Source organism: Allobosea sp. RIT-PG3_2 (assembly GCF_057321085.1).
Genome location: NZ_JBXWCA010000002.1, coordinates 852799 through 962713 on the forward strand (window position 1 = coordinate 852799; position 109915 = coordinate 962713).

Annotated in this window: 111 protein-coding genes and 1 other RNA gene (2 of these 112 running past the window's edge); 53 read left to right on the forward strand and 59 right to left on the reverse strand. The window is 67.2% G+C overall.

Features of this window, described 5'->3' with window-relative positions; translation table 11 throughout:
* The 6 genes from AC2FAN_RS09610 to AC2FAN_RS09635 all read right to left on the reverse strand — a co-directional run.
* Positions 1 to 236 carry the 5' end (the start) of an AI-2E family transporter gene (locus AC2FAN_RS09610; RefSeq protein WP_476805347.1) on the reverse strand. The gene continues 841 nt to the left of window position 1, outside the view, so the window shows 236 of its 1077 coding nt (coding positions 1–236); it begins with the start codon at positions 234 to 236; the stop codon falls past the left edge of the window.
* Positions 237 to 378: 142 nt separating this feature from the next.
* Complete coding sequence (polA, locus tag AC2FAN_RS09615; protein WP_485173543.1) at positions 379 to 3420, reverse strand: DNA polymerase I; 3042 nt, start codon at positions 3418 to 3420, stop codon at positions 379 to 381.
* A 218-nt stretch (positions 3421 to 3638) separates the two neighbouring features.
* Positions 3639 to 4577, reverse strand: coding sequence for an aldo/keto reductase (locus AC2FAN_RS09620; RefSeq protein ID WP_485173545.1), 939 nt, complete (start codon positions 4575 to 4577; stop codon positions 3639 to 3641).
* A 118-nt stretch (positions 4578 to 4695) separates the two neighbouring features.
* Entirely contained in the window at positions 4696 to 5256 is a 561-nt protein-coding gene (locus tag AC2FAN_RS09625; protein ID WP_485173547.1) for an AAA family ATPase, read from the reverse strand.
* A gap of 8 nt (positions 5257 to 5264) precedes the next feature.
* Positions 5265 to 7088 (reverse strand): translational GTPase TypA, encoded by a 1824-nt coding sequence (gene typA / locus AC2FAN_RS09630; RefSeq protein ID WP_476805351.1) that lies wholly within the window; start codon positions 7086 to 7088, stop codon positions 5265 to 5267.
* A gap of 153 nt (positions 7089 to 7241) precedes the next feature.
* Positions 7242 to 8528, reverse strand: a complete 1287-nt coding sequence (locus tag AC2FAN_RS09635; protein ID WP_485173549.1) for a TAXI family TRAP transporter solute-binding subunit — start codon at positions 8526 to 8528, stop codon at positions 7242 to 7244.
* Between the two features lie 113 nt (positions 8529 to 8641).
* On the opposite strand from AC2FAN_RS09635, the gene AC2FAN_RS09640 reads away from it, so the two are divergent.
* From AC2FAN_RS09640 to AC2FAN_RS09650, 3 genes are all read left to right on the forward strand, one after another.
* Positions 8642 to 9325 carry a phosphoribosylanthranilate isomerase gene (locus AC2FAN_RS09640; RefSeq protein ID WP_485173550.1) on the forward strand — a complete coding sequence of 228 codons (684 nt, stop codon included), beginning with the start codon at positions 8642 to 8644 and terminating at the stop codon, positions 9323 to 9325.
* Positions 9322 to 10539: a tryptophan synthase subunit beta gene (gene trpB, locus AC2FAN_RS09645; RefSeq protein ID WP_265051148.1), complete on the forward strand. Its 1218-nt coding sequence runs from the start codon at positions 9322 to 9324 to the stop codon at positions 10537 to 10539. Before AC2FAN_RS09640 ends, trpB begins: the two co-directional genes overlap by 4 nt.
* A gap of 123 nt (positions 10540 to 10662) precedes the next feature.
* Positions 10663 to 12576: a glycosyltransferase family 2 protein gene (locus AC2FAN_RS09650; RefSeq protein ID WP_485173552.1), complete on the forward strand. Its 1914-nt coding sequence runs from the start codon at positions 10663 to 10665 to the stop codon at positions 12574 to 12576.
* On the opposite strand, the gene AC2FAN_RS09655 is transcribed toward AC2FAN_RS09650, so the two are convergent.
* From AC2FAN_RS09655 to AC2FAN_RS09685, 7 genes are all read right to left on the reverse strand, one after another.
* Complete coding sequence (locus AC2FAN_RS09655; RefSeq protein WP_476805355.1) at positions 12521 to 13117, reverse strand: SCO family protein; 597 nt, start codon at positions 13115 to 13117, stop codon at positions 12521 to 12523. The two genes, AC2FAN_RS09650 and AC2FAN_RS09655, sit on opposite strands and share 56 nt — an antisense overlap.
* A gap of 101 nt (positions 13118 to 13218) precedes the next feature.
* A complete protein-coding gene (locus AC2FAN_RS09660) occupies positions 13219 to 13395 on the reverse strand; it encodes a hypothetical protein (RefSeq protein WP_265051146.1) in 177 nt (58 codons plus the stop codon).
* Between the two features lie 107 nt (positions 13396 to 13502).
* Positions 13503 to 14936, reverse strand: a complete 1434-nt coding sequence (locus tag AC2FAN_RS09665) for an amidohydrolase family protein (protein WP_485173555.1) — start codon at positions 14934 to 14936, stop codon at positions 13503 to 13505.
* Between the two features lie 71 nt (positions 14937 to 15007).
* On the reverse strand, positions 15008 to 16594 hold the full coding sequence (locus tag AC2FAN_RS09670) for an ABC transporter substrate-binding protein (RefSeq protein WP_476805357.1): 1587 nt from the start codon (positions 16592 to 16594) through the stop codon (positions 15008 to 15010).
* A 46-nt stretch (positions 16595 to 16640) separates the two neighbouring features.
* Positions 16641 to 17552 carry an ABC transporter permease gene (locus AC2FAN_RS09675; RefSeq protein ID WP_485173557.1) on the reverse strand — a complete coding sequence of 304 codons (912 nt, stop codon included), beginning with the start codon at positions 17550 to 17552 and terminating at the stop codon, positions 16641 to 16643.
* Positions 17552 to 18493, reverse strand: coding sequence for an ABC transporter permease (locus tag AC2FAN_RS09680; protein ID WP_265051142.1), 942 nt, complete (start codon positions 18491 to 18493; stop codon positions 17552 to 17554). Before AC2FAN_RS09680 ends, AC2FAN_RS09675 begins: the two co-directional genes overlap by 1 nt.
* 13 nt (positions 18494 to 18506) lie before the next feature.
* Entirely contained in the window at positions 18507 to 20153 is a 1647-nt protein-coding gene (locus AC2FAN_RS09685; RefSeq protein ID WP_265051141.1) for an amidohydrolase, read from the reverse strand.
* A 326-nt stretch (positions 20154 to 20479) separates the two neighbouring features.
* Between AC2FAN_RS09685 and AC2FAN_RS09690 the strand changes: the two genes are divergently transcribed.
* From AC2FAN_RS09690 to AC2FAN_RS09715, 6 genes are all read left to right on the forward strand, one after another.
* Complete coding sequence (locus tag AC2FAN_RS09690; protein WP_265051140.1) at positions 20480 to 21058, forward strand: cupin domain-containing protein; 579 nt, start codon at positions 20480 to 20482, stop codon at positions 21056 to 21058.
* 134 nt (positions 21059 to 21192) lie between these two features.
* Complete coding sequence (locus AC2FAN_RS09695; RefSeq protein WP_265051139.1) at positions 21193 to 22056, forward strand: helix-turn-helix transcriptional regulator; 864 nt, start codon at positions 21193 to 21195, stop codon at positions 22054 to 22056.
* A 164-nt stretch (positions 22057 to 22220) separates the two neighbouring features.
* Entirely contained in the window at positions 22221 to 24413 is a 2193-nt protein-coding gene (locus tag AC2FAN_RS09700) for a TonB-dependent siderophore receptor (protein ID WP_265051138.1), read from the forward strand.
* An 8-nt stretch (positions 24414 to 24421) separates the two neighbouring features.
* Positions 24422 to 25258, forward strand: a complete 837-nt coding sequence (locus AC2FAN_RS09705; protein ID WP_265051137.1) for an alpha/beta hydrolase — start codon at positions 24422 to 24424, stop codon at positions 25256 to 25258.
* Entirely contained in the window at positions 25255 to 26373 is a 1119-nt protein-coding gene (locus AC2FAN_RS09710; RefSeq protein WP_485173561.1) for an ABC transporter substrate-binding protein, read from the forward strand. Before AC2FAN_RS09705 ends, AC2FAN_RS09710 begins: the two co-directional genes overlap by 4 nt.
* A gap of 11 nt (positions 26374 to 26384) precedes the next feature.
* The gene (locus AC2FAN_RS09715; protein ID WP_485173563.1) at positions 26385 to 27491 is read left to right on the forward strand and encodes a DUF2218 domain-containing protein; all 1107 of its coding nucleotides are present in this window, start codon (positions 26385 to 26387) and stop codon (positions 27489 to 27491) included.
* 12 nt (positions 27492 to 27503) lie between these two features.
* On the opposite strand, the gene tam is transcribed toward AC2FAN_RS09715, so the two are convergent.
* Genes tam through AC2FAN_RS09740 form a run of 5 tightly spaced genes read right to left on the reverse strand, consistent with a single transcriptional unit; the run spans position 27504 to position 32067 of the window.
* Positions 27504 to 28289, reverse strand: coding sequence for a trans-aconitate 2-methyltransferase (gene tam, locus AC2FAN_RS09720; RefSeq protein ID WP_485173565.1), 786 nt, complete (start codon positions 28287 to 28289; stop codon positions 27504 to 27506).
* On the reverse strand, positions 28286 to 29065 hold the full coding sequence (locus AC2FAN_RS09725) for a class I SAM-dependent methyltransferase (RefSeq protein ID WP_485173567.1): 780 nt from the start codon (positions 29063 to 29065) through the stop codon (positions 28286 to 28288). Before AC2FAN_RS09725 ends, tam begins: the two co-directional genes overlap by 4 nt.
* Before the next feature lie 3 nt (positions 29066 to 29068).
* Positions 29069 to 29854: an ABC transporter ATP-binding protein gene (locus AC2FAN_RS09730; protein WP_485173569.1), complete on the reverse strand. Its 786-nt coding sequence runs from the start codon at positions 29852 to 29854 to the stop codon at positions 29069 to 29071.
* 2 nt (positions 29855 to 29856) lie between these two features.
* Positions 29857 to 30918: a FecCD family ABC transporter permease gene (locus tag AC2FAN_RS09735; protein ID WP_265051131.1), complete on the reverse strand. Its 1062-nt coding sequence runs from the start codon at positions 30916 to 30918 to the stop codon at positions 29857 to 29859.
* A 15-nt stretch (positions 30919 to 30933) separates the two neighbouring features.
* The gene (locus tag AC2FAN_RS09740) at positions 30934 to 32067 is read right to left on the reverse strand and encodes an ABC transporter substrate-binding protein (RefSeq protein WP_485173571.1); all 1134 of its coding nucleotides are present in this window, start codon (positions 32065 to 32067) and stop codon (positions 30934 to 30936) included.
* Between the two features lie 298 nt (positions 32068 to 32365).
* Here AC2FAN_RS09740 and AC2FAN_RS09745 point away from each other — a divergent pair, with 298 nt between their 5' ends.
* A complete protein-coding gene (locus AC2FAN_RS09745; protein WP_485173573.1) occupies positions 32366 to 33754 on the forward strand; it encodes an ethanolamine ammonia-lyase subunit EutB in 1389 nt (462 codons plus the stop codon).
* Positions 33751 to 34557, forward strand: a complete 807-nt coding sequence (gene eutC, locus AC2FAN_RS09750) for an ethanolamine ammonia-lyase subunit EutC (protein WP_485173575.1) — start codon at positions 33751 to 33753, stop codon at positions 34555 to 34557. Before AC2FAN_RS09745 ends, eutC begins: the two co-directional genes overlap by 4 nt.
* Positions 34558 to 34588: 31 nt before the next feature.
* On the opposite strand, the gene AC2FAN_RS09755 is transcribed toward eutC, so the two are convergent.
* The 4 genes from AC2FAN_RS09755 to AC2FAN_RS09770 form a co-directional block, all read right to left on the reverse strand.
* Positions 34589 to 35653 carry a phosphotransferase family protein gene (locus AC2FAN_RS09755; RefSeq protein WP_485173577.1) on the reverse strand — a complete coding sequence of 355 codons (1065 nt, stop codon included), beginning with the start codon at positions 35651 to 35653 and terminating at the stop codon, positions 34589 to 34591.
* 9 nt (positions 35654 to 35662) lie between these two features.
* Positions 35663 to 36880: an acyl-CoA dehydrogenase family protein gene (locus AC2FAN_RS09760; protein WP_485173579.1), complete on the reverse strand. Its 1218-nt coding sequence runs from the start codon at positions 36878 to 36880 to the stop codon at positions 35663 to 35665.
* A gap of 7 nt (positions 36881 to 36887) precedes the next feature.
* Complete coding sequence (locus AC2FAN_RS09765; RefSeq protein WP_485173581.1) at positions 36888 to 37631, reverse strand: SDR family NAD(P)-dependent oxidoreductase; 744 nt, start codon at positions 37629 to 37631, stop codon at positions 36888 to 36890.
* A 138-nt stretch (positions 37632 to 37769) separates the two neighbouring features.
* Positions 37770 to 37976: a CsbD family protein gene (locus AC2FAN_RS09770; RefSeq protein ID WP_265051124.1), complete on the reverse strand. Its 207-nt coding sequence runs from the start codon at positions 37974 to 37976 to the stop codon at positions 37770 to 37772.
* A gap of 159 nt (positions 37977 to 38135) precedes the next feature.
* Between AC2FAN_RS09770 and AC2FAN_RS09775 the strand changes: the two genes are divergently transcribed.
* Positions 38136 to 38471: a GIY-YIG nuclease family protein gene (locus AC2FAN_RS09775; protein ID WP_485173583.1), complete on the forward strand. Its 336-nt coding sequence runs from the start codon at positions 38136 to 38138 to the stop codon at positions 38469 to 38471.
* Positions 38472 to 38639: 168 nt separating this feature from the next.
* Here AC2FAN_RS09775 and lepA read toward each other — a convergent pair whose 3' ends face one another.
* The gene (lepA, locus tag AC2FAN_RS09780) at positions 38640 to 40445 is read right to left on the reverse strand and encodes a translation elongation factor 4 (protein ID WP_485173585.1); all 1806 of its coding nucleotides are present in this window, start codon (positions 40443 to 40445) and stop codon (positions 38640 to 38642) included.
* Positions 40446 to 40635: 190 nt separating this feature from the next.
* Between lepA and AC2FAN_RS09785 the strand changes: the two genes are divergently transcribed.
* Both AC2FAN_RS09785 and AC2FAN_RS09790 read left to right on the forward strand, forming a co-directional pair.
* The gene (locus AC2FAN_RS09785) at positions 40636 to 41235 is read left to right on the forward strand and encodes a helix-turn-helix domain-containing protein (protein WP_265051121.1); all 600 of its coding nucleotides are present in this window, start codon (positions 40636 to 40638) and stop codon (positions 41233 to 41235) included.
* Positions 41232 to 41768, forward strand: coding sequence for a GNAT family N-acetyltransferase (locus AC2FAN_RS09790; protein ID WP_485173587.1), 537 nt, complete (start codon positions 41232 to 41234; stop codon positions 41766 to 41768). Before AC2FAN_RS09785 ends, AC2FAN_RS09790 begins: the two co-directional genes overlap by 4 nt.
* Positions 41769 to 41889: 121 nt before the next feature.
* On the opposite strand, the gene AC2FAN_RS09795 is transcribed toward AC2FAN_RS09790, so the two are convergent.
* Positions 41890 to 42138, reverse strand: a complete 249-nt coding sequence (locus tag AC2FAN_RS09795; protein WP_265051119.1) for a DUF3297 family protein — start codon at positions 42136 to 42138, stop codon at positions 41890 to 41892.
* A 203-nt stretch (positions 42139 to 42341) separates the two neighbouring features.
* Positions 42342 to 43427, reverse strand: coding sequence for a heat-inducible transcriptional repressor HrcA (gene hrcA, locus AC2FAN_RS09800; protein WP_265051118.1), 1086 nt, complete (start codon positions 43425 to 43427; stop codon positions 42342 to 42344).
* A gap of 144 nt (positions 43428 to 43571) precedes the next feature.
* Here hrcA and rph point away from each other — a divergent pair, with 144 nt between their 5' ends.
* The 3 genes from rph (at position 43572) to hemW (ending at position 46277) form a co-directional block, all read left to right on the forward strand.
* Positions 43572 to 44288 (forward strand): ribonuclease PH, encoded by a 717-nt coding sequence (gene rph / locus AC2FAN_RS09805; RefSeq protein WP_265051117.1) that lies wholly within the window; start codon positions 43572 to 43574, stop codon positions 44286 to 44288.
* A 145-nt stretch (positions 44289 to 44433) separates the two neighbouring features.
* Positions 44434 to 45081: an RdgB/HAM1 family non-canonical purine NTP pyrophosphatase gene (rdgB, locus tag AC2FAN_RS09810; protein WP_485173589.1), complete on the forward strand. Its 648-nt coding sequence runs from the start codon at positions 44434 to 44436 to the stop codon at positions 45079 to 45081.
* Positions 45078 to 46277 carry a radical SAM family heme chaperone HemW gene (gene hemW, locus AC2FAN_RS09815; protein WP_485173591.1) on the forward strand — a complete coding sequence of 400 codons (1200 nt, stop codon included), beginning with the start codon at positions 45078 to 45080 and terminating at the stop codon, positions 46275 to 46277. Before rdgB ends, hemW begins: the two co-directional genes overlap by 4 nt.
* A gap of 189 nt (positions 46278 to 46466) precedes the next feature.
* On the opposite strand, the gene AC2FAN_RS09820 is transcribed toward hemW, so the two are convergent.
* The 5 genes from AC2FAN_RS09820 to ugpB form a co-directional block, all read right to left on the reverse strand.
* The gene (locus tag AC2FAN_RS09820) at positions 46467 to 47546 is read right to left on the reverse strand and encodes a sn-glycerol-3-phosphate import ATP-binding protein UgpC (protein ID WP_485173593.1); all 1080 of its coding nucleotides are present in this window, start codon (positions 47544 to 47546) and stop codon (positions 46467 to 46469) included.
* Positions 47547 to 47553: 7 nt separating this feature from the next.
* Entirely contained in the window at positions 47554 to 48402 is an 849-nt protein-coding gene (gene ugpE / locus AC2FAN_RS09825; RefSeq protein WP_265051113.1) for a sn-glycerol-3-phosphate ABC transporter permease UgpE, read from the reverse strand.
* On the reverse strand, positions 48402 to 49151 hold the full coding sequence (locus AC2FAN_RS09830) for a creatininase family protein (RefSeq protein WP_476805380.1): 750 nt from the start codon (positions 49149 to 49151) through the stop codon (positions 48402 to 48404). Before AC2FAN_RS09830 ends, ugpE begins: the two co-directional genes overlap by 1 nt.
* A complete protein-coding gene (gene ugpA, locus AC2FAN_RS09835; protein ID WP_476805381.1) occupies positions 49151 to 50032 on the reverse strand; it encodes a sn-glycerol-3-phosphate ABC transporter permease UgpA in 882 nt (293 codons plus the stop codon). The genes AC2FAN_RS09830 and ugpA overlap by 1 nt, the downstream gene beginning before the upstream one ends.
* A gap of 75 nt (positions 50033 to 50107) precedes the next feature.
* Positions 50108 to 51433, reverse strand: a complete 1326-nt coding sequence (gene ugpB, locus AC2FAN_RS09840) for a sn-glycerol-3-phosphate ABC transporter substrate-binding protein UgpB (RefSeq protein WP_265051110.1) — start codon at positions 51431 to 51433, stop codon at positions 50108 to 50110.
* 198 nt (positions 51434 to 51631) lie between these two features.
* Between ugpB and AC2FAN_RS09845 the strand changes: the two genes are divergently transcribed.
* Together AC2FAN_RS09845 and AC2FAN_RS09850 are read left to right on the forward strand one after the other, a co-directional pair.
* Positions 51632 to 52810 carry a fumarylacetoacetate hydrolase family protein gene (locus AC2FAN_RS09845; RefSeq protein WP_485173595.1) on the forward strand — a complete coding sequence of 393 codons (1179 nt, stop codon included), beginning with the start codon at positions 51632 to 51634 and terminating at the stop codon, positions 52808 to 52810.
* Positions 52811 to 52950: 140 nt separating this feature from the next.
* A complete protein-coding gene (locus AC2FAN_RS09850; protein WP_485173596.1) occupies positions 52951 to 54603 on the forward strand; it encodes a hypothetical protein in 1653 nt (550 codons plus the stop codon).
* A 2-nt stretch (positions 54604 to 54605) separates the two neighbouring features.
* Here the strand turns inward: AC2FAN_RS09850 and AC2FAN_RS09855 are convergent, their stop codons facing one another.
* Positions 54606 to 55502, reverse strand: a complete 897-nt coding sequence (locus AC2FAN_RS09855) for a methylated-DNA--[protein]-cysteine S-methyltransferase (protein WP_485173752.1) — start codon at positions 55500 to 55502, stop codon at positions 54606 to 54608.
* Between the two features lie 275 nt (positions 55503 to 55777).
* Here AC2FAN_RS09855 and AC2FAN_RS09860 point away from each other — a divergent pair, with 275 nt between their 5' ends.
* Positions 55778 to 56176 carry a hypothetical protein gene (locus AC2FAN_RS09860; RefSeq protein WP_485173597.1) on the forward strand — a complete coding sequence of 133 codons (399 nt, stop codon included), beginning with the start codon at positions 55778 to 55780 and terminating at the stop codon, positions 56174 to 56176.
* A 17-nt stretch (positions 56177 to 56193) separates the two neighbouring features.
* On the opposite strand, the gene AC2FAN_RS09865 is transcribed toward AC2FAN_RS09860, so the two are convergent.
* Positions 56194 to 56721 carry a DUF2244 domain-containing protein gene (locus AC2FAN_RS09865; RefSeq protein WP_485173598.1) on the reverse strand — a complete coding sequence of 176 codons (528 nt, stop codon included), beginning with the start codon at positions 56719 to 56721 and terminating at the stop codon, positions 56194 to 56196.
* 20 nt (positions 56722 to 56741) lie between these two features.
* Here AC2FAN_RS09865 and nth point away from each other — a divergent pair, with 20 nt between their 5' ends.
* From nth to AC2FAN_RS09885, 4 genes are all read left to right on the forward strand, one after another.
* Positions 56742 to 57443: an endonuclease III gene (nth, locus tag AC2FAN_RS09870; protein ID WP_265051105.1), complete on the forward strand. Its 702-nt coding sequence runs from the start codon at positions 56742 to 56744 to the stop codon at positions 57441 to 57443.
* 141 nt (positions 57444 to 57584) lie between these two features.
* Positions 57585 to 58631 (forward strand): D-xylose ABC transporter substrate-binding protein, encoded by a 1047-nt coding sequence (gene xylF, locus AC2FAN_RS09875; RefSeq protein WP_485173599.1) that lies wholly within the window; start codon positions 57585 to 57587, stop codon positions 58629 to 58631.
* Positions 58624 to 59928, forward strand: coding sequence for a sugar ABC transporter permease (locus AC2FAN_RS09880; protein ID WP_485173601.1), 1305 nt, complete (start codon positions 58624 to 58626; stop codon positions 59926 to 59928). Before xylF ends, AC2FAN_RS09880 begins: the two co-directional genes overlap by 8 nt.
* 10 nt (positions 59929 to 59938) lie before the next feature.
* The gene (locus tag AC2FAN_RS09885; protein WP_265051103.1) at positions 59939 to 60757 is read left to right on the forward strand and encodes an ATP-binding cassette domain-containing protein; all 819 of its coding nucleotides are present in this window, start codon (positions 59939 to 59941) and stop codon (positions 60755 to 60757) included.
* A 109-nt stretch (positions 60758 to 60866) separates the two neighbouring features.
* Here AC2FAN_RS09885 and AC2FAN_RS09890 read toward each other — a convergent pair whose 3' ends face one another.
* The 10 genes from AC2FAN_RS09890 to AC2FAN_RS09935 form a co-directional block, all read right to left on the reverse strand.
* Positions 60867 to 62231: an esterase-like activity of phytase family protein gene (locus AC2FAN_RS09890; protein WP_485173604.1), complete on the reverse strand. Its 1365-nt coding sequence runs from the start codon at positions 62229 to 62231 to the stop codon at positions 60867 to 60869.
* Positions 62232 to 62330: 99 nt separating this feature from the next.
* On the reverse strand, positions 62331 to 63275 hold the full coding sequence (locus tag AC2FAN_RS09895) for a 2-hydroxyacid dehydrogenase (protein ID WP_485173606.1): 945 nt from the start codon (positions 63273 to 63275) through the stop codon (positions 62331 to 62333).
* Positions 63272 to 64597 (reverse strand): thymidine phosphorylase, encoded by a 1326-nt coding sequence (deoA, locus tag AC2FAN_RS09900; RefSeq protein ID WP_485173608.1) that lies wholly within the window; start codon positions 64595 to 64597, stop codon positions 63272 to 63274. The genes AC2FAN_RS09895 and deoA overlap by 4 nt, the downstream gene beginning before the upstream one ends.
* On the reverse strand, positions 64598 to 65356 hold the full coding sequence (gene deoC / locus AC2FAN_RS09905; protein WP_485173610.1) for a deoxyribose-phosphate aldolase: 759 nt from the start codon (positions 65354 to 65356) through the stop codon (positions 64598 to 64600).
* A gap of 3 nt (positions 65357 to 65359) precedes the next feature.
* Positions 65360 to 66172 carry a purine-nucleoside phosphorylase gene (locus AC2FAN_RS09910; protein WP_485173612.1) on the reverse strand — a complete coding sequence of 271 codons (813 nt, stop codon included), beginning with the start codon at positions 66170 to 66172 and terminating at the stop codon, positions 65360 to 65362.
* A gap of 39 nt (positions 66173 to 66211) precedes the next feature.
* The gene (locus AC2FAN_RS09915; RefSeq protein WP_485173614.1) at positions 66212 to 66622 is read right to left on the reverse strand and encodes a cytidine deaminase; all 411 of its coding nucleotides are present in this window, start codon (positions 66620 to 66622) and stop codon (positions 66212 to 66214) included.
* A gap of 1 nt (position 66623) precedes the next feature.
* Positions 66624 to 67598, reverse strand: a complete 975-nt coding sequence (locus AC2FAN_RS09920; RefSeq protein WP_485173616.1) for an ABC transporter permease — start codon at positions 67596 to 67598, stop codon at positions 66624 to 66626.
* 208 nt (positions 67599 to 67806) lie between these two features.
* Positions 67807 to 68907 carry an ABC transporter permease gene (locus AC2FAN_RS09925; protein ID WP_265051095.1) on the reverse strand — a complete coding sequence of 367 codons (1101 nt, stop codon included), beginning with the start codon at positions 68905 to 68907 and terminating at the stop codon, positions 67807 to 67809.
* Positions 68904 to 70427, reverse strand: coding sequence for an ABC transporter ATP-binding protein (locus AC2FAN_RS09930; RefSeq protein WP_265051094.1), 1524 nt, complete (start codon positions 70425 to 70427; stop codon positions 68904 to 68906). The genes AC2FAN_RS09925 and AC2FAN_RS09930 overlap by 4 nt, the downstream gene beginning before the upstream one ends.
* Positions 70428 to 70458: 31 nt before the next feature.
* Positions 70459 to 71460, reverse strand: coding sequence for a BMP family lipoprotein (locus AC2FAN_RS09935; RefSeq protein ID WP_265051093.1), 1002 nt, complete (start codon positions 71458 to 71460; stop codon positions 70459 to 70461).
* Positions 71461 to 71627: 167 nt separating this feature from the next.
* On the opposite strand from AC2FAN_RS09935, the gene AC2FAN_RS09940 reads away from it, so the two are divergent.
* A complete protein-coding gene (locus tag AC2FAN_RS09940) occupies positions 71628 to 72410 on the forward strand; it encodes a HesA/MoeB/ThiF family protein (protein ID WP_265051092.1) in 783 nt (260 codons plus the stop codon).
* 139 nt (positions 72411 to 72549) lie between these two features.
* Here AC2FAN_RS09940 and gshB read toward each other — a convergent pair whose 3' ends face one another.
* From gshB to rsmI, 3 genes are all read right to left on the reverse strand, one after another.
* Entirely contained in the window at positions 72550 to 73488 is a 939-nt protein-coding gene (gshB, locus tag AC2FAN_RS09945; RefSeq protein WP_265051091.1) for a glutathione synthase, read from the reverse strand.
* Between the two features lie 70 nt (positions 73489 to 73558).
* Positions 73559 to 73954: a YraN family protein gene (locus AC2FAN_RS09950; RefSeq protein ID WP_265051090.1), complete on the reverse strand. Its 396-nt coding sequence runs from the start codon at positions 73952 to 73954 to the stop codon at positions 73559 to 73561.
* Entirely contained in the window at positions 73951 to 74859 is a 909-nt protein-coding gene (gene rsmI / locus AC2FAN_RS09955) for a 16S rRNA (cytidine(1402)-2'-O)-methyltransferase (protein ID WP_265051089.1), read from the reverse strand. The genes AC2FAN_RS09950 and rsmI overlap by 4 nt, the downstream gene beginning before the upstream one ends.
* A 184-nt stretch (positions 74860 to 75043) precedes the next feature.
* On the opposite strand from rsmI, the gene AC2FAN_RS09960 reads away from it, so the two are divergent.
* On the forward strand, positions 75044 to 76249 hold the full coding sequence (locus tag AC2FAN_RS09960) for a penicillin-binding protein activator (RefSeq protein WP_265051088.1): 1206 nt from the start codon (positions 75044 to 75046) through the stop codon (positions 76247 to 76249).
* Positions 76250 to 76381: 132 nt separating this feature from the next.
* Here the strand turns inward: AC2FAN_RS09960 and AC2FAN_RS09965 are convergent, their stop codons facing one another.
* Together AC2FAN_RS09965 and AC2FAN_RS09970 are read right to left on the reverse strand one after the other, a co-directional pair.
* Positions 76382 to 77017: a thioredoxin family protein gene (locus AC2FAN_RS09965; protein WP_265051087.1), complete on the reverse strand. Its 636-nt coding sequence runs from the start codon at positions 77015 to 77017 to the stop codon at positions 76382 to 76384.
* 29 nt (positions 77018 to 77046) lie between these two features.
* Complete coding sequence (locus tag AC2FAN_RS09970; protein ID WP_485173621.1) at positions 77047 to 79215, reverse strand: protein-disulfide reductase DsbD family protein; 2169 nt, start codon at positions 79213 to 79215, stop codon at positions 77047 to 77049.
* A 188-nt stretch (positions 79216 to 79403) separates the two neighbouring features.
* On the opposite strand from AC2FAN_RS09970, the gene AC2FAN_RS09975 reads away from it, so the two are divergent.
* Entirely contained in the window at positions 79404 to 80252 is an 849-nt protein-coding gene (locus AC2FAN_RS09975; RefSeq protein ID WP_485173623.1) for an SDR family NAD(P)-dependent oxidoreductase, read from the forward strand.
* A 131-nt stretch (positions 80253 to 80383) separates the two neighbouring features.
* Here AC2FAN_RS09975 and AC2FAN_RS09980 read toward each other — a convergent pair whose 3' ends face one another.
* The 3 genes from AC2FAN_RS09980 to AC2FAN_RS09990 form a co-directional block, all read right to left on the reverse strand.
* Complete coding sequence (locus AC2FAN_RS09980; RefSeq protein ID WP_476805404.1) at positions 80384 to 81160, reverse strand: ABC transporter ATP-binding protein; 777 nt, start codon at positions 81158 to 81160, stop codon at positions 80384 to 80386.
* Positions 81136 to 81819 carry an ABC transporter permease gene (locus tag AC2FAN_RS09985; protein WP_476805443.1) on the reverse strand — a complete coding sequence of 228 codons (684 nt, stop codon included), beginning with the start codon at positions 81817 to 81819 and terminating at the stop codon, positions 81136 to 81138. Before AC2FAN_RS09985 ends, AC2FAN_RS09980 begins: the two co-directional genes overlap by 25 nt.
* A 73-nt stretch (positions 81820 to 81892) precedes the next feature.
* Positions 81893 to 82918: an ABC transporter substrate-binding protein gene (locus AC2FAN_RS09990; RefSeq protein ID WP_265051082.1), complete on the reverse strand. Its 1026-nt coding sequence runs from the start codon at positions 82916 to 82918 to the stop codon at positions 81893 to 81895.
* Positions 82919 to 83077: 159 nt separating this feature from the next.
* On the opposite strand from AC2FAN_RS09990, the gene AC2FAN_RS09995 reads away from it, so the two are divergent.
* From AC2FAN_RS09995 to AC2FAN_RS10020, 6 genes are all read left to right on the forward strand, one after another.
* A complete protein-coding gene (locus AC2FAN_RS09995; RefSeq protein WP_265051081.1) occupies positions 83078 to 83545 on the forward strand; it encodes an Lrp/AsnC family transcriptional regulator in 468 nt (155 codons plus the stop codon).
* 93 nt (positions 83546 to 83638) lie between these two features.
* Positions 83639 to 84916 (forward strand): phosphopantothenoylcysteine decarboxylase domain-containing protein, encoded by a 1278-nt coding sequence (locus tag AC2FAN_RS10000; protein WP_485173626.1) that lies wholly within the window; start codon positions 83639 to 83641, stop codon positions 84914 to 84916.
* A 4-nt stretch (positions 84917 to 84920) separates the two neighbouring features.
* A complete protein-coding gene (gene dut / locus AC2FAN_RS10005; protein WP_485173628.1) occupies positions 84921 to 85394 on the forward strand; it encodes a dUTP diphosphatase in 474 nt (157 codons plus the stop codon).
* Positions 85391 to 85843 carry an RrF2 family transcriptional regulator gene (locus AC2FAN_RS10010; RefSeq protein WP_485173630.1) on the forward strand — a complete coding sequence of 151 codons (453 nt, stop codon included), beginning with the start codon at positions 85391 to 85393 and terminating at the stop codon, positions 85841 to 85843. Before dut ends, AC2FAN_RS10010 begins: the two co-directional genes overlap by 4 nt.
* A gap of 82 nt (positions 85844 to 85925) precedes the next feature.
* The gene (gene cysK / locus AC2FAN_RS10015; protein WP_485173632.1) at positions 85926 to 86897 is read left to right on the forward strand and encodes a cysteine synthase A; all 972 of its coding nucleotides are present in this window, start codon (positions 85926 to 85928) and stop codon (positions 86895 to 86897) included.
* Entirely contained in the window at positions 86894 to 87346 is a 453-nt protein-coding gene (locus AC2FAN_RS10020; protein ID WP_485173634.1) for a GNAT family N-acetyltransferase, read from the forward strand. The genes cysK and AC2FAN_RS10020 overlap by 4 nt, the downstream gene beginning before the upstream one ends.
* Before the next feature lie 6 nt (positions 87347 to 87352).
* Here AC2FAN_RS10020 and AC2FAN_RS10025 read toward each other — a convergent pair whose 3' ends face one another.
* From AC2FAN_RS10025 to AC2FAN_RS10035, 3 genes are all read right to left on the reverse strand, one after another.
* Positions 87353 to 88222: a VOC family protein gene (locus AC2FAN_RS10025; protein ID WP_485173636.1), complete on the reverse strand. Its 870-nt coding sequence runs from the start codon at positions 88220 to 88222 to the stop codon at positions 87353 to 87355.
* A gap of 118 nt (positions 88223 to 88340) precedes the next feature.
* Positions 88341 to 89573 carry an NAD(P)/FAD-dependent oxidoreductase gene (locus AC2FAN_RS10030; RefSeq protein WP_485173638.1) on the reverse strand — a complete coding sequence of 411 codons (1233 nt, stop codon included), beginning with the start codon at positions 89571 to 89573 and terminating at the stop codon, positions 88341 to 88343.
* Positions 89573 to 90622: a YihY/virulence factor BrkB family protein gene (locus tag AC2FAN_RS10035; RefSeq protein ID WP_265051073.1), complete on the reverse strand. Its 1050-nt coding sequence runs from the start codon at positions 90620 to 90622 to the stop codon at positions 89573 to 89575. Before AC2FAN_RS10035 ends, AC2FAN_RS10030 begins: the two co-directional genes overlap by 1 nt.
* A 179-nt stretch (positions 90623 to 90801) precedes the next feature.
* Between AC2FAN_RS10035 and AC2FAN_RS10040 the strand changes: the two genes are divergently transcribed.
* Positions 90802 to 91500, forward strand: a complete 699-nt coding sequence (locus AC2FAN_RS10040) for an outer membrane protein (RefSeq protein ID WP_485173641.1) — start codon at positions 90802 to 90804, stop codon at positions 91498 to 91500.
* A gap of 3 nt (positions 91501 to 91503) precedes the next feature.
* Here the strand turns inward: AC2FAN_RS10040 and recR are convergent, their stop codons facing one another.
* The 4 genes from recR to ffs all read right to left on the reverse strand — a co-directional run bounded on the left by recR (position 91504) and on the right by ffs (position 94611).
* The gene (gene recR, locus AC2FAN_RS10045) at positions 91504 to 92109 is read right to left on the reverse strand and encodes a recombination mediator RecR (protein ID WP_265051071.1); all 606 of its coding nucleotides are present in this window, start codon (positions 92107 to 92109) and stop codon (positions 91504 to 91506) included.
* Between the two features lie 108 nt (positions 92110 to 92217).
* Positions 92218 to 92538, reverse strand: a complete 321-nt coding sequence (locus tag AC2FAN_RS10050; protein ID WP_265051070.1) for a YbaB/EbfC family nucleoid-associated protein — start codon at positions 92536 to 92538, stop codon at positions 92218 to 92220.
* A 21-nt stretch (positions 92539 to 92559) separates the two neighbouring features.
* On the reverse strand, positions 92560 to 94425 hold the full coding sequence (locus AC2FAN_RS10055; protein ID WP_485173644.1) for a DNA polymerase III subunit gamma/tau: 1866 nt from the start codon (positions 94423 to 94425) through the stop codon (positions 92560 to 92562).
* Between the two features lie 89 nt (positions 94426 to 94514).
* Positions 94515 to 94611, reverse strand: an RNA gene (ffs, locus tag AC2FAN_RS10060) — signal recognition particle sRNA small type.
* 230 nt (positions 94612 to 94841) lie between these two features.
* Between ffs and rpmH the strand changes: the two genes are divergently transcribed.
* Genes rpmH through AC2FAN_RS10090 form a run of 6 tightly spaced genes read left to right on the forward strand, consistent with a single transcriptional unit; the run spans position 94842 to position 99134 of the window.
* Positions 94842 to 94976: a 50S ribosomal protein L34 gene (gene rpmH / locus AC2FAN_RS10065; protein WP_038364779.1), complete on the forward strand. Its 135-nt coding sequence runs from the start codon at positions 94842 to 94844 to the stop codon at positions 94974 to 94976.
* A gap of 54 nt (positions 94977 to 95030) precedes the next feature.
* Complete coding sequence (gene rnpA / locus AC2FAN_RS10070; protein ID WP_265051068.1) at positions 95031 to 95459, forward strand: ribonuclease P protein component; 429 nt, start codon at positions 95031 to 95033, stop codon at positions 95457 to 95459.
* A 51-nt stretch (positions 95460 to 95510) separates the two neighbouring features.
* Positions 95511 to 97388 carry a membrane protein insertase YidC gene (gene yidC, locus AC2FAN_RS10075; protein ID WP_485173755.1) on the forward strand — a complete coding sequence of 626 codons (1878 nt, stop codon included), beginning with the start codon at positions 95511 to 95513 and terminating at the stop codon, positions 97386 to 97388.
* Positions 97389 to 97444: 56 nt separating this feature from the next.
* Positions 97445 to 98077, forward strand: a complete 633-nt coding sequence (locus tag AC2FAN_RS10080; protein ID WP_485173648.1) for a CatB-related O-acetyltransferase — start codon at positions 97445 to 97447, stop codon at positions 98075 to 98077.
* 9 nt (positions 98078 to 98086) lie between these two features.
* Positions 98087 to 98752: a ribosome biogenesis GTP-binding protein YihA/YsxC gene (gene yihA / locus AC2FAN_RS10085; RefSeq protein WP_442864852.1), complete on the forward strand. Its 666-nt coding sequence runs from the start codon at positions 98087 to 98089 to the stop codon at positions 98750 to 98752.
* Between the two features lie 7 nt (positions 98753 to 98759).
* Positions 98760 to 99134: a DUF423 domain-containing protein gene (locus AC2FAN_RS10090; RefSeq protein ID WP_485173651.1), complete on the forward strand. Its 375-nt coding sequence runs from the start codon at positions 98760 to 98762 to the stop codon at positions 99132 to 99134.
* A gap of 8 nt (positions 99135 to 99142) precedes the next feature.
* Here the strand turns inward: AC2FAN_RS10090 and AC2FAN_RS10095 are convergent, their stop codons facing one another.
* Positions 99143 to 99325 (reverse strand): YegP family protein, encoded by a 183-nt coding sequence (locus AC2FAN_RS10095; protein ID WP_485173653.1) that lies wholly within the window; start codon positions 99323 to 99325, stop codon positions 99143 to 99145.
* A gap of 180 nt (positions 99326 to 99505) precedes the next feature.
* Here AC2FAN_RS10095 and argB point away from each other — a divergent pair, with 180 nt between their 5' ends.
* From argB to hisA, 7 genes are all read left to right on the forward strand, one after another.
* Positions 99506 to 100402 carry an acetylglutamate kinase gene (gene argB / locus AC2FAN_RS10100; protein WP_265051064.1) on the forward strand — a complete coding sequence of 299 codons (897 nt, stop codon included), beginning with the start codon at positions 99506 to 99508 and terminating at the stop codon, positions 100400 to 100402.
* A 263-nt stretch (positions 100403 to 100665) separates the two neighbouring features.
* Positions 100666 to 101406: a pyrimidine 5'-nucleotidase gene (locus AC2FAN_RS10105; RefSeq protein ID WP_265051063.1), complete on the forward strand. Its 741-nt coding sequence runs from the start codon at positions 100666 to 100668 to the stop codon at positions 101404 to 101406.
* A gap of 119 nt (positions 101407 to 101525) precedes the next feature.
* On the forward strand, positions 101526 to 102722 hold the full coding sequence (locus tag AC2FAN_RS10110) for an O-succinylhomoserine sulfhydrylase (protein WP_485173656.1): 1197 nt from the start codon (positions 101526 to 101528) through the stop codon (positions 102720 to 102722).
* A gap of 226 nt (positions 102723 to 102948) precedes the next feature.
* The gene (gene hisB / locus AC2FAN_RS10115; protein ID WP_265051061.1) at positions 102949 to 103536 is read left to right on the forward strand and encodes an imidazoleglycerol-phosphate dehydratase HisB; all 588 of its coding nucleotides are present in this window, start codon (positions 102949 to 102951) and stop codon (positions 103534 to 103536) included.
* A 9-nt stretch (positions 103537 to 103545) separates the two neighbouring features.
* A complete protein-coding gene (locus tag AC2FAN_RS10120) occupies positions 103546 to 104034 on the forward strand; it encodes a DUF2628 domain-containing protein (protein ID WP_485173658.1) in 489 nt (162 codons plus the stop codon).
* On the forward strand, positions 104031 to 104687 hold the full coding sequence (hisH, locus tag AC2FAN_RS10125) for an imidazole glycerol phosphate synthase subunit HisH (protein ID WP_485173660.1): 657 nt from the start codon (positions 104031 to 104033) through the stop codon (positions 104685 to 104687). Before AC2FAN_RS10120 ends, hisH begins: the two co-directional genes overlap by 4 nt.
* Positions 104675 to 105409, forward strand: a complete 735-nt coding sequence (gene hisA / locus AC2FAN_RS10130; RefSeq protein ID WP_485173756.1) for a 1-(5-phosphoribosyl)-5-[(5-phosphoribosylamino)methylideneamino]imidazole-4-carboxamide isomerase — start codon at positions 104675 to 104677, stop codon at positions 105407 to 105409. Before hisH ends, hisA begins: the two co-directional genes overlap by 13 nt.
* A gap of 189 nt (positions 105410 to 105598) precedes the next feature.
* On the opposite strand, the gene AC2FAN_RS10135 is transcribed toward hisA, so the two are convergent.
* Positions 105599 to 106387 (reverse strand): transporter substrate-binding domain-containing protein, encoded by a 789-nt coding sequence (locus tag AC2FAN_RS10135; protein ID WP_485173662.1) that lies wholly within the window; start codon positions 106385 to 106387, stop codon positions 105599 to 105601.
* 99 nt (positions 106388 to 106486) lie between these two features.
* Between AC2FAN_RS10135 and hisF the strand changes: the two genes are divergently transcribed.
* From hisF to AC2FAN_RS10165, 6 genes are all read left to right on the forward strand, one after another.
* Positions 106487 to 107251: an imidazole glycerol phosphate synthase subunit HisF gene (gene hisF, locus AC2FAN_RS10140; RefSeq protein ID WP_265051057.1), complete on the forward strand. Its 765-nt coding sequence runs from the start codon at positions 106487 to 106489 to the stop codon at positions 107249 to 107251.
* A 1-nt stretch (position 107252) separates the two neighbouring features.
* On the forward strand, positions 107253 to 107573 hold the full coding sequence (locus AC2FAN_RS10145) for a phosphoribosyl-ATP diphosphatase (RefSeq protein ID WP_476805420.1): 321 nt from the start codon (positions 107253 to 107255) through the stop codon (positions 107571 to 107573).
* 85 nt (positions 107574 to 107658) lie between these two features.
* Positions 107659 to 108633, forward strand: coding sequence for a type I pantothenate kinase (gene coaA, locus AC2FAN_RS10150; RefSeq protein WP_265054957.1), 975 nt, complete (start codon positions 107659 to 107661; stop codon positions 108631 to 108633).
* 16 nt (positions 108634 to 108649) lie between these two features.
* Positions 108650 to 109177 (forward strand): DUF1697 domain-containing protein, encoded by a 528-nt coding sequence (locus AC2FAN_RS10155; protein WP_485173665.1) that lies wholly within the window; start codon positions 108650 to 108652, stop codon positions 109175 to 109177.
* A 41-nt stretch (positions 109178 to 109218) separates the two neighbouring features.
* Entirely contained in the window at positions 109219 to 109674 is a 456-nt protein-coding gene (locus AC2FAN_RS10160) for a YqaA family protein (RefSeq protein WP_485173666.1), read from the forward strand.
* Positions 109675 to 109744: 70 nt separating this feature from the next.
* On the forward strand, positions 109745 to 109915 hold the 5' portion of the coding sequence (locus tag AC2FAN_RS10165; protein WP_056800272.1) for a RidA family protein. It continues 180 nt past the right edge of the window; only the first 171 of its 351 coding nucleotides appear in the window; its start codon is at positions 109745 to 109747; the stop codon falls past the right edge of the window.

The window sequence follows — 109915 nt, forward strand, 5'->3', positions numbered from 1 at the left end:
CCGACGAAGAGCAGCATCACCAGCGCCGCGGCCGCCTGTTGCGGCACATTGTGCCGGACCATCCAGTCGACGAGAGGCCCCAGGACCAGCCCGAAGATCACCCCCGCGATGACCGGCATGGCGATGACCTTGGTCAGCGCGAGCGAGGCCGTCGCCAGGATGACGAAGATGCCGACGATGGCGTAGCGGACGATGAGGTCATGCTCGTAGGGTGTGACCTCTTCGGTCTCGTCCACCGGTTCCGTCTCCGCCATGTAACGCGGAAACGGCCTCCAGGCCGATGAGCTGAGCATGATCCTGCTTCCAACGCGCGACCCGCGCCCCCCCTGGCGCGCCGGGAATGTTAACGCGGGAATGGTCAGCCCGGTTCCGGTCGGCTCAGTGGGCCTCGTCCCAGTTGCCGGCGGCGCGGGCCTCGACGGCGAGCGGCACGCGCAATTGCACGGCGGGATGCGGCGCGTCGACCATCACCTTCTCGATGATCGGCAGGGTCTTCTCGACCTCTTCCTCCGGCACCTCGAAGACGAGTTCGTCATGGACCTGCAAGAGCATGCGGGCGTTGAGCCGGTTCGCGGTCAGGGCCGAATCCATACGCGTCATGGCACGGCGGATGATATCGGCGGCCGAGCCCTGGATCGGCGCGTTGATCGCCTGGCGCTCGACGAAGGCGCGCTCCGACGGGTTCTTCGAGGAGACCGCCGGGAAGTGGCAGACGCGGCCGAAGATGGTCGTGACCTGGCCATGGGCGCGTACATGGGTCTTGGTCTGGTCCATGTAGTCGCGGATGCCGGGGAAGCGTTCGAAGTACTTACGGATATAAGCGCTGGCCTCTTCCCGGCCGATGCCGAGCTGGTTGGCGAGGCCGAACGCCGAGATGCCGTAGATGATGCCGAAATTAATCGCCTTGGCGCGACGGCGGACCTCGCTCGGCATGCCCTGGACGGGCACGCTGAACATCTCCGAGGCCGTCATCGCATGGATGTCGATGCCATCGGCGAAGGCCTGCCGCAGCTGCGGGATCTCGGCGATATGGGCGAGCAGGCGCAATTCGATCTGGCTGTAATCGGCCGAGACGAGCTTGAAACCCTTCTCCGGCACGAAGGCGGTCCTGATCTTGCGCCCGGCCTCGGTGCGGATCGGGATGTTCTGCAGGTTGGGCTCGGAGGAGGAGAGCCGGCCCGTCGTCGTCGCCGCCAGCGCATAGGAGGTGTGGACCCGGTTGGTCTGCGGGTTCACATAGGCCGGCAGCGAGTCGGTATAGGTCGATTTCAGCTTGGCGAGCTGGCGCCACTCCAGAATCTTGGAGGGGAGCGGATGGCCCTGCTCGGCGAGCTCCTCCAGCACGCCGGCGCCGGTCGCCCATTGGCCGGTCGCGGTTTTCTTGGCGCCTGCTAGCCCCATCCGGCCGAACAGGATGTCGCCGAGCTGCTTGGGACTGCCGATGGTGAACTTCTCGCCTGCGAGCTCGTAGATCTCGTCCTCGAGCCGGGCCAGCCCCTGCGCGAAATCGCCGGAAAGCCGCGACAGGATCTGCCGGTCGATGGCGATGCCGCGCTTCTCCATATTGGCGAGTACGGCGACCATCGGCCGCTCCAGCACCTCGTAGACCGCCGTCTTCTTCTCGGCGGCGAGGCGCGGCTTCAGCGCGAGCCAGAGCCTGAGCGTGACGTCGGCATCCTCGGCGGCGTAGTCCGTCGCGCGGTCGAGCGGCACCTTGTCGAAGGTGACCTGAGCCTTGCCGGTGCCGGCGACCTGCGAATACGGGATCGTCTCGTGGCCCAGATGGATTTCCGAGAGCTTGTCCATGCCATGGCTGTTGATGCCGGCATCGAGCGCATAGGAGATCAGCATCGTGTCCTCGACCGGGAACACGGTGAGACCGTGGCGCTCCAGAATCAGCAGATCGTATTTCAGGTTCTGGCCGATCTTGAGCACGCCTGCATCGGCCAGCAGGGGCTTCAGCGCCGCGACCGCCTGCGCCAGCGGGATCTGATCGGCGAGCAGCCCTTCGTCGAACAGGCCGCCATCGCCGCCGCGGTGCTGGATCGGGATGTAGCAGGCGCGGCCCGGCGCCACAGCGAGCGAGATGCCGATGAGATCGGCCTGCATCGCGTCGAGCGAATTGGTCTCGGTGTCCACAGCGACATGGCCGGCCTCATAGGCCCAGCCGATCCAGCGTTCAAGATCGGCAAGCGTGCGCACGCATTCATAGGTCGAACGGTCGATCTTCGCCGCGATCGCCTCGTTCTTGCGCGTGGCGGCGAGATCGGCCGGCTTCATCCAGCCGGCTTCGCCACCGGTAGCCTCGGGCGGGGTCGCCGAGGCGGACGGCGTCGCCGTCGTCACGGCCGAAACGGCATCCTCGAGCGCGTCGGCGCCGACATAGAGCGCCTTGAGTTCCGCCGCGCGCGAGCCGCCCGGGGCCAGCGCCGGGTCGGCGTCGATCGCGCCAATATCGGCCTCATAGGCCTCGGCGACGCGCTTGGTGATGGTGGTGAATTCCATCGCCTTGAGGAAGGCGACGAGCTTCGCCGGGTCCGGCTGCTCCAGCGTCAGGTTTTCCAGCGGGGTCTCGACCTTCACGTCGTCAACCAGCGTGACCAGCTTGTGCGAGATGCGGACCTTCTCGACCACCTCGGGGTTGGTCAGCGTTTCCCGGCGCTTGGGCTGCTTGATCTCGCCGGCGCGCGCCAGCAGGGTTTCGAGATCGCCATATTCGCCGATGAGCTGAGCGGCCGTCTTAATGCCGATACCGGGCGCGCCCGGCACGTTGTCCGTGGCATCGCCGGCCAAAGCCTGCACATCGGTGACCTTGTCGGGCGTGACGCCGAAATACTCGACGACCTCGGGCTCGCCGATGCGCCGCTCGGCGCGGAAGCCCGCGCCCTTCTTCTGGTCGCCGGAGGCAGGGTCGTACATCGCGACGCCCGGCCCCACGAGCTGCATCAGGTCCTTGTCGGCCGAGACGATCAGCACCTCGGCGCCGGCCTCGCGCGCCTGCTTGGCATAGGTCGCGATCAGGTCGTCGGCCTCGTAGACATCCTGCTCGACCGGGATCAATCCGAAGGCGCGGACAGCCTCGCGCATCAGCGGGAATTGCGGGATGAGATCGGCAGGGGGCTCGGAGCGGTTGCCCTTGTAGGCCGGGTAGATCGCCTTGCGGAAGGAGTTCTCCGACTTGTCGAAGACGATGGCGAGGTGCGTCGGCCTGACGCCGAGCACGCCCTCGCGCACGAACTGGAAAAGCTTGGTGGCGAAGAGCCGGACCGCGCCCGAGGGCAGCCCGTCCGAGCGGGCATTGTATTTCCGGTCCTGGTTGATCGACTGGAAATAGGCCCGGAAGATGAAGTTCGAGCCGTCGACCAGGAAGAGGTGGTCGCCGGGCTTCAGGGCGGGGGCGGTCGTGGCTGTCTCGCTCATGGCGCGGACCATAAGCGGGCCTGCGCTGGCGGTCCATGGCGGCAGCGCGTCGTTGTGCACGAAGCTGTCAGGAATGGCGAACCTTCTCTTCTCCCCTTGCGGGAGAAGGTGGCCCGAAGGGCCGGATGAGGGTCGCGCCGCCTTGAATCGCTACCGATCAGCGTCGCGAGACCCCTCACCCTAACCCTCTCCCGCAAGGGGAGAGGGGACTTCAGGCTTCATTTCACGATCGCATCGATCTCCGCCAGATCCTCTGCCGTCAGCGCCCAGTCCGCAGCCTTGACGTTCGCCGCGACCTGCTCGGGTTTGGTCGCGCCGGCAATGACGCTCGATACGACGGGCTGCGCCGCGAGCCAGGAGAAGGCCAGCTCCACCAGCGAATGGCCGCGCGCCTCGGCGAAGGCGGTCAGCCCCTCGATGCGGCGCCAGTTGTCCTCGCTGAAGATCTCGTCGGCGCGCTGCGGCAGCTTGGTCAGGCGCGCGCCTTCCGGCATCGCCGCGCCGCGCTTGTACTTGCCGGTCAACGCGCCGTTGGCGAGCGGGAAATAGGGCAGCAGCCCCATGCCGTAATGGGCAACGGCAGGTATCAGATCGGCTTCGGCGCCGCGCTTCAGCAGGCTGTACTCGTCCTGCGCCGAGGCGAAGCCGGGAATGCCGATGTCGCGCGCCGTCCAATGCGCATCGGCGACCTGCCAGGCGACGACGTTCGAGCAGCCGACATAGCGAACCTTGCCCTGGCGGACGAGATCGTCGAGCGCGCGCAGCGTCTCCTCGATCGGGGTCAGCGGGTCGGGCCGGTGGAGCTGGTAGAGATCGATCCAGTCGGTCTTCAGGCGCCGCAGCGAATCCTCGACGGCGTTCATGATGTAGCGGCGCGAACCGCCCTTCTTCACGCCCTCGGCATCCATCTCCATGCCGAACTTGGTGGCGAGCACGATCTGCTTGCGCCGCGCGCCCAGAACCTCGCCGAGCGCCGTCTCCGATCCACCACGCTCGCCATAGATGTCGGCGGTGTCGAACAGGGTGATGCCATGCTCGATCGCGGCATCGACGACCTTGCGGGTCGCGTCGAGATCGATGCGCCCGCCGAAATTGTTGCAGCCGAGCCCGACGAGCGAGACGCGCAGGCCCGAGCGGCCGAGATTGCGGAATTGCATGGTGAAGGTCCTTCCCTGAGAGGCGGGCAGAGGACCAGAGCGGGCGGGGAGAGACAATGGCGCCCGATGCAGGGCGGACACGCAGCAGCCGAACGGGCGGTTTCCCGCCGCAGCCAGATCAGGCAGGCGTCAGCCAGCCCGTCCGCGCGAGGACGAGGCGGGCAAGTTCGGTCGGCGAATGCCCGTCCGTGTCGATGACGAGATGGCCGTCGACAGCTTCGCTCGCCATACGGCTGGCCTGACGCAAACTGCGCTCGATCTGGGCATCGCGACCGGACCCCTGCTCGCGTCGGTCGAGGCGCGCAAGCAGGGTCTCATTGCCGGCACGCAGGCGCACGACCGTGATCTGCGCATCGGGGATGGCGGCGCGAATCCAGCGCCTGTCGAAATCAACATGGAGCATGACGCCCGACATCAGCAGGCGCCGGTGCCCAAGGGCGCGATAGGTGCCCCAAAGGGCGGCCAGGTTGAGCTGGCTGACATCGCGGGCGCCGCGCGCCAGCGGCGCCAGATCCTCGTCACTGGGCTTCGGGAAGACGCGATCGAGCTCGTCGGTCTCGATCGCGGCATAGGCGATGCCGGCCGCGGCCAACAGATCGCTCATTTCCCAGCACAGCGTCGATTTCCCGACACCGGCCGGACCGGTGATCAGTAGAATCTCGACCGGAGCATCGACCAAACTGGCGATCAGGCCACTTCGGCCTTCTGCTTCTGCGAGCGCTTGCGCTCGTTCGGGTCGAGGATGCCCTTGCGCAGGCGGATCGACTTCGGCGTGACTTCGACGAGCTCGTCATCGTCGATCCAGGCCAGCGAACGCTCCAGCGTCATGCGGATCGGCGGCGTCAGTCTGACAGCCTCGTCCTTCGACGTCGTGCGGATGTTGGTGAGCTTCTTGCCCTTGAGCACGTTCACCTCGAGATCGTTCTCGCGGGTGTGCTCGCCGACGATCATGCCCTGATAGACCTTCCAACCGGGCTCGATCATCATCGGGCCGCGGTCTTCGAGGTTCCAGAGCGCGTAGGCGACGGCCTCGCCGGTCTCCATCGCGATCAGCACGCCGTTGCGGCGCCCGCCGATCTCGCCCTTGTAGGGCAGGTAGTCATGGAACAGCCGGTTCATGATCGCGGTGCCGCGCGTGTCGGTCAGCAACTCGCCCTGGTAGCCGATCAGGCCGCGGGTCGGAGCGTGGAAGACGAGACGCAGGCGATTGCCGCCCGAAGGACGCATCTCCAGCATGTCAGCCTTGCGCTCCGACATCTTCTGCACGACGACGCCGGAATGCTCCTCGTCGACGTCGATCACGACCTCTTCGATCGGCTCCAGAAGCTGGCCGTCCTCGCCGCGCTTCAGCACGACGCGGGGACGGGACACGCCGAGCTCGAAGCCCTCGCGGCGCATCGTCTCGATCAGGATGGCGAGCTGCAATTCGCCGCGGCCGGAGACGACGTAGCTGTCCTTGTCGGAGGCTTCCTCGATCTTCAGCGCGACATTGCCCTCGGCCTCCTTGAACAGGCGGTCGCGGATGACGCGGGTGGTGACCTTGTCGCCTTCGGTGCCGGCGAGCGGGGAATCGTTGACCATGAAGGTCATCGACACCGTCGGCGGATCGATCGGCTGCGCCTTGATCGGGGTCTCGACGCTAGGGTCGCAGAAGGTGTCGGCGACGGAGCCCTTAACCAGGCCCGCGATCGAGACGATGTCGCCGGCGACGGCCTCCTCGATCGGCTGACGCTCCAACCCGCGGAAAGCGAGAATCTTCGAGATGCGACCGGTCTCGACGACCGAGCCGTCGCCCGAGAGCACCTTGACGGTCTGGTTCGGCTTGGCCGTGCCCGAGGTCACGCGGCCGGTGATGATGCGGCCGAGATAGGGGTTTGCCTCCAGCAGCGTGCCGATCATGCGGAACGGGCCTTCCTCGACGGTCGGCTCCGGCACATGGGAGAGGATGAGATCGTACATCGGAGCGAGGCCCTGATCCTGCGGGCCTTCCGGCGAATGGGCCATCCAGCCCTGCTTGCCCGAGCCGTAGAGGATCGGGAAGTCGAGCTGCTCGTCGGTGGCGTCTAGCGCGGCGAAGAGGTCGAAGACCTCGTTGATGACTTCGGTGACGCGCGCGTCGGGCTTGTCGACCTTGTTGATCGCGACGATCGGACGAAGGCCGAGCTTCAGCGCCTTGGAGACCACGAACTTGGTCTGCGGCATCGGGCCTTCGGCCGCGTCGACCAGCACGATGGCCGAGTCGACCATGTTCAGGATGCGCTCGACCTCGCCGCCGAAATCGGCGTGGCCGGGGGTGTCGACGATGTTGATGCGCGTATCCTTCCAGACGACCGAGGTCGCCTTGGCCAGGATGGTGATGCCGCGCTCCTTCTCGAGGTCGTTGGAGTCCATCACGCGCTCGATGACGCGCTGGTTGTCGCGGTAGGTGCCGGACTGCTGCAGCAGCTTGTCGACGAGGGTGGTTTTGCCGTGGTCGACGTGCGCGATGATGGCGATGTTGCGCATGGACATGCGTGAGGGCCTTGCTTTCAAGGCCACGAGCCGGTCAGGTTCGAAGCCCTGCCGGCGCAGCCCATTTCTCGTGAATCTGGAATTCGTTGCGCTGCACATAAACGCTGGAGGGCGTTTGGGCAACCGCAGACACCGTCAAAAGGTGAATGCGCCTCAGCTTTCGGCCAGCGCGAGCTGCCGTTCGGTGACGGCACGTCCGACCTGATCGATCGCGAGCCGATAGGCCGCGAGTGCCGCCGTATCGAGATCGCCCTTCGCATAATCGGCGAGAACGCGGGTCAGAATCTGGTCGGCTTCGCGGCCGAGCCGGCCCAGTTCGGCCTCGTCCTTACAGGCGCGGATCGTTGCCAGCAGCGCCAGCAGCTCGTCGAGACCGGCCATGGCCCGCCTGCGCCGATTGGCGCTTTCGCGGCCGAGCAGCGCCGCCCCGCCGGTGCCGACCGCCGAGAGCGCCATGGCGCCGATATAGAACCAGTCGCCATAGCGGTCGAAGAACGTCTCCTGCTCGCCATCGATATAGGCCGCCGCGCCGGAATGGACCGGCAGCGGCGCGTCCTTGTCGGTGGAGGGCGTCTCCAGCGCCTGCACGGCCGGCAGCTCGGCCGCAAGCGTCAGGCGAAGCCCGAGAATCTCCTTGGTCAGTTCACCGACCAGATTGTCGTCGAGGCTCTGCGACGCGACGAGGCGGGAGGTGATCGAGATGGTCTGGAGGCTTTCCGCGGGCCGGGGGGGATCACCGCCCAGAGCGCCCCGGACGATCTCGCCGGATTCGATGGCTCGATAGTGCACCGCCAGCGCGTCTGCCTCGCGGATCGGGATCAGCACCGGGTCTTCGCCCCAGGCGGCGCGCAGGCGGCGCAAGCCGTCATTATTGGTGTGCGAGCCGATCGCATTGATCGAGAAAAAGGCGTCGATGCGCTTCTCCTTGGCCGCCGATACCACTTCGTCCGGGGCCAGATCGACGATCTCGAGCTCTTCGGCGCGCACTTCGTATTGGGTCAGGACGCGCTTCAGCAGCGTCAGATTGCCGGCGGGGTTGCGGATGACGCCGACCTTGCGGCCGCGCAGATCCGCGATGCGGCCGATGGCGGTTTCCCTGGTCGTGATGAAGAAGGGATAGGTCCGGCGCGTGACCAGCACGGTGTCGGCGGTCGAAGGCATGGCGATGTCAGCCCGCAGCATGGCGAGATCGGCCTGGCCGGCATCGATCTTCCTGGCGCTGTCCTCGGACCCTTCTGTCAGCACCAGCCGCAAGCGGATCGCAGCCTTGTCGCGATTGAGGCCCTGGACGAAGGCGGCGGCCATGCGCGCATCCTCGGAGCCAAGCGGCCCGACCGCGACGCGCAGCGTGCGCGGCTGGCTGAGGTAGTAGAACACCATGGCGACGAGGCCGGACATGGCGAGAAGAGCCGCCAGAACCGCCAGACCGCGTCTGCCCAAGCCGAGCCGGATCAACCCTCAACCCCTTCTTCGCCTCTTCACCATGGCTTCCTTCGCCATCATGTCGCAAGTACGGCATGCGCCGACGACCAAGCCATGTTAAAGGCCCGGCCATGTCGATCGCTCCACCTTTCCTGGTCAAGATCTGCGGGCTCTCCACCCCGGAGACGCTTCGCGCGGCCCTCGATGGCGGCGCGGACATGATCGGCCTCGTCTTCCATCCAAGGAGCCCGCGTTTCATCACGCTGGAGCGGGCCGTCCAACTCGCAGCGATCGCGCGCGGCAAGGCCGAGATCGTGGCGCTGACAGTCGACTGGACCGAGAAGCAGGCGGCCGAGCTGGTCAATGCCCTGAACCCCGATTGGCTGCAGTTGCACGGCCGCGAGACGCCGGAGCAGACCGCCGCGCTGCGCCGCGCCTCCGGCCGGCGGGTGATGAAGGCGCTGGGCGTCGCCGAAGCCGGCGACCTCGCGGCCATTGCCGCCTATCGCGACGTGGCCGACCGCATCCTGCTCGATGCAAAGCCGCCCAAGGATGCCGCCTTCCCCGGCGGACACGGCCGGCCCTTCGACTGGACGGTGCTCGCCGACCTCGACCCCGGCTTGCCCTTCATGCTAGGGGGCGGGCTCGATCCGGCGAATGTCGCGGAGGCGATCCGCGTGAACCGCCCTGCGGGCGTCGACGTATCATCCGGCGTCGAAAGCGCTGTGGGCGTCAAGGACCCGGCCCGGATCGTGGAATTCATCGCGGCGGCCCGCAAGGCCGCGGCGGCAGTGCAGGAAGGCTTGACGGCATGAACGCCCCCTCGACTCCGAACAGCTACCGCAACGGCCCGGACGAGAACGGCCGCTTCGGCCTGTTCGGCGGCCGCTTCGTCGCGGAGACGCTGATGCCGCTGATCCTCGAGCTGGAGGAGGCCTACAAGGCCGCCAAGGCCGACCCGGCCTATCACGCCGAAATGACCAGCGGGCTGAAGCATTATGTCGGCCGGCCCTCGCCGCTCTATTTCGCCGAGCGCCTGACAGAGCATTTCGCGGGGGCGAAGGTCTATCTGAAGCGCGAGGAGCTGAACCACACCGGCTCCCACAAGGTGAACAACGTGCTCGGCCAGATCCTGCTGGCGCGGCGCATGGGCAAGAAGCGCATCATCGCCGAGACCGGCGCCGGCCAGCACGGCGTCGCGACGGCCACGCTCTGCGCCCGCTATGGCCTCGAATGCATCGTCTATATGGGCGCGGTCGACGTCGCCCGGCAGGCACCCAACGTCTTCCGCATGCAGATGCTCGGCGCCACCGTCGTCCCCGTCGAGTCCGGCACCAAGACGCTCAAGGATGCGATGAACGAGGCGCTGCGCGACTGGGTGACCAATGTCGCGACGACGTTCTACTGCATCGGCACGGTCGCCGGGCCGCATCCCTATCCGGCGATGGTCCGGGATTTCCAGTCGATCATCGGCAAGGAGACCCGCGAGCAGATGCAGGAGGCCGAAGGCCGCCTGCCGGATTCGCTGATCGCCTGCATCGGCGGCGGCTCCAACGCGATGGGGCTGTTCCATCCCTTCCTCGACGACGCAAGCGTCGAGATCTACGGCGTCGAGGCTGCCGGCCACGGCATACCGAGCGGGCTGCACGCCGCCTCGCTCTCCGGCGGACGCCCCGGCGTGCTGCACGGCAACCGCACCTTCCTGCTGATGGACGATGACGGGCAGATCAAGGACGCCCACTCGATCTCGGCCGGGCTCGACTATCCCGGCATCGGCCCGGAGCATTCCTGGCTGCACGATGTCGGCCGGGTGAAATACCTCTCCGCCACCGACGAGGAGGCGCTGGAGGCGTTCCAGCTCATCTCGCGGCTGGAAGGCATCATCCCAGCGCTGGAATCCGCGCATGCACTCGCCCGCGTCGCCGAGCTCGCCCCGCAGAAGCCGAAGGACCATCTGATGGTCGTCAACCTCTCCGGCCGAGGCGACAAGGACATCCCGCAGGTCGCGGAGATCCTGGCGGCGCGCTAGCCGCCTCCGGGACTCGCCCAAAGTTTTACGCGGTCGCCTCTCGACTCTCGTTACGTCAACAGCAACCATGGGTTGCTTCGGCGCAACCGCGCCGGCGCTGTTGCGTGAAGCGGGGCCGGCGCCTTGGGGGGCAGCGGTAACGACAGCCCTTCGAGCGTGCCCGGGCCGGCACCTGCCGGACTGCCCGTCGAACTCGCATTTCTGACGCGTCATGGCATTGCGCCCGCGGCGCTCACGCACGCAGCCGAGCGCGCCGGCCGCCATCGGACCGACCCGGTCCGCGAAGCGATCGCGCTGGGCGTGCTGGACGAGGCCACCTTCTACCGGGCGTTCGCGGCCGAGATGGATCTGCCATTCCACTCCGTCTGCCCACCGGTACAGCCAGGCGGCAGATATGACGCGATCCTGCGGCAGGGCATCGTGCCCACACAGGAAGTGGCGCCGCTTCGCTTCGTGCTCGCCCCCGAAGGGCCAGCACTGCGCCGGATGATCGAGGCCGGTCCACAGCGCCGCGATATAGCGGTGACGACGCCGCGCCGCTTCGCCGAGGCGCTGCGCCGTTCGAACGCCACGGAGCTGGCCCGCCATGCTGCCGGTCTCGACGAGACCGGCCTTGCCCGCGACAGCGCGCGCTCCGGCGCCAGCCGGGGGCAAATGATCGCAGCTATCACCAGCCTCGCGGCTGCCGCGATCGGCAGCGTCCTCGCCCCGCTCGAAACCTTCTTCGCGCTCGCCCTGCTGCTCGGCCCGCTCTTCCTCGGCCTCATCCTGCTGCGTCTCGCGACGGCCATCGAGCGCTCGGCCCCCGATCTCTGGCAGAGCCATCGCTGGCGCATCGACGATGCGCGCCTGCCCGTCTACACCGTCGCCGTGCCGATGTACCGCGAGGAAGCGGTCCTGCGGCAGCTGACGAATGCGCTGTGCGCCCTCGACTATCCGCCAGCCAAGCTCGACATCCGCCTGCTGATCGAGGCCGACGACGCGGGCATGCGGACGGCACTGGCGAAGATGGCGCTGCCGGCGCATTTCACCGTGACGATCGTGCCGCCCGGCGCGCCGCGCACCAAGCCGCGCGCGCTCAATCTCGCCCTGCTCGAGGCGCGCGGCTCGTTGTTCACCATCTTCGACGCCGAGGATATTCCCGATCCGCAGCAACTGCGCATGGCGGCGGCGCGCTTTCTCGGCGGGCCGCCGGAGCTCGCCTGCCTGCAGGCACGGCTCGTGATCGACCATGCCGCGGAAGGGACGCTCCCCGGGCTCTTCGCGCTCGAATATGCCGGGCTTTTCGAGGTGCTCAACCCGGGCCTGCTGCTGTTCCAGCTGCCGATCATGCTCGGCGGCACGTCGAACCATTTCCGCACCGAGACGCTGCGCAAGCTCGGCGGCTGGGACGCCTGGAACGTGACCGAGGATGCCGATCTGGGCCTGCGGCTGGTCCGCGCCGGCTATCGCATCGGCGACCTGCCGTCGAACACACGCGAGGAGGCTCCCGTCACCATCACGGCCTGGCTCAAGCAGCGCTCGCGCTGGATCAAGGGCTATATCCAGACGCTGGTGACGCATTCGCGGGCGCCGCTGAGCCTGCTGCGCGAAGCCGGTCCGGCCGCGACATTCGCGTTCCTGTCGCTGGCTTTCGGCACGGTCGCGACGGCGCTGGGCTATCCCGCCTTCGCCATCGCAGCGCTGCTCGCCTGCTGGGACGGCTCGCTGTTCCAACCGGTCGGCACGCTCGCCACCCTGACCTCGACCATCGCGCTCGCGGTCTGGCTTCTCGGCAGCATCGCGCTCTTTGTGCCGCCGGCCGTCGGCGCCTTGCGCCGGGGCTCGCCCGGGCTGCTCCTGCTGCTGCCCCTGCTGCCGCTCTACTACGCGCTGGTCTCGGTCGCGGCCTGGATGGCTCTCTACGAGTATTTCACGCGGCGTTTTGCCTGGAACAAGACGGAGCACGGGCTGGCGCGCCAGCGTGCACCGGTCGAGGCCGCTACGAGTGGCGCAGCCATTCCGCTGCGGCCTGTGCCGGAGTCTGCTCGATATTGAAGGCGCCGATGAAGCTGCCGTCCTTGCCCATCAGATAGACCAGCGCGGTGTGGTCCATCGTGTAGTCGCCATCCTTGAGGGGCACCTTCTTGGCATAGGCGCGATAGGCCTTGATCGCGGCGTCGATCGCCGGCCGGTCGCCGCTCAGGCCGATGATGCGGGAATCGAAGGAGCCGAGATAGCTCTTCATCGTCTCCGGCGTGTCGCGCTCGGGATCGACGGTGATGAACAGCGCCTTCAGCTTCCTGGCCTTGTCGCCCTCACCAGCGGCGCGCAACGCCTCGGAAATCTCGAAGAGCTTGGTCGGGCAGATATCCGGGCAATGGGTGAAGCCGAAGAAGACCAGGAAGGGCGAGCCCTTCAGGTCCGTATCGGAGAGCAGCTTGCCGTCCTGCGTCGTCAACGTGAAGGGACCGCCGACGCTCGCCGTGCCGCTACCGCCACCCTGACGGCCCGGGGCGAAAGTGATGATGGCGGCGGCGGCCAGCGCGAGTGCGCCCGCAAGGAAGACGACGAGAGGCAGGACGATACGGCGATTCACGGAGAGCTTCCCGGAAGGGCGGCAGACAGGCCGCTACGTTGTAGGTTTTTGATCGTGTATCGGCGTTTCCGAAAACCGGTTCCCACTTTTCGGGCCGATACTTAGAAACAAGCGACGATGGCGGCGATGAGCCCGTCGGTGAAGAGCCGGTCTCCCTCGCGCCACCACAGCAACAGGCCGGCGAGCAGCAGGCCGAAGAAGCCGCCGCCGAGCAACAAAAGCCCTGTGCGGCTCGAAGAGCCCGCTTCGGCTTGCGCTGTCGGATCCACCTGCACCATGGGCACACCCTATCGCCGGCGCGCGCCGTCCGGAAGCGGGCGGCGTGACGCAGGGGCTCACGATGCGGCGATGCGAGCGGCTAGACCGCCCGCTGCGTGCTTGCGCTCTACTTCACCGGGAAGGTGAGCGGGGAGTAGTCCGTCACCGGCCGCTTCGCCCAGTCGTTCTGCGGCGCCGCGGCCTCGGTCCGCTTCTGCGCCTCGTGCAGGCGCAGCGCCGCGGCGGGATAATCCATCGTCAGCACCGTGCCGTCGCGCACCACAAGCTTGCCATCGACATAGACGCGGTCGACGGCGCGCTCGGCAGCGGCATAGACCAGGCTGCGCACGGGATCGCGGCGCGGCTGCATCATCGGATGGGCGAGATCGACCATCACGAGGTCGGCCTTGCAGCCCGCCTCCAGCCGGCCGATGTCGTCGCGGCCGAGCGCGGCGGCGCCGGCCGTTGTCGCGGCCTCGAAAATGTCAGTCGTGGTCAGGGTGCGCGGGTTCTCCGCCATCAGCCGGGCGACATAGCCGGCGTGGCGCATCTCCTCGAGCATGTTGTGCGGATAGGTGTCGGTGCCCAGGCCGATCCTGACGCCGGCACGGCGATAGCGCCCGAAATCGTCGAGCGCGATGCCGCGGCGCATGAACACGGTCGGGCAGTGGGCGACCGTCGTGCCGGTCTCCGCCAGCAGCGCAAGATCGCGCCGGCTATGCCAGGCGACGCGCGGGTAGTCGTCGAGGAAGATGCCGTGGCCGACGATGCTGGTGTCGCCGAGGACACCGAGCTTTTCCAGCCACTGGATCGGCGAGACGCCGTGGCGGCGGGTGATCTCGTGGAACTCGACCGTCGACTGCGCGGCGTGGATCTGCCAGCGCAGGCCGCGGCGCCCGGCCTCGGCATGGCTGTCCTTGATCAGCCCCTCGCTGCAGGTGTCGATCTGGGCCGGGCAGACCATGCCGAACAGGCGGCCGGAAGGATGCGACTGCGCCTTCTCGATGACGTCGAACGCCGTTGCCATGGCTTCGGCGCCGGCCTTCTCGTCCCACTCATATTCGACGATATAGCCGTTCTTGGTGTACCAGCGGGCCGAGCGGAACATCGGGGACAGGCAGACGCGCAACCCGCTATCGGCGGCAAGATCGAGCCAGCCGGGATGGGCGACCGAGAGATCGGCTACGGTGGTGACGCCGGATAGCAGCAGCTCGGAATAGGCGACCTGCACGCAGTCGGGCACCGCCTCGGCATCCGGCCGCAGGATCGGCATGAACTCGTAGAGCGAGGAATTATACAGCGCGGGCGAACCGAGCTCGTCGAGGAAGCCCTTGTTCAGCGCCTCGCTGGAGGGGTGCGAGTGGATGTTGACGAGGCCGGGCATGACCATGCGGCCGCTTCCGTCGACGGTCTCGTCGGCCTGCCCTTCATAGCGCGGGCCCACATAGCGCAGGGTGCCGTCCTCGAAGGCGACGTCGGCACCGTGCAGGTAGACATGCCGGGAGGCTTCCGCATCCCAGGCGACAACGACTTCGGCGTTCTTGATGACCGTGATCGTCATGACATTTCCTCCCTAGCGACCAGACATAGAAAAAGCGCCGCGCGGTTCTCACCGCGCGGCGCCGAAGACGCTTAGCGCTTCAGCTTGATGTCGAGGCCCTTGTAGAGGCCGGCGCCGTAGATGCCGTGGGCGCGGACGCCCTCGACACGGTCGCCCGCGACCACCCAGAGCGGCTGCGAGGCCAGCGGCACCCAGACATTCGCCTCGGTGAGCTGGGTCTGGACCGCGCCGATCGCCTGCTTGCGCTTGTCGGCATCGACGGCGGTCGCCGCAGCCTTGAGCAGCTCGTCGGTCTTCGGGTCCTTCCAGTTCATCCGGTTCGGCGTCGGCACCTGCCGGCTGGCGAAATAGAGGTTCAGCGCCTCGGTTGCCGTCACATAGGGGTAGGCCATGTAGAAGGCGTCGAATTCCTGCGTCGCGAGCTTGCCCCAGGCGACGGTGGCGTCCCAGAGCTGGATCTTGAGGTCGATGCCGACCTTGCGCAGGTCGGCCTGCATCGCCTCGGAGATGCGCGGGTTCACGTCGTTGCGGATGCCGTAGACGATGAAGGTCGCCTTCTGGCCGTCCTTCTCGCGGATGCCGTCGGAACCCGGCTTCCAGCCGGCCGCTTCCAGCAGCTTGATGGCGCCGGCGGCGTCATGCTTCGGCATCTTGCCGGCGGAATCCTTGTCGTAGTCGAGCACGGCCGGGTTCAGCAGCGAGGGCAGCGCCGTGCCCTTGCCGAAGAAGATCGCCTTGGCGATCGCCTGCTTGTCGACCGCCATGTTCACGGCCTCGCGGATCGCCGGATCTTTCGAGACGGGCTTGTCGACCTTGAAGCCCATGAAGATGTCGTAGATGTAGTTTTCCTGGCGCTGCACCGTCATGCCCGGGATGCGCTGCATCGTGTCGAGCGCGATATAGGGCATGTAATAGGTCACGTCGGCCTGCTTGGCCTGGATCGCGGCCATCAGCGTGTTCGACTCAGGGATGACCTTCCAGACGATCTCGTCGACCTGCGGCTTCGGGTCCTTGTAGATCGACGGACCCCAGTTGTAGTGCGGGTTCTTCTTGATGACGAGTTCCTGGCGCGGGGTCCATTTCGACCAGCAATAGGGGCCGGTGGCGTTGAAGCCCTGCACGCCGAAATTCTGGCCGAGCTTCTCGACCGTGTTTTTGTCAACCACCGAGGCGAATGACAGCGCCATCTGGAACAGCAGATCGCTATAGGGCTCCTTCAGCTCGTAGATCAGCGTGGAATCGCCCTCGGCGCGGATATCCTTGACCGGGCCACCGCGGAAGGAGACCGGCGACTTGTTGGCCGGGTCGGTCCAGCGCTTCAGCGAATAGACGACGTCGTCGATCGTCATCGGCCGGCCGTCGCAGAACTTGACGTCGTTGCGCAGCTTGAAGGTGTAGGTCGTACCATCAGGCGAGACCGTCCAGCTGTTCGCGAGGCCGGGCTTGATCGTCTTCATGTCGAAGTCGACCGTCACCAGCGTGTCGGCCAGCATGTAGAGCACCTCGGCGGCGGCCGTCGCGGTGGTGCGGATCGGGTCGTAGTTGTCGGCGTCGATGACGCGCAGGATCGAGAGCGGCGCCTTCTGCTGCGCCACGGCCGGCGCAGCGGCAAGTGTCGCGGCGGCGGCGCCGGCGAGAAGCAGAGTGGATAGTTTCATCATCGAGCAGGTCCCCTTTTTGACGCTTCTTGGTTGATGTCGGCTGCTATTTCCGCAGCTTGGGATCGAGGGCGTCCCGCAGCGCATCGCCGAGGACGTTGAAGGCGAGCACGACCGCAAAGATCGCGAGGCTCGGCAGGACCGAGACATGCGGCGCGAAGAACAGGAAGTTGCGGCCGTCGGCGGCCATGGCGCCGAGCTCGGCGGTCGGCGGCTGGGCTCCGAGCCCGAGGAAGGAGAGGGCGGCGCCGAGCAGGATGACCTGGCCGAAGCGCAGGGTGACGAAAACGAACATCGCCGACAGGCAGTTCGGCAGCACGTAGCGCAGGATGATGCGCAGATCGCTCAGGCCGAGCGAGCGGGCCGCCTCGATATAGCCCTGCTGCAGCACCACCAGCGCCGAGCCGCGCACGACGCGGGCCATCAGCGGCACGGTCGCGATCGAGAGCGCGATGATGACCGCCGTCAGACCGGGGCCGAAGATCGCCGCGATGGCGAGGCCGAACAGGATGGCCGGGAAGGACAGGAGCACGTCCATCAAGCGCATCAGGAGGCCGGACAGCTTCGTGTAATAGGCCGCCGCGAAGCCTATGACGCCGCCGATGATGCAGCCGAAGGCGACGGAAGCCACGCCCATGAGCAGCGTCGTCCGCAGGCCGTAGAGCAGACGGGTGATCATGTCGCGGCCCTGGCCGTCGGTGCCGAGCAGGCCGGCTTCGCCCGGCGGCTTCAGCGTGTTGGCGAGGTCGTTGCCATAGGGGTCGGTCGGCGCGAGCCAGGGCGCGAACACAGCGCCGAGGATGGCGAGAACGACGAGGGCGAGCGCGATGCAGGCGCCGACATCGGACAGCAGCATCCTGAGCACCGTCTTGCGGCGGACGGGCGTGGCGGCAGCGACGCTGACGGCGGCTTCCACTGCGCTGGCGCCGGGCGGGAGCGGGCTGATAGCGGAACTCATCAGGCGCCCCTCACTCTCGGATCGAGCACAGCATAAAGGACGTCCACCGTGAGATTGACCAGGATGAAGCCGAGCGAGAGCACGATGATCGTGCCCTGCGCCATCGGCAGATCGCTCGACAGGATGGCGCCGACCGCGAGCCGGCCGATGCCGGGCCAGCTGAACACCGTTTCCGTGACGACGGCGCCGCCGAGCAGGAAGCCGATCTGCAGGCCGATCAGGGTGACGACCGGCACGAGCGCGTTGCGCAGCGTGTGCCTGACCAGGACGACGACCTCGGCCAGCCCCTTGGCGCGGGCGGTGCGGACATGGTCGGCGCCGAGCTCGTCGAGCACGGAGGTCCTGGTCATGCGGGCGACCGGGCCGACGAAGACGCCGCCGAGCGTGATCGCCGGCAGGATGACGCCCTGGATGCCTTCCCAGGTCCAGAGCGGACCGGTGCGGCCCGTGAAGGGCAGGATCGGATACTTGAAGCCGAAGAGCCAGATCAGGCCGAGGCCGAGAAAGAAGACCGGCAGCGAAACGCCGGCGACCGAGACCGCCATGATCGCGCGGTCGAGCAGCGAGCCGCGGAAATAGGCGCCGGCCGTGCCCAGCAGCATGCCGAGCGGGATGGCCCAGATCAGCGAAGCGAACATCAGCTCGAGCGTCGGCCCGATGGTGTTGCCGAGCTCCTGCACGACGGGGACGTTGTTGATGATGGAGACGCCCAGATCGCCCTGTGCGAGGCGGCCGATATAGATCAGGAACTGCTTCCAGAGCGGCTGGTTCAGCCCCAGTTCCTGGCGAATGGCCTCGACCACGTCCTGGGTCGCGGTCGGGCCGGCGCGGACCTGCGCCGGATCGGTCGGCACCACCTGCATCAGCAGGAAGCCGATCAGCAGCACGCCGAGCAGAACCGGCAGGACGAGCAGCAGCCTTTGCAGCGCGTGCCGCAGCATGAAGACGCCTCCCTTATTGCGCGGCGGCTGCGAGCTGGCCGTGACGATCGAACACGACCTCACCACCGAGCAGGGTCAGGTCGCAGCGAACCTCGTTCTCGACCGCTTCGACCGGGACCGCGAAAATATCGTGCGAGAGCACGGCGATATCGGCGAGTTGGCCCGGCACCAGCCGGCCGAGCTTGTCCTCGGCGAACTGGGTGTAGGCACCGAGCGCCGTATAGGCATGCACCGCCTCTTCCATGCTCAGCCGCTCGGCGCCGCCGATCTCGGTGTGGCGCTTGGTCTGGCGAGTGACCATCGTGAAGAGGTTCTTGAACGGGTCGGTGGCGCAGACCGGGGCGTCAGAGCTCGCCGCGGCATGGAGGCCGGCATCGAGCCATTTGCGCATGGGGTAGGAGGCATCGGCGCGGCTCTGGCCGAGATTGATCACGTAGAGATCGCCGAACTCGTAGATGAAGGCCGGCTGCGGCACGGGATCGATGCCGGCGGCGGCCATGCGCGCGAGCTGTCCGTCGGTCAGGAAGCCGCAATGCTCGATGCGATGGCGGCGCCCGCGGATCGGATGCTCGGCGCTGTCGGCCTTCTCGATGCCGGACAGCACCTGCTCGATCGCGGCATCGCCGATCGCATGGATGGCGAGCTGGTAGCCGAGCTTGTGATAATGCGCGAGATAGCCGTGCATATCCTTGTCGGAATAGATGAAGATGCCGCGGTTCTCGGGATCGCCGACCAGATAGGCCTCGCTCATCGCCGCCGTCAGGCCGCCGGCGCTGCCATCCCCGAAGACCTTCATCGCGCCGTAGCGCAGCAGGCCGGTCTCGCGGCCGAAACGGTAGCCGGCGGCGTGGGCCTCGTCGCCGATGCCGTCGGAATTGCCGTAAATGCAGACCCAGGTGCGCACCGGGAGCGTGCCGGCGCGGGCGACCTCCTCATAGGCCTCGATCTCGGCCATGCCGGCGAGCATGCCGACGCCGGCATCCATAACGCTGGTGAAGCCCTGCGACAGCATGTAATGCCCGGCCTTCTCGATCGCTGCCTTCAGCTCGGCAGCGCTCGGCCGCGGCATCGCCTCGACGATCAGGCGCATCGCGCTTTCGGCCAGCAAGCCGGTGAGCTTGTTGTCGCGACGCTCGATCAGGCCGCCGTCGGGGCTGGGCGTGTTGTGGCCGATGCCCGCCGCCGCCATGGCGCGGCTGTTGACGACACCGACATGGCCGCAGGTGCGCTTGATGTAGACGGGGTTGTCCGGCGCGACGCGATCCAGTTCCTCGGCCGTGGGATGGCGCCCCTCGGCGAGCTCGTTGTGATCATAGCCGCGGCCGGTGACCCATTCGCCGGGCTTCCTGCCCTTGGCGGCGACGGCGACGCGGCGCAGGATTTCGTCGATGCTGTTGACGCCTTCCTCGGGGCGCAGATTGACCTCGCTCATGGCGAGGCCAAGCGGCAGCAGGTGCATATGCGCATCGTTGAGGCCGGGGATGGCGATGCGGCCGGCGAGATCGACGATTTTCGTTCCGGCGCCCTGGAGCGCGGCGATCTCGGCGGCCGAACCCGCGGCCAGCACCTTGCCGTCTCCGATCGCCAATGCCTCGGCGAAGCCTTCCGCCAAGCCGCAGAAGATGCGGCCATTCAACAAAACGGTCTCGGCTTGCGTCATTGACCCTGCTTACCCCTGCTTTCGCTGTTGAATTCTCGTCGCAGGCATTGGCGAGTGCCTAGTATTCGGACAAGCATCTACCGTCGCGCGGAACGAAAGCTCGCCTCCGCGCGGCCCTGTCGGACAGGACTGGATTTTTTATCTGAACGGTGCGCTTTGATCGCGAAAACTAATCCACTTCGCCTGTTCCCCAAGACACTATTTTCTTATTGGCTTCCGTGCAGCATTGCTCAGAATATTGAGCAAGGCAAGGGCTGCCGCGCAGGCGCCTCTTGGATCATGCGCAGAAATGAAAAAGGCGCTGAGAATGGGGACGGAGGACGGCCATGAGCTTTGATGTCGGCGGCAGGTTGAAGGAAATCAGGCTCACCGCGGGACTTTCCCAGCGCGAACTCGCCGCGCGCTCCGGCGTGACGCATAGCCTGATCTCGCTGATCGAGCAGAATCGGAACAGTCCGTCGGTCGCTTCGCTCCGCAAGATTCTCGACGGCATTCCCATGAGCATGGTGAATTTTTTTGACGAAGACAGAACCCCCAAGGACAAGGTGTTCTTCGAGGCGCCCGACCTGCTCGACCTGACGTCCCGCCTGCACCAGGTCAATGGCGGCGAAAGCCAGGGGCAGATGTCCTTCCGCCAGGTCGGCGATGCCCAGGCGCACAACCTGCAGATCCTGCACGAATCCTACGAGCCGGGCGCCGACACCGGGATCGCGATGCTGAAGCACGATTCCCACGAAGGCGGGGTCGTCCTTTCCGGCGAACTCGAAGTCACGGTCGGCGACCAGATCAAGGTGCTGACCCCGGGCGACGCCTATCTCTTCGACAGCCGCATCCCGCATCGTTTCCGCAATATCGGGACGAACCGCTGCATCGTCGTCAGCGCCTGCACCCCGCCCTATCTCTAGGCGCGAGCCCGCATTGCTGCGCGGCTCCCGCTCCCGCAGAGGCCATCCGAACCTTAGAATCTATTTAAAGTATTGATTTTATTGATTTTCTTTCCCTGATACCCTAAGCTGGAGCGATCTTCCCAGGGGTCGCGATGTCCGTCCGTTCCAGTTCCGCACGATTGCCTTCCGCAAGCCTGGAGCTGTTCTCGCGCAATCTCTCGCTCTCCGCCGGCTCGTTCTTCATCCATGAGGGCGAGCGCGTCACGGGGCCGATGCGACCGGGGCTGAAGGTTGCCGTGATGCTGGAGGGTCGGCAGGCACTTGAGCTGGACGACCGCCCGGCCGTGGTGCTCGACGGCCCGGCGGTCCTCGTCGCCGCGAATGGCGGCGATCACGTGCAGCAGCGCACCGGGCTAGCCGATGGCGAGCTGCGCTATGCGCTGATGCAGTTCGATTTCGACTTCGTCGCGCGCGAATTCGGCGAGGCCGTCGCGAAGGCTGCACGGCAGGCCTGCGCCGGCGATGCCGGGTTCTGGGTGCGCCCTGCGGATGCGCCGGTCCGCGCCCTGGCGCTCCAGATGGCCGACTGCCCGGTGGGCGAAGCCCTGCGTCCGCTCTATCTCGCCGGCAAGGCGCTCGAACTCGGCGCGCTGGTGCTGGACCGCATGCTCGGCGAGCGGCCGCCGCGCCCCGCACGACTCAATCCACGCCTGCGCGAGCAGGTCCATACCGTGCGCGACCTGCTGCTCGAAGCGGTTCAGGAGCCGCCGAGCCTGGCGGAGCTCGCACGATTGAGCGGCCTCAACCCGACCAAGCTCACGGCCGCCTTCCGGGCCGAGTTCGGCACCAGCGTCTTCGAATATCTGCAGGAGCACAGGCTCCAGCAGGCCTATGCCATGATCGCGAGCGGCGAGGCGAACGTCGCCGTCGCCGCTTTCCGCGTCGGCTACAGCCCCGCTCATTTTTCCGGGCTTTTCCGGAAGCGGTTCGGTATCGCGCCCAGCGCCCTGCGCTGAGCAGACGCGATGCGCCGGAGCTGCTTTTCCTGCTTGGATGCGTTCGAAACGCGACCGAAAGAAATACTGCCGCGATCGAAAGTCAGCTGCGTTGCCGGTATGGCCGGCTTCCTGAAAGAACCCCGGTATGGGGCGCAACTGGCGCCCGGGGCAGGAATATGGGCATGACCGGGATCATCATCGGCAATCGCGCGGCGAGACGGGCCGGCGTCGCAGTGGCGGCCATCGTCGCCGGCTGGTCGGGCGCAGCCTTCGGGCAGAGCGGCGCGCCGACACAGAACGGCAACGCAATCAGCCTCGACACCATCCAGGTTCAGGGCGAGCAGGCCGGCGGCCCGGTGAACGGCTATGTCGCCCGGCGCAGCGACACCGCCACCAAGACCGATACGCCGCTGATCGAGACCCCGCAGTCCGTCACCGTGGTCACGCGCCAGCAGATGGACGACCAGAGCGCGCAGAGCGTCGGCCAGGCCCTGCGCTACACCGCCAGCGTGCTCGCCGAGACCCGCCTGTCCTCGGGTCGCTACGACAGCGCCTTCATCCGCGGCTTCGGCGGCAGCGGCGGTGGCGCCGGCTTCATCAACAATCTCGACGGGCTGCGCTACCAGCGCGGCGTCAACTTCCTCGTGCCGGCCTACGAGCCCTGGGGGCTGGAGCGGGTCGAGGTTCTGCGCGGGCCTTCCTCGGTGGTCTTCGGGCAGGTCAAGCCCGGCGGCATCGTCAACATGGTCAGCAAGAAGCCGAAGGAGGAGGCCCATGGCGAGGTCCAACTCCAGTTCGGCAGCTATGAACGGGCGCAGATGGCCTTCGATTTCGGCGGCCCCGTCACCCCCGACAAGACCTGGACCTATCGCGTCGTCGGCTTGGGCCGCGCCGCCGACACCCAGGTCGACTACACTCGCGAGGAACGCATCTTCATCGCGCCCTCGCTGACCTACCGGCCGAACGGGGCGACCTCCTTCACGCTGCTGACCTCGTTCCAGCGCGACCCCGAAACCGGGTTCTACGGCTTCATCCCGGCCGTCGGCACCGTGCTGCCGAGCCGCGCCGGCCGCATCCGCAGCGAGTTCTTCCCGGGTGAGCCGCGTTTCGAGGGCTATAGCCGCAACCAGCTCAACGCCGGCTACGAGTTCGAGCACCGCTTCAACGACGTCTTCACCTTCCGCCAGAATGTCCGGCTCTCCGACCTCGAATCGCGGTTCCGGACCGTCGCGGTCGCGAGCATCGCCGCCGACCAGAAGACGCTGAACCGCCGTGTCACCGTGTCGAACGAGAATGCCCGGACCGCCGGCATCGACAACCAGCTCCAGGCCGATTTCCGCACGGGACCGCTGACCCACAAGCTGCTCTTCGGCGTCGACGGCTACTGGATGGACGGCTCGGCCCGCACCGGAGCGGGCGGCACCGTGCAGACGCTCGACTTCACCAACCCGGTCTACGGACGCGTGCCCTTCGCGCTGCCGGCCACGCCGCTGACCAAGCAGACGACCGAGCAGTACGGCGTCTACCTTCAGGACCAGATCAAGCTCGACCGGCTCTCCCTGCTGGTCGGCGGCCGGTTCGACCGGGCCGAAGCGCGCACCCGGGCCGTCAACACGGGCGTCCTGACAAAGCAGGACGATACGGCCCGCACCGGCCGCGTCGCGCTGATGTATAATTTCGACAATGGCTTCGCGCCCTATGCGAGCTATTCGACCTCCTTCGAGCCGGTGGCCGGCACCACCTTCGGCGGCCAGGCCTTCAAGCCGACCGAAGGCGAACAGTACGAGGCCGGCTTCAAATACGAGCCGACCGGCTGGAACGCCTCCTTCCAGGCCGCGGTCTACCAGCTCACCCAGACCAACGTCGCCACCACCGACCCGAACAATGTCGGCTTCCAGATCCAGACCGGCGAGGTTCGCGCCCGCGGCGTCGAGGTCGAGGCACGCGCCACGCTCTTCGACAATTTCGACCTCGTGGCCGCCTATGCCTATACCGATGCCGAGGTGACCAGGAGCAACGGCGTCGACCTGGGCAAGCGCCCGACGGTGGTGCCGCGCCACATGGCCTCGCTCTGGGCGCTCTACAATTTCAAGACCGGGCCTCTGGCCGGCCTCGGTCTCGGCGGCGGCGTGCGCTATGTCGGCGAAGGCGCCGGTGATCCCGGCAACACCTTCTTCACCCCCGACTACACGCTGTTCGATGCGATGATCAGCTATGATTTCGGCGCCTTGAACCCGTCGATGAAGGCCTGGAAGCTGCAGGTGAACGCCCAGAACCTCTTCGACAAGGAGTACATCGCCGGCTGTTACGCCGCCGTGCAGTGCTCCTTCGGCCTGCGCCGCACCGTCCTGGCGACGCTATCCTATCGCTGGTGAGGTCGAGCGTGCAGCAGCCGAACGGATCAGATGCGGAGCTTCAGCCGGTCATGCTGCCGCAGGCCTGGCAGCGTGACTTCGAGGCCCGGGACGGATCGCGCTATCGGCTGCTGATCTCGATACCACCCGACCCCGCCCCACCAAGCGGCTTCCCGGCGATGATACTTGTCGACGGCCATGCTCTGTTCGCGACGGCCCTAGCCGCCGCAAACCTGCAGGCGCTGAGGCCAGAAGCGACCGGGGTGAGCCCCGCCGTGATCATCGGCATCGGCTATCCCGGCGGTCAGCCCTTCGATGCGGAGCGCCGCCAGCGCGACCTGCTGCCCGTGCCTGATGGCGCCAACCGGTTCCTCGACATGATTGCGGGCGAAATCCTTCCCCTCGTCGAACGCCTCGCCCCGCTCGACCGGGCCCGGCGCACGCTGGTCGGCCATTCCTATGGCGGGCTGTTCGCGCTCCATGCCTGCTTCAACCGGCCCGGTCTCTTCGAAGCCCATGTCGCCGGCAGCCCGTCGATCTGGTGGCAGGATCGCGCGATCCTGGCGAGCGAGGACGCCTTCCGCCTCGGCACGCCCCGCGCCGGACGGCTCTTGATGACAGTAGGCGGTCTGGAGCAAGGGCCGGGGCTCGCCGTGGGCGCGCAGCGAGCCGAGCGACTGGCGCGAGCCCGCATGCGCGACAACGCCGCGGAGATGGCCGAGCGCCTCAGAGCCTCCGGCCGGGTGGCCTGCGAGTTCGTGGAATTCCCGGGCGAGAACCACGTCTCGGTGATCCCGGCGATGCTGTCGCGGGCCGTGGCCTTCGCGTTGACCGGGACGGCACAGGACAAGGTCGCAGCCGCATGACGATCGACAGGCGATCACTGCTTCTGGCCGGTCTGGCCCTGCCGGTTCTGTCCGCAAGGGCGAGCGAACCGGTCACGGCGACCGATGTGCTCGGCCGCACCGTCAGGCTGGCTGCGCCGGCAAGGCGCATCGTGCTGGCACAAGGCCGGCAGCTCAACGCGCTCGGCCTGCTCCATCCCGATCCGGTCAGCCTGCTCGCCGGCTGGGGCAACGATCTCGAACGCCAGAACGCGGATGCGCTCGCCCGCTACCGGGCGCGGTTTCCGGCGATCGACGCGCTTCCCATCGTCGGCGACGGGGGAACGGCGAACGGTTTCTCGCTGGAGCGAGCGATCGCGCTCGGGCCGGATCTCGTCGTGCTCAGCCGCTCGCTCGCCGGCACCCGCCGCGGCCCGGGCGATCTCGTCGAGAAGCTGGAGGGTGCCGGTATCCCCGTCGTGGTCGTCGACTTCTTCCTGGAGCCGCTGCGCGACACCGTGCCGAGCCTGCGGGCGCTCGGGCGGCTCATCGGCCGCGAGGAACAGGCGGACAAGTTGATCGCGTTCTACGAGGAGCGGATGCAGCGCGTCGCAAACCGCGTCGCAGGTGCGACCCGGCCCTCCGTCTTCATCCATGCTCATGCCGGTGGCTACGATTGCTGCATGACCGCCGGCCAGGGCACCTTCAACGAATTCGTCCATGCCGCGGGCGGCCGCAACATCGCCGCCGCGATGCTGCCGGGCGCAACCGGGCAGATCGGGCTGGAGCAGCTCATCAGCGCCGACCCCGATTTCTATGTCGCGACCGGCGGCACACATCTGGCGAAGCTCGGCGGGCTGGTGCTCGGCCTCGGCGTTGGCGAAGCCGATGCGCAAGCGAGCTTCGCCAAGCTGCTCGCGACACCATCTCTGTCGACGCTCACGGCCATCGAGAAGCGGCGCGCCTTCGGGTTCTGGCACCTCTTCAACGACACGCCGCTGCATGTCGTCGCCATCGAGGCGCTGGCGAAATGGCTCCATCCTGAGCGTTTTCGCGACATCGACCCGGCCGCTACGCTTGCGGAGGGCGCGCGCTTCTCGGCCATCCCGCTCGACGGGACGCTGTGGATCGCGGCCCCGGCAGCCGGCAAACCCTGACGGAGATCATCATGCTGGCTACCTCGACCCGGATCGCATTGGCCGATCCGGAAAGCGTCCTGAGGCCGCTCTGCGCGCATCTCGTCGAGCATGAGGCCGTAATCAGCGAACAGGAGGGCGCGACGGTGATCCTGCTCGATGCCAGCCAGGCGCGCATCGGCCTCTCGGCCGCCGCGCTCGACGTCACGGTCGAGGCGCCTGACGTGGCTGCGCTGCAGGAGATGAAGCGCGCGATCGCCAGCCATGTCATCGAATTCGCCCCGAAGGGCGCCGCGCCGGAAATGCGCTGGATCGGCGACGGCACGGGTCCGGCGCTGCCGGCCGATTTCCGGGTGCTGACCGTGACCGGCGTCGAGACGATCACGCCGCATATGCGCCGCATCCGCTTCCGCGGCGAGAATCTCGGCCGCTTCGACAAGATCGATGCGCTGCATGTGCGGCTGTTCATCCCGCCCGAGGGTGTGACGGCGCCGAGCTGGCCGATGGTCGGCGATGACGGCCTCCTGCTGCAGCCGCCCGCCGAATCGCGCCCTATCGTCCGGAAGTACACGATCCGCGAGATCGATTCTGCGGCCGGCACGCTGGCGGTCGACTTCGTCCTGCACGAGGATGCCGGCCCCGGTTCGGCCTTCGCGATGCGGGCCAAGACGGGCGATCTGGTCGGGATGGGCGGGCCCGGCGGGCGCGGCCTCAAGACCGCCGAGCGCTACGTCTTCCTTGCCGACGAGACGGGGCTTCCGGCGGCGGCGCGCATGCTGGAGAACCTGCCCGCCGAGGCTGTGGGACAGGCCTTCTTCGAAGTGGCCAATGCCGGCGAGGAGCAGCCGCTGCGACGCCCGACCGGGATCGCCCTGACCTGGTTGCATCGCTGCGATGCGGCGCCCGGCAGCCTGCCGCTATTGCAGGAGGCTTTCGCGGCACTCGACTGGCCGGCGGAAGGGCCGGCCACCTATCTCTGGGCCGCGATGGAGCATGGCGGTTTCCGGGAGATCCGGGCGGCGGCGCGCGGCAAGCTGCGGCCGGAGCGCGACCAGCATCTCGTCGTCAGCTATTGGCGCAACGGCGCGACCGACGAGGAACACGTCGCCGCCAAGAAGGCGGAGGCAGCCAAGGCCTGATCCTGGCCGCGGTCAGCCTTCGCGAACGGCGACGATGAACAGGCGCGGGAAGCGCAGCAGCACCTTCCCGTCGCTCTCGACCGGATAGCCGGGGGCGATATGCTCCAGATAGCGCTCGATGAAGATCTCGCGCTCAGCCGGCGTCAAACGGTCGAGATAGGGCTTCAGCCCGGTCGACTTGAACCATTCGGCGATGGCCTCGATTCCGGCCAGCGCGTGCACATAGGTGGTCTGCCAGATATCGACCCGGCAGCCGGCGGCTGCGAGCCAGCGCCGGTAATCGCCGAAGGAGCCGATCGCCGACCGCTCCGCCTTGGCGGTGGCGAGCCTCTCGGCCCATGGCGCTTCCGCGGCGACCTCGCGCATCGCGACATGCGACGGCTCCATGAGATTGTTCGGCATCTGCACGGCAAGGCAGCCGCCCGGCGCCAGCGAGCGCGCGAGCCGCGGGAACAGCGCCTCGTGATCAGGCAGCCATTGCAGGACGGCATTGGCGAAGATCAGGTCGTAGCCGGCGGCGTCGGACCAGGTCGCGACATCGCCCAGCACGAAGGACAGGTCCGGCAGGCGGTTGCGCGCCTTCTCCAGCATGTCCGGCGAGGAATCGAGCCCCTCCGTCAAGGCTTTGGGAAAGCGCTGGGCGACCAGCTCGGTGCTGTTGCCGGGGCCGCAGCCGAGATCGATGCAGCGCTTCGGCTGGGTGAGCGGCACGCGGGCGAGGAGATCGGCAGGCGGACGCGTGCGCTCGTCCTCGAAGCGCAGATATTGCGAGGCGTCCCAGTCCGGCTTCGCGGTCATGCCGAGGGCTTCCGGGCGAGGAGGGCGAAGCGGGTCGAGGACGACAGCCGGATCGCATCATGCAGCGGCGCGGCGCGCTGCTGCTCGCGCACGACCTGGATGTAGTCGGCCGGCGCAATATCGACGAAGCCAGCCGTTTTCAACATGTCCTCGAGACGCTGCCGGCTCAGCCCGTCCTTGAAATAGAAGCGCTGGGCGATCGAGGCATGGGTGTCGGCATCGATCTGGTGGACAGGCGCGCCGCGCTTGTCGCGCAGCCAGTTGCCGAAGCGGTTGACCAGCGCCTGCCAGCGGCTGCGGTTGATCCAGTCGCCATCGATGACGAGGAGGCGGCCACCGGGGCGCAGAACCCGGAACCACTCGGCGAAGGCGGCCTCCGGGTCGGTCAACGTCCAGACGAGATGGCGGGTGATCGCCGCGTCATAGCTCGCATCCTCGTCGAGCAGATGCTCGGCGTCGCCAAGCCGGAAGCGCGCGTTCTTGCCATGCTTGGCGCGGGCCCGTTCGAGCATCGCCTCGGAAAAGTCGAGCGCCGTGACGCGGTGGCCCAGCGACAGCAGCGCGCGCGTGATCTCGCCGGTGCCGCAGGCGAGGTCGAGCACGTCCAGCGGCTCGGGGCCGAAGGAGTCGCCGATCAGGCGCTGGAACGCCTTGAGCTCCCGGTCAGACTTGATCGCATGGCCGAAGGAGAGATCGAAACTCTCGGCGCGAACCGACCAATAGGCGCGGATCTCTTCCTTCAGGGTGAAGTTGTCGTGCGAGGCGGGGACGGACATGGCTCACTGACCGTGGATATAGGGCTCGACCAGCAGGGTACCCCGGGCCGAGCGCTCAAGGTGAACGCCGACCGCATATGTCTCCGCAACGGCGGGATGCGCAAGCACCTTTTCAGGCTGACCGGCCTGGGCGATCCGGCCGGCATTCATGACCAGCACGCGATCGGCGAAGCGGGCCGCGAGCGACAGATCATGGATCGCCACGACGGTGACGATGCCGCGCCGGCGCGTCGCGGCGCGGATCGTCGCCATGACGTCGAGCTGGCGGCGGACGTCCAGCGCGCTGGTCGGCTCGTCGAGCAGCAGCACGTCCGGCTCGCGCACCAGCGCCTGGCCGATCGCCGCAAGCTGGCGCTGGCCGCCCGAGAGCGTCGCAATATCGCGCGAGGCGAAGGGGCCGAGGCCGAGTTCCTCGATCACCGCCTCGACGGCGCGGGTGTCGTCGGCCGAAGCCGCGAGCGCGAAGCCGCGATGCAGGCTCTTGCGGGCGAGCAGGATGATGTCGAAGACCGAGAGCACGACGCGTGCCTCGGTATCCTGCGACAGGTAGAACACCTTGCGCGCCCGCTCTCGCTGCGGGAGCCCCGCCAAGTCATGGCCGTCGAGGCTGACATGGCCGGCTTGAGGCCGCAGCAGGCCGGCAGCACAGCGGAACATCGTCGACTTGCCGGAGCCGTTCGGGCCGACGAGCGCCGTCAGTTCGCCGCGCGGCAGGTCGCCGGTGCCGAGCCCGCGCAGGACCGGCGTCGAACCGTAACGGAAATCGAGATCGCGGATCGCGAGCGCCATCGTCAGGCTGCCTTGTTGCGGATCGACATGACCAGGCTGATGAAGAACGGCACGCCGATCAGCGCCGTGATGATGCCGATCGGATAGATCACCCCCGGCGTAATCACCTTCGAGACGGTGGAAGCCAGCGAGAGCAGCACCGCGCTCGCGATCGTCGCCACGGGCAGGAAGAAGCGCTGGTCCTCGCCGACCAAAAGCCGCGCGATATGCGGGCCGACGAGCCCGATGAAGCCGATGCCGCCGACGAAGGAGACCGAGACCGCGGCCAGCAGCGAGGTCGCGATCAGGATTTCCAACCGCAGGCGATCGACGCGGACGCCGAGGCTTTCCGCCCGTTCGTCGCCGAGACGGAGCGCGGTGAGCGCCCAGCCGCGCATCAGGAAGAACGGCAACGCAAGCCCGATCAGCACGGCGGCGACGCCGACCTTGGTCCAGGTGGCGCGGGCGAGGCTGCCCAGCGTCCAGAACACGATCTGGGTCAGTTGCACCTCGTTGGAGCGATACTGCAGCAGCGCCGTGATGGCGTTGCAGGTGAAGAGCAGAGCGATGCCGACGAGGATCATCGTCTCGGCGCTGACGCCCCGCAGCTTGGTCATGAGGAACAGGACGAGCGACGCGGCAAGCGCGAAGACGAAGGCGTTGGCCGTGACGATGAACGCTCCGGCGCCGGGGATGACGCTCCAGCCGAAGACGATCGCGACGGAGGCGCCGACCGTCGCGGCGGCGGATACGCCGAGCGTGAAGGGGTCGGCCAGCGGATTGGCGAGAATGGTCTGCATGCCTGCCCCGCTCAGGCCCAGCATCGCGCCGACGGCGAGCGCCATCAGCGCGATCGGCAGGCGCAGATCCCAGACGATGACGGACAGCCGCGGCGTGGCCGATTGCGGATCGGCCAGCGTGCGCAGTACATCGGCGAGCGGCAGATTGCCCGGCCCGATCGAGACATCGAGCGCCACCGCGAGGACGAGCGCGACAACGCCGAGAAGCACGAGCCTCAGGCGCTTCGTATTGCGCTTGCGATAGTCCGCAGTCGCGGTCGCCGGCACGGGCAGGACAGCCGTCATCGCCTCAGGCCGCGCTCACTGGAGCTTCGCCCAGAACACGCCGGAATAGGCGATCGGCAGGAACTTCTCGTGGAATTCCTTGAACACCACCTCCGGATCGAGATCCTTGAAAAGATCCGGGTAGAGTTCTTTGGCCATGGCGAGTTCGGCGACGAAGTAATACGGCGCGTCGTAGAACTGGTGGTAGAAGGCCATCACCTTCTTGCCCTGCACCGCCTTGAGCTGCTGGAAGCCGGGCCGCTGCATCAGCGCCGACATCTCCTTCTGGACCTTTTCAGGCGTGGCGTCGTAGCCGAGGCTGACGGCAGTGCTGCCGGGATTGCTGCCGTACCAGTTGGCGCCGGTCAGGAAATAGACGTCGGGATTGTCGGAGAGCACCTTCTCCTGCGCAGCCTCGGCCTGGAAGGCCGAGAAGAACTGGCTGCCCCAGTTGCGTCCACCGGCCTCCTCGATGAAGCGGCCGAAATTGAAGGGGCCGAAGGTGGCGCAGCAAGGCAGCAGGCCGGCCGCGCGCTCGACGAAGACCATCGGCTTCTTCTTGTCGGGAATAGAGCCGACGCGGGCATAGATGCGCCGGGTCTGCTGCATGTAGTAGTCGGCGAAGGCGTTCGCCTCCTTCTCGCGGCCGAGCACGCGGCCCAGCAACTGCACGCTCGGCAGCACGTTCTGTGTCGGATCCTGGCGGAAATCGACGAAGACCGTGGCGATGCCAGCCTTCTCGAGCTTGCCGAGCAGGCCGGTCTCCTGCGCCTTGAAGTAGTTGGAGAGGTCGAGGATGTAGACCTCGGTGCCGAGCGAGGCGATCTTCTCCATGCTGACATCGGCCGCAAAAGGGTTGCCCATATCGGCGACGTCCTTGGCCTTCGGGAACTTCGCCAGATATTTCGCCCAGGCGCCCGGATCGTTCTGGATCAGGTCGTTGCCCCAGCCGACGACGCGCTTGAACGGATCCTCGCGGTCCAGCATCGCCAGCGTGTAGAGCTGGCGGCCTTCGCTGAGCACGATCTTCGATGGATCGCGCGTGACGTTGACGACGCGCCCGGCGAGATCGGTCACCTCGATCGTCTCGGCCCGCGCCGAAGCCGACAAGGCGGCAATAGCCAGTGCGGCAACCGAGAGCAGGCGGGTCAGCCGGGGCAGAACAAACATGACAACCGTCCTTATCGAGAACTCCCCCGCGCTTACACAGTCTTGCGGGGTCCATCAAAGCAAATCGCTCTGTTTTTAATCATTCTAAATTAGTGAATACTGGTGATTTCCTGAAATCTCCCGACGCATCGTCTCGCCGCCGACCTTGGATCGCTCGGCAGGCTGCCGGAGGCGCGATCCCTGTTGCGGAGAAGGCAACCCCCAGCTTTTGCCCGCCGGCACGATTCATGCTGAAGATCGGGCGATCGATCGCGCGGGGACGCCGACCAGCCCCGCCGGCAGCAGAGAGGTGAAGCGCATGGCCTATCGCCATGTCATCGGTTCGCGAAGCTATGTCTTCGACGACCTGCGCGATCTCATGGCGAAGGCGACGCCGCTGCGCTCCGGCGACCAGCTCGCGGGGCTGGCGGCTCGATCTGCTGAAGAGGCCGTGGCCGCCCGCATGGCCCTCGCCGACCTGCCGCTCGCGACCTTCCTGTCGCAGGCGCTGGTCCCCTACGAGACCGACGAGGTCACCCGCCTGATCGTCGACAGCCATGATGTCGCGGCCTTCGCGCCCGTCGCCAGCCTGACGGTCGGAGGCTTTCGCGACTGGCTGCTCTCGGACGAAGCCTCGCAGGAGGCGCTGACGAGGCTGGCGCGGGGCATCACGCCGGAGATGGCGGCTGCCGTCTCCAAGATCATGCGCCTGCAGGATCTCATCGCGGTGGCGCGGAAATGCCGGGTGGTGACCCGTTTCCGCAACACGATCGGCCTGCCCGGCACCATGGGCGTGCGCCTGCAGCCGAACCACCCGGCCGACGACCCGCGCGGCATCGCTGCATCGATCATCGACGGGCTGTCCTATGGCTGCGGCGATGCCGTCATCGGCATCAATCCGGTCTCGGACAATCTCGCCGTGCTGTCGGACCTGCTCAAGCTGCTCGACGAGGTGATCCGGCGCTACGAGATCCCGACGCAGGGCTGCGTGCTCACCCATGTCACCTCCTCGATCGAATTGATCGGACGCGGCGCACCGGTCGACCTCGTCTTCCAGTCCGTCGCCGGCACGCAGGCCGCCAACCGCTCCTTCGGCATCGATCTCGCGGTGCTGCGCGAAGGTTACGAGGCCGGCCTCTCGCTCAAGCGCGGCACGCTGGGACAGAACCTGATGTATTTCGAGACGGGGCAGGGCTCGGCGCTCTCGGCGGAGGCGCATCACGGTGTCGACCAGCAGACTCTGGAGGCGCGCGCCTATGCCGTCTGCCGGGCCTTCGATCCGCTGCTGGTCAACACCGTCGTCGGCTTCATCGGCCCGGAATACCTCTATGACGGCAAGCAGATCACCCGCGCCGGGCTGGAAGACCATTTCTGCGGCAAGCTGATGGGCCTGCCGCTGGGTTGCGACGTCTGCTACACCAATCACGCCGAAGCGGATCAGGACGACATGGACGCGCTGCTGACGCTGCTCGGTGCCGCCGGCGTCACCTATGTCATGGGCGTGCCCGGCGCCGACGACGTGATGCTGAACTATCAGTCGACCTCCTTCCACGACCAGCTCTACATCCGCGACCTGCTCGGGCTGAAGCGCGCGCCCGAATTCGAGCGCTGGCTGCAGGAGCAGGGCCTGACCGGAACCGATGGCCGCCTCCGGCCCCAGGCCGGCGCGCCGCGCCTGATTACCTCGCTGGCGGAGCTGGTGGCGTGAGCGTGCCCGATCCCTGGCCAAGGCTGTCGGCACTGACGCCGGCGCGCATCGGCATCGGCCGTGCCGGCTCGGGGCTAGGCACGCGCGAGACGCTGCGTTTCGCACTAGCGCATGCACAGGCGCGCGATGCCGTCCACGCCGAGCTCGATGTCGGAAAACTTGCGGCCAAACTGGCAACGCCCGGGCTCGATAGCCTTCAAGTGGCGAGCCGCGCGGCCGGGCGTGCCTCCTACCTGCTGCGGCCCGATCTCGGCCGCAGCCTCACTTCCGAAAGCCGGGCCCTTTTGGAAAGCCGCGCTGGCACGGGCTGCGATATCGCGCTCGTCATCGCCGACGGTCTTTCGGCGAGCGCCGTCCAGGCCCACGCGATAAACTTCGTGGCGGCTTTCCTGCCTCTCGCGCAGCGCCTTGGCTGGTCGCTGTCGCCGGCCGTTATCGTCTCGCAGGGCCGGGTCGCGATCGGCGACGAGATCGGCGCACTCCTCGGCGCGCGCCTGACGTTGCTGCTGATCGGTGAGCGACCCGGCCTCTCCTGCCCCGACAGCCTCGGGGTCTATGTCACCTACGCGCCGCGCCCCGGCCGCAACGACGGCGAACGCAACTGCGTTTCCAACATCCATGGCGCCGGTCTGGCACCCTCCGAGGCCGCCGCACGCGCTGCCTGGCTGGTCGAGGCGGCCTTTGCGCGCGGGCTCTCCGGCGTGGCGCTGAAGGATGAGAGCGCGAGCAGCACGCCCCCCGCCTCACCACTGACGCGATTTGAACGCGCCATCATAGGCGGGCTCGATCCGCCCGTTTCTTAAACTTGCCCGCTCTGGCCTGAGATTCCCGGGTCTACGCTTCGCTTCGCCCGAGAAAGACGCCCTGCCCTTCCATGGACTCAAGGGCGCGCCGCGCAAAGCGCTGTGCCAGCGGCGCCAATGCGGCAGCATTCGTCCCTGCTGCCGATCCGGCCCGCACACGATCGGCGATGCCGACGAAGATCACGGCGAAACGGAACAGCGCGAAGACGAGATGGAAGCGCAGCAGGGGAGCCGTCGGCACGGCATGCGCATAATAATGCCTTAGGAATTCGGCCTCGGTGGGAATGCCGAGCGCGGCGCCGTCGAGCCCGAGGATTCCGCCATACTCGTCCGGGGCGGTATGCCAGGGCATGGTGCAATAGCCGAGATCGGCGAGCGGATGGCCGAGCGTCGATAATTCCCAGTCGAGAATGCCGATCACCTCGGGCTTCGTCGGGTGGAACAGCAGATTGCCGAGCCTGTAATCTCCATGGGCGATGGAGACCTGGCCGTCGTCGGGGGGCAGATGTGCCGGCAGCCAGGCCGCGACAGTCTCCAGCTCCGCGATCCGTTCGCCCGGCGACTCGCGCAGCTGCCCGGTCCAGCGCGCGATCTGGCGCTCGAAGTAGTTGCCGGGGCGGCCATAGTCGCCAAGCCCGACCGCATCCGGGCTGACGGCATGGAGTTTCGCCAGCGCCTCGGCCATGCCGAGATAGATGCCGCGCCGCTCGTCCGGCTCCAATCCCGGCAGCGCGCAGTCGTGGAAGACGCGGCCTTCCAACCGCTCCATCAGGTAGAAGGGCGTGCCGAGCGGCTCGGGATCGACGTGAAAGAGCACGGCGCGGGGCACCGGGACATTCGTCGGTCCCAGCGCTTCTAGAACGCGATATTCCCGGTCGATGGCATGTGCGCCCCGCAGGATCGGCCCGGCCGGCTGCTTGCGCAGCACGAGGCGCCGTTCGCCATGATCGACGAAATAGGTCGGGTTCGACTGGCCCCCGCCGATGCGCTCGATGGCGAGCTTCCCGGCGCCGAAGCGCTCGCGCAGGAAGCCCGCCAGCGCGGCGGGGTCGAAATCCAGGTTGCCGCTCGCGGCCTCGCTATCCTGTCCCGCCATCGCCGAACCTCAGTCCTGCACCTGCCCGGCGACGGGCCAGCGCCAGAAATCGCGGCCCTCCTCGGTCAGGAAGCGGTTCAGCACCATCTTGTGGACCTCGTCAGCGCCGTCGACCAGCCGCGCCTGCCGGGCGTAACGGTAGATCCACTCCAGCACAGTGTCCTTGGAGTAGCCGCGCGCGCCGTTGATCTGGATCGCGACATCGGCCGCGTCGTGCAGGACGTTGGCGACCTGGACCTTGGCCATCGAGACCTCCTTGCGGGCGAATCCGCCGCGCTCAAGCTCCCAGGCCGCCTTCATCACCAGCATGCGGCCGATCTCGATGCGCATGGCGAGGTCACCGAGCTTGAGCTGGATGCTCTCGCGGTCGGCGAGGCGCTGGCCGAAGCCGTAGCGCTCGGCGGCATAGGCCTGCGCGATCTCGATGCAGCGCCTGGAGAGGCCGAGCCAGCGCATGCAATGGGTCAGGCGGGCCGGGCCGAGCCGCACCTGCGTCACCTTCATGCCCTTGCCCTCGCCGGCGAGCACATCCTCGGCGGGGATTTCGAGCCCGTCGAACTCGATCTCGCAATGGCCGCCATGCTCTTCGGGCCCCATGATCTCGATGCGGCGCAGGATGCGCCAGCCCGGCTGGTCGGCATGGAAGAGGAAGGCGGTGAGGCCGTTGCGCGGATCGTCGGAGGTGCGGGCAATGAGGGTGAAGTGCTTGGCCTCCTCTGCGCCGGTGATGAACCATTTGCGGCCGCTGACGACGTAGCGGTCGCCGCGCCGCTCGGCCTTGGTCAGGATCATTGAGGGATCGGAACCGCCGCCCGGATGCGGCTCGGTCATGGCGAAGGCGGAACGGACCCGGCCCTCGACGATCGGCTTGAGCCAGCGCTCCTTCTGATAGGGCGTGCCGAGCGCTTCCAGCATCATCATGTTGCCGTCGTCGGGCGCGGCCGAATTAAAGACGACGGGGCCGAAGATCGAGCGGTTCATCTCCTCGTAACAGACCGCCATGCCGATCTTGCCGAGCCCGGCTCCGCCGGTTTCGGGCTTGAGCTGCAGGCACCAGAGCCCTTCGGCACGCGCCTTGGCGCGGAGCGTCTCCAGCAATGGCAGCGCAATGTTGCCATGCGGATCATAGGACGCCCGGTCCGCTTCGAGCGGGATGATCTCACGGGCGACGAACGCGGCGATACGCGCGCGATAATCTTCGATCCGGGGCGTGATCTCGAAGTTCATGGTTCGCTCACAGGGACGAGACGAGATGGCCGCCATCGACCTCGATGGTCGAGCCGGTGATGTAGCTTCCGGCGGCCGAGGCCAGCAGCAAAAGCGCGCCGTCGAGTTCCTCCGGCTGGCCGAGGCGGCGCTGCGGGATGCGCTTGACGAGCTGCCGGCCGGCTTCGCTGGCGAAGAAATCGCGGTTGATATCGGTCTCGATATAGCCGGGACACAGCGCGTTAACGCGAATGCCGTCGCGCGCCCATTCGAGCGCGAGCGCCTTGGTGAGTTGGATCACGCCGGCCTTCGACGCGGCATAGGCGCTGACCCCGCCGGCGACGCGATGGCCAAGGATCGAGGCGATGTTGACGATGGTGCCACCCCCGGCTTCACGCATCCCGCGCGCCACCGCCTGTGCGACGAGGAAGACGCCCTTGAGATTGGTGTCGATCACCGCATCCCAATCGGCCTCGCTGAGGTCAGCCGCTCGCCCGGCGCCGCTGATGCCGGCATTGTTGATCAGGATATCGAAAGACCTGCCGGCAAGCGCTTCCTTGATCGAAGCGGAATCGACGACATCGAGCGACAAAACGCCGGCCTTGCCGCCGCGGGCCGCGATCTCAGCGCAGGCAGCGTCCAATGCGGCCGGACGTCGCGCCGCCAAGGTGACGTCGGCGCCATGGCGCGCGAGCAGCTTCGCGAAATGCAGCCCCAGACCGCCCGATGCGCCCGTGACAAGGGCGCGCTTCCCTGAGAGATCGTCGAACATCAGGCATCCCGCTTCGATCACCCCCAACCTTCGGCCGGTTGCCGGCCGCGATCAAGGCCGCCGTTCCACGCAAAAAGCCCGGCGCATGCGCCGGGCTTCGTCTCAGACTTACGGATGGCCGATCAGCGGCCGCCGCGGTCACTGCCAGGTCTGGCGGCCGTACCAATCATCGATATCGGTGCGCGCCTTGTCCTTCGCGAGGCCGTAACGCTCCTGAATCTTGCCTTCGAGCTGGTCGCGCTTGCCGGCGATGACGTCGAGATCGTCATCGGTCAGCTTGCCCCACTGTTCCTTGACCTTGCCCTTGACCTGCTTCCAGTTTCCTTCGACGCGATTCCAGTCCATCGGGACCTCCTCATGAGAGTGTGGATTCATGGAAACAACGCGCCGACGGCGCGATTGTTCATTCGAAAAGCAGTCGCGGCGTAAAATACCCGGATAAAATGTTGCGTTAATAAAATCCGGGTATTATTGAACGCTCATCAGACAGGATGGGTTGAACCGATGCAGATGGCGGACAGGAGAGCGGCGACAGCCGCCTACAAGGAACGGAAGACGGTGGCAGGCATCTTCGCCTTCCGCTGCGAGGCGGCCGGGCTGATCTGGGTCGGCCGCGCACCCGATCTCGCGACGATCGAGAATCGCCTGCGCTTCACATTGCGCCATGGCGGCCATCGCCAGCGCTCCTTGCAGGCGGCCTCGAACGCGTATGGTCCGGACGCCTTCCGGTTCGAGGCGCTCGAACGGCTGGAGGACGAGGATATCGTCTATGTTCGGGATCGCGTGCTGAAGGAGCGCCTCGCCCATTGGCAGGCGAAGCTCGGTGCCGAGGCGATCTAACGCGTCATTTCTCGTCGAAACCGCACCGTCATCCCGGGGCTTGCCCCGGGATCCATCATAGAGCGCAAGTGCCTTTCGATGGATCCCGGATCGGCGCCGCTTCGCGGCTTGTCCGGGATGACGGCGCCCTTCCGGAAATGCCGCGTGCTCGCGAGCGGCCGGAGCCGCTCAGTCGTCCATCTTGAGGGCGGCGATGAAGGCTTCCTGCGGGATTTCGACCTTGCCGAACTGCCGCATCTTCTTCTTGCCTTCCTTCTGCTTCTCCAGAAGCTTGCGCTTGCGGGTGGCGTCGCCGCCATAGCACTTGGCGGTCACATCCTTGCGCAGCGCGCGGATGGTCTCGCGCGCGATGATCTTGCCGCCAATGGCCGCTTGAACCGGAATCTGGAACATGTGCGGCGGGATCAGCTCCTTGAGCTTCTCGCACATGGCGCGGCCGCGAGCGTCGGCGCGCGAGCGATGGACCAGCATCGAGAGCGCATCGACCGGCTCGGCATTGACCAGGATCGACATGCGCACGAGGTCGCCCTCGCGATAATCTGTGATGGCGTAGTCGAAGGAGGCGTAGCCCTTCGAGATCGACTTCAGCCGGTCGTAGAAATCGAACACGACCTCGTTCAGCGGCAGGTCGTAGACGACCTTGGCGCGTGAGCCGACATAGGACAGGTCGGTCTGGATACCGCGGCGGTCCTGGCAGAGCTTCAGGACGGAGCCGAGATACTCGTCGGGCGTGAAGATCGTCGCCTTGATCCAGGGCTCCTCGATGAATTCGATCTTCATCACGTCCGGCATGTCGGCCGGGTTGTGCAGCTCCAGCGTGGTGCCGTCGCGCAGCTTGAGATGGTAGACCACCGAAGGCGCGGTCGAGATCAGATTGAGGTTGAACTCGCGCTCCAGCCGCTCCTGGATGATCTCCAGATGCAGCAAGCCGAGGAAGCCGCAGCGGAAGCCGAAGCCGAGCGCCGCCGACGTCTCCATCTCGTAGGAGAACGACGCATCGTTCAGCCGCAGCCGGCTCATCGCGGCGCGCAGCACCTCGAAATCGGCGGCGTCGACCGGGAAGATGCCGCAGAACACCACCGGCTGCACCGGCTTGAAGCCCGGCAGCGCCTGCGGGGTCTGGCGCTTCTCGTCCGTGATGGTGTCGCCGACGGCGGTATCGGCGACCTCCTTGATCGAGGCGGTGAAGAAGCCGACTTCGCCGGGGCCGAGCTCCTTGACCTCCTGCATCTTGGGCTTGAAAACGCCGACGCGATCGACGCCATAGGAGGCGTTTGCGCGCATCATCCGGATGGTCATGTTCTTCTTGAGCACGCCATCGATGACGCGCACGAGCACGACGACGCCGAGATAGGCGTCATACCAGCTGTCGACCAGCAGGCATTTCAGCGGCGCGTCGGGATCGCCCTTGGGCGCCGGCAGCTTGGTGACGATGGCTTCGAGCACGCCCTCGATATTGATGCCAGTCTTGGCCGAGATCGGCACGGCCTCGGAGGCGTCGAGCCCGATCACATCCTCGATCTGCTGCTTGATCCGCTCGGGATCGGCGGCGGGCAGGTCGATCTTGTTGAGGACGGTAACGATCTCGTGGTTGGCGTCGAGAGCCTGATAGACGTTGGCGAGCGTCTGCGCCTCGACGCCCTGCGAGGCATCGACGACCAGGAGCGAGCCCTCGCAGGCCGCCAGCGAGCGCGAGACCTCATAGGCGAAATCGACGTGGCCGGGGGTGTCCATCAGGTTCAGGACGTAGTCCTTGCCGTCCTGCGCCCGATAGTCGAGCCGCACCGTCTGGGCCTTGATGGTGATGCCGCGCTCCTTCTCGATATCCATCGAGTCGAGGATCTGCTCGCTCATGTCGCGGGCCGCGACGGTGCCGGTCTGCTGGATCAGACGATCGGCCAGCGTCGACTTGCCGTGGTCGATATGCGCGACGATCGAGAAGTTGCGGATATTGTCGATGGTGCGGGTGCTCATGCGCGCGCCATAGCAGTGATGCCGCGCCGCGCCAAGCGCCGGCCTCTCGAGAGACCCTTCCGGAGGCCTGTTTTGCTCGGGAGCCGCCGCGTCATCCCAGGTCAAGCCGGGATGACGGCAGGGGCTTCAGCGCGGGCATCCTGAACGTTGTCTCTTGCAATTTCCATTATCTAAGAATTATTCTCTCAATATGGAATTTGAGAACGACACCGAAATCGACCGCCGCCTGGGGCAGCGCCTGAAGTCGGCCCGCCAGCGCCATGGCCTGACGCTCGATGTGCTGGCCGAGCGCAGCGGCGTCAGCCGGGCGATGATCTCGCGGGTCGAGCGCGGCGAATCGAGCCCCACCGCAGCGCTGCTGGTCCGCCTCGGCTCCGGGCTCGGCCTGTCGCTCTCGGCGCTGCTGGAAGAGGAGGCAGGAACCGGGCCATTGGCGCGGCATGCTGCCCAACCGGTCTGGCGCGATCCGGCGAGCGGCTATCTGCGCCGCAACGTCTCGCCGCGCGGCACGGGATCGGGCTTCGAGATCGTCGAGGTCGAGTTGCCGGGCGGCGCCGAGGTCCGCCTCGACAACGCGACGGGTGCACCTGCACTCGACCAGCAGGTCTGGGTGCTGCAAGGCAGGCTCGACCTGACGGTCGAGGGTATCGGCCACGCGCTTTCCGAGGGTGACTGCCTGCAGATGCATCTGCGCGGCGCCATCATCTACCGCAATCCGGGCGCCGTGCCCGTCCGCTACGTCGTCATCCTCGCCGCCGGGCGCGGCAGTTTTCCGGGACATATCGCATGAACGCGGTCAGCTTCTCCGTCGCCATCGACGTCTTCGACGCCCGGGCTGCCGAGGCCGCCATTCCGGCGCTGTCCGAAATCCTGCGCGACTGCGTCGCCAACGGCGCCTCGGTCGGCTTCATGAACTGGAACACGACGGCGGACTATGAGCGCTTCTGGCGCGATGTCGCGGCTGGCGTCGCGGGCGGGCAGGTTGTCCTGCTGGGCGCGCGCGCGGCGGACGGCCTCGTCGGCACGGCGCAACTTCACCTGATCGGCAAACCGAACCAGCCGCATCGGGCCGAGATCGCCAAGGTGCTGGTGCATTCCCGTGCGCGCCGGCAGGGCATTGGCGAAGCACTGATGCAGCGTGCAGAAGCGATCGCGCGCGATAGAGGACGCGACCTGCTGGTGCTCGACACGGACGAGCACGGCGCGGCACGGCGGCTCTACAATCGGCTCGGCTGGACGGAAGCCGGCACCATCCCGCGCTATGCGCTGATGCCTGATGGAGCCGACTGCGGCTCGACGTTTTTCTACAAGGGCCTCGCTTGAGTGACAGGCGTCATGCTCGGGCTTGACCCGAGCATCTCTTGCCGGTGGAGGCTCCAGCGCTTCGTCTTGCCTGGGATTCTCGGGTCAAGCCCGAGAATGACGGCGGTAGGAATGGCGCGCTTCAGCTCTCGACGTTGCCGCGGATATAAGGCTCGACCGGGCCCTTGAGCGTGATCGTCATCGGCCGACCGAAGCGATCCTTGGCGGCGCCGGCCGCGACCTTCACCCAGCCTTCGGAGACGCAATATTCCTCGACATTGGTCTTCTCGACGCCCTTGAAGCGGATGCCGATGTCACGCGCCAGCACGTCGGCGTTGTAGAAGGGGCTGTCCGGGTTGACGGAAAGACGGTCGGGAAGCTGGTCTGACATGGATCTGGCCTTGGGTGTTCGCAAACGGGTCGCTTTCGCGCACACCTAGCCGCATCCGCGCCGGAAGCCAAATTCTTCAAGTGAAAACCTGTCGTCATTCCGGACAAGCGGCGAAGCCGCGCCGATCCGGAATCCATCGAAGAGTGCCGCGCCCGGCGATGGATCCCGGGGCAAGCCCGGGATGACGGCGATGGCCCGGCGCCTCAGCGCTCGCCGTCGAGCAGGCGGCCGACGACCTTGGCGGTGTAGTCGACCATCGGGACGATGCGGGCATAGTTCAGCCGCGTCGGGCCGATGATGCCGACCACGCCGACGATGCGCTGCTCGGCATCGCGGAACGGCGCCGCCACCATCGAGGAACCCGACATCGAGAACAGCTTGTTCTCCGAGCCGATAAAGATGCGCACGCCGTCGCCCTGCTCGGCGCGGGTGAGGAGATCGATGACATCGGTCTGCGTCTCGAGATCGCCGAAGAGCATGCGGATTCGTTCGAGGTCCTCCTGCGCCCGGAGGTCCTCGAGCAGGTTGGCCTGGCCGCGCACGATGAGATGGCGGTCGCTGCCGGGGCCGGACTGGGTCGCGATGCCGCTCTCCACCAGCCGCGCGGTGAGCACATCGAGCTCGCGCTCCATCAGCGCGCGCTGCCCGGCGATCTCGCCGCGCAGGTCCGCCAGCGTCTTGCCGAGGATGCGGGCGTTGAGGAAGTTCGCGGCCTCGACCAGCGCCGAGGCGGGCAAACCCACCGGCAGCGCCAGCAGGCGGTTCTCGACCGCGCCGTCCTCCGAGACGAGGACGACGAGCGCGCGGGCCGGATCGAGCCGGACGAATTCGATGTGCTTGAGTCGCGGATCGGCCTTGGTCGTCACGACCACGCCGGCGCCGCGCGAGAGACCGGAGAGCAGCGCCGAGGCCTCGGTCAATGTCTGGTCGAGATTGCGATGGCCTGCCCCGGCCCGGATCTGCGCCTCGATGCGCGCCCGCTCGTCCGAGGTGAGGTTGCCGACCTCCATCATCGCGTCGACGAAGAAGCGCAGGCCCCGTTCCGTGGGCAGGCGCCCGGCGGAAGTATGCGGCGCATAGATCAGCCCGGCCAGCTCCAGATCGGTCATGACGTTGCGCACCGTCGCCGGGGACAGAGCCATCGGCAGCAGGCGGGCAATATTGCGCGAACCGACCGGCTCCCCGGTCGCGAGGTAGCCGTCGACGATCTGGCGGAAAATCTCGCGCGAGCGCTGGTCGGTCTCGACCAGGCCGCTCATCGTCTCGGGGCGGGGCGTATGGGCGCTCATGAACCTGTTCGGGCGAACCGTCGTTCCAACCCTATTGTCGTCATGCAGGAGGCGCGGATCAAGGGGTGAAACAGGGCCGGCGCCTTGCCGAGCGCGGCATGAGCGCCTACAAGCCGCCACTTCTCCGCAAGACAGGATTATTTCATGCGACCCTCCAAACGCGCCGCAGACGAGATGCGCAAGGTCACGCTCGAGCGCGGCGTGGTTCGCTATGCCGAGGGTTCCTGCATGGTGACGTTCGGCGAGACCAAGGTGCTCTGCGCCGCGACCGTCGAGGAAAAGGGGCCGCCGTGGCTGCGCGGCACCGGCAAGGGCTGGGTCACCGCCGAGTATTCGATGCTGCCGCGCGCCACCCATGAGCGCACCCGCCGCGAGGTCACCTCCGGCAAGCCCTCCGGCCGCACGCAGGAGATTCAACGCCTGATCGGCCGCTCGCTGCGCGCGGTCGTCGACCTCACCGCGATCGGCGAGCGCCAGATCGTCGTCGATTGCGACGTGCTGCAGGCCGATGGCGGCACCCGCACGGCCTCGATCACCGGCGCCTGGGTGGCGCTGCATGACGCATTGAAATGGATGGAAGGGCGCAGCCTGCTCAAGGGCACCAACCCGCTCAAGGACCATGTCGCCGCCATCTCCTGCGGCATCGTCGCCGGCAATCCGGTGATCGATCTCGACTATGTCGAGGATTCCGGCGCGCAGACCGACGCGAATTTCGTCATCACCGGCACGGGCGGCCTCGTCGAGGTGCAGGGCACGGCGGAAGGCGCGCCGTTCTCGGAAGAGGAGCTGCTTGCGCTGCTCAAGCTCGCAAAGGGCGGCGTCAGCAAGCTTGTCGCGCTGCAGAAGGCGGCGGTCGCCTGATCCGGCCGATCGCACAAGCAATCGAACAACACCGTCATTCCGGACGCAGCGAAGCGCAGATCCGGAATCCATCGTAGAGTTGCGACGCCCTTCGATGGATCCCGGGTCAAGCCCGGGATGACGAGGCGGGTAACGAGAGATACCGATGCCGAACCACCGCCTCCTCTCCGGCAAGGTCGTGATCGCGACCCATAACCAGGGCAAGCTGCGCGAAATGCGCGAGCTGCTGGCGCCCTACGGCATCGAGCTCGTCTCGGCCGGCGAGCTCGGCCTGCCCGAGCCGGTCGAGGACGGGTTCATGTTCTCGGAGAATGCAGCGATCAAGGCGGTCGCAGCGACGCAGGCGAGCGGCCTTCCGGCGCTCTCCGACGATTCCGGCGTCTGCATCGACGCGCTCGACGGCGCGCCCGGCCTGTTCTCGGCCAACTGGGCCGGGCCGGGCAAGGATTTCGCCCCGGCGATCGCACGCGTGCAGATGGAACTGGCGAAGCGCGGCGCGACCACGCCCGGGCAGCGCAAGGCTCACTTCGTCTCGGCGCTGGTCATCGCCTGGCCGGACGGGCATCAGGAGCTGTTCGAGGGGCGCGTCTTCGGCACGGTCACGCATGACATCCGCGGTGCAGGCGGCTTCGGCTACGACCCGATCTTCCTGCCTGATGGCCACGACAAGACCTTCGGCGAGATGACGGCGCAAGAGAAGCACGGCATCCCCGCCGATGGCTCGCCCGGCCTGTCGCATCGTGCGCGCGCCTTCCACGCGCTCGCCGCCACCTGCCTGAGGAAGCCGGCGTGAGCCCCGCGGCCGCCCTGATCGAGCGGCCCGGCGTCTCGCATCCGACCGCGGATGCAGGCTTCGCCGTCTATGTGCATTGGCCGTTCTGCCTGGCCAAGTGCCCCTATTGCGACTTCAACTCGCATGTGCGGCTGCAACCGCCCGACCAGCAGCGTTATATCGCCGCCTTCCGCAGCGAGATCGCCCACCGCGCCGCACTGGCGCCCGGCCGCACCGTCTCGTCGATCTTCTTCGGAGGCGGCACGCCCTCGCTGATGGAAGGCCGCACCGTCGGCGCGATCCTCGACGCGATCGGCGAGCACTGGGCCGTCGACCCGAACTGCGAGGTTTCGCTGGAGGCGAATCCGACCAGCGTCGAGGCCGGCCGTTTCCGCGATTTCCGCGCGGCCGGCGTCAACCGCGTCTCGCTCGGCGTGCAGGCCCTGAACGATGCCGACCTGAAGGCGCTCGGCCGGATGCACTCGGCAGAGGAAGCGCTCGCCGCGGTCGCGATCGCCCGAAAGTATTTCGAGCGCTATTCCTTCGACCTGATCTATGCCCGCTCGCCCTTGCAGACGCCGGCGCTGTGGCGGGCCGAGCTGGAGCTCGCGATCAGCCATGCGGCCGAGCATCTCTCGCTCTACCAGCTCACGATCGAGCCCGGCACGGCCTTCGAGCGGCTGTTCCGGGCGGGCAAGCTTGCGATTCCCGATCATGATGCCGGTGCGGCGCTCTACGAGACGACGCAGGAGATCACGGCCCGGCACGGTCTGCCGGTCTACGAGATCTCGAACCACGCACGGCCGGGCGCGGAATGCCGGCACAACCTGGTCTACTGGCATTATGGCGAATATGCCGGCGTCGGCCCCGGCGCGCATGGCCGGCTGGTGACGGCGCAGGGCCGCATGGCCCATTCGACCGAGAAGCGGCCGGAAATCTGGCTGGAGCGTGTCGAGGCCGAAGGCCACGCGCTGGTCGAGGACGAGCTGTTGAATTCGGAAGCGCAGGGCGACGAGTACCTGCTGATGGGGCTTCGCCTCGTCGAGGGGATCGATCCGGCCGTCTTCAAGGCGCTCGCCGGCCGCGAACTCAACGCCAAGCGCGTCGCCAGCCTGATCGACGAAAAGCTGCTGATGCACCGCCCCGGCGGCCGGCTCGCCGCGACGCCGGACGGCGCGCTGCTGCTAGACGCGCTTGTGGCTGACCTCGCGGCTTGAGCGGTTTACGGCCTCCGGAACCTCCGCGGTCATTCCGGGGCATCGCGCAGCGATGAGCCCGGAACCCAGAACCGATGCGTTTCTTGGAGAGACGCAAGCGTGGCGTTCTTTACTCAGACGGTATTTGTTCTGGGTTCCGGGCTCGGGCCTTCGCCCGCCCCGGAATGACGTGGAGGATGCGAAACCCGCTCAGCGCCTGCCCAGCCGCACGCCCGTCTTCGGATCGAAGACATGGACCTTGTCTGGATCGACCGTGATCCAGAGCCGGCCTTCTTGCGCCGCGACCTCGCCCGTCGCCGCCTGCATCACGAAAGGATGGCCGGCGAGCTTGCCGTGGAAGAGCTGGGTCGCGCCGAGCTCCTCGATGAACTCGACGTCGAAGGGCAGCGATCCCGCCTGCCCTTCCGAGGCGATCTCGATATCCTCCGGCCGCAGGCCGACCTCGACCGGCGTCTGCGCCGCCAGATCCTCGCGGAGGTCCCGGACCTCGATGATGGCGTCGCCGAGCGCCACGATGCCGGGGCCGTCCACTGTGCCGGGCTGGATGTTCATCGGCGGCGAGCCGATGAAGGTCGCGACGAACTTGCTGGCCGGCTTGCGGTAGACCTCGGCCGGCACGCCGATCTGCTCGACCTGGCCGCCATTCATCACCACGAGCTTGTCGGAAAGCGTCATCGCCTCGACCTGGTCGTGGGTGACGTAGATCGAGGTGACGCCGAGCGCTCGCTGCAGCTTCTTGATCTCGACGCGCATCTGCACGCGCAGCTTGGCGTCGAGGTTCGAAAGCGGCTCGTCGAAGAGGAAGACCTGCGGCTTGCGCACGATGGCGCGGCCCATGGCGACGCGCTGGCGCTGGCCGCCGGAGAGTTGGCGCGGCCGCCTCTCCAGGAAGGGCTCGATCGCCAGGATACGCGCCGCTTCCTTCACGCGCTTGTCGATCTCGTCCTTCGGCGTGCCGCGGTTGCGCAGGCCATAGGCCATGTTGTCGTAGATGTTCATATGCGGGTAGAGCGCATAGTTCTGGAACACCATCGCGATGTCGCGGTCGGCCGGCTCGATCTGGTTGACGACGCGGTCGCCGATCGCGACCTCGCCCGAGGAGATCGTCTCCAGCCCGGCGACCATGCGCAGCAGCGTGGACTTGCCGCAGCCGGAGGGGCCGACGAGCACGCAGAAGCCGCCATCGGGGATGTCGAAGGAGACGCCCTTCACGGCCTCGACGCCGCCGGCATAGACCTTCTTGACGTTGTTCAGGGTGACCTGGGCCATTCGCGGATTACTTCTCGGTTTCGACCAGGCCCTTTACGAAGAGCCTCTGCATGGCGATGACGACGAAGACGGGCGGCAGCATCGCCAGCATGGCGGTGGCCATGGCGAGCTGCCATTCGGTCAGGGCGTCGGTGGTGACGATCATCTTCTTGATGGCGATGACGATGGTCTGCATCGAGTCCTTCGTCGTCACCAGCAGCGGCCAGAGATACTGGTTCCAGCCATAGATGAACTGGATCACGAAGAGCGCCGCGATCGTGGTGATCGAGAGCGGCAGCAGCGTATCCTTGAAGAACTTGAACGGACCGGCGCCGTCGATCTTCGACGCTTCCAGCAACTCGTCCGGGATCGTCATGAAGAACTGCCGGAACAGCAGCGTTCCCGTCGCCGAGGCGATGAGCGGGACGGCGAGGCCCTGATAGGTGTCGAGCATGTTCAGATCGGAGACGATTTTGAAGGTCGGGAAGATGCGGACCTCGACCGGGAGCATCAGCGTGATGAAGATGGTCCAGAACGCCGCCATGCGGAACGGGAAGCGATAGTACACCACCGCATAGGCCGAGAGCACGGAGATGAAGATCTTGCCCAGCGCGATCGTCATCGCCATGACGAAGGAGTTGAACATCATGCCGATCACCGGCTCGCGCGTCGTGCCGGAGGTGCCGATGAAGAGGATGCGGTTGTAGTTCTCGAGGAAATACGGGCCGGGATAGAGTGGCATCTGGCCGTTGATCACGGTCGCGGCGTCCCAGGTCGAGGCGACGAAGGTCAGCCAGACCGGGAAGGCGACGATCAGCACGCCGATCGTCAGGATGACATAGGCGATCGCGTCGCCCAGGCGGCGGTCCTCGACCATCAGATCCCCTTCCCCATCTCGCGCAGGAGCCCGGCCAGAGCCTCGGCGCAGGCATCCAGGCAGGCCTGGCCCTTCTGCGTCGTGGCACGGCGGGCGTCGCCGATCACCCCGGTCTCGGTCATGTCCCGGAAGGAACGGTGGCGTGAGACGGTCGGGCGCCCGGGCAGGCCGTCGAGCGCGCCGAAAGCCTCGCCGAGACGGGCATCGCGGACCGATCCCGGCGCCAGCACCATCATCATCGAGGTCTCGACCTCGCAGGCATGCTGCACGGCCTGCTGATCCTCCAGCAACGGCGGGAGCGCCGCCTCGGCCAGCAGGAAATAGGTGGTCGCCTCGATATGCAGCCGCGTCTCACGCGCGAAATCGGGCAGGAAGGCCGTCAGCGCGGCGATGTTGCCGCCATGTCCGTTGACGATCAGCACGCGATGGAAGCCATGGCGCTCGATGCTCTTGAGGAGGGAGAGCAGCACGGCGCGATAGGTCGGGATGTCGAAGGTGAAGGTGCCGCCGAAGGCCATGTGATGCTCGGCCATGCCGCACCACAGGGTCGGCGTGACCACGACGTCGACATCGCCGGCGCGCTCGGCCGCCGCCTTGCAGACGCCGCTGCACAGGATGGTGTCGACACCGACGGGCAGATGCGGCCCGTGCTGCTCGACCGAGGCGACGGGCAGGACGACGATGGCATCGCCCGCGGCCTTGGCGCGCAGCTCCTCGGCGGTCAGTTCTAGCCAGAGCACGGACGCCATCAGTAGCTCACCTTGCGCTCGATGAAGCGGAACTGGACCGCGGTCAGCCCGATGACCATGATGAGCAGCATCACGGACTGCGCCGCCGAGCCGCCGAGGTTGGAGCCGCCCTTGCCGTCTGCGAAGACCTTGTAGACCAGCGTCTCGGTCGCGCCCGCGGGGCCGCCGCCGGTCACGGTGTCGATGATGCCGAAGGTGTCGAAGAAGACGTAGACGATGTTGACGACGAGCAGGAAGAAGGTCGTCGGCGAGAGCAGCGGGAAGACGATGGTCCAGAAGCGGCGCATCGGCCGGGCGCCGTCGATCACCGCCGCCTCGATCACGCTTTTCGGGATCGATTGCAGGCCGGCGAGGAAGAACAGGAAATTGTAGCTGATCTGCTTCCAGGTCGCGGCGAGGATGACCAGCAGCATGGCGTCATTGCCGTTGAGCCGGGGATTCCAGGCGATGCCGAGCGACTGCAACCCGCGCGCCAGCATACCGAGCGAGGGATCGAACATGAAGATCCAGAGCACGCCGGCAATGGCGGGCGCGACCGCATAGGGCCAGATCAGCAGGGTCTTGTAGACCTCGCCGCCCTTGAGCTGCCGATCCGCCATCACCGCGAAGAGCAGCGCGATCGACAGCGACAGCACGCAGACGAAGGTCGAGAAGATCGCCGTATTGATGAAGGCCTTGAGATAGCCGGGATCGGCGAAGAGCGTCTGATAGTTCTCGAACCAGACGAACTCGGTCGAGGTGCCGAAGGCGTCCTCAAGCAGGAAGCTCTGCCAGACCGCCTGGCTCGCCGGCCAATAGAAGAACACGATGGTGATCGCGAGCTGCGGCGCCAGCAGCAGGAAGGGGATGGTCAGCCCCTTGAAGTAGGCGTTCTTCTGCATCGGCTTCCTTGGACGAGACGGCCATCCCGGACGGGTTTGTCCGGGATGGCCAATGGATGCAAGAGGGCTGTCGGATCAGCGCGCCGCGGTGCGCTCGAACTGGCGCAGCATCTGGTTGCCGCGCTCGACCGCTGCGTCCAGCGCCGCCTTGGGCGTCTTCTGGCCGTTCAGCGCCGCCTCCAGCTCCTCCGACCAGATGTCGCGGATCTGGACGAGGCTGCCGTAGCGCAGGCCCTTCGAGTTGTCGGTCGGGGCCTTGTTGGTCAGCTCGAGGAGCGGGGTCTCGAGATAGGGCTTGTCCTTGTAGAAGCCCGACGCCTTGACCTTCTCATAGGCTGCCTTGGTGATCGGCAGGTAGCCCGACTCGGTGTGCAGCTTCACCTGGCGGTCGACATCCGACAGGAAGGTGAAGAACTTGGCGACGCCCTTGTACTCGGCCGGCTTCTTGCCGCCCATCACCCACAGCGAGGCGCCGCCGATGATCGAGTTCTGCGGAGCGCCCGCGGCTTCCGGATAATACGGCATCGCCGCATTGCCCCAGTCGAACTTGGCGTTCGCCTTGACGTTGCCGAAGAAGCCCGAGGAGGTCAGGAAGATCGGGCATTCGCCCGAGGTGAAGCGGCCTTCGCCGTTGTTGGTGCGGCCGGAATAGTCGTAGGTCTTGTCCTTCTGCAGCTCGACCAGATTGGTCCAGTGCTTCAGGAAGAGCGGGCTCTGGTTGAAGTTCATGACGGCGTCGAAGCCGGCCATGCCGTTGACCTTGGTCGAGAGCGGCACGTTATGCCAGGCGCCGAACTGCTCGATATTGGCCCAGGGCGCCCAGGCGTTCGAGACGGCGCATTTGTCGAAGCCGGCAGCCTTCAGCTTCTTGGCGGCCTCGAAGGTCTCGGGCCAGGTCTTCGGCGGCTTCTCGGGGTCGAGGCCCGCCTTCTTGAAGGCGTCCTTGTTGTACCACATCACCATCGACGAGGAATTGAACGGCATGGAGAGCATCTCGCCCTTGGCCGTCGAGTAATAGCCGGTGATGGCAGGCAGATAGGCGTTCGGATCGAACTTCTCGCCGGCTTCCTTCATCATCTCGTGGACCGGCTTGACCGCGCCCTTGGCCGACATCATCGTGCCCGTGCCGACCTCGAAGACCTGCAGGATGTGCGGCGCCTGGCCGGCGCGGAAGGCGGCAATGCCGGCGTTCAGCGTGTCGGGGTAGGAGCCCTTGTAGACCGGAACGACCTTGTAGTCCTTCTGCGAGGCGTTGAAGTCCTCGGCGAGTTTCACGACGACGTCATTATTCGCGCCGGTCAGCGCGTGCCACCACTGGATTTCGGTCTGTGCCAGGGCAGGCGAGGCGCCGGCGAGCGCGAAGGCCGCTACCGACATCAGGATGCGCGATTTGATGGTCATGGACGATCTCCCTTCCGCGGGCGGACCCCGCCGCGGTTCTTGTCGTTGGTGCGCAAGCTAGCATGAAGCGCAGGCGACATTTCAATGACAAATCGATGACGCCTGCCGCAATGCGCCTATGGTCGCGGTACGGCTTGCGCATTCGCGCATAACCGGCTGATCTGCGCTCCCGACTCGAACTCGTTTCCGGACCGCATCATGCCGAAGCTCGACCTTGCCGTGACCGCAACCCTGCCGACGGATTCCGCTGCGGCCGCGCTCGTCGGCCGGGTCTGGCGCCCCGATCTCGGCGGCCCCGCCGTGGTGGCGCTGCGCGACGGGCAGGTCGTCGACATCACCGCCGCTTTCCCGACCAGCCGCGACCTCTGCGAGAGCGCCGATCCGGCCGCGGCGCTGCGGGCGGCCCAGGGCGAGACGCTCGGGTCCCTGGCCGACATCCTCGCCAACACCCCTGTGGACAGCCGCGATCCGAAGCGGCCCTGGCTGCTATCCCCGCTCGACCTGCAGGCGGTGAAGGCCGCGGGCGTCACCTTCGCAGTCTCGATGCTGGAGCGGGTGATCGAGGAGAAGGCACGCGGCAACCCGGCGGCTGCCGCAACGATCCGCGAGGAGATCGGCAAGCTCATCGGAGACGACCTCTCCAAGCTCAAGCCCGGCTCGCCCGAGGCGATGCATCTCAAGGAGGTGCTGATCAAGCAGGGCGCCTGGAGCCAGTATCTCGAGGTCGGCATCGGCCCGGACGCCGAGATCTTCACCAAGGCCCCGGCGATGTCGACGGTCGGCACGGGAGCCGATGCCGGCCTCCATCCCGCATCGAGCTGGAACAACCCCGAGCCGGAGATCGTGCTGGTCGTCGCGTCCGACGGGCGCATCGTCGGCGCCACGCTCGGCAACGACGTCAACCTGCGCGATGTCGAGGGCCGCTCGGCCCTGCTGCTCGGCAAGGCGAAGGACAACAACGCGGCCGCCGCCGTCGGCCCCTTCATCCGCTTCTTCGACGCGGGCTTCACGCTCGATCATGTCCGCCGCACGACCGTGACGCTGACGGTAGCGGGCGAGGACGGCTTCACGCTGGAAGGCTCCTCCTCGATCGCCAAGATCAGCCGCGACCCGGCCGACCTCGCCGCGCAGATGATCGGCCCGCACCATCAATATCCGGACGGTGCGGCGCTCTATCTCGGCACCATGTTCGCGCCGATCAAGGACCGCGATGCGCCGGGCGGCGGCTTCACCCATAAATACGGGGACATCGTCACCATCGCCGCGCCGGAGCTGGGCAGCCTCGTCAACCGGATGAAGCGTACCGACGCCTGCGAGCCCTGGACCTTCGGCGCCTCGCATCTGATGCGCCATCTGGCTAAGCGCGGGCTGCTCTAGTTGCAGCCCCGGCCGGGGTTTCTGCAATCGCAGCAGGCTGCTGGTAAGGATTGTCTGCCATAGCGCCGGCTGGACCAGGAGAGTTCGGCGTGGCGATGAGCGAGATCGGGGGGCGACACTCCCAAACGCGGGGCAGCCGTATGGCGGCACGGCTCGTGCTTTCTCCCGGCCTATGGATCGCCGCTTTCGCGGCGCTGGCCGTCGCAGGGCTGATCCTGCCGCTGCGCCTGCCGATCGGTGCGAATGCCTGGGATACGGTTGTCTATCTCGATGCGGCCTGGCGCATCAGGCTGGGCCAAGTGCCGAGCCTCGATTTCTTCGTGCCTGTCGGGCCGCTCGGCTTCTACCTGACCGCCGGCCTCGACGCCCTCTTCCCGAATGCGCAGCCGATGCTGCTGATCAACTGGGCGCTGCTGCCGGTGACGCTGCCGGTGCTCGCCTTGCTGGCGAACGACGTTGCCCGGCGATCGCGCGCGCAGGCGCTGGCGCTCGTGCTGCCCTTCCTGCTGTTCGCGGCGCTGCCGATCAACCTGCATTCATTGTATCCGATGCCGGGTTTCGACGGCTTCGGCTTCTACAACCGGCATGCCGCCATGCTGCTCTACCTGCTGATCGCGACGCTGCTCTTCGCGCGGCGCCGCCTGCAGGTCGCGCTCGTCGCGGCGCTGATGCTGGCGCTCTTCCTGGCGAAGATCACGGGCGCCGTCACGGGCACGCTGCTCGTCGGCTATGCGATGCTGAGCGGGCGCATGCGCCTTCGGGATGCGATCACGGCCGCGGCTGCCGTCATCGCCGCGCTCGCGCTGCTGGAAATCACGACCGGGCTGACCTCGGCCTATCTCGCGAATGTCCTGACGCTGCTCGGGCTCAACACCGGCACGCTGCTGCCGCGCTTCCTGACTGTGGCCTCGATAAAATTCAACGTCATCGGCCCGGCCCTGCTGCTGCTCGCGGCGCTGGCCTTCTCGGCATGGCGGGACGGGCTGCCGCGCACCCTCGCGGGCTGGCGGACCCTCGCGGATTCGCCTCTCGGCTGGCTTGCCGTGGGTCTTGCGGCGCTCGCCTTCTTCGAGACCCAGAACACGGGCTCGCTCGAATTCATCGGCTTATGGCCGATCCTGCTGCCGGTCCTCTCCGAATGGTGGCAGCGTCGCGATGATTGGCTGCGGCCGGTGATGCTCGTGCTGGTGCTCGCGGTCGCCTTGCCCTCGGCCGTGATCTGTGTCGAACGGGGCATGCGTGCCGCCATGAGCGCCCCGACCTATGCCGGCCTCGACGTGCCCGATCTCGGACCGCTCGGGCGGGTCAGCGTGAAACCGGATATCGCCTCGCGCGCGGCCGGGATGCTGGAGCACTATGCCAACCAGCAGGAGAGCTATCGCGATCTCGTCCGGCGCGATCTGCTGCCCTCCTACATCCTCTATGCGGAAATCGACGCTCAGGCGACCTGGATGCTGGAGATCCAGCAGGGCATCACGGCGATCCGCAATTGGGAGGCTGCGAACAAGCGCCAGCTCAATGGCGTCTTCACGCTCGATTTCGTCGATCCGATGAACCGCCTGCTCCGGCTCGAGTCCGCCCGCGCCGTGCCGCTTGGCCTCGATCCCGGCCGCAGCACGCCGCCGATCAAGCCGGCCATGCTGACGGAGCTGGGACGGATCGACGCGATCCTGGCACCGAAATGCCCGCCAACCACGGCGCGCGAGGCCATCCGCAAGCTCTTCGCCGGCGCACTCGAAGGGCGCGAACGGATCGCGCTCGCGCCCTGCTGGGACATGTATCTGCGGCGCTGAATTCAGCCGGCGGCGGCCTGCCCGGCTTCCCAGCCGAGGATGGCGCGCTTGCGTGTCAGGCCCCAATGATAACCGGTCAGCGCGCCTGACTTGCCGATGACGCGGTGGCAGGGCACCACGAAGGAGATCGGGTTCTTGCCAACAGCCATGCCGACGGCGCGCGCCGCGCTCGGCCGGCCGATCTGGTTGGCAACCTCGCCATAGGTCGTGGCGCAGCCGACCGGGATCCTCAGCAGCGTCTCCCAGACCCGTACCTCGAAATCGGTACCGATCAGAACCACGCGCAGCGGCGTCTCCGCCGACCAGGCCTTGGGCTCGAAGATGCGGCCGGCATAAGGTGCGGTCAGGACAGGATCATAGTGGTAATCGGCATGGGGCCAGCGCCGCATCATGTCGGCCAGCGCCTCGGCACGCCCGCCGACGACCTTGCCGCCATCGGCGCTGTTCGAGACCCAGCCGAGCCCGGCCAGCCCGCGATCCGTGACCACGATCAGCGCCTCACCGAAGGGCGAGACATGGAAGCCGTAGGAGAGCTTCAAGCCCCCGCCACCGGCCTTCCATTCGCCCGGCGACATCGCCTCATGCGTGACGAAGAGATCGTGCAGCCGGCCGGGGCCGGACAAGCCGACCTCGAGCGCGGTATCGAGCACGCTGGCCGAGGAGGCGAGCAGCCCCTTGGCGTGGTCGAGCGTGATCGCCTGCAGGAAGGCCTTCGGCGTCAGCCCGCACCAGCGCCGGAAGAGATGGTGGACATCGGTCGGCGTCGCGCCGGCCGCATCCGCGATCGCCTCGATCGTCGGCTGCTCGCGCCAGTTATGGGTGATGAAGGAGAGGATGCGCCGGACCGTGTCATAGTCCGAGCCCGGCGGCGTCGTGGGGAAATCGGCCTCGCTCGGCATCGCCTCGGCAGCACGCGCCAGCACCGCATTGGAGAAGCGCGTCGGGGTCATCGCCGTTTTCATGGAAGCATTCATCGTGAGCCTCGCATCGTTCGTCATGATGCGAATCTAGGGTATGCACCATGCCGTTCCCACCCGAAAGCTGCGGAGCTCGCGGGAGCTGTTCCCAGATAAAACCTGCTCCGAAAACGCTGCATTAACGCCGTGCCCTGATTGGGATTTGCGACTCCCTTGTCCCGTGCCATTCTTCCGAAAATGTCTCGGGGCTTCCGGCTATGAAGCGTTTTGCCATCCTGTCCGGCTTGATCGGCGTCTTGTCCCTGCTTCATGGTCCGGTTCACTCTCAGACCAACGGAATGACGGGTGTCTGGCGCCAGATCGGCTCGAATGCCGGCCACTGCGGTCACTGCCGGATCGAAATCCGTCAAGGTGAATCATCCTCGATGGTTGCGGCCAATAATGGCTGGTCGGCAAACATCCGTTTCGAGCAGATCGATCAGGCCGAAACCGCGTCCGGCTCGGGTCGCTGGAAAGACACCGGCAATGCCACATATTCGAGACAATTCTTCCGTATCGAGCTCATCCGCTTGGAAGAAAGACTTTATCTGGTCATGACCGGGACCAATTTTAAGGTTGAAGCTGTTTTCGAGCGCAGTCCCGGCGACAGTATCTGACGACCCGGCGTCCTCGCTCAGCCTCGCCCGAAATCCCCGCCCCGTCTCGCCTGTGCCAGCGCCGCACCCAACGCTTGCGCAAAGCCCTCCCGCTCCTGCGGCGAAAGCGCGCCGGCAACCGCGACGCTCTGCCCACGCGAGACCAGTTTCAGCACCAGCAGGCCGTAATCCTCGTCGGTCTGGCGTTCGAGCCGGGTCCAGGCCGGATTAAAGCGCCAGACCGCCTCGCGGCCGTGATGCGAGACCTTGCGCAGCAGGACTTCCAGCGGCGTCACCACGATGCGCTCGAAGGCGCGGGCGTGGCGGAAATTGACGTGGAAGGCGATGAACAGCGCGACGACGTCGATGCCGAAGAAACCGGCGACCGGCCAGGCGCCGAGCACGACGAAGGGAATCGAGGAGACCACGCTCGCCAGGCAGACCAGCGTCATCACGATGCGGAAGCCGTTCCGGCCGAGCGAGCGATGCGGCGTGATCGTCGCGTCGAAGACCGGCCGCTTCGCAGCGTCCTCGCCTTCGCTTGCTGGGCTCTTGCCGGGTTCCATTGCGGTATTATAACGCCGACATGGATCAGCAGAACAGGCCCGCGCGCGCCCGTGCTCCGGCGAAACGCATCACGTTGGCGCGCGCCCGCAAGCCGGCCGAGATCCGCGAGATCTTCGAGCGGTTCCGCGCCGCCAATCCGGAGCCCAAGGGCGAACTCGAATCCGTGAACGCCTTCACGCTGCTGGTCGCCGTCGTGCTCTCGGCGCAGGCGACCGATGCCGGCGTCAACAAGGCGACGCGCAAGCTCTTCGCCATCGCCGACACGCCGGAGAAGATGCTGGCGCTGGGCGAGGAGACGGTGCGCGAGCACGTCAAGACGATTGGGCTCTATCGCAACAAGGCGAAGAACGTGATCGCGCTCAGCGAGAAGCTGATCGCGCAGTTCGGCAGCGCAGTGCCGACCACGCGCGAGGAGCTCGAAAGCCTGCCCGGCGTCGGCCGCAAGACCGCGAATGTCGTGCTCAACATCGCCTTCGGCGAAATCACCCATGCGGTCGACACCCATGTCTTCCGCGTCGCCAACCGGCTGCGGATCGCGCCCGGAAAGAACGTGCTGCAGGTCGAGATGGGGCTGGAAAAGGCAGTGCCGGAGGAGTTCGGCCGGCATGCCCATCACTGGCTGATCCTGCACGGGCGCTACACCTGCAAGGCGCTCAGGCCCGAATGCGGCCGCTGCATCCAGAACGACCTCTGCGATTCACCCGACAAGCGCGTCGCCTGACCTGCCGGCCAGGTTGCCGCCAGCCCTCCGTTAGTCTGCTTGACAGCTTCTCCCCTCTGGGTTGTGCTCCACCCGCCGGACGCCATACGGGCTCGGAAAGCCTGAGAGTCAGCGGCAGAGGAAGCTCAGGAGGTCAGTGTGATGAAGCGTTTCGTCCTCGCGGCGAGCATCGCCGTTGCCGCCATGTCCATTCATTCCAGCGCCATCGCGCAATCGAAAGGCCCGGTCATCGGGGTCAGCTGGTCGAATTTCCAGGAAGAGCGCTGGAAGACCGACGAAGCCGCGATCAAGGCGGCTGTCGAGAAGGCCGGCGGCACCTATCTCTCCGCCGATGCGCAATCCTCGCCGGCCAAGCAACTCACCGATGTCGAGAGCCTGATCGCGCGCGGCGCCAAGGCGATCATCGTGCTGGCGCAGGATGCTCAGGCGATCCGGCCCGCCGTGGAAAAGGCGGTGAACGAGGGCATCGGCGTCGTCGGTTACGACCGCCTGATCGAAATCCCGCAGGCCTTCTACCTGACCTTCGACAATGTCGAGGTCGGCCGGATGATGGCGCGCGAGATCCAGCAGGCGAAGCCGGAGGGCAACTACGTCTTCATCAAGGGCTCGAGCTCGGACCCGAACGCCAATTTCCTCTATCAGGGCTCGATCGAGGTGCTGAAGCCCGCGATCGACGGCGGCAAGATCAAGAATGTCGGCGAAGCCTTCACCGATGGCTGGCTGCCGGCCAACGCCCAGCGGAACATGGAGCAGATCCTGACCCGCAACCAGAACAAGGTCGATGCTGTGATCGCCGCCAATGACGGCACGGCCGGCGGCGCCATCGCGGCGATGGACGCGCAGGGGCTTTCCGGCTCGGTGCCGGTCTCCGGCCAGGATGCCGACCGCGCGGCGCTCAACCGCGTCGCGCTGGGCACACAGACCGTGACGATCTGGAAGGATGCGCGCGAACTGGGCCGCAACGCAGCCGAGATCGCTCTCAAGCTCGCCGGCGGCGCCAAGCTCGCCGATGTCCCGGGCTCGGCGGCGTGGGACCAGGGCCCGTCCAAGCAGAAGATGACGGCGCTGTTCCTGAAGCCGGTGCCGGTGACGAAGGACAATCTCGGCGTGGTGATCGAGGCCGGCTGGGCGGCGAAATCCGCGGTCTGCCAGGGCGTCGCAGCCGGCAAGGTCAAGGCCTGTGACTAACACGACCCCGGCGCCGGCTCATCCGGCGCAGGAGCGCAAGCGCTTCAGCGACCATCTGCGCGAGATCGAATTCGATCCGCGCATGATCGGGATGGTCGCCGCGCTCGCGATCATCTGGCTCGGCTTCAACTGGCTGTCGGACGGCGCCTTCCTGACGCCGCGCAACCTCTGGAACCTGCTGGTCCAGACCGCGTCGATCTCGATCATGGCCTGCGGCATGGTGCTGGTCATCGTCACCCGCAACATCGACCTCTCGGTCGGCTCGATGCTCGGCTTCGTCGGCATGGTGGTCGGGCTCGTGCAGGTCCGGCTGCTGCCCGAGCTGTGGGGCTTCGAGCACCCGCTGACCTGGGTGGTCAGCCTCCTGCTCGCGATGACGCTCGGCGGCTTGGTCGGGCTGATGCAGGGCGCATTGATCGCCTATCTCGCCATCCCCTCCTTCATCGTCACGCTCGGCGGGCTCCTGGTCTGGCGCGGCGCAGCCTGGTGGGTGACGCAGGGCCAGACCATCGCGCCGATGGATTCGCGCTTCCGCCCCTTCGGCGGCGGCGTCGAGGGCGCCATCGGCACGAGCGCCTCCTGGGCGATCGGCATCGGCCTGTGCGTGGCGATCTGCGTGGCGGCTGCGCTGATCCGCCGGCGGCGCAAGCGCTTCGGCTTCGTGCTGCGCCCGCTCTGGGCGGAGATCGCGATCACCGGGCTCGGCTGCGCGGCGGTGCTGGCGACTGTAATGGTGGCGAATGCCTATGCGCTGCCGGCCGGGATCGCGCGGCGCGTCACCGAGGCCAAGGGCGGCACCTGGCCGGAGGGCGGCCTGACCATCGGCCACGGGCTCGCCGTTCCCGTGCTGATTGCGCTAGCGGTCGGCGTCGCCATGACCTTCCTCGCCAATCGCCTGCGCTTCGGCCGCTATGTCTTCGCCATCGGCGGCAACCCCGAGGCGGCGCAGCTTTCCGGCGTGAACACGCGCAAGGTGCTGATGCTGGTGTTCGGGCTGATGGGCGTGCTCGTCGGCATCTCCGCCTGCATCTCGACGGCGCGGCTCAATGCTTCGACGAACGCGGCCGGCACGCTCGACGAGCTCTATGTGATCGCGGCGGCGGTCATCGGCGGCACCTCGCTCGCCGGCGGCGTCGGCACCATCGCGGGCGCGATGCTGGGCGCGCTGGTGATGCAGTCGCTGCAATCCGGCATGGTGCTGATCGGCGTCGATGCGCCCTTGCAGAACATCGTCGTCGGCATCGTTCTCGTCCTCGCGGTCTGGCTCGACGGGGTCTACCGCCAGCGGCTGAGCTGAGGAGGCTCCGATGAGCATCGCGGAACCGACTGATCTCGCCGAGACCCATCCCGGCCAGGGCACGCCACTGATCGAGATGCACGATATCTCGATCGCCTTCGGCGGCATCAAGGCGGTGGATGGTGCCAGCGTCGACCTGATGCCGGGCGAGGTCGTCGGCCTGCTCGGCCATAACGGCGCGGGCAAGTCGACGCTGATCAAGATCCTGTCCGGCGCCTACCGGGCCGATTCCGGCACGATCCGGGTCGACGGCGAGGAGGTCTCGCTGTCGAGCCCGCGCGACGCCAAGCGCCACGGCATCGAGACGATCTACCAGACGCTCGCGCTCGCCGACAATGTCGATGCCGCCGCCAACATCTTCCTCGGCCGCGAGCTTCTGACCGGCTGGGGCACGCTCGACGATGCGACGATGGAGTCGGAGACCCGCAAGGTGATGGGCCGGCTCAACCCCCATTTCCGGCGCTTCAAGGAGCCGGTGAAGGCGCTTTCCGGCGGGCAGCGGCAGTCGGTCGCGATCGCCCGCGCCATCTATTTCAATGCCCGCGTGCTGATCATGGACGAGCCCACGGCAGCGTTGGGGCCGGCCGAGACGAAGCAGGTTGCCGAGTTGATCCTGCAGCTCAAGAAGCAGGGCATCGGTATCTTCCTGATCAGCCACGACCTGCACGATGTCTTCGACCTCGCCGACCGCGTCACGGTGATGAAGAACGGCAAGGTGGTCGGCACCGCGCGCACCGGCGACGTCACCCAAGACGAGGTGCTGGGCATGATCATCTCGGGCAAATGCCCGCCGGCCGCGGTGAAAGGGCCGGGGGCTTTGCGGGGGTAGGAAGGGCGCGGGGAACCGTCATGCTCGGGCTCGACCCGAGCATCTCCTGCAAGAGATTCTCGGGTCTGCGCTTCGCTCCGCCCGAGAATGACGGCCCTCTGCTACCGACTCACTTCGCGTCGAGCAGCTCCTTCACCGACAGCAGCACGAGTTCGTTGTCATCAGCCTTCTTCGGATCGCGCGAGGAGGAGAAGGGCAGGTTGTTGTCGTTGCCGACGACGATGATGCCGCCCGCGCGATCGACGACGTCGACGTTCTCGATGGTGAAGAAGGGGAAGGGCAGCACGCCGTCGATGGCGCCCTGCTTCGCCTTCTTGTCGGGATCGGCGATCTTCATCAGGTCAATATAGCCGACCTTGCGCACGGACTTGCCGACATTGGCGTCGGTCATCTCGATCTTCACGATGCGCTTGAACTTGGCGAGGTCGTGGAAGCAGTCCGGGCCCTTCTGACCGGCGGCACAAGCCTTGTCGGCGGTGCCTTCGCCGTTATCCCTTTCGATGATCAGCGCTGTGGTTCCATCGATCATGTTGAAGTCGCCGATGGCGTTGACCTTGTCCTCGAGCGGGAAGAACCAGGAGCGGCCGGTCCACTTCTCGTTGGCGACGTCGAATTCCAGGATGCGCAGCGCGTCCTTGCCGTCGACCTGCTCGTTGGCCTTGGTCTCGGCGTTCCAGAGCGGGCCTTCCAGCAGCGGGTAGAGGAAGCGGCCATCCGGCGACTGCGCCATGCCCTCGAAGCCCTTCGAGCGGCGGGCATTGAAGGCGACGGGCAGCGGAGCATCGGGGGCGCCCGGCGTCGTCACGGCGTAATGGTCGGGCGAACGCACCGGCTTGCCGTCGGCAAACGTCTCGAACACGGCCTCGACCTTGCCGTTGGCGTCGACGCGGATGAGGTAGGGGCCGAACTCCTCGCCGATCCAGTACTTGCCGCCGATCGGCTGGATCGATTCCGGATCGAAATCGGCGCCGGTCAGGTGGCGCTTATCCGTGCCCTCATGGACGATGCGGAACGGCACCTTCTTGTCGGGATCGTGCAGGAAGGTCGTCGCGAGGCGCTCGATCTTGCCGCCGGCGAAATCGGCCTTCAGCCGATGGAAGAACAGCGCGGCATCGGGGGAGTTCGCCTTCGTGCCGAAGCCGTTGTCGGTCAGCACGAGGAACTCGCCATTGCCGAGCGAGCGGATGCCGGAGAAGCCCTGTACGGGCTGGCCGGCGAAGGGGGTGGAAAGGCCGGTCGGACGCCCGCCCGAGGTTCCCACCACGGTGCTGAGCGCCTCGACGCGCTTGCCCGGCGTGACGAACTTGCCGGAGACCTTGAGATCGGCCGGGGCATCGGCCGGAGCCGGGATGATGGTGTTCGCCGGCAGCAGGGCGTGGCCGACGAGCTTCGCCGGGAACTCCTTCTGGGTTTCCTGGGCCCCGGCGAGCATGGTCGAGGACAGCAGCAGGGCGGCGATGAGTGACAGGCGCATGGACAGCTCCGGGGGAGGACGAAGCATTTCGCTTCGCCCGCCCGGATTGCGACACGACGACAGCCCTGCGACCGTTCCGTGACGGTCGCGCCGGCTCCCTCAGTAGCCGCGCGCCGGATCGACCACGTGCTGGAGCGGCTCACCTGCTTCCAGCCGCCTGATCTGCGCCGCGATCAGCGAAGCGATCGCTTCCGGCTCCGACATCGCCGCGTTATGCGGCGTGATCGTCACGTTCGGCTGGGCCCAGAGCGGGGATTCGACCGGCAAGGGCTCGGTCTCGAAGACGTCGAGCGTCGCGCCCTTCAATGCCCCGGTTTCGAGCGCGGCGAGGATATCGGCTTCCACTTGCAGGCCACCGCGACCGGCATTGATCACGAACGGGCCGCCGAGGCGGCCATCCCGCGCGAGCCCGGCGATCAGCTCGGCATTGATGATCCCACGCGTGTCGGGCGTGAGCGGCACGAGGCAGACGAGGATGTCGGTGCGCGCGAGAAAGGCCTTCATGCCGTCCTCACCGGCAAAGGTCGGCAGGCCGTCGATCGTCTTGGTCGAGCGGCTCCAGCCGGCGACGTCGAAGCCGACAGCCTGCAATTTGCGGGCGGCGTCCTGTCCGAGTTCGCCCAGACCCATGATGCCGACGCGCACCGAGCGGGCGGCCGGCTGATTGCGGTCGTCCTCCCAGAGCTTCTGCTGCTGCTGGCTGATGTAGCGATGCTGCTGGCGCAGATACATCAGGCAATGCAGCACGACATATTCGCTCATCCGCGTGGTCAGGTCGGGATCGACGACGCGGGCGATCGGCACCGGCGGCAGCTTGTCGTCGGCGAAGAGGAAATCCACGCCGGCGCCGAGCGAGAAGATCGCGCCGAGATTGGGCAGGCCGGTCAGGCTGCCGGCCGGGTGCTTCCAGCTCGCGACATAATGCACGGCGCGGCGGTCGAAGGGCTCGCCGAGGACCACGACCGGCATGTCAGGCAGAAGCGCCTGGAACCGCGCACGCCAGTCCTCGACATGCCAGCTCGTCATGGCCAGAAGCAAACTCATGCCGAAAACCTCTCCGTGATCCGTTCCGCGACCAGGGCGCCGCGCGCCGCACCCTCTCCGATCCGATAGGCCTTGCGCAAGCGCGCGCTTGCCGCGGCGAAGCCTGCCTCGTCGCGGGCGTGGACGATGCCGAGTGGGCGGTCCGGGCCCGTATTGTCGCCGATCCCGGCCAGCTCGACTATGCCGACGGCATGGTCGATCGGGTCCTGCGGGCGAACACGGCCGCCGCCGAGCGCGACGACCGCAAGCCCGACTGCGCGGGTGTCGATCGACGCGACCGTGCCGGCGCTCTCGGCGAAGACCGGCTTTGCGATCGGCGCGGCTGCCAGATGCTTCTCCGGCGCTTCCAGCAGATCGGCCGGCCCGCCGAGCGCCACGACCATCCGGGCGAAGCGTTCGGCGGCAGCACCCGAGGCGAAAGCGCCCTCGATCCGCGCGCGGGCGGCGTCGAGATCGGCGGCGAGGCCGCCGAGCAGCAGCATCTCGGCGCCGAGCGCGACCGTGACCTCGTGGAAACGTGGCTCGCGCCGGCGCCCGGTGAGGTGATCGAGCGCATAGGCCACCTCGAGCGCGTTGCCAGCGGCCGAGGCGAGCGGCTCGTCCATATCGGTCAGAAGCGCGTTCGTGGGCAGGCCGGAATCGTTGGCGACGCTGACCAGGGCCTGCGCCAGGGCCTGCGCCTTGGCGTAGTCCGGCAGGAAGGCGCCGGAGCCGAATTTCACATCCATGGCGAGGCCGTGGAGGCCGGCAGCGAGCTTCTTCGACAGGATCGAGGACACCAGCAGCGGAATGGTCTCCACCGTCGCGGTCACGTCGCGGATGGCATAGAGCCGCTTGTCGGCGGGGGCGAGATCGGCGGTCTGGCCGATGATGGCGCAGCCCGCCTCGCGCACCACCTTGCGGAACAGCGCCACGCCCGGCTGCGTCACATAGCCCGGCACGGCATCGAGCTTGTCGAGCGTGCCGCCGGTATGGCCGAGGCCGCGCCCCGAGATCATCGGCACATAGCCGCCGCACGCAGCCACCGCCGCAGCGAGCGGCAGGCTCACGGTGTCTCCGACGCCGCCGGTCGAGTGCTTGTCGAGCGCCGGGCCGGGCAGGTCGTCCCAGCGCAGCACCGTGCCGGAATCGCGCATGGAGAGGGTGAGCGCGACGCGCTCCTTCTCGTTCATGCCGTTGAAATAGACCGCCATGGCGAAGGCCGCGGCCTGGCCCTCGCTGACCGAGCCGTCGGTCAGCCCGGCGATGATCTGGCGGATATCGGCATCGGGCAGCTCCGCGCCGTCGCGCTTGGCGGCGATGATTTCCTGGGTCAGGCGCATTCAGTAGCTCCCACGCGGCGTATCGGACGCCGCGCCACCGATCGTATCGAGGAGCGCGGTGTAAAGACCGCTGGCGCCGAAGCGGAACGTCCCGGGCGTCACCCAATCAGGACCCATCATCGCATCGGCGAGGTCGAGATAGCTCTTCGCATCGGCCAGCGTGCGGATGCCGCCGGACGGCTTGAGCCCGATTGGGCGCCCTGCCGCGGCGATGACGCCGAGCATCACGCGCGCGGCCGGGATGCTGGCCGAGCGCGGCGTCTTGCCGGTCGAGGTCTTGATGAAATCGGCACCTGCGGCGATGGCGAGCTCGGACGCCTCCCTCACCTTGTCGAGATCGGGGTATTCCCCGGTTTCGAGGATGACCTTCAGCAGCTTGCCCTCGCAGCGCATGCTGATGTTGCGGATCATGGCGCCGGCCGCCGTGGCCTGCCCGGCCAATACGGCGCGCCAGGGCAGGACCAGGTCGATTTCGTCGGCACCGGCTTCCAGCGCCGCTTCGGTCTCGCGGATCACGGGTGCGATCGGCGTGTCGCCATCGGGGAAATTCACCACGGTCGCGATGCGGACAGTGCTGCTGCCCAGCGCTTCACGCGCCGTCGCCACGAAGCGCGGCCAGAGGCAGACCGCCGCCACCGGCACCGGGCCCGAGACGGCGCGACGACAGAGATCGCGGGCGCCCTCCTTGGTGGCATCGTCGGCGAGATCGGTCAGATCGAGCAGCGCAAGCGCGCGCCTGGCGAGAGCGGCTTCCGACATGGCCTAGAGCTCCGAAAGAAAGGCGCGCAGCAGGCGCCGCAGCGAGCGCGAGGCCATGGCGGCGACATCGCGCGTCTCAGTGTGATGCGGAGCGCCGCCGTGAAGGCCCGCGCCCATATTGGTGACGATGGAAAGCGCCGCGACCCGGATATCGTGACGCCGCGCCAGGATCACCTCTGGCACGGTCGACATGCCGACGAGGTCCGCGCCCAGGGTCTTGGCCATGCGGATCTCGGCCGGCGTCTCGAAGCTGGGGCCTGAGAACCACATATAGATGCCCTCGCCGAGCGGCACGGCCGCATTCGCCGCCGCCCGCTTCAGGCGCCCGCGCAGCAGCGGGTCATAGGCATCGACCATCGGCACGAAGCGGCCATCGCCCCTGTCGCCGACCAGCGGATTGGGGCCGTTGAGGTTGATATGATCGGTGATGAGCGCGAGGCTGCCGGGACGCATCTCGGGCGACAGCGAGCCCGCGGCATTGGTCAGGATCAGCGGCGGCGAGCCGAAAGCGGTGAGCAGGCCAAGCGGCACGCGCATCACGGCGGGATCGCCGCCCTCGTAATAATGCGCACGGCCCTGATAGATCAGCACCTTGCGGCCGAAGAGCGTACCGTAGCAGAGCTGGCGGGCATGGCCGGACACCGCGCCCTGCGGAAAGCCGGGAATGTCGGCATAGGGAATGCAGACCCCGTCCTGCACGTCCTCGACGACAGAGCCGAGCCCGGTGCCGAGCACCAGCGCACATTCGATCGGCCCATCGACGCCCTTGTCGATCAATGCTGACGCCGCCGCGTCGAAAGCCGGATCGGCCGCCATCAGATCGTCTCCCCTGGCCGCCAGAGCGGCCGTCGCAAATCACCGCGGCAAATTGGCCGGTCCGAAGGAGGCTGGCAACAGCTCCGCCAGGGTGAAACGCGCGCGGATGCCCTCGGGTCCGGCGATCTCCACGGGCGTTTCGGGCATGGCGAATTCGCGGATGCGCTGGCGGCAGGCGCCGCAGGGCGTGACGAGCTCCGGGCCCTCCCCGAATATGACGATGGCGCGGATCGCCCGGCCGCCGGCCGCGATCATCGCGGCGATGGCCCCGGCCTCGGCGCAGGTGCCCACGGGATAGGCGGCATTCTCGACATTGCAGCCGGCATGGACCGAACCGTCATCGGCCAGGAGCGCAGCGCCGACCTTGAAGCGGGAATAGGGCGCGTAAGCACGCGGCTGCACGGCGGCCGCGGCGGCGAAGAGGACATCGAAATCGGGTTCGGCCGGCAACTCAGCGTTCCTTGACATAAGGCAGGCCCGAGGCCTTGGGCGGCGTCGACTTGCCGATGAAGCCGGCGAGCAGGACGATGGTCATGACATAGGGCAAGGCCTGGATCGCTTCCACCGGAACCAGCCCGATGCCCGGCAAGGTCACGCCCTGGAGACGGATCGCGATGGCATCGAGCAGGCCGAAGAGCAGGCAGGCGCCGAGCGCCGGCCAAGGCCGCCAATTCGCGAAGATCACGGCGGCCAACGCGATGAAGCCGCGCCCGGCCGTCATATGCGGCAGGAAGCCGGCCGATTGCGCAACGGCGAGATAGGTGCCGCCAATGCCGCAGAGCAGGCCGCAGATCGCGACGGCGCCATAGCGCAGCCGCGCGACCGAGATGCCGGCCGTATCGACCGCCGCCGGATTCTCGCCGACGGCGCGGATCCGCAGGCCGAAGCGCGTGCGCTTCAGGACAAGGGCCGTGACGAGTACGCAGAGGAAGGCGAGATAGGCCGGTGCGGCATGGCCGGAGATGAATTCGTCATAGAACAGGCCGAGGACCGGGACGTGCTCGCGCGCCCAACCGGCGAAGGGCAAGGTCAGCTCGCCGAAGCGGGCCGGGCCTTCGAGCGAGGGCGTGCGCCCGCCCTGCCCGAACCAGGCGTTGCCGAGGACCACGGTGAGGCCCGCCGCCAGCATGTTGATGGCGACGCCGGAAACGATCTGGTTGCCGCGCCAGGTGATAGCGGCGAAACCATGAACCAGCGCGAGTGCCAGCGCCGCGAGAATGCCGGCGCCCAGCCCGATCCAGGCCGAGCCCGTGACGAAGGCCGCGACCGCCGAGGCGAAGGCGGCGACCAGCATCTTGCCCTCGAGGCCGATATCGACGACGCCTGCGCGCTCCGACCACAGCCCCGCCATCGCCGCGCAGATCAACGGAATCGACAGGCGGATCGTCGAATCGATGATGACGGCGAGCGTCTGGATTGGGTCCATCAGGCGGCTCCCAACGTGACGCGAGGAACCTCTCCCGTCATTCCGGGGCGACCTGCAGGGTCTAGCCCGGAACCCATGACCACAGGACTGGATCGCCGAGGCGAAGCGGCGTCTCCGAAGCTCCTTTCGGGGAATTTCGGCGGATATGGGTTCCGGGCTCTTCGCTGCGCGAAGCCCCGGAATGACGCGGAGGATCCGAGCCCGATCATCAGCCTTCCTGCCCCGACCGCAATGCGCCCGCGACCAGCCGGCGAAAAAGCCCGTCCAGCGCGCCGGCGAAGAGGATGAGCACGCCGCCGATCACCACCACCATGTCCCGGGTGATCGTCGGCTTGTCGAAGGAGAGCTCGGCGCCGCCCTGGTAGAGTACGCCGAAGAGCAGCGCGGCGAGCCCCACGCCGACCGGGTGGCCGCGGCCCATCAGGGCGACGGCGATGCCGACGAAGCCGTAGCCGGCGGTGAAGTCCAGAACGAGCCGGTGCTGCACCCCGAGCGCCTCGTTGACCGCAAGGCCGCCGGCGAGCGCGCCCGAGATCGCCATCGCGATCATCGTCACGGCGGCCGGCGAGATTCCGGCATAGGCGGCGGCGCGCGGATTGGCACCGACCGTGCGGATGGCGTAGCCGAGCCGGGTGCGCCAGATCAGCAGCCAGACGGCGAAGAGCGCCATCAGCGCCAGCAGGAAGGCGCTGTTGAGCGGGGTCGCCGGCAGCTTCAGGCCGAACGGCGCGAGAAGCTGATGCATCGGCGTCAGCACGGCCTGGGCAGGAAAATCCACCGTCTCCGGCTGCATCGAGCCGGGCTTGCCGATGATTTCGCGCAGCAGGTAGACGATCAGCGTCGCGGCGACGAAGTTCAGCATGATCGTGGTGATGACGACATGGCTGCCGCGCCTGGCCTGGAGCCAACCGGGGATGAAGGCCCAGAACGCCCCGCCCGCCGCCGCGCCCAGGATCGCCAGCGGAACGGCGAGGAAGCCCGGCGCCCAGGACAGGCCGAGGCAGGTGATGGCCATGGCGATGCCCGCCGCCGTCGCCTGCCCCTCGCCGCCGATGTTGAACAGGCCGGCATGGAAGGCGACGGCGACGGCCAGGCCCGTGAAGATGAAATTCGTCGCGTAGTAGAGCGTGAAGCCGATGCCCTCGGCGCTGCCGAGCGCGCCGCGCAGCAGGAGCGCCGTGGCTTCCAGCGGATTCTCGCCGATGCCGACGACGACAAGCCCGGCGACGAGCAATGCGGCCGCGACCGAAACCAGCGGCACCAGCGCGACATCGGCCCAGCGCGGCAATTCGACCGGGGCGGCGCTCATGCGGCCTCGTCCGTCACGCCGGCCATCAGCAGGCCGAGATCGCGCTCGTCGGCGGCTTCGGCGGCGCGCTCGCCGGTGATCCGGCCGCCGCACATGGCGATGATCCGGTCGGAAAGCGCCATCACCTCTTCCAGCTCGACGGAGACGAGCAAAATGGCGACGCCGGCATCGCGCAATTCGATCAGCCGGCGATGGATGAACTCGATCGCGCCGATGTCGACGCCGCGCGTCGGCTGGCCAACCAGAAGCACCTTCGGGCGCCGCTCGATCTCGCGGGCGAGCACGATCTTCTGCTGGTTGCCGCCGGAGAACTTCGCGGTCCTCAAGGCGGGATCGGGCGGGCGCACGTCGTAAGCGGCAAAGGCCTCGCGCGCATGGGCCTCGATCCTGGCCGGCGACAGCAGCGGGCCTGCCCCGAAGGCAGGATCGTGCTGATAGCCGAGGATCGCGTTCTCGGCCGCCGAGAAGGCAGTGACGAGCCCGCTGCGATGCCGATCCTCGGGGATGTGCATCAGGCCGAGTTCACGCAGCTTCGCGGGCTGCCGGTCGGCGGCAGCGAGGATCCGACCATCGAACCGGACGACCCCACGATTCGGCTGGACCAGCCCGGCGAGCACCTCCAGCAATTCGCTCTGGCCATTGCCGGCGACGCCGGCGATCCCGACGATCTCGCCTTCATGCAGGGTCAGGCTGACATCGCGCAGGGTTTCGGTGCCGCGCGCATCCTGGCAGGAGAGGCCGACGGCCTCCAGAACCGGCGCGCCGCGCTGGCGCGGCGGCTTCTCGACGCGCAGCAGCACGCGCCGGCCGACCATCGCCTCGGCCAGCGCCGGCGGCGAGGTCTCGTCCGTGCGGACATGCGCGACCATCTCGCCGCGTCGCATCACCGAGACGGTGTCGGTGACGTCCATGATCTCGCGCAGCTTGTGGGTGATCAGGATCACGGTCTTGCCCTGCGCCTTGAGCGCGCGCAGCAGGGCGAAGAGCTGGTCAGCCTCGGGCGGGGTCAGAACCGCCGTCGGCTCGTCGAGGATCAGGATGTCGGCGCCACGATAAAGCGCCTTCAGGATTTCGACGCGCTGCTGCAGCCCGACCGAGAGTTCGCCGACGATGGCGTTGGTATCGATAGCGAGGCCGTAATCCTGCGAGAGTTTGGCGAGAGCGGTGCGGGCCTTCCCGAGACCGCCCTTGAGGAAGGCGCCGCCCTCGGCACCGAGGACGATGTTCTCGACCACGCTCAGCGTCTCCACCAGCATGAAGTGCTGGTGGACCATGCCGATGCCGGACGCGATCGCGTCGGCCGAGGAACGGATGCGCCGGGGTTCGCCGGCGATCCTGATCTCGCCGGCATCGGCTTCATAGAAGCCGTAGAGGATCGACATCAGCGTCGACTTGCCGGCGCCGTTCTCGCCGACGATGCCGTGGATCGAGCCCGCGGCGACCGAAAGCGACACATCCCTGTTCGCCGCGACGGAGCCGAAGCGCTTGGAAATGCCGACCAGTTCGATCGCGGGCGGCAAGGGCGCCGGGTTCAATGCGGAAGCCCGCGCCTCACATCGTGCATTTCTGGTCGGACATGTAGTCGTGGACCTTCACGGTGCCGGCGATGATGTCAGCCTTGGCCTTGTCGGCCGTCGCCTTCATCTCCGGCGAGATCAGGCTCTTGTTGCTGTCGTCCAGTGCCCAGTCGATACCCTCCTCCTTGAGTCCGAGCACCGAGAGGCCCGGCTTCCAGGAGCCGTCGCGGGCGGCCTTGAAGGAGTTGTAGGCGGCGACGTCGACGCGCTTCAGCATCGAAGTCAGCACCTTGCCGGGATGGAGCGCATTCTGGTTGGAGTCGACGCCGATACCGAGCTTGCCGGCATCCGCGACGGCCCGGAGCACGCCGATGCCCGTGCCGCCGGCGGCGTGATAGACGACATCCGCGCCGCGATCGATCTGCGACTTGGCGAGCTCGCCGCCCTTGACCGGGTCGTTCCAGGCCGCCGGCGTCGAGCCCGTCATGTTCTGGAAGATCTCGGCATCGGCCTTGCCCGCCTTGACGCCCTGGACATAGCCGCAGGCGAATTTGCGGATGAGCGGGATGTCCATGCCGCCGACGAAGCCGACCTTGCCGGTCTTCGACGCCATCGCGGCGAGCAGCCCGACGAGATAGGAGCCCTCATGCTCCTTGAAGACGACGGACTGCACGTTCGGCAGATCGACCACCATGTCGATGATGGTGAACTTCAGGTCCGGGAACTCGGCCGCGACCTTCTGCAGGGCGGTCGCCTGCGAGAAACCGACGGCGATGATCGGCGAATGGCCATCGCGCGCGAAGCGGCGCAACGCCTGCTCGATCTGGGCGTCGTTGGTCGGCTCGAAATCGCGGAACTCGACGCCGGTCTCCTTCTTGAACTTGTCCGCGCCGATGAAGACGCCCTCATTGAAGGATTTGTCGAACTTGCCGCCCTTGTCATAGACGACGGCAGGCTTGATCGGCTGCTGTGCCAGCGCCGCCACAGCCGAAAGCGCAACGCCGGCCAGCGCCGCCGCAAAAGAACCAACACGCATCGAACCGATCCCCTGTCATAGCCGGGTGCCGTTATCCGGCCCTCGATGAGGATACGATGGCATGGCTCGGCGGCGTGGCCAAGCTCCCGGAAGGTCATGCGCTTTGCCAAACGCCTCAGCCATCATGGCGATTGCCGAGGAGCCGCCATCGGCCTTACGCTCCCGCCATGATGCTGAACGATGACGAGATCGAGCGCTATGCCCGCCATATCGTCCTGCCGGAGATCGGCGGGCCGGGCCAGCAGCGGCTGAAGAATGCCCGCGTGCTCGTCGTCGGTGCCGGCGGGCTCGGCGCGCCGCTGATCCAGTATCTGGCGGCGGCCGGCGTCGGGAAGATCGGCATCGTCGACGACGATATCGTCTCGCTCTCGAACCTGCAGCGCCAGACGATCTTCACCACGGAGGACGTCGGCGCCCATAAGGCGGTGGTCGCGGCCCGCTTCGTGCGCAACCTCAACCCGCATGTCGTGGTCGAGGAGCACGTCACGCGGCTCGATCCGCACAATGCCCGCGCGCTGATCGCCTTCTACGACGTGGTGGCTGAGGGTTCCGACAATTTCGAGACGCGCTATGCCGTTTCCGATGCCTGCTTCCATGAGCACAAGCCGCTCGTCATGGGAGCGCTCGGGCGCTTCGACGGCTCGCTGACCACGGTGCGCGCCCATGAAACCGGGCCGGACGGGCGCCCGAACCCGACCTGGCGCTGCCTTTTCCCGGAAGCGCCGCCGCCCGGCGCGATCCCGACCTGCGCCGAGGCCGGGGTGCTCGGCGCGCTGCCGGGCGTGATCGGCTCGCTGATGGCGCTCGAGGTCGTGCGCGCCGTCACCGGCTTCGGCGAGCCGCTCGTCGGCAAGCTGCTCCTGCTCGATTCGCTGACGATGCGCTTCGAGACGCTGCGCTATGGCTGGGACGAGGCGAACCCGCTGAACGGCAGCGGCAAGGCGGCCTGATTCTTCGGAAACCCTCCCCGTCATCCCGGGCGACCGAAGGGAGACCTGGTATCCATCGTAGGGCGAGGCGCTCCAGGATGGATCCCGGATCGACGCCGCTACGCGGCTTGTCCGGGATGACGGCGCGGTGTTGGAAACCTCAGCGCTTGCTCTCGATCACATCGAAAAGCTGCGCCGCCAGATCCGGGCCGCCGAGCTTCTTGATCGCGCGCACGCCGGTCGGCGCGGTGACGTTGATCTCGGTCAGCTTGCCGTGGATCACGTCGATGCCGACGAGCAGCAGGCCGCGCTCGCGCAGCGTCGGGCCGATCGCCTCGCAGATCGCGAGCTCCTGCTTCGACAGGTCGGTCGGGCGGGCCGCGCCGCCGCGCACCATGTTGGCGCGGAGATCGCCGACGGCTGGCACGCGGTTGACCGCGCCTGCCGCCTTGCCGTCGATCAGGATGATGCGCTTGTCGCCTTCCGAGACCTCCTTGATGAAGCCCTGCACCACCCAGGGCTCGCGGAAGAGGTTGCTGAACAGATCGAAGAGCGAGCCGAAATTCGGATCGCCCTTGCCGGTCTTGAAGACGGTCGCGCCGCCATGGCCGTAGAGCGGCTTCATGACGATCTCGCCGTGCTCGTCACGGAAGGCCTCGATCTCGGCCTTGTCGCGGGTGATCAGCGTCGGCGGCATCAGTTCGGGGAAATGGGTGACGAGGATCTTCTCAGGCGCATTGCGCACCGAGGTCGGGTCGTTGACCACCAGCGTCTTGGGGTGGATGCGCTCCAGCATATGCGTCGTGGTGACATAGGCCATGTCGAAGGGCGGGTCCTGCCGCAGCAGCACGACATCGAGCGTCGAGAGGTCGACCTTCTCCTCGGTTCCGGCCGTGAAATGGTCGCCCTCGACGTCGCGCACCGTGACCGGGCGCATCGGCGCGGTGACCTTGCCGTCGCGCATCGAGAGCTTGTCGGGCGTGTAGGTGAAGAGCGTGTGGTCGCGCGCCTGCGCTTCCAGCATGAGGGCGAAGCCGGTGTCACCGGCGACCCGGAGGCGTTCGATCGGGTCCATCTGGATGGCGACGTTCAGGCTCATGACAGGCTTCCTGTTGCAGCCGGCTCTTATCGGGCCGCGGGCGGGGTTCCCGCAAGTGGGTGGCCTTGCGTCACAGGACAAGCGCGAAAGCGGCGGGCACATGGCGCGGCCGGCGCCAGGGCGCCAGAAAGACCGCATCGGCGCGCAGATGATGCCCGCTCGCCCAGGCATTCCGTGAGAGCCAGTGCCGGATCCGGCGCTCGACGAGACGTTGCTTCTCCGGCGTGATCGCGAGCATCGCCATGTCGAGATCAGCGCGCGCCTTGACCTCGACGAAGGCGACGGTGCGACCGCGTTTCATCACGAGGTCGATCTCGCCGCCCTTGCCGCCGAAACGGCGTTCCAGCAAGCGATAGCCCTTCAGCGTCAACCAGAGGATGGCGAGCCACTCGGCGCGGCGGCCGGTGAGACCGGAGCGTTTTGCCTTGCGGCTGCGCCTGCCCGGATCGGCCGCCGCCCCGCTCACGGATCGCTGCGGGTGAGTTCGAGGGCGCGGGCATAGACCTTGCGCCGCGGCTGGCCGGTTTCCGCGGCGACCTGCGCGACGGCCTCCTTCAGCGAGACCTTGGTCAGCGCCACCCGCAGCCGCTCATCGATCACATCGTCGGTCGGGACGAGTTCGGTGGCGCCGGGCGGGCCGATGATCACGACGATCTCGCCACGCGCCTCCTCCTCGCCATCGTAATGGGCGGCGAGCTCGGGAAGGGTGCCGCGCCTGACCGTCTCGTAGAACTTGGTGAGTTCGCGCGCGACGGCGCCCGGCCGCGCGCCCAGCACGGCGGCAGCGTCAGTCAGCATCTCGGCGAGGCGGCGGGGCGATTCGAAGAAGACCAGCGTGCCGGGAATGGCGGCGAGTTCGGTCAGCCGCGTGCGACGTCCTCCCGATTTCGGCGGGAGGAAACCCTCGAAGAAGAAGCGATCGGTCGGCAGCCCCGCCAGCACCAGCGCCGCCAGCACGGCGGACGGGCCGGGAATGCCGGTGACCGGCAGGCCCTCGGTGACGAGTTCGGCGACGAGCTTGTAGCCGGGGTCCGACACGAGCGGCGTGCCGGCATCCGAGATCAAGGCGAGCTTGCCGCCCTCGCGCAGCTTCGCCAGCACCCTCGGGCGCATCTGCGCGGCATTGTGCTCGTGATAGGGCAGGAGCGGCGTCGAGATGCCGTAATGCGCCAGCAGCGTCTTCGAGGTGCGGGTGTCCTCGGCCAGGATCGCATCGGCGGCGGCGAGCGTCGCGAGAGCCCGGAACGAGATGTCGCGGAGGTTGCCGATGGGGGTCGCGACGATGTGCAGGCCCGGCGCCAGCGGCTCTGCCTCGGCCCTCAGGCCGAAAGCGGTATAGCTGGGAGGGCGGGCGGCGGCATCGTTAGACATGGCGCCACGCTGCCACAGCTGCGGCAGCCGCGCCATGGCACAGCGTCACGCTGCGTGTGCAACCCATAGTTAACAACTTGAAAATAGGATTCCGCACTGGCACGAGTCCATCGGGGGCAAAGTTTCCGCTGGAACTCATCGACGGGCGCGCGTTTGCCGACCCGGCCACGACTGGAGATCGCCCGTGTTGCACCATCGGCACTTCGCACCGGTCCTGCGGTTCAAGGCGCGGGCGCTTGCGGTTTTCCTGCCGCTCGCGCTGGCCGCCTGCAGCGGCGGCACCTCCGGCCTGCCCGGCTTCGATTCGGGGACGCCCGCCCCAGGCGCGGCACCGACCGGGCAGACCATCGGCAACGGCAAGGTCAAGGTCGGGCTCATCCTGCCGCTGACGGCGGAAGGGCAGGGTGCCGTCGTCGGCAACTCGCTGAAGAACGCCGCCGAGATGTCGCTGGCGGAGTTCCCGAACGCCGACCTCACGCTGCTGGTCAAGGACGATCGCGGCACACCGGAAGGCGCCCGCGCCGCCGCGCAGGAGGCCGTGTCGGAAGGGGCCGAGCTGATCATCGGCCCGCTCTTCGCGCCTTCGGTGCAGGCCGCCGGACAGGTCGCGCGCGGCGCCAACCGGCCGGTGATCGCCTTCTCCAGCGATTCAAACGTCGCCTCGCGCGGCATCTACCTGCTCTCCTTCCCGCCGGAGAACGACGTCAACCGCGTCATCGGCTATGCCAGCCAGCAGGGCCGGAAGTCGTTCGCGGCGCTCGTGCCCGATACCGCCTACGGCAAGGTGGTCGAGGCCGCCTTCCAGCAGGCCGTCGCCAGCCGCGGCGCCCGCGTCGCCGCAATCGAGCGCTTCGGCTCCGATCCGGCCTCGATGCGCGCCGTGGTCCAGCGCCTGATGCCGTCGCTGCAGCAGGCGGATGCGCTGTTCGTTCCGGCCGCCGCCGACACGATGCCGGCGCTCGGCCAAGCCCTGCAGGAGGCCGGCTACAACCCGGCCAAGGTCAAGCCGCTCGGCACCGGTGTCTGGAACGATGCCGGCATCGCTCGCGTCCCGGCGATCCAGGGCGGCTGGTTCGCCTCGCCCGACACCGCCGGCTTCAATGCCTTCGCCGGCCGCTACCAGCAGCGCTTCAACAGCGCGCCGACCCGCACCGCGACGCTCGCCTATGACGCGGTCTCGCTGGCTGCGGCGCTGGCGCGCACGCAGGGCTCGCAGCGCTTCTCGGAAGCCGTGCTGACCAATGCCTCCGGTTTCGCTGGCGCCGATGGCGTCTTCCGCTTCCGCCCGGACGGGCAGGTCGAGCGTGGGCTCGCGGTGCTCGAACTGCGCAACGGACAGATCGTCACGATCAACGCCGCGCCGCGCGATCTCGGCCCGCGCTCGCAATAGGCGGCCGACAGGACACCGTCATTCTCGGGCGAAGCGGAGCGCAGACCCGAGAATCTCCGGCAGGAAGAGACTCGGGAGCCTCTCTCGGTGTGAGATGCTCGGGTCGAGCCCGAGCATGACGGCAATGAGCGATCAGCTCAGCGGCGCGTATTTCACCACGCAGCCATAGGCCTTGGTGCTGGCCTCCGAGACCGGCTTGCCGGCCTTCAGCTCGGCGACGGCCTGGCGGACATAGCTCTTCGCGCCGGTGAGGCTCGAAGCGGAGGAAGAGGGCTTGTCGTCGATCGCGCCCATATAGGCGAGCGTGCCCTTGGGATCGATGATGTACATGTGCGGCGTGGTCTGGGCGCCATAGGCGCGCGCCACTTGGCTCTTCGGATCGAGCAGGACGCTGGCGGGAGCGGCGTTACGCTGGGCCGTCAGCTCCCTGGCCTTGGCGGCTTCGACATAACCCTGCTCGCCGACAGGCGAGGAGATGACGGAGAGCCAGACGATGCCGTCCTTCGCCATGTCCTTCTGCAGCGTCTGCATCGTCGCGCTGTTGTAGTGCTTCCGGACATAGGGGCAGTCGTGGTTGGTCCATTCGAGGATCACGGTCTTGCCCGCGAACTCCGAGAGGTTGCGGGTCTTGCCCTCGGCATCCACCGCCTGGAAGGCGGGGGCGGGTGCGCCGACCTTGGCTGCGCCCTGCGCGAAGGCGACGGCCGGCATGGCCAGACCGGCAACGGCGAGGCCGGCGATGAAAGTCTGTCTGGTCAGGCTTTTCATGTCTGTCTCCCTGGTTGAACGATAAAAGGTCACGGCGTCGCCGCGGCGGTCTTCGCATCCCGGCCCGCCGCGCGCTGGGCGGCCGCGATCACGGTGTCCGACGTCAGGAGCTGCGGCAGAACCTCCGCCTGCGCGTCCTTGCGGGCCGGATAGAACAGATAGAGCGGCACGCCGGCCCGGCCCTGCTCGGCGAGCGCCTTGGCGATCCGCGCATCGCGATTGGTCCAGTCCGCCTTCAGATAGACGACGCCGAACTTGGCGAAGGTATCCTTCACCTCCTGGCGCGAGAGCGCAACGCGTTCGTTCGCGAGGCAGGTGATGCACCAGGCCGCCGTGAAGTTGACGAAGACGGGCTTGCCCTGCGCCTGCAACGCCGCGACACGCTCCGGCGACCAGGCCTCGATATCGCCGGCGCGGGCTTCCGTCGTGGCGGCCGGCACGGCGTTCTGCAGCGTGAACCAGCCGGCGCCGAGCACGACCAGCGCCGCGAGCACTGAGCCGAAGACGCGGCGGGGCAGGCCGCCGCGGGTGACGCCGATGAGCCAGACGACGAAGCCCGCCGCCAGCACCGCGACCAGCGCCGCCAGCACGCCCTGCGGGCCGGTCTGCACCGAGGCGACCCAGATCAGCCAGATCGCGGTCGCGAACATCGGGAAGGCGAAAGCCTGCTTCAGGACGAGCATCCAGCGCCCCGGCTTCGGCAACAGCCTGAGCAGTCCGGGCGCGAAGGAGAGCGCCAGCACCGGCAGGGCGAAGCCGAACGCCAGCGCCATGAAGACGGAGAGCGCGACTGCCGGCGCTTGCGTCACCGCATAGCCCATCGCCGCGCCCATGAAGGGCGCCGTGCAGGGCGTCGCGACGACGACCGCCAGAACCCCGGTCATGAAGGCGCCGAAGCGGCCGCCGCTGCTGGCGAGGCCATCGCCGAGGCCCGCGACCGAGCCGCCGATCTCGAAGGCGCCGAGCAGGTTAAGGCCGATCAGCACCATCACCACGGCGAGCGCGATGACGAGCGGCGGCGACTGGAGCTGGAAGCCCCAGCCGATGCTGCTGCCGAGCGCACCCAGAGCGATCACGGTGCCGGCGAGCGCCATGAAGGTCAGCAGCACGCCGCAGAGGAAGAGCAGCCCCTGCTCGCGCACGGCGCTGCGGCTGGCATGGGCGAGCTGGGCGAAGCCGAGCGCCTTGATGAACAGCACCGGCAGCACGCAAGGCATCAGGTTCAGGATCAAGCCGCCGGCAAAGGCGAAGGCGAGCGCCGCCAGGAGGGTCAGGTCCGCACCCTCGGCGGGCGGCGGTATGCGCACCACGGCCGGGCGCGCCTCTGCCGTGCCGGCTCCGGCCGCCGTGACCAGCGCCGGGTCGGCATCGGCGGCGAGTGTGACCGCCCTGGCCTCACCGTTCTCGCGGAAGGTCAGCACGCCGGTCACCTCCGGCTGCTGCAGCTTGAAGGCACCGGAGCGGACCAGCGTCAGCACGGGTTTCTCGCCGGTGGCGAGAGGCTGATCGGCCGCATGCTCGATCAAGGTATCGGAAATGGGGAAGAAGCGCAGATCGCTCATGCCCGCCGGCAGGCCCGGCAGCTCCAACGTGAGCTTCTCGGCCTCGCCGCGGAGCTTGCCGCGGAACGAAGCCGGCTTCGGCAGGGCTGACCGTGCGGCGTCGATCCGGGCCTGCGCCGGCTCATCGACCACGCTCGCCGGGCCGATGGGTAGATCGAGCGTGAAGGACCCTTCCTCGGGGATGCAGATCTTCTCGCAGACCAGCCAGGTTGCCTCGGCTTTCAGCGTGAAATTGTCGCCGGGCTTCGCATCTGCCGGCACGGTGACCTCCACCGGCAGCAGCACGGTGCCTTCGAAGCCGAAATTGACCAGCGGTTCGACCCGGATCGCGCTCGGAGCCGGCCACTGGATGTCGCCCGCCTTGGCACCGGCGGGCAATTCCCATTCGATCCGGGTCGGCTCGCCGGAATCGCCGGGGTTGAGCCAATAGGTGTGCCAGTGCGGCGCGAGCTTCTGCACCAGCGCCACCTGGAAGCGCTCGCCCGGCGCGACCGTGTCGCGGCTCGACAGCAAGGTCGCGGTCACGCGCGGCGATGTGACCGGGCTCGATTCCGCCGCATGGCCCATGGCGGGAACCAGCAGAGCGAGACCGAGCAGCGCGTCGCGCAGAAACCGGTTCATCGAATGGCGCGGCATGATCCTGTGGCGATCCTTCAAAATATCCGTATCCCTGCCGCAAACGGCGGCGTCATGCCAATGACAAGGCAGTGAGGCAGCTTCGGGACCCTGCCCGCACCGCGAGCCTGCGTCAGCGCGCCATGATGTCGCCGCGCCCTGTGCCTTAGCTCCGCGCTCCCTTGTCCGAATCGCGAAACGTGAAGCCCATGACCAGCCATCCCGCTCTCGCCGCCTCGCATGTCGCCGTCATCACCGGCGGCGCCTCCGGGATCGGCTTCGCCGCTGCCCGCGCCTTCGCCGAGCGGGGCCTGAAGGTCGCGATCGCCGACAGGGACGCCGATGCGCTGAAGGCGGCCGGGCAGGTGCTGGCGACGCTGATCGGCGACGACAACGTCCTCGCCCTGCAGACGGATGTCTCCCGCCGGGACGAGATCGCGCATCTGCACGACGAGGTCATCGCCCGCTTCGGCAAGGTGCATGTGCTGATGAACAATGCCGGCATGCAGGTGAGCAGCACGATCTTCGGGCCGCTGGAGAACTGGGAGCGTACGCTCACCATCAATCTCGGCGGCATCGTCGCTGGCACGCAGATCTTCGGCCCCGGCATGATCGCCCATGGCGAACCGGCTGTGATCATCAACACCGGTTCGAAGCAGGGCATCACCACCCCGCCCGGCAATCCCGCCTATAACGTCTCGAAAGCGGGAGTGAAGGCCTTCACCGAGGCGTTGCAGCACGAGCTGCGCAGCACGGAGGGCTGCAAGGTCGGTGCCCATCTGTTGATCCCCGGCTTCGTCTTCACCCCGCTCACGGCGCGCGGACGCGTCGAGAAGCCCGACGGCGCCTGGACGCCCGAACAGACGGTCGACTTCATGCTGGAGCGGATCGAGGCCGGGGACTTCTACATCCTCTGCCCGGATGGCGAGACAAACCGCACCCTCGACGAGAAGCGGATGGCCTGGGCGATGGGCGACATCATCGAGAACCGCCCGCCGCTTTCGCGCTGGCACAAGGATTACGGCGAGGCGTTCAAGGTGTTTCTGGCGGAGGGCTGACGGCAGCAGCCCGCATTGGCCGTCATGCTCGGGCTCGACCCGAGCATCTCAGGACAGAAGGGCGCCCCTTCCTGCAAGAGATTCTCGGGTCTACGCTCCGCTCCGCCCGAGAATGACGGCTGCGGCACGTCTCAGATCGCGGCACCGTCCGCGACGATGTCGGCGCCGAGGCCCTGGCGGACGGCCCGGACGATCTCCGCCTCGGCCGCCGCGCCGCGCTTGCGGGGGCGGGCCGCATCGATGCGGTGCTCGGCGATGATCTGGCCGGGCGCGCCCGAGAGGATCACGACCCGGTCGGCGAGATAGGCGGCCTCGTCGATGTCATGGGTGACGAAGAGCACGGTCTTGCCGGTGCGCTGCCAGACGCGGATGAGCTCGTCCTGCAGATTCTCGCGGGTCAGCGCGTCCAGCGCTGAGAACGGCTCGTCCATCAGCAGGATCTCCGGCTCGACCGCGAGCGCGCGGGCGAGCGAGACGCGCTGGCGCTGCCCGCCCGAAAGCTGATGCGGCCAACGCTGGGCGAGCGGGCTCAGGCCGACGAGATCGAGCATCTCACCCGCCTTCGCGAGGCGCTCCCCGCGCGAAGTGCGCCCCTCCAGGCCGAAGCCGACATTGGAGACGACCTTGCGCCAGGGCAGCAGGCGCGAATCCTGGAAGACCAGCGCGACCGGGCGGCGCGTCTCATCCTTCGCGTTGATGACGACCTCGCCGCCGCTCGGCTTCGCCAGGCCGGCGATGACGCGCAGCAGCGTCGACTTGCCGACGCCGGAGGGGCCGACGATGGCGAGGAACTCCCCGCGCCCGACCGAGAGATCGAGCTTGCGCAGCACCTCGGTCTGTTCGCCGTCGCGGGTGAAGGTCAGGGACAGGCCCTTGATCTCGATCACGCTTTCCAACGCAGCACCCATTTCTGGAAGGCGACGAAGCCGGTGTCGAGCAGGCCGTAGAGCGCCGCCATCGTCAGCATGTAGACGACGACGATATCGGTCGCGAGCAGGCTCGAGGCCTGCATCATGCGCTGGCCGACACCGGCGACGCCGAAGATCTCGGCCGCGACCACCGCCATCCAGGCCTGGCCGAGCGCGGTGCGGAAGCCGACGAGGATGCCGGGCATCGCCGCCGGCAGCAGGATCTTGAACAGGCGCTGCCAGGGGGAGCGGAAGCCGAAGGCGTCGGCGACCTCGACGAGATCGCGATCGACGCCGCGGATCGCGCCCTGCGCGGCGAAGAAGACGATCCAGAACACGCCGATGGCGATGATGAAGACCGCCGCGCCCGGCGTGACGCCGAACCAGATGATGGCGAAGGGCACCCAGGCGAGGCCGGGAATCGGCCTGAGCACCCGCACGACCCAGGCCGTCGCCTCCTCGGCGATGCGGGACATGCCGATGAGCACGCCGAGTGCGGTGCCCAGCCCTGCCCCGACGAAGAGGCCGACGAAATAGTGCCAGAGCGAACCCAGTATGGCCGAGAGCCAGGCGCCGGAGGAAACCTCGCGCATGAAGGCCTTCGGCAGCGCGCTCGGCGGCGGCAGGAAGGCCGGGTTCACCAGCCCGAAGTAAGGCATCGCCTCCCAGAACAGCAGGAAGGCGACGAGGCCCAGAAGGGCAAGGGCCGGAGCCCGTAGACTACTCACAATGTCAGCCGCCCGATTTGATCGCGCGCTCGTAATACTGCGTCTCGAACAGCCCGTCGAACGGTAGTTCCTTCTCCAGCGAGCCGAGCTTGACCTGGTAGGCCTGCATGGCGCGCGACGGCTCGATGATCTTGCGGGGGTCGATCTCGAACTGGCTCGCAGGCGAGACCAGTGCCTTCTGGATCAGCTCAGGCTCGACGATGCCCTTACCGAGCGCCGCCGCGACATGGGGCGCCGCCTTGGAGGGATCCGCCTTGATCAGCGCGGCGGCCTTGACCAGGCCGTTGACGAGGTTCTGCACCGCCTGCGGATTCTTGGTGGCGAAGGCGCCGGAGACGGCGACGACCGTGCCGGGCTGGCCGGGGAAGACCTCCTCGCCACCGGCGACCAGCTTGATCTGCGGATTGCGGGTCTGGATGATCGTCAGGGCCGGCTCGCGCACGCTGCCGCCGTCGACGGCGTTGGCCAGGATCGCCTGCTGCGTCGCATCGATGCCCATCGGCACGATCTCGACATCGGCCTTGTCGACCTTGGCGACCTCCCACAGCCAATACTGCAGCGTCGTGTTCGGCACCGAGCCGGCCGGCTGGGTCGCGAGGCGGGCGGCCTTGCCGTTGGCGGCGCGGAAGGCCTTGAAGGCGGCAGCGGCGCTGGTGCCTGCCGTGAAGAATTTCGTCAGCGACGGCGCGCTGACGACGACGTTCTCGCCGACCGCGGTCGAGGCGACGACGCGGATGTCGACGCCGCGCGAGCGGGCGACCGCAAGCGGGGCGACGCCGGCGACATAGACGTCGATCGTGCCGGAAGCCAGCGCCTGGATCATGTTCGGGCCGGATTCGAAGACGGTCAGCGCCACGTCGAGGCCGCCCTGCTTCAGCCAGCCCTCGCCATTGGCGACGAAGAACGGCGCCGTGCCGACGATCGGGATGTAGCCGACGCGGGCGGTGGCGCTCTGCGCATGGGCCGGACCGGCAAGGGACGCGGCTGCCGCGAAGCTAGCACCGGCGAGGAGAAACTGGCGGCGATCCATCGTTCAAATCCTTGTCGCAGACAGGGCCGACGAAGCCCCATTGACAGATTGAGAAAAGGATTTTCTATCTGAATGCAATAGATCGGCATCAAAAAGATAATTCATCTATTTTGATCCGATTTCAGAGCATGAATTTCTTCCGAAAGCGAGCTTGAGAGAATGGACGCCATCGACCGAAAGATTCTCACTGTCCTGCAGGCCGATGCGAATATTTCCATCGCCGAGCTGGCCGACCGTGTCGGGCTCTCGCAGACACCGTGCTGGAAGCGGATCCAGAAGCTCGAGCAGGCCGGCGTGATCCTGAAGCGCGTCGCGCTGGTGGCGCCGGAGAAGATCGGGCTCGGGCTCACCGTCTTCGTCCAGATCGAGACGGCCGATCATTCCGGCCCCTGGCTGGAGAAGTTCGCGCAGATGGTCGCGGCGATGCCGGAGGTGATGGAATTCTACCGCATGGCCGGGGATGTCGACTACATGCTGCGCGTCGTCGTCGCCGACATGGCCGCCTACGACTCGTTCTACAAGAAGCTGATCGAGACGATCCCGCTCAAGAACGTCACCTCGCGCTTCGCCATGGAGCGGATCAAGGCGACGACGGCCTACAAGGTACCCGACCTGCCGCGCGATTGAGGACGACGGACGATTGCGTGGCGCATGACAGCGCCGCGCCGTCGATGCTAGGAAGCGGTCAGTCCGACGCCTGACCTCGTCCGAGGAGCCGCCTTGTCCGCTTCCCGCTCCGTTCTCCTGATCATCGGCGGCGGCATCGCCGCCTACAAGGTGCTCGAAGTCATCCGCCGGCTGAAGGATCGCGGCATCGCCTCGCGCTGCATCCTGACCAGGGCGGGCGAACAGTTCGTCACGCCGCTCACCGTCTCGTCGCTGGCAGGCGAACGCTGCTTCACCGATCTGTTCTCGCTGACCGACGAAGCCGATATCGGCCATATCGCGCTGTCGCGCTCGACCGATCTCATCGTCGTGGCGCCGGCCACCGCCGACCTCATCGCCAAGATGGCGAACGGCCTCGCCGACGATCTCGCCTCGACCGCCCTGCTCGCCACCGACAAGCGCATCCTGATCGCGCCCGCGATGAACCCGCGCATGTGGCAGCACCCGGCGACGCGGCGGAACATGGCGCAGCTCGAAAAGGACGGCGTCCTCGTCATCGGCCCCAATAGCGGTGCCATGGCCGAACGTGGCGAGAGCGGGCCCGGCCGCATGGCCGAGCCGCCCGAGCTTCTGGCCGCGATCGAGGCGGCGCTGGCCGGCGAGAAGCCGCCCGCACAGCGCGCCATCGGCTTCCTCGGCCGGCTGCCGGGCGGCGAGGTCACGGCGACGGGCGCGCTGGCCGGCCGGCATGTGCTGATCACCTCGGGGCCGACGCATGAGGCGATCGATCCCGTCCGCTATATCGCCAACCGCTCGTCGGGGAAGCAGGGCCACGCGATCGCTGCCGCCGCCGCCGCTGCCGGGGCGCGGGTGACGCTCGTCAGCGGGCCGGTGAACCTGCCCGATCCCCCGGGCGTCGAGACCGTCCATGTCGAATCGGCTCGGCAGATGCTGGCTGCCGTCGAGGCGGCGCTGCCGGCGGATATCGCGATCTTCGCCGCCGCCGTCGCCGACTGGCGCGTGGCCGATGAGGCGCCGGAGAAGATGAAGAAGGACGGCCTGGCCCTTCCACCGCTCGCCCTCGTCGAGAATCCCGATATTCTCGCCACCGTCGCGCATAGCAGCAGCGGACGCCCGCCGTTGGTCGTCGGCTTCGCCGCCGAGACGCAGAACGTCATCGACTACGCCACGGCCAAGCTGAAGAAGAAGGGCTGCGACCTGATCGTCGCCAATGATGTCGGCGGCACGGGTGTGATGGGCGGCGACGCCAATACCGTCCATCTCGTGACGCTGGCGGGCGTCGAGACCTGGCCTACCCTGCCGAAGGACGAGGTCGCGAGCCGGTTGATCGCCCATATCGCCGGGCTGGCCTCGGCCGGGCGGACGGGCTGAGCCGATGGTCACGGTCGCGTTGCAACGGCTTCCTCATAGCGCCGATCTGCCCCTGCCCGCCTATGAAACCGCCGGCGCGGCCGGCCTCGACCTGCGCGCCGCCATCGGCGAGTCCCTCACCCTCGCGCCCGGCGCGAGGGCCTTGGTGCCGACCGGCCTCGCCATGCAGTTGCCCGAGGGCTTCGAGGCGCAGGTGCGGCCGCGCTCAGGTCTCGCGGTCAAGCACGGCGTCACCGTGCTGAACGCGCCCGGCACCATCGACAGCGACTATCGCGGCGAGGTCAAGGTGCCGCTGATCAATCTCGGGCAGGAACCCTTCGCGATCGCGCGCGGCGACCGGATCGCCCAGATGGTGATCGCGCCGGTCACCCACGCAACGCTGGTCGAGGTTTCCGCGCTTGATCAAACCGAGCGCGGCGCGGGCGGCTTCGGCTCGACCGGGGTTGCCGGCAACGCTCGGATGGAGAAGCGGCCATGATGCTGCTGTCCCGCCGCAGCCTGCTCGCCATCGCCGCCGTGGTCGACATCGCGCTGCACGCCCGGCCCCAGCCGGTCGCGGCCAAGCTGCTGGCGGCCCGGCACGCGCTGCCGCCGCGCCATCTCGAAACGCTCTTGCAGACGCTGGTCCGCGTCGGCATCCTGAAGGGGGTGCGCGGTCCGCGCGGCGGCTACGAGCTGGCCCGCGAGCGCCGCAAGATCACCGCGGGGGACATTGCCCGCGCCGCGATGCAGGAGGCTGGCGAGGACGGGCTCGGCCCCCTGCCCCAGTCGAGACTGGTCGACGAGGTCGTCGGACCCGAGGTCGAGGCCGCATCGACCGCCTTTCTGACGATGCTGGACAACGTCACCGTCGAGGAGCTGTGCCGGCGAGCACAGGCGAAGGCCGTCTTCGGAAAAGCCGGCCTGGGCGGTGATTTCACAATATAAGAATGTGATTTATTTCTTTAATCGACACTCTCTGTGAATTGACCTAGCTTCGCCCCCAACATTCCCTCGAGGAGGATTCATCATGGCTGAAGCACAGAAGTCGACGAAAGCGCCCGGGCGCGGCCGCATCTACAACTCGATCACCGACACGATCGGCGACACCCCGCTCGTCAAGCTGAACCGGCTGCCGGCCGAGCGCGGCGTCAAGGCAACGATCCTGGCCAAGCTCGAATTCTTCAACCCGATCTCCAGCGTGAAGGATCGCATCGGCGTCAACATGATCGATGCGCTGGAGGCTTCCGGCGCGCTCAAAGCCGGCGGAACGCTGATCGAGCCGACCTCGGGCAATACCGGCATCGCACTCGCCTTCGTCGCGGCGGCGCGCGGCTACCGCCTGATCCTCGTCATGCCCGAGACGATGTCGCTTGAGCGCCGCAAGATGCTCGCCTTGCTCGGCGCCGAACTCGTCCTGACGCCCGGCCCCGGCGGCATGCGCGGCGCCGTCGCCAAGGCCGAGGAGCTCAAGAACGAGATCCCAGGCTCGATCATCCCGCAGCAGTTCGAGAACCCGCACAACCCGGAGATCCACCGCAAGACGACGGCCGAAGAGATCTGGAACGACACCGACGGGCAGGTCGACATCGTCATCTCCGGCGTCGGCACCGGCGGCACCATCACCGGCGTCGGCCAGGTGCTCAAGGCGAAGAAACCGAGCGTGAAGATGGTCGCGGTCGAGCCGGAGGATTCACCCGTGCTCTCCGGCGGCCAGGCCGGCCCGCACAAGATCCAGGGCATCGGCGCCGGCTTCGTGCCGGGCGTGCTCGATCGCAGCGTGATCGACGAGGTCGTCACCGTCGGCAACCAGACCGCCTTCGAGACGGCACGTGCGCTCGCCAAGAACGAAGGCATTCCCGCCGGCATCTCGTCGGGCGCGGCCGTCGCTGCCGCGATCGAAGTCGGCGCGCGGCCCGAGAATGCCGGCAAGACCATCGTCGTGATCATCCCCTCCTTCGCCGAGCGCTACATCTCCAGCGCCCTGTTCGAAGGTCTGTGAATCCGACGGCAGTCCAGATCGTCCGGCTGACTGAAGAGCTGCCGGACGATTTCGAAGCGCTGCGCCACGAGGCCGGCGCGGAAAGCTATCGCTTCGTCGAAGGGCTGCGCGAGGAGTGGCTGGCTGGCCGATATGATGGCGGCGACGATCGTTTCGCCGTCTTCGCTGCTTTTCATGAGGGTGAGCTCGCCGGCATCGGCGCCGTCACTCCCGATCCTTACGATGCCCAGCCCGACCTCCTCCGGGTGAGGCATGTCTATGTTCGGCCGCTGCACCGGGGCGCCGGCATCGGCCGCATCCTGGCAGCAGCGCTGATCCAGCAGGGGCTGGCGCTGGCGCCACGCCTTTCGCTGCGGGCCGCCGATCCGCGCGCGGCCGCCTTCTGGGAAACGAAAGGCTTCAAGCCCGATACGGGCGGAACCCGCCGTTCCCATCTGCTGACGCGCTGAACCGCCTCAGCGGACCAGGGCCAGCCTGTTGCCCCAGGGATCGGCGATCGTCGGCGCCGCATCCGATTCCGTGCCGCCCGCCGCGAAGATGCGTTCGCGCATGGCGGCGAAGTCGGCCTCGTCCCTAGCCACAACCTCGAAGCAATCGAGACCGGCCTCGCCCGGCTGGCGCAGCCCGGCAGCGCGGCTGCCCCAGATATTGCCGGCGATGTGGTGGTGATAGCCGCCGCTGGCGAGGAAGCTGGCGCCGGGATAGTGCACCATCAGGTCGAAACCGAGCAGGCCTTGATAGAAGGCCTCGGCCGCGGCCGTATCGCCGACGCGGAGATGGATGTGGCCCATGCCCGTCCCCTCCGGCATGCCCGCATAGGCGCCGCTTTCGGCCTCGCCCAGCAGCTTGTCGAGATCGAGCCGCTCGGTCGCCATGGCGATGGCGCCGTCCGGCTTGCGCGGCCATTCGGCACGCTTGCGGTCGCGATAGATCTCGATGCCATTGCCCTCGGGATCGGACAGGTAGAGTGCCTCGCTGACGAGATGGTCGGAAGCGCCCTCGAGCGGGATGCGCGCCTCCGCCGCGTGCCTCAGCCAGCTGGCGAGATCGCGCCGCGACGGCAACAGAATGGCGATATGAAAGAGGCCAGCCGCAGAGGTTTGCTCCTTGGCGCCGGCGAGAAGCCGGATGAGCACCTGCCCGCCGATGCCGAGTTCCGCGCTGTCCTTGTCTTCCCGGATCAGCCGCAAGCCGATCGCGTCGCGATAATAGGCGACGAGCTTCACAAGATCGCGCACGCGCAGAGTCACCGCCCCGATGTGATAGGGCGCGTCATGGGCTTCGAGCCTTGCGGGTGTCGCCGTCTTCTCTGCAGTCGCGGACATGGCAGGTTCCTCTCGCGGCCGCCGAGCCGGCCGCCGCCAGTCAAAATGGCGATTCCGCCGTCGCTTGTCGCCTGTCTCGCCGGCAAGACCGGGATTGCAGGCCTGCAATGAGCCGCCTTCAGCCCGGCCTTGGTCTGTCGATGGCGAAATGGCCGAACCAGCTTTCCTCCCGGCCCCGGATCAGCGAACCGATCAGTCGCGAGGCGAGAAAGCTGAAGGTGATGCCGTTGCCGCCATAGCCATAGGCCGACAGCAGGCGCGGACTGCCCGGCACGCGTCCGATCAGCGGCAGTCCGTCCTCGGTCTGGCCGAAGGCGCCAGACCAGCTGTGTCCAAGTTCGAGATGCGCTTGCGGGATCAGCGCGTGCAGCCGGGCGAGCAGGGCTTTCGTCTTCTGCGGTCCGAGCGCCTCGCGCTTGTCGGGGTCGGCGAAGTCCTCGTCCTCGCCGCCGAAGACGATGCGACCGTCCGTGGTGGTCCGGCAATAGCAATAATCCTCGGAGGCTTCCCAGACGAGGGCCGGCCCCGGCCACAATGTGTGGAGCGGCTGCGGAGTGGTCACGATCGCCCAGCTGGAGGCAACGCTGTGCAGATCGTCGCGGACGAGGTCGGGCATGACGTAGCCGGTCGCGAGCACGACATGATCCGCCTCGACGACATGCCCGCTGGCCAGGCTGACGGCAGCCGAGCGGCCGGCGCCATCGAAGCCGACCGCCTCGTCCCGGATCAGGCGCGCGCCGCGCTGCGCCGCCGTGGCGATCAGGGCATGGCACAGGCTCAAGGGATCGGCCTCGGCCGAGCCGGGCGAGACGATCGCCGCCTTTCGGTCGAAGCCGAAGGCGCCGAGCAGCGCCGCATGCTCGACGAAAGCGCCCGGCAAGCCGGCGCGGCCCCGCAGTTGGGACTCGTCGAGCATTTCGCGCGGGCCGGTTTCGCCGGCGGCGAGATAGACCGTCTGCCGATGGCTGAAGCGACAAGGCAGCGCAAGTTCCTGAACGAGCCGGCCGAGGCCGTCGACCGCCTCGAAGCTCAGGCGGTAGACCTCGGCCGCGCGCTCGAAGCCGTAGAGCGCCGCCAGCTCGCGCAGCGGCAGGTCGATCTCCCATTGCAGCATCGCCGTCGAGGCGGCGGTGCTGCCGAAGCCCTCCCGCTCGCGATCGATCAGGACGACGTCGAGCCCCATTGCCGTCAGGTGCTCCGCGAGCAGCGCGCCGGTGATACCGCTGCCTACGATGGCAACGTCGCAGCGGGTATCCAGCTCCAGGCGTCGCCCGGCCGGTCTTGCGCCGGCATGCCAAGGGCCAGAGCCGCTGCGCAAATCGTCATGGCGCGTGGTTTCGGGATCGAGCATCAATCTGCCTTCGCCTTGCCGACCCTGTCGGCCATGGTCGCGCCGCGCTCGCCGAGGGGTTTCGGCCGGCCGGTGGTGGTGTCGTGGGCGGTCTGGTGCTCGAGCTCGGCATTGAGTTCGGCGCCGGCGAGCACGATCGTCGCCGAAAGCCAGAGCCAGGTCATGAACACCACGACGGTGGCGAGAGACCCATAGGCCGCCGTGTAATTGCCGAGCGTGCTGACATACCAGGAAAAGGCATAGGAAGCCGCGCCCCAGAGCAGCGCGGCGGCGATGGCGCCGGGCATCACCCAGATGAAACGCATCCGCTCGCGGCTGGGGCCGAGCCAGTAGAGACAGGCGATCGAGAGCGTCGCCATGACGAAGAAGGAGGGCCAGCGCACCAGCCGGATCAGCCGCTCCAGCTCCGAATGGAAGGGAAACAGCGCCGTCACGAGCGGCAGGCTGGCGATGGCGATCAGCGCCGCAGTGAGCAGGACCACGCCACTCACGGTCGTGAACAGCGAGATCGCGTTGAGCTTGAGGAAGCTGCGCTTCTCGGCCTCGCGATAGATGATGTTCAGCGCGTCGAACAGGGCCTTCACCGCCGCGTTGGCCGACCATGTGGCGACGAGAAAGCTGACATAGAAGGTCAGCGACAAGCCGAAGCCGGATTGGCCCGACAGGCGCATCGCCTGTTCGTGAATGAGTTCTCGCGCCGCCTGGGGCAACATCGTCGTCACCGCGTCGAGCTGCTCTGCGATCGTGGCCGGATCGGTGAAGTAGCGGTAGATCGTCACCAGCAGCGAGAGCGCCGGCACGAGCGAAAGCAGGGTGAAGAAGGCGACGGCCCCGGCGAGCGAAGTCAACCGGTTGTCGATGACATTGCCGGTAAAGCGCAGCAGCACGTCCTTCCAGCCGAGCCAGGTCATCTGCAGCGGCGTCCGCGCCAGCCGCCCACGCGCAGCCTCCTGCCGCCGCCGGCCGAGATGGTTTGAAAGCGCCCCTGACAGATAGCCCAGCGCGACCCCCACCCCGGCGGCGCCCGTGATCCGTTTGAGGAAAGCCATGTCGGGATGTGGTCTCCGCTGCGGGTTGCGGATGCAGCTTGCGAGCAACCGCGCTCGGCCGCAATCGTTCCCGTGCCGGGCGGCCCCGGAGCCGGCTTAGCCGATTGTTAACCTTAATGCTTCGTTATGAGCGAGCGCGCCCGGCCATTCCGGGCGCATCACGTTCCTCGGAAAGCCCGATGTCGAAGCTCAGATACGCCCTGGCGGGATGTGCGGCCCTGATCGCCGGAACGGCCGCTGCCGCCGACCTGCGCAGCGTCGCCCTGCCGCCCGCGCCGGAGCTGCCCGCCTTCTATTCCTGGACCGGCGCCTATGTCGGCGTGCAGGGCGGCTACTCCTGGGGCAGCAACCGCGTGCGGATCGGCGCGCCGGTCGGCCCCTTCGCGCCGATGAGCTTCCGCATCGACGACGATTCCGCCTTCGGCGGCGCCCATGCCGGCCTCAACTACCAGTTCGGCAGCATCGTCCTCGGCATCGAGGGCGATATCGAGGCCGTCAACAGCCGCAGCCGCTTCGCTGGCGCCGGCCTCAACGGGCGCGTCAGCCAGGATTGGCAGGGCGCGGCGCGGGCCCGCATCGGCTATGCCTTCGACCGGCTGATGGTCTATGCCGCCGGTGGTGCCTCCTTCACGGAATACGAGCGGCGCGTCTTCGATGCCACCGGCCTCGGCGAGCGGCTGACCAGCGCCCGGACCGGCTGGAACATCGGCGCCGGCCTCAACTTCGCCTTCACCGACAACCTGATCCTCGGCGCCGAATACCGCTACACCGATTTCGGCCGCAACCGCTTCGCGACCTCGGGCGCCTTCCCGGGCCTGAGCGGCGACCAGGACCTGTCGACGCACAGCGCCCGCGCGAGCATCGCGTATAAGTTTTGAGAACTAGAAGCCCGTGCGCTGGCGGATCGCGGCGGCCAGCGTGCCGTCGTCGAGATAGTCGAGCTCGCCACCCACCGGCACGCCATGGGCGAGCTTCGTCACCTTGACCGGCAGATGAACCAGCAGGTCGGTGATGAAATGCGCCGTGGTCTGGCCATCGACGGTGGCATTGAGCGCGAGGATGACCTCCTTCACCGCCGGCTCGGAAGCGCGCGCGACCAGAGCATCGAGCGAGAGATGCTCAGGGCGCACGCCGTCGAGCGCCGAGAGAACGCCGCCGAGGACGTGATAGCGGCCGGAAACCGCGCCGGACCGCTCCAGCGCCCATAAATCCGAGATATCGGCGACGACGACGATGAGCCCGTCGTCACGGCGCGGGTCGGCGCAGAGGCCGCAGGGGTCGCTGGTATCGACATTGCCGCAGCGCGAGCAGACGACGATGCGCTCGCGCGCCACCGCCATCGCTTCCGAGAGCGGGCCGAGCAGCTGCTCGCGCTTCTTGACGAGATGCAGCGCCGCGCGCCTGGCCGAGCGCGGCCCGAGCCCCGGCAGCTTGGCCAGGAGCTGGATCAGCCTTTCGATCTCGGGGCCGGCGATGGCGCGGGACATATCAACTCGTCGATGGAAGCGTCATGGTCGGGCTTGACCCGACCATCTCCGGACGGGAACCCTTTCGGCGCGAGATGCCCGGGTCAAGCCCGGGCATGGCGGCTTGTCTCAGAATAGCTTCATCCCGGGCGGGATCGGCAGGCCCTTGGTAATCTCGGCCATGCGCTCCTGCATGACACGCTCGGCGCGGCTGCGGGCATCGCTCGCGGCGGCCACGATCAGGTCCTCGAGGATCTCCCGCTCGTCCGGCACCATCAGGCTGGGGTCGATCTTCACGGCCTTCAGCGCGCCCTTGGCGGTCATCGTCACCGTGACCATGCCACCGCCGGCCGCGCCTTCGACCTCGATCGTGTCGAGTTCAGCCTGAACATCGGCCATCTTCTGCTGCATCTGCTGCGCCTGCTTCATCAGGCCCATCATGTCGCGCATGGAAAATCCTCCTCGGAAGGGTCAGAAATCGATGCCGTCGAAATCCGGCTCGGAATCGTCGAACAGCGGTTCGGCATCGGGCAGATAGTCGTCATCGGACGGCGCAGCAGCGCCCGTTGCGGCCGCTGCGATCGCGCGGGGGTCGCGGACATCGATGATACGTGCGCCCGGGAAGCGCTCCAGCACGGCCTTGACCGAGGGGTGGGCGGCCGCGTCGCTCTCGCGCCGGTCCTTCGCCGCCGCCGCCTGCTCGCGCAGCGTGGCGCCGCCTTCCTCGTTGACGACCGCGACCATCCAGGTCTGGCCGGTCCATTCCTTGAGGCGGCGCGACAGATCCTGCGCCAATGTGCGCGAGGCGCCCTCGGCGAGCGAGAACTCGATGCGGCCGGCTTCGAAGCGGACGGGGCGGATGTCGCGTTCGAGCGCAAGCTTCAGCGTGATATCGCGGTGCTGGGAGGCTAGCGCGATGACGTCCTCCAGACTGGCGACGATCGCGGCCGGCGCTGCGACAGCGCGCGCAACCGGGGCCGGTGCCGGATTGGCGCTGGCGAGGATCGGCCGGGCGGCGAGCGCGGTGTTGCCGCCGCCGGAGGGCGGGCGCGGAGCGCCGCCGCCATGGCCGTTGCCGTTTCCGGACGGGATCGCTCCGGAGCCGTCGCGCAGCAGCTTCAGCGCCTCGTCCGGCGTCGGCAGGTCCGCGGCATGGGCGAGGCGCACCAGCACCATCTCGGCAGCCATCACCGGCCTGTCGGCCTGCTTCACCTCGGAGATGCCCTTGAGCAGCATCTGCCAGGTGCGCGCGAGCACGCGGAGCGACAGGCGCTGGGCGAAATCGCCGCCGCGCACACGCTCGGCCTGGGCAAGGCTGTTGTCCTTCACCGCCTCGGGCACGAGCTTGAGGCGCGTTACAAGATGGGTGAACTCGGCGAGGTCGTTGAGCACGACCACCGGATCGGCGCCGGCATCGTATTGCGCGCGCAGCTCGCCAAGCGCCGCGGCGATATCGCCCTTCATCACGGCCTCGAAGAGGTCGATGACGCGCGCCCGGTCGGCAAGGCCGAGCATGGAGCGGATGTCGTCGAGCGTGATCCGGCCGGCAGCATGGGCGATCGCCTGGTCGAGGATCGAGAGGGAATCGCGTACCGAGCCTTCCGCGGCGCGGGCGACGGCGGCGAGCGCCTCCTGCTCGGCATCGACGCTCTCGGCCTTGCAGATGCCCGCGAGGTGATCGACCAGCACATCGGCCTCGACGCGGCGCAGATCGAAGCGCTGGCAGCGCGAGAGCACGGTGACCGGCACCTTGCGGATCTCGGTCGTCGCGAAGATGAAGCGCGCATGCGGCGGCGGCTCTTCCAGCGTCTTCAGGAAGGCGTTGAACGCCCCTGTCGAGAGCATGTGGACTTCGTCGATGATGTAGACCTTGTAGCGCGCCGACACCGGGGCGTAGCGCACGGCATCGTTGATCTGGCGGACGTTCTCGACGCCGTTGTTCGAGGCGGCGTCGATCTCCATCACGTCGATATGGCGGCCCTCGATGATCTCGCGGCAATGCACGCCGAATTCCCGCAGATCGGTGGTCGGCGCGCCGCCACCTTCGGGCGTCTGATAATTCAAGGCGCGCGCCAGGATGCGGGCGGTGGTGGTCTTGCCGACGCCGCGCACGCCGGTCAGCATCCAGGCCTGCGGAATGCGGCCGGCCGCGAAGGCATTGGTCAGGGTGCGCACCATCGCGTCCTGGCCGATCAGGTCGCCGAAATGCGCCGGCCGGTACTTGCGCGCGAGGACGCGATAGGGCGTCGGCGCGGCGGCTGCAGCCGGCGCGGGCGCCGGATCGAAACCGGCGAAACCGGGTTCGTCAGCAGAGGCGGCGTCGATTGGGTCGGTCATGAAAGCTGGTTTCGCCAATCGGGAGGCGAGGGTCAATGGCGCGGTGCCGGCCCATGCGTTTTGCCCTTGGCTTTCCCGTGGGCGCATGAGGTGGGAGGCTGGACGAAGACCCGTTCGGTCTCGTTAGGGCTGCTTCCTTCCGGACCTGACCCGGTTGGCGAGTGAGACGTCCCTCGCCAACCTCCCGCCCGCTATATCGGGGATGTCGTGCCGAATCGCAAGCCACTCGATAAAAGCCGCGAAGCTTCGTCGCAGCCCGTGCTTCGGCATTGACTCGGTATCATCCATCCGTCATAAGCCCGCCACCTGCGCAGCCGAAAGGCCGCGCCGACCCTTATCGCATGACAGGCTCGGTTGGCCATGCTTTCCCCGGAAAGCCGCGGCCGTCGTGCTCATAAAGGCCCCGGAGACGGACCGTGAAGAGAACCTATCAACCCAGCAAGCTGGTTCGCAAGCGCCGCCACGGCTATCGCGCCCGCATGGCGACCAAGGGTGGCCGCAAGGTCATCGCCGCTCGCCGCGCCCACGGCCGCAAGCGCCTGTCGGCCTGACGAGCCCTGGCGCGTGACCATGGCGCGCCGGTTACGGAAGACTGGCCAATCGCCATGCGCCTCGCCCGTCTGACGCAACGCAAAGAATTCCTGGCGGCGGCCGAGCACGGCCGCCGTTTTCGTTCGCCTGCCTTCATGGCTCAGGTGCGCGACGCCGCGCCCGACGAACAGCGCCGGGGCGGCGAACCCGTGACTCTGCGGCTCGGGCTCACGGCCTCGCGCAAGACCGGCAACGCCGTCAAGCGCAACCGCATCCGCCGCCGGCTGCGCGCCGCCGCCGCCCAGGCCCTGCACGATCAGACCGACAAGCGCTGCGACATCGTCGTCATTGCCCGCTCCGAGGTGTTGGGCGCGGATTTTCACGCACTCGTGGCCGATCTTTCCATTGCCATCGACCGGGCGAAGCCTCAAAAGCCGCGTGAGAAGTCCTCCGGCGACCGCCGCCGCCCGCTCCCCAAGCGCGAGTCAGCGCCGCAAACCTGACCCGACGCGCCCATAACCTGCCGGACCCAGCGAGATTCGTTTCCGATCATGATGAAAGAAGACAACCGCAATCTGCTTCTCGCGATCGTCATGTCCGTGGTCATCCTGCTCGGCTGGCAGTTCTTCTATGCCAAGCCGCAGATGGAGAAGCAGCAGGAGGCGGCGCGGCAGAACCAGCAGGCCCAGAGCCAGCAGGCTCCCGCGGCTTCCGGCTCGACCCCTGCACCGGCCACGCCCGGACAGCCGGCAGGCTCGGCCGCGCCCGGCGCTGCCCTGACGCAGGCCGCCGGCACGCGTGAGCAGGCGCTGGCGGCGAGCCCGCGCGTCCGCATCGACACGCCCAAGATCTCCGGCTCGATCTCGCTGACCGGCGCGCGCATCGACGACGTCTCGCTCAAGGCCTATCGCGAGACGGTCGATCCCCACAGCGCCAACATCATCCTGCTCTCGCCGCTGGGCGGGCCGAACGCCTATTATTCCGATTTCGGCTGGGTCGCGGCGCCGGGCAGCAACGTTACCCTGCCGAACGCGACGACGGTCTGGACGCCCGACAGCCAGGTCCTGACCCCGGCCAAGCCGCTGACCCTGAGCTGGGACAACGGCCAGGGCCTGACCTTCCGGCGCGTCGTCAGCGTCGACGACAACGCCATGTTCACGATCCGCGACGAGGTCGACAACAAGGGCGGCAGCGCCGTGACGCTGTTCCCCTATGGCCAGGTCGTGCGCCAGGGCAAGCCGACGACGCTCGGCTACTACGTGCTGCATGAGGGCCTCGTCGGCAATCTCGGCGAGCAGGGCCTGCAGGAATACACCTACGACAAGATCGACAAGGAGCCGCTGCTCTCGCCCGGCACCACCGGCAAGAGCTGGAAGGACGCCGTCGGCGGCTTCGTCGGCATCACCGACAAGTACTGGGCTGCCGCCGTCATCCCGGACCAGCAGCGCAAATACGAGGGCCGCTACTCCTCGGTCCAGACCGGCACGGGCCACACCTATCAGGCCGACTTCCTCGGCGAGGCCATCGCGATCGCGCCGGGCGCCACCGTCTCCGCCAATGCCCGGCTCTTCGCCGGCGCCAAGGAGGTCGCGGCGGTCGACGGCTACGAGAAGAACCTCGGCATCAAGCGCTTCGAGCTGCTGATTGACTGGGGCTGGTTCTATTTCATCACCAAGCCGCTCTTCTTCCTGCTCGACTGGATCTACAAGCACGTCGGCAATTTCGGCGTGGCGATCCTGCTCGTCACGGTGCTGCTCAAGGCGCTGTTCTTCCCGCTCGCCAACAAGTCCTACGCCTCGATGGCGAAGATGAAGGCGCTGCAGCCGGAAATGACGGCGATCCGCGAGCGCTATGCCGACGACAAGATGAAGCAGCAGCAAGCGCTGATGGAGCTTTACAAGACGCAGAAGATCAACCCGGTCGCCGGCTGCTGGCCGGTGCTGCTGCAGATCCCGGTGTTCTTCGCGCTCTACAAGATCCTGTTCATCACCATCGAGATGCGGCACGCGCCGTTCTTCGGCTGGATCCACGATCTGGCGGCGCCGGACCCGACCAACCTGTTCAACCTGTTCGGGCTGATCCCGTTCACGCCGCCGGCCTTCCTGCATCTCGGCGCCTGGCCGATCATCATGGGCTTCACGATGTTCGTCCAGATGAAGATGAACCCGGAGCCGCCGGACCCGGTGCAGAAGATGATGTTCACCTGGATGCCGGTGTTCTTCACCTTCCTGCTCGGCTCGTTCCCGGCCGGCCTGGTGATCTACTGGAGCTGGAACAACCTGCTCTCGGTGCTCCAGCAGGGCTACATCATGCGCAAGAACGGGGTGAAGATCGAACTCTTCGACAACCTCAAGGGCCTGTTCGGCAAGAAACCCGCGACGGCAGGCGCCGTTGCCGCGCCGCCCAAGCCAGCCAACACCAACAAGAAGTGAGAGTTCGAAGGGCGGGGTTTCCCGCCCTTCGCATTTTCGGCCAAGGCCTTTCCGCGATGCCGCTACCCGATCCGCAGACGCGCCATCCCATTGCCGGCTGGAAGGGCACCGCCTTCCTCAAGGCCGTGGTCGACCACCCGCTGATCGAGGTCGGCGACTACAGCTACTATGACGACTCGCGCGGGCCGGAGCATTTCGTCGCCCGCTGCGTGCGCTATCATTTCGACTTCATCGGCGACCGGCTGATCATCGGGAAATTCGTCGCGATCGCGCAGGCCGCGCAGTTCATCATGAACGGTGCCAACCATCCGATCGGTGGCTTCTCGACCTTTCCCTTCCAGATGTTCGGCCTCGGCGATCCCGAGGCGCTGAAGCGGCCCGGCCCGAACAATCGCGGCGACCTGGTGATCGGCAACGATGTCTGGATCGGGCGCGAAGCCGTGATCATGCCGGGCGTGACGATCGGCGACGGCGCGATCATCGGCACCCGGGCCCAGGTGACGCGCGACGTGCCGCCCTATGCCGTCGTCGCCGGCAATCCCGGCCGGATCGTCAAGATGCGCTTCCCGCCCGAGATCGTCTCGGAGCTGCTGACGATCCACTGGTGGGACTGGGATGCGGACAAGATCGCGCGGCACGTCGACGCGATCCAGGGCGCCGATATCGACGCGCTCCGCGCAGCCGTGTAGGCAGGGCGCATGACCACATCCATGACCAAGCCCTATGACGCCGAGGAGATCGAGGCCGCCCGCAAGCTCTTCGAGGGCCCGTGGGACTTCGTCTGGGCCTCGACCAAGATCGACGACCTGCCGCCGATGGTGGGGCAGGAGATCGCCTTCGCCGGCCGCTCCAATGTCGGCAAGTCCAGCCTGATCAACGCGCTGACGCGGCGCAACGCGCTGGCGCGCACCTCGCATACGCCGGGCCGCACGCAGCAGCTCAACTTCTTCCGCCAGGTCGACCATGACGAGCGGCTGACCATCGTCGACATGCCCGGCTATGGCTATGCCGCCGTCGGCAAGGAGAAGGTCGCGGCCTGGACCCGGCTGATCCACGACTATCTGCGCGGCCGCTCGAACCTGATGCGCGTCTATGTCCTGATCGACGCCCGCCACGGCATCAAGGATGTCGACGGCGCCGTGCTGGAGACGCTCGACAAGGCCGCCGTGTCCTATCAGGTCGTGCTGACCAAGGGTGACGCGCTCAAACCCGCCGATCAGCAGTTCATGACCGAGGCGACCTATGACGAGATCAAGCGCCGGCCGGCCGCCTTCCCCGAGGTGCTGCTGACCTCCAGCGAGAAGGGAGTGGGCATCCCCGAACTGCGCGCCGCGATCGGCCGGGTGCTGGCGGAGCGGGAGTGAGGGCTGCATGACCGCGACGAAGACCCACCTCGTCCTCGCCGCCCTGATAGGGCTCTTCGGCGTCGCGCTGCTGGCGGCGGCGGCTCACATCACCGGCACGGCCAATGTCCAGACGGCCGGGCAGATGCTGCTGTTCCACGCTTCCGTCGTCATCGGCGCCACGGCGGCCCGCAAAGGCGGGCATCTTCAGGACGTCGTGGCGCGGTTCGCGCTCTCGGCCATCATCTTCGGCGCCACGCTGTTCGCGGCCGATCTGGCGCGGCGCGGTTTCGCCAACGAGGCGCTGTTCCCGCGCGCAGCCCCCATCGGCGGCTGGTTCATGCTGGGCGGCTGGCTCGGCCTTGCCGTCGCGGCCGTTCTGGCGAAGCCTGCCAGCCGCTGATCTGCGCGCTATTGCGGTACGCAGGTCATGCCGTTGCGCTGAGCGTTGGCGACGCAGTTCGCCTTGCTTGCATAGCCTTCCGTGGAAGCGCCAACGATGCGCCCGTTCGAAGCGACCCGGCGCCAACGCCACTCGCTACCCGAGGAATAGATTTCCCATTTGTCTCCGTTTCGATCGGTGCAACTGCTCATTGAGCCTCTCCCCAGCCAGCGAATCGATTTCGCCCTGTCGAGTAAAGCGCATGTTGCGATATTTTCAATCTATAGTTGTATCACTGGCAGTTCCCGCCTGCCGCTAGTCCTTCCGCAGCCACGCAAGTTCGGCTAGAAGCGCCGCCGGACCCTTCCTGCGGCCGCGCGGAGCCTGCCCGTATGACCGACCATCCCCTTCTGACGCCGTCGCAATCGGCCGAGCTGCTCGTGCAGGCGCTGCCGCATATGCAGCGCTACGACCAGGAAATCATCGTCATTAAATATGGCGGCAACGCCATGGGCGACGCCGCCACCGCCGAGGACTTCGCCGAGGATATCGTGCTGCTCGAGCAGTCCGGCCTCAAGCCGGTGGTCTGCCATGGCGGCGGGCCGCAGATCGCGGCGATGCTGAAGAAGCTCGGCATCCAGTCCGAGTTCAAGCAGGGCCTGCGCGTCACCGACGAAGCGACGGTCGAAGTCGTCGAGATGGTTCTCGCCGGCTCGGTCAACAAGGAGATCGTCGGCTACATCACCCGCGAGGGCGGGCGCGCCATCGGCCTTTGCGGCAAGGACGGCAACATGGTCACCGCCCGCAAGGTGACGCGCACCATCGTCGACCCCGATTCCAAGATCGAGGAGGTCCTTGATCTCGGCTTCGTCGGCGAGCCGGAGACGGTCAATACCGGTGTGCTCGACGCGGTGCTGAAGGCCGAGCTCATCCCGGTGCTCGCGCCTGTCTGCGCCGCCGCCGACGGCCAGACCTACAACGTCAATGCCGACACCTTCGCGGGTGCGATCGCGGGCGCGCTCAATGCCAAGCGCCTGCTGCTGCTGACCGACGTGCCGGGCGTGCTGACCAAGGACAAGCAGCTCATCCCCGAGCTCACGGTGGAGGAGTGCCGCCGGCTGATCGCTGATGGTACGATCTCGGGCGGCATGATCCCGAAGATCGAGACCTGCATCTACGCGCTGGAAAAGGGCGTCGAGGCGGTCGTCATCCTCGACGGCAAGGTGCCCCACGCCGCGCTGATCGAGCTCTTCACCGACACCGGCGCCGGCACGATCATCCGGCGCTGAGAAGCAAGCGGCGTCATTCTCGGGCGGAGCGGGGCCTCCCCTTCTCCCCCTGCGGGAGAAGGTGGCTCGGCGAAGCCGAGACGGATGAGGGGTCGCGCGACCCGTGCCGAAGCGTTCTGGTTCGCCAACGAGTCAGGGCGGCATGCCCCCTCACCCCAACCCTCTCCCGCAGGGGAAGAGGGGCTCGCCGCGGCTGCCACGTCTATTAAGCCTTGGCCAAGGACTTGCAGCGCAGACTCCGGCTCGCCACATCACGGAGTCCAATGAAAATACTCGCTGACACACCGGCCGCGACCCCGCCCCTGACGGCGCAGGCCTTCGCGCATGTCGACCACTGGATCTTCGACCTCGACAACACGCTCTATTCGCATGAGGCGAAGGTCTGGCCGCAGGTCGACGAGCGCATCACGCTGTTCCTCTCCGAGCTGTTCGGGCTCGACGGGCTCTCCTCGCGCGCGCTGCAGAAATACTATTACCAGCACTACGGCACGACGCTGAAGGGGCTGATGGAGGAGCATGGCATCGATCCCGACGACTTCCTCGATTTCGCCCACCAGATCGACCTGACCCTGCTCGATCCGAACCCCGATCTCGGCGCGGCGATCGCAGCACTGCCCGGCCGCAAGCTGATCCTGACCAACGGCTCGCGCGGCCATGCCGAGAACGTCGCCGGCAAGCTCGGCATCCTCCATCACTTCGAGGATATCTTCGACATCGTGCAGGCCGGCTTCACGCCCAAGCCCGAGCGCGCGACCTACGAGAACTTCCTCGCCAAGCATTCGGTCGATCCGGGACGTGCCGCGATGTTCGAGGACATCGAGAAGAACCTGCTGGTCCCGAGCGCGCTCGGCATGAAGACCGTGCTGATCGTGCCGAAGACGCCCGACCCCTTCCGCGAAGCCTGGGAGCAGGCCGCCGTCGAAGCCGGTCACGTGCATCACGTCACGGCCGACCTGACCGGCTTCCTGCAGCCGCTTGGACGGCCGGCCGAACGCCTGGCCTGAGCGCGCAGAAGGTTTGGCGCTCACGGCGTTTTCCGAAAAGGAAATTCTGTTCTTCTTTACGAACAGAGGGGGAGATGCTAGTTGCCTTGTCCGTTAAAAAGAACGGACTGAGGTTCCCCATGTCGGCATCGGACAATCCCGCAGCCAAGCTGCACCCTGAAACCCGCCTCGTCCATGCCGGCACGATGCGTTCGCAGTTCGGCGAGACCTCGGAAGCGCTGTTCCTGACGCAGGGCCATGTCTACGACAGCGCGGAGCAATGCGAGGCCCGCTTCCTGAACAAGGATCCGGGCTTCCAGTATGCCCGCTTCTCGAACCCGACCGTCGCCATGCTGGAACAGCGCATGGCCGCCTTCGAGGGCGCCGAGGCCTGCCGCGCGACCGCGACCGGCATGGCCGCCGTCACCGCCGCGGTGATGGCCCCCCTGCGTGCCGGCGACCATGTCGTGGCGGCCCGCGCGCTGTTCGGCTCCTGTCGCTACATCGTCGAGGATCATCTGCCGCGCTACGGCGTCGAGTCGACGCTGGTCGATGGCAGCGACATCGAGGCCTGGCGCAAGGCTGTCAGGCCGAACACCAAGATCTTCTTCCTCGAGACCCCGTCGAACCCGACGCTCGAGGTGATCGACATCGCCGCCGTGGCGAAGATCGCCAAAGCGGCCGGCGCCCGGCTCGTGGTCGACAACGTCTTCGCCACGCCGCTCTTCCAGAGGCCGTTCGAGCTCGGCGCCGATCTCGTCGTCTATTCCGCGACCAAGCATATCGACGGGCAGGGGCGCTGCCTCGGCGGCCTGATCGTCGGCTCGAAGGAGCTGATCGAGGGCGATATCCAGACCTTCCTGCGCCAGACCGGCCCGGCGATCTCCCCCTTCAACGCCTGGGTGATGCTGAAGGCGCTGGAGACGCTGCCGCTGCGCGTCGCGAAGCAGGCGGAGAACGCCGTCAAGGTCGCGGATTGGCTCGCCGCCCACGCCAAGCCGTCCAAGGTCATCTTCTGCGGCCATAAGAGCCATCCGCAGGCCGAGATCATCGCGCGCCAGATGAGCGGCCCGTCGACGCTGATCGCCTTCGAGGTGCCCGGCGGCAAGGACGCCGCCTTCCGCCTGCTCAATGCCTGCAAGCTGATCCGCATCTCGAACAATCTCGGCGATGCCAAGAGCCTGATCGTCCATCCCGCGACGACGACGCATCAGCGCTTCACCCCGGAAGTGCGCGCCGATATGGGCGTGACCGACGGGATGATCCGCCTGTCGATCGGGCTGGAGCATGCCGACGACCTGATCGCCGATCTGGAGCAGGCGCTGTCGAAGGTCTGAGGGCTTTTCTCACACGAACCTCCGCCGTCATCCCGGACAAGCCGCGTGAGCGGCGCCGATCCGGGATCCATGCCGGAACTCCTGCCGAAATCGCTCTGGCATGGATCCCGGGTCTCCGCTTCGCTGCGCCCGGGATGACGGCGGAGGTTCCTGCCCGTGCCAGTGGCCATCCCCGCCCGCCCCTGCTAAAGCGAAGCCGTTTTCCAGCCAGCCCTGAGAGGCCAGCATGCGTTCGGGCGAAGTGAAGCGCCGCACCAACGAGACCGATATCGCGGTCTCGCTCACGATCGACGGCACCGGCAAGGCCGAGATCGCCACCGGCGTCGGCTTCTTCGACCATATGCTCGACCTGTTCGCCCGCCATTCCCTCGTTGACCTCAAGGTCGCGGTGAAGGGCGACACCCATATCGACGACCACCACTCGGTCGAGGATGCCGGCATCGCCATGGGTGAGGCGCTGAAGCAGGCGCTCGGCTCCAAGAAGGGCATCCGCCGCTATGCCGACGTGCATCTGCCGATGGACGAGACGCTGACGCGCGTCGCGATCGATGTTTCCGGCCGGCCCTTCCTCGTGTTCCGGACCGAGTTCAAGGTGCAGAAGATCGGCTCGTTCGACACCGAATTGGTGCGCGAGTTCTTCCAGGCCTTCGCGATCAACGCCGGCATCACGCTGCATGTCGAGACACTCTACGGTGACAACGCCCACCACATCGCCGAGAGCTGCTTCAAAGGGCTCGCACGGGCGCTGAGACAGGCACTCGAGGTCGATCCGCGCGAGGGCGACCGCATTCCCTCCACCAAGGGCGCTTTGTAGGAGGCGGCCGTGGCGTTCTACACCGTCATGACACCGCCGCCCGTCGCGGGCGGCCGGCGCGAGGAGATCGAGCAGGCCAGGCTCATCCCCGAGAGCTTCTCCTGGGCGGCCTTCCTGCTGACGGGCCTCTGGCTCCTCGGCAAGCGGCTGTGGCTGGTGACCCTGCTCTTCGTGCTGATCTGGGGCGCGCTTTTCTACCTGCGCAGCCGCCTCGGCCTGCATCCCAGCGCGCTCTCGCTGATCTACTGGTCGATCGCGCTGTTCCTCGGCATCGAGGGCAACAACCTCGTCGTCCGCAAGCTCACGCGGAACGGCTGGCGGCTCGCCGATGTCGTCGAGGCGCGCAGCCTGCCGGAAGCCGAGCGCCGCTATTTCGAGCGGGCGCTGGCCGGCGAGGCCGCGCCGCCGCGCGCCGAGACCGCGCCTCCCGCAATGGTGTCACGCCCGAGCGGGCCGCTGCCGATCATCGGCCTGTTCCCGGAGGCAAGGGGACGATGAGCCAGAGCGTCGCGATCATCGACTACGGCTCGGGCAATCTGCATTCCGCTGCCAAGGCCTTCGAGCGGGCGGCGCAGGAGAGCGGCATCGCCTCGACCATCCACGTCACCAGCGATACCGCCGTCGTGCGCGCGGCCGACCGGATCGTGCTGCCGGGCGTCGGCGCCTTCGCCGATTGCCGGCGCGGGCTCGATGCCGTGCCCGGCATGGTCGAGACGCTGGAAGAGGTGGTGCGGGCCAAGGGCCGGCCCTTCCTCGGCATCTGCGTCGGCATGCAACTCCTCGCCTCGCGCGGGCTGGAATATACGATCACGCCGGGCCTCGGCTGGATTCCGGGCGATGTCGCGCTGATCGAGATCGACGACGACAGCCTGAAGATTCCGCATATGGGCTGGAACACCCTTCACAAGCAGGACGAGCACCCGCTGCTCGACGGCATCGAGACCGGCCCGCAGGGGTTGCACGCCTATTTCGTACACTCCTATGCGCTGGTTCCCGAGCGCGCGCAGGACGTGCTGGCCCTGACCGAGCATGGCGGGCCGGTGACGGCGATGGTGGCGCATGGCAACGTCGCCGGCACGCAGTTCCACCCCGAGAAAAGCCAGACGCTGGGACTGAAGCTCATCGCCAATTTCCTGAGCTGGACCCCATGATCCTCTTTCCCGCGATCGACCTGAAGGAAGGCCGCTGCGTCCGGCTGAAGCAGGGCGACATGGCGCAGGCCACGATCTTCAACGACGATCCCGCCGCGCAGGCCGCCGCCTTCGAGGCGCAAGGCTTCCAGTGGCTGCATGTCGTCGATCTCGACGGCGCCTTCGCCGGCAAGCCGATGAATGCGGCGGCGGTCGAGGCGATCCTCGCCCGCGTCGCCTTCCCGGTGCAGCTCGGCGGCGGCATCCGCGACATGAAGACGGTCGCGGGCTGGCTGGAGAAGGGCATCCGCCGCGTCATCATCGGCACGGCTGCGGTGCGCGATCCCGGCTTCGTGCGCGAAGCGGCGAAGGAATTTCCGGGGCAGGTCGCGGTCGGCATCGATGCGCGCGACGGCTTCGTGGCTGTGGAAGGCTGGGCTGAAACCTCGACATTGGCTGCGGCCGATCTCGGCAAGCGCTTCGAGGATGCCGGCGTCGCCGCGATCATCTACACCGACATCGCGCGCGACGGCATGCTCCAGGGCATCAACTGGGAGGGCACGATCGCGCTGGCGAAGGCCGTGTCCATCCCGGTCATCGCCTCGGGCGGCCTGGCCTCGATGGCCGATATCGAGCGGCTCTGCGCCGATGATGCCGCGATCCTCGAAGGCGCGATCACGGGGCGTGCGCTCTATGACGGGCGCATCGACGCAGGCGAGGCACTGAAGCGGCTCGCGGCCTGATCGTCCTTCTCTGGAACCTCATCGTCATTCCGGGGCAAGCGCGCAGCGCTTGAGCCCGGAACCCATGAACACCGTCGCTACCGATGAAGGCTGTCGGTATCGCTTTTCGCTTTGCCCTGAACCGTCGTGTTCATGGATTCCGGGCTCGGCCCTTCGGGCCGCCCCGGAATGACGGTGGATGTTTACAAATTACCGCACGAACTGGTTGTATATCCCAGCGAACTCGCCCGTCGCCCTGGCGAGGTGGAGCCATTGGTCTACGAAGGCCTTGAAGGTCGCGTCGCCGCGCGGGAGCATGTAGCCCATCTCGCCATATTGCAGCGGTTCGTCGGGATTGACGGCGCAGAGGCCGGGCTTGGCCTTCTCCTGCACCTTCACCTCGATCGACTCGGCGATCATCAGGTCGGCCTTGCCGGCGAGGATCTGGTCGAAGATCGTGACGTTGTCGGGATAGACCTCGATCTTGGCCTGCTTGAAGTTGGCGCGCACGAAGCGCTCGTTGGTGCCGCCCGGATTGACGATGACGCGCGTCTCCGGCTTGTCGATGTCGGCGACCGTCTGGAACTTGCCCTTGTCGGCGCAGCGCACGATCGGCGCCTTGCCGTTGACGAGATAGGGCGCCGAGAAGAACACCTTCTTCTGCCGGTCGAGCGTCACCGAGATGCCGCCCATGGCGACGTCGCATTTGCCCGAGCCCATATCGGCCAGCAGATCGGCCCATTTGGTCTGGACGAACTTCGCCTCGACACCGAGCGCCTTGGCGAGCGATTTCGCCAGCTCGATGTCGATGCCCTCGAAGGAGCCGTCCTTCGCCAGGGTGAACGGCTTGTAGTCGCCGGTGGTGCAGATCTGCAGCGCGCCGCGGCTCTGGACGGCGTCGAGCAGGCTTGTCGCCGTCTGCGACTGCGCACCGGTCGCGGCTGCAAAAGTCAGGCAGACCGCGACGCCGGCCTGCCGAATCATCGATGCAATAGCCATGGAACTCCCCTCTTTGGACTGCTATCAGTCCCCGCCAGCAGAGCAGGCTTGCCGGTTGCGATCAATCGGTCCTGCGCCCGCAGGACAGCGTTGCCGCCGATGACCCTGAAGACCCGCATCATCCCCTGCCTCGACGTCAAGGACGGCCGCGTCGTCAAGGGCGTGAAGTTCCTTGATCTCGTCGATGCCGGCGATCCCGTGGAGGCCGCCAAGGCCTATGACGCGGCCGGGGCCGATGAACTCTGCTTCCTCGACATCACCGCGAGCCATGAGGACCGCGGCATTCTCTTCGACGTCGTGACGCGGACAGCCGAAGCCTGCTTCATGCCGCTCACCGTCGGGGGCGGCGTGCGCAAGGTCGAGGACATCCGCGCGCTGCTGCTCGCGGGCGCCGACAAGGTCTCGATCAACACCGCCGCCGTCACCAACCGGCAATTCGTCAAGGACGCGGCGGAGAAGTTCGGCGGCCAGTGCATCGTCGTCGCCATCGACGCCAAGCAGGTCTCGCCGGGCCGCTGGGAGATCTTCACCCATGGCGGGCGCAACGCCACCGGCATCGAGGCCGTCGCCTTCGCCCGCGAGGTCGTATCGCTGGGAGCGGGCGAGCTTCTGGTCACCTCGATGGATCGGGACGGCACGAAATCCGGCTACGATCTCGGCCTCACCTGCTCGATTGCGGATGCGGTCCCGGTGCCCGTCATCGCCTCGGGCGGCGTCGGCGATCTCGACGATCTCGTCGCCGGCGTCAGCGAGGGCCATGCCTCGGCCGTGCTCGCGGCATCGATCTTCCATTTCGGCACCTACACGATTCAGCAGGCCAAGGCGCATATGGCGGATGCCGGGCTCAGGATGAGGCTCGTCTGAGATGAGCGGCTTCACCCTCTCCGATCTCGAAGCCCGCATCGCCGAGCGCGCCGCCGCCTCGCCCGAGGAATCCTGGACGGCGAAGCTGCTGGCGGCAGGCCCCGAACGCGCCGCCAAGAAGTTCGGCGAGGAAGCGGTCGAGGCCGTGATCGCCGCCGTGAAGGGGGATCGCGCCGAGCTGATCGCCGAGAGCGCGGACGTACTTTATCATCTTTTGGTCGTGCTCAAGGCGCGCGATGTTGCATTGCAAGACGTCTTGAGCCAGCTTGAAGCCCGCACGGCCCGCTCCGGACTGGCGGAAAAGGCGGCCAGACGCGGGTAATTTGCCCGTTGATCGACTATCGCGAGGATGGACCCGCCAGGATGACCCTCCCTTGAATCTCGAAGCCTGGATTGCGGGTCGCGTCATGGACCAGCGCCTCATCTCGACCACGCCCGAACGCGATCTGGTCTCGCCCTATCGCCTGTTCTCGCGGGATGAATGGGCGCATCTGCGCGCCGACGCCCCGCTGACGCTCTCGGTCGACGACCTGACCAAGCTGCAGTCGATCAACGACCCGATCTCCCTCGACGAGATCGTGGCGATCTACCTGCCGCTGTCGCGCCTGCTTTCGCTCTATGTCGCGGCGACGCAGGGGCTGTTCAAGGCGACGCAGCGCTTCCTGATCGCCGAATCCGAGGTCAAGGTGCCCTATGTCATCGGCGTCGCGGGCTCGGTCGCGGTCGGCAAGTCGACCACGGCGCGCGTGCTGAAGGCGCTGCTCTCGCGCTGGCCGAACACGCCGAAGGTCGAGCTGGTCACCACCGACGGCTTCCTGCTGCCGAATGCCGAGCTCGAACGGCGCGGGCTGATGCAGCGCAAGGGCTTCCCGGAGAGCTATGACGGCTCGGCGATCCTGCGCTTCCTCTCCGACGTCAAGGCCGGCAAGCCGCAGGTGAAGGCGCCGGTCTATTCGCACCTCGTCTACGACGTCATGCCCGGCGAGACGGTGACGGTCGAACGGCCGGACATCCTGATCCTCGAAGGGCTGAACGTGCTGCAGCCGAGCCGGATGCCGAAGGACGGCACGGCCATCCCCTTCGTTTCCGACTATTTCGACTTCTCGGTCTATCTCGATGCCGACGAGCACGACCTGCATCGCTGGTACGTCAACCGCTTCATGACGCTGCGCCAGACCGCGTTCCGCGATCCCCGCTCCTTCTTCCGCAAATATGCGGAGATCGGCGAGGAAGAGGCGCTCTCCATCGCCGAGAAGCTCTGGACCGGCATCAACCTGCCGAACCTGCAGGAGAACATCCTGCCGACGCGCCAGCGCGCCAGCCTGATCCTGACCAAGGGCGCCAGCCATCGCATCCAGCAGGTCGCCCTGCGGCGACTGTAACGCGGCAGAAGCGGGCATGACGACTTATGTCGCCCTCCTGCACTCGATCGTGCTCGGCCCGGGCAAGCGAGTGGCGATGGCGGAACTGAAGGCCATGACGGCGGCGCTCGGCTTTGGCGACCCGCGCAGCTGGGTCGCCACCGGCAATCTGATCTTCGAGGGCAACGATGCGCCCTTGGCGGAGATCGAAAGCCGAATGGAAGACGGCTTCCGCTCCCGTTTCGGCAAGCATGTCGATATCATTCTGCGCACGGGGCAGGCCTGGCGGCAGCTTGCCGCCCAAAATCCCTTCCCGGACAGGAAAGGCGCGGAGATCGGCATCCGCATCATGCGAAAGCCGCTCGGTCCGGAGGCTTTATCGATGCTCGGCGGGTTCGCCACGCCCGGTATTGGGCTCGCCCTCGCGGATGGCGATCTCTGGATCGATTTCGGCGGCAAACCGAACGAGGCGAAGCTGCTTTCGCATCTGACGACGAAGAAACTCGGCATCGGCACGCTGCGCAACGCCAACACCGTCAATGCGCTTGCCGCGATGCTGGACTGATGCCCCGGCCAGCCCACTCGGCGCGATAGGAACCCCTGGCGGTGCTGGAGAACCTTGATCTGTCCTCTCTCGGCCTGATGGCCGCTGCGGCCTTCGTCGCGGCGACGTTGCTGCCCGCACAGTCGGAAGCCGTCTTCGTCGGACTGCTCGCGGCAAAGAGCGTGGACCCGTTCGCGCTCTTCCTGACCGCAAGCCTGGCGAACACGGCCGGCTCGATCGTCAACTGGTGGCTGGGGCGGCTGATCGCGCGCCATGGGGTCGAGAAGCTGCCAGCTCGCCTGCGGCCGGATCCAGCCCGCTTCGCCCAGGCCCAAAGCTTCTTCACCCGCTTCGGCTGGCCGTCGCTGCTGTTCTCCTGGCTGCCGGTCGTCGGCGATCCGCTGACCTTCGTCGCGGGCACGCTGAACTATCCGTTCGCACGCTTCCTGGTCCTCGTCCTGATCGGCAAGGCCGGCCGCTACGCGGCGCTCTGGGCCGGCTGGGCGAGCCTAATCTAGTCGCCTTATCATTTGCGAAACCGGCCGGGCCGGGCTACCAGCGAAGGCGTTCGTCCAAGGAGATTATATTATGAGCATTCAGCGTATCGGCGTCGGCCCGCGCATGTCCAAGGCCGTGGTGCATGGCGACACCGTCTATCTGGCCGGCCAGGTCGCGGACAAGGCTGCCGGCAAGAGCGTGGGCGAGCAGACCGCCGACATCCTCGGCATCATCGACGGGCTCCTGGCCGAGGCCGGCACC

What these genes read in the sequence shown, in the direction of transcription:
- polA (WP_485173543.1), bottom strand. Translation starts at nt 3,420, where the DNA reads ATGAGCGAGACAGCCACGACCGCCCCCGCCCTGAAGCCCGGCGACCAC.
- AC2FAN_RS09620 (WP_485173545.1), bottom strand. Translation starts at nt 4,577, where the DNA reads ATGCAATTCCGCAATCTCGGCCGCTCGGGCCTGCGCGTCTCGCTCGTC.
- typA (WP_476805351.1), bottom strand. Translation starts at nt 7,088, where the DNA reads ATGTCCATGCGCAACATCGCCATCATCGCGCACGTCGACCACGGCAAA.
- AC2FAN_RS09640 (WP_485173550.1), top strand. Translation starts at nt 8,642, where the DNA reads ATGTCGATCGCTCCACCTTTCCTGGTCAAGATCTGCGGGCTCTCCACC.
- trpB (WP_265051148.1), top strand. Translation starts at nt 9,322, where the DNA reads ATGAACGCCCCCTCGACTCCGAACAGCTACCGCAACGGCCCGGACGAG.
- AC2FAN_RS09660 (WP_265051146.1), bottom strand. Translation starts at nt 13,395, where the DNA reads ATGGTGCAGGTGGATCCGACAGCGCAAGCCGAAGCGGGCTCTTCGAGC.
- AC2FAN_RS09665 (WP_485173555.1), bottom strand. Translation starts at nt 14,936, where the DNA reads ATGACGATCACGGTCATCAAGAACGCCGAAGTCGTTGTCGCCTGGGAT.
- AC2FAN_RS09670 (WP_476805357.1), bottom strand. Translation starts at nt 16,594, where the DNA reads ATGAAACTATCCACTCTGCTTCTCGCCGGCGCCGCCGCCGCGACACTT.
- AC2FAN_RS09675 (WP_485173557.1), bottom strand. Translation starts at nt 17,552, where the DNA reads ATGAGTTCCGCTATCAGCCCGCTCCCGCCCGGCGCCAGCGCAGTGGAA.
- AC2FAN_RS09680 (WP_265051142.1), bottom strand. Translation starts at nt 18,493, where the DNA reads ATGCTGCGGCACGCGCTGCAAAGGCTGCTGCTCGTCCTGCCGGTTCTG.
- AC2FAN_RS09685 (WP_265051141.1), bottom strand. Translation starts at nt 20,153, where the DNA reads ATGACGCAAGCCGAGACCGTTTTGTTGAATGGCCGCATCTTCTGCGGC.
- AC2FAN_RS09690 (WP_265051140.1), top strand. Translation starts at nt 20,480, where the DNA reads ATGAGCTTTGATGTCGGCGGCAGGTTGAAGGAAATCAGGCTCACCGCG.
- AC2FAN_RS09695 (WP_265051139.1), top strand. Translation starts at nt 21,193, where the DNA reads ATGTCCGTCCGTTCCAGTTCCGCACGATTGCCTTCCGCAAGCCTGGAG.
- AC2FAN_RS09700 (WP_265051138.1), top strand. Translation starts at nt 22,221, where the DNA reads ATGACCGGGATCATCATCGGCAATCGCGCGGCGAGACGGGCCGGCGTC.
- AC2FAN_RS09710 (WP_485173561.1), top strand. Translation starts at nt 25,255, where the DNA reads ATGACGATCGACAGGCGATCACTGCTTCTGGCCGGTCTGGCCCTGCCG.
- AC2FAN_RS09715 (WP_485173563.1), top strand. Translation starts at nt 26,385, where the DNA reads ATGCTGGCTACCTCGACCCGGATCGCATTGGCCGATCCGGAAAGCGTC.
- tam (WP_485173565.1), bottom strand. Translation starts at nt 28,289, where the DNA reads ATGACCGCGAAGCCGGACTGGGACGCCTCGCAATATCTGCGCTTCGAG.
- AC2FAN_RS09725 (WP_485173567.1), bottom strand. Translation starts at nt 29,065, where the DNA reads ATGTCCGTCCCCGCCTCGCACGACAACTTCACCCTGAAGGAAGAGATC.
- AC2FAN_RS09730 (WP_485173569.1), bottom strand. Translation starts at nt 29,854, where the DNA reads ATGGCGCTCGCGATCCGCGATCTCGATTTCCGTTACGGTTCGACGCCG.
- AC2FAN_RS09735 (WP_265051131.1), bottom strand. Translation starts at nt 30,918, where the DNA reads ATGACGGCTGTCCTGCCCGTGCCGGCGACCGCGACTGCGGACTATCGC.
- AC2FAN_RS09740 (WP_485173571.1), bottom strand. Translation starts at nt 32,067, where the DNA reads ATGTTTGTTCTGCCCCGGCTGACCCGCCTGCTCTCGGTTGCCGCACTG.
- AC2FAN_RS09745 (WP_485173573.1), top strand. Translation starts at nt 32,366, where the DNA reads ATGGCCTATCGCCATGTCATCGGTTCGCGAAGCTATGTCTTCGACGAC.
- AC2FAN_RS09755 (WP_485173577.1), bottom strand. Translation starts at nt 35,653, where the DNA reads ATGGCGGGACAGGATAGCGAGGCCGCGAGCGGCAACCTGGATTTCGAC.
- AC2FAN_RS09760 (WP_485173579.1), bottom strand. Translation starts at nt 36,880, where the DNA reads ATGAACTTCGAGATCACGCCCCGGATCGAAGATTATCGCGCGCGTATC.
- AC2FAN_RS09765 (WP_485173581.1), bottom strand. Translation starts at nt 37,631, where the DNA reads ATGTTCGACGATCTCTCAGGGAAGCGCGCCCTTGTCACGGGCGCATCG.
- AC2FAN_RS09770 (WP_265051124.1), bottom strand. Translation starts at nt 37,976, where the DNA reads ATGGACTGGAATCGCGTCGAAGGAAACTGGAAGCAGGTCAAGGGCAAG.
- AC2FAN_RS09775 (WP_485173583.1), top strand. Translation starts at nt 38,136, where the DNA reads ATGCAGATGGCGGACAGGAGAGCGGCGACAGCCGCCTACAAGGAACGG.
- lepA (WP_485173585.1), bottom strand. Translation starts at nt 40,445, where the DNA reads ATGAGCACCCGCACCATCGACAATATCCGCAACTTCTCGATCGTCGCG.
- AC2FAN_RS09785 (WP_265051121.1), top strand. Translation starts at nt 40,636, where the DNA reads ATGGAATTTGAGAACGACACCGAAATCGACCGCCGCCTGGGGCAGCGC.
- AC2FAN_RS09790 (WP_485173587.1), top strand. Translation starts at nt 41,232, where the DNA reads ATGAACGCGGTCAGCTTCTCCGTCGCCATCGACGTCTTCGACGCCCGG.
- AC2FAN_RS09795 (WP_265051119.1), bottom strand. Translation starts at nt 42,138, where the DNA reads ATGTCAGACCAGCTTCCCGACCGTCTTTCCGTCAACCCGGACAGCCCC.
- hrcA (WP_265051118.1), bottom strand. Translation starts at nt 43,427, where the DNA reads ATGAGCGCCCATACGCCCCGCCCCGAGACGATGAGCGGCCTGGTCGAG.
- rph (WP_265051117.1), top strand. Translation starts at nt 43,572, where the DNA reads ATGCGACCCTCCAAACGCGCCGCAGACGAGATGCGCAAGGTCACGCTC.
- rdgB (WP_485173589.1), top strand. Translation starts at nt 44,434, where the DNA reads ATGCCGAACCACCGCCTCCTCTCCGGCAAGGTCGTGATCGCGACCCAT.
- AC2FAN_RS09820 (WP_485173593.1), bottom strand. Translation starts at nt 47,546, where the DNA reads ATGGCCCAGGTCACCCTGAACAACGTCAAGAAGGTCTATGCCGGCGGC.
- ugpE (WP_265051113.1), bottom strand. Translation starts at nt 48,402, where the DNA reads ATGGTCGAGGACCGCCGCCTGGGCGACGCGATCGCCTATGTCATCCTG.
- AC2FAN_RS09830 (WP_476805380.1), bottom strand. Translation starts at nt 49,151, where the DNA reads ATGGCGTCCGTGCTCTGGCTAGAACTGACCGCCGAGGAGCTGCGCGCC.
- ugpA (WP_476805381.1), bottom strand. Translation starts at nt 50,032, where the DNA reads ATGCAGAAGAACGCCTACTTCAAGGGGCTGACCATCCCCTTCCTGCTG.
- ugpB (WP_265051110.1), bottom strand. Translation starts at nt 51,433, where the DNA reads ATGACCATCAAATCGCGCATCCTGATGTCGGTAGCGGCCTTCGCGCTC.
- AC2FAN_RS09845 (WP_485173595.1), top strand. Translation starts at nt 51,632, where the DNA reads ATGCCGAAGCTCGACCTTGCCGTGACCGCAACCCTGCCGACGGATTCC.
- AC2FAN_RS09850 (WP_485173596.1), top strand. Translation starts at nt 52,951, where the DNA reads ATGGCGGCACGGCTCGTGCTTTCTCCCGGCCTATGGATCGCCGCTTTC.
- AC2FAN_RS09855 (WP_485173752.1), bottom strand. Translation starts at nt 55,502, where the DNA reads ATGCCGAGCGAGGCCGATTTCCCCACGACGCCGCCGGGCTCGGACTAT.
- AC2FAN_RS09860 (WP_485173597.1), top strand. Translation starts at nt 55,778, where the DNA reads ATGAAGCGTTTTGCCATCCTGTCCGGCTTGATCGGCGTCTTGTCCCTG.
- AC2FAN_RS09865 (WP_485173598.1), bottom strand. Translation starts at nt 56,721, where the DNA reads ATGGAACCCGGCAAGAGCCCAGCAAGCGAAGGCGAGGACGCTGCGAAG.
- nth (WP_265051105.1), top strand. Translation starts at nt 56,742, where the DNA reads ATGGATCAGCAGAACAGGCCCGCGCGCGCCCGTGCTCCGGCGAAACGC.
- xylF (WP_485173599.1), top strand. Translation starts at nt 57,585, where the DNA reads ATGAAGCGTTTCGTCCTCGCGGCGAGCATCGCCGTTGCCGCCATGTCC.
- AC2FAN_RS09885 (WP_265051103.1), top strand. Translation starts at nt 59,939, where the DNA reads ATGAGCATCGCGGAACCGACTGATCTCGCCGAGACCCATCCCGGCCAG.
- AC2FAN_RS09890 (WP_485173604.1), bottom strand. Translation starts at nt 62,231, where the DNA reads ATGCGCCTGTCACTCATCGCCGCCCTGCTGCTGTCCTCGACCATGCTC.
- AC2FAN_RS09895 (WP_485173606.1), bottom strand. Translation starts at nt 63,275, where the DNA reads ATGAGTTTGCTTCTGGCCATGACGAGCTGGCATGTCGAGGACTGGCGT.
- deoA (WP_485173608.1), bottom strand. Translation starts at nt 64,597, where the DNA reads ATGCGCCTGACCCAGGAAATCATCGCCGCCAAGCGCGACGGCGCGGAG.
- deoC (WP_485173610.1), bottom strand. Translation starts at nt 65,356, where the DNA reads ATGTCGGAAGCCGCTCTCGCCAGGCGCGCGCTTGCGCTGCTCGATCTG.
- AC2FAN_RS09910 (WP_485173612.1), bottom strand. Translation starts at nt 66,172, where the DNA reads ATGGCGGCCGATCCGGCTTTCGACGCGGCGGCGTCAGCATTGATCGAC.
- AC2FAN_RS09920 (WP_485173616.1), bottom strand. Translation starts at nt 67,598, where the DNA reads ATGGACCCAATCCAGACGCTCGCCGTCATCATCGATTCGACGATCCGC.
- AC2FAN_RS09925 (WP_265051095.1), bottom strand. Translation starts at nt 68,907, where the DNA reads ATGAGCGCCGCCCCGGTCGAATTGCCGCGCTGGGCCGATGTCGCGCTG.
- AC2FAN_RS09935 (WP_265051093.1), bottom strand. Translation starts at nt 71,460, where the DNA reads ATGCGTGTTGGTTCTTTTGCGGCGGCGCTGGCCGGCGTTGCGCTTTCG.
- AC2FAN_RS09940 (WP_265051092.1), top strand. Translation starts at nt 71,628, where the DNA reads ATGATGCTGAACGATGACGAGATCGAGCGCTATGCCCGCCATATCGTC.
- gshB (WP_265051091.1), bottom strand. Translation starts at nt 73,488, where the DNA reads ATGAGCCTGAACGTCGCCATCCAGATGGACCCGATCGAACGCCTCCGG.
- rsmI (WP_265051089.1), bottom strand. Translation starts at nt 74,859, where the DNA reads ATGTCTAACGATGCCGCCGCCCGCCCTCCCAGCTATACCGCTTTCGGC.
- AC2FAN_RS09965 (WP_265051087.1), bottom strand. Translation starts at nt 77,017, where the DNA reads ATGAAAAGCCTGACCAGACAGACTTTCATCGCCGGCCTCGCCGTTGCC.
- AC2FAN_RS09970 (WP_485173621.1), bottom strand. Translation starts at nt 79,215, where the DNA reads ATGCCGCGCCATTCGATGAACCGGTTTCTGCGCGACGCGCTGCTCGGT.
- AC2FAN_RS09975 (WP_485173623.1), top strand. Translation starts at nt 79,404, where the DNA reads ATGACCAGCCATCCCGCTCTCGCCGCCTCGCATGTCGCCGTCATCACC.
- AC2FAN_RS09980 (WP_476805404.1), bottom strand. Translation starts at nt 81,160, where the DNA reads ATGGGTGCTGCGTTGGAAAGCGTGATCGAGATCAAGGGCCTGTCCCTG.
- AC2FAN_RS09985 (WP_476805443.1), bottom strand. Translation starts at nt 81,819, where the DNA reads ATGCCTTACTTCGGGCTGGTGAACCCGGCCTTCCTGCCGCCGCCGAGC.
- AC2FAN_RS09990 (WP_265051082.1), bottom strand. Translation starts at nt 82,918, where the DNA reads ATGGATCGCCGCCAGTTTCTCCTCGCCGGTGCTAGCTTCGCGGCAGCC.
- AC2FAN_RS09995 (WP_265051081.1), top strand. Translation starts at nt 83,078, where the DNA reads ATGGACGCCATCGACCGAAAGATTCTCACTGTCCTGCAGGCCGATGCG.
- dut (WP_485173628.1), top strand. Translation starts at nt 84,921, where the DNA reads ATGGTCACGGTCGCGTTGCAACGGCTTCCTCATAGCGCCGATCTGCCC.
- AC2FAN_RS10010 (WP_485173630.1), top strand. Translation starts at nt 85,391, where the DNA reads ATGATGCTGCTGTCCCGCCGCAGCCTGCTCGCCATCGCCGCCGTGGTC.
- cysK (WP_485173632.1), top strand. Translation starts at nt 85,926, where the DNA reads ATGGCTGAAGCACAGAAGTCGACGAAAGCGCCCGGGCGCGGCCGCATC.
- AC2FAN_RS10025 (WP_485173636.1), bottom strand. Translation starts at nt 88,222, where the DNA reads ATGTCCGCGACTGCAGAGAAGACGGCGACACCCGCAAGGCTCGAAGCC.
- AC2FAN_RS10030 (WP_485173638.1), bottom strand. Translation starts at nt 89,573, where the DNA reads ATGCTCGATCCCGAAACCACGCGCCATGACGATTTGCGCAGCGGCTCT.
- AC2FAN_RS10035 (WP_265051073.1), bottom strand. Translation starts at nt 90,622, where the DNA reads ATGGCTTTCCTCAAACGGATCACGGGCGCCGCCGGGGTGGGGGTCGCG.
- AC2FAN_RS10040 (WP_485173641.1), top strand. Translation starts at nt 90,802, where the DNA reads ATGTCGAAGCTCAGATACGCCCTGGCGGGATGTGCGGCCCTGATCGCC.
- recR (WP_265051071.1), bottom strand. Translation starts at nt 92,109, where the DNA reads ATGTCCCGCGCCATCGCCGGCCCCGAGATCGAAAGGCTGATCCAGCTC.
- AC2FAN_RS10050 (WP_265051070.1), bottom strand. Translation starts at nt 92,538, where the DNA reads ATGCGCGACATGATGGGCCTGATGAAGCAGGCGCAGCAGATGCAGCAG.
- AC2FAN_RS10055 (WP_485173644.1), bottom strand. Translation starts at nt 94,425, where the DNA reads ATGACCGACCCAATCGACGCCGCCTCTGCTGACGAACCCGGTTTCGCC.
- rnpA (WP_265051068.1), top strand. Translation starts at nt 95,031, where the DNA reads ATGCGCCTCGCCCGTCTGACGCAACGCAAAGAATTCCTGGCGGCGGCC.
- yidC (WP_485173755.1), top strand. Translation starts at nt 95,511, where the DNA reads ATGAAAGAAGACAACCGCAATCTGCTTCTCGCGATCGTCATGTCCGTG.
- AC2FAN_RS10080 (WP_485173648.1), top strand. Translation starts at nt 97,445, where the DNA reads ATGCCGCTACCCGATCCGCAGACGCGCCATCCCATTGCCGGCTGGAAG.
- yihA (WP_442864852.1), top strand. Translation starts at nt 98,087, where the DNA reads ATGACCACATCCATGACCAAGCCCTATGACGCCGAGGAGATCGAGGCC.
- AC2FAN_RS10090 (WP_485173651.1), top strand. Translation starts at nt 98,760, where the DNA reads ATGACCGCGACGAAGACCCACCTCGTCCTCGCCGCCCTGATAGGGCTC.
- AC2FAN_RS10095 (WP_485173653.1), bottom strand. Translation starts at nt 99,325, where the DNA reads ATGAGCAGTTGCACCGATCGAAACGGAGACAAATGGGAAATCTATTCC.
- argB (WP_265051064.1), top strand. Translation starts at nt 99,506, where the DNA reads ATGACCGACCATCCCCTTCTGACGCCGTCGCAATCGGCCGAGCTGCTC.
- AC2FAN_RS10105 (WP_265051063.1), top strand. Translation starts at nt 100,666, where the DNA reads ATGAAAATACTCGCTGACACACCGGCCGCGACCCCGCCCCTGACGGCG.
- AC2FAN_RS10110 (WP_485173656.1), top strand. Translation starts at nt 101,526, where the DNA reads ATGTCGGCATCGGACAATCCCGCAGCCAAGCTGCACCCTGAAACCCGC.
- hisB (WP_265051061.1), top strand. Translation starts at nt 102,949, where the DNA reads ATGCGTTCGGGCGAAGTGAAGCGCCGCACCAACGAGACCGATATCGCG.
- hisH (WP_485173660.1), top strand. Translation starts at nt 104,031, where the DNA reads ATGAGCCAGAGCGTCGCGATCATCGACTACGGCTCGGGCAATCTGCAT.
- AC2FAN_RS10135 (WP_485173662.1), bottom strand. Translation starts at nt 106,387, where the DNA reads ATGGCTATTGCATCGATGATTCGGCAGGCCGGCGTCGCGGTCTGCCTG.
- hisF (WP_265051057.1), top strand. Translation starts at nt 106,487, where the DNA reads ATGACCCTGAAGACCCGCATCATCCCCTGCCTCGACGTCAAGGACGGC.
- AC2FAN_RS10145 (WP_476805420.1), top strand. Translation starts at nt 107,253, where the DNA reads ATGAGCGGCTTCACCCTCTCCGATCTCGAAGCCCGCATCGCCGAGCGC.
- coaA (WP_265054957.1), top strand. Translation starts at nt 107,659, where the DNA reads ATGGACCAGCGCCTCATCTCGACCACGCCCGAACGCGATCTGGTCTCG.
- AC2FAN_RS10155 (WP_485173665.1), top strand. Translation starts at nt 108,650, where the DNA reads ATGACGACTTATGTCGCCCTCCTGCACTCGATCGTGCTCGGCCCGGGC.